The organism is Pseudomonas sp. Emmai, from assembly GCF_055179735.1.
Window position 1 is genome coordinate 7007421 of sequence record NZ_CM143685.1, and the last position, 112761, is coordinate 7120181.

A 112761-nucleotide genomic window follows, 5' to 3' on the forward strand; every position below is an offset into this window, starting at 1 on the left:
CACGGTCTGCTCAATCAGCTCGACCCGGCTGCCAACACCGAGGCTGTCGAGCATCGCCTGCTGCTCGGCGGCGTCGGGCCCCAGATGGCGGCGCAGGAAGGCATTGGGGTCGCGTAACTGGCTCAAGGACGGCAACTGGGACATGACGGGCTCTCTCTTGACTGGCGCTCGGCGTCGATGCAACACGGTCAAACCAGCATAGCAGTCGATACCCGAGCGGATGGCGTAGCGCCTTCGGCCAATCCCGATCATCATGTTCGGCGCCTACTTAACGTCCGCTATCGGGTGTCTATCGCTTATGAGCCAATTGCCGTTTTTGCCATTTTCCAAACCGGTCATCGATGAAGCCACCATTGCCGCGGTCGGCGATGTACTGCGCTCGGGCTGGATCACCAGCGGCCCCAAGGTCCAGGCCTTTGAAGCGCAACTGTCGGCGTTCTTTGGCGGGCGCACGGTGCGCACCTTCAACTCCGGCACCTGCACGATGGAGATTGCGTTGCGCATTGCCGGCGTCGGGCCGGGGGATGAAGTGATCACCACGCCGATTTCCTGGGTCGCCACCGCCAACGTGATTCCGGAAGTGGGCGCCACCCCGGTGTTTGCCGACATCGACCCAGTGACCCGCAACATCGACCTCGATCAACTGGAAGCGGCGATCACGCCACGCACCAAGGCGATCATTCCGGTGTACCTCGCCGGGTTGCCTCTGGACATGACTCGGCTGTATGCCATCGCGCAAAAACACGGCTTACGAATTGTCGAAGACGCGGCGCAAGCCCTGGGTTCGAGCTGGAACGGCCAGCGCATCGGCGCTACCGGCGATTTCGTGTCGTTCAGTTTCCAGGCGAACAAGAACGTCACCTGCTCGGAGGGCGGTTGCCTGGTGCTGAACACGCCTGAAGAGGTGCGACTGGCGGAGAAGTACCGTCTGCAGGGCGTCACCCGCACTGGCTTCGATGGCCTGGATGTGGATGTGCTGGGCGGCAAGTTCAATATGACCGACGTCGCGGCGGCCATTGGCCTGGGGCAATTTGCCCACATTGAAGCGATCACGGCGCATCGACGTGAGCTGGCGCGGCACTACTTCACGTGTTTCGGCGCGGATTTCGAAGCGCAGTACGGGGCACAACTGCCGCCGGCGGATTTCGAGAACAGCAACTGGCATCTGTTTCAGCTGGTGTTGCCGGAGCGCAAGCCACGGGCGATGTTTATGGAACAGATGCAGGGATTGGGCGTCGGCATCGGTTATCACTACCCGCCGATTCACTTGCTGAGTCTTTACCGCGAACGCGGTTTCAAGGAGGGGATGTTCCCGGTGGCAGAGCGTGTCGGCCGTTTGATCGTGTCATTGCCGATGTTTACCACCATGAACAAGACGGATGTCGAGCGTTCAGTCGCAGCGGTCAAAGCCGTACTGAAGCCTTGAATCGTTCCTTGTAGGAGCATGGCTTGCCCGCGATGGCGTTTTCGAGGACGCCATCGCGGGCAAGCCTTGCTCCTACAGGGGCGAAGATTATTCGCCGATTGCGGCTTTGTAACCGGCCGCGTCGAGCAGCTTGTCCAGCTCAGCCTTGTCGCTTGGCTTGAGCTTGAAGATCCACGCACCGTACGGGTCGGTGTTGAGCAGTTCAGGCGAACCACCCAGCTCTTCGTTGATCGCGATCACTTCACCGGAAATCGGGGAGTAGATGTCGGAAGCGGCTTTAACCGACTCGACCACTCCGGCTTGATCGCCGGCAGCGAACTCTTTGCCCACTTCGGTCAGCTCAACGAACACCACGTCGCCCAAGGCTTCCTGAGCGTGATCGCTGATGCCTACGGTGACGGTGCCATCGGCTTCCAGACGCGCCCATTCGTGACTTTCGGCGAAACGCAGGCCGGCAGGGATATCGCTCATGTTCAGTGTCCTCAAGAAGAATGTCAGCGGTCGATGCCCGCCAGAAAAGTTTAAATCAAGGTTTTGCCATGGCGTACGAAGGTCGGTTTGACCACTCGGACCGGGTACCACTTGCCACGGATTTCCACTTCTGCGCGGTCGGCGGTCGCCATCGGCACGCGCGCCAGTGCAATCGACTTGCTAAGCGTAGGAGAGAAACTACCACTGGTGATCTCCCCTTCGCCAACATTGGCGATACGGACCACTTGATGGGCGCGCAAAACCCCGCGCTCTTCAAGCACCAGACCGACCAGTTTGTGCTGCACGCCGTTGGCCTTTTCGGCTTCCAGGGCAGCGCGACCGATGAACTGGCGGGTGGCCGGTTCCCAGGCAATGCTCCAGGCCATATTAGAGGCCAGCGGCGAGACGTCTTGATGAATGTCCTGGCCGTAGAGGTTCATCCCGGCCTCGACCCGCAAGGTGTCGCGGGCGCCAAGTCCGATGGGCGAGATGCCCGCGCCGACCAGATCGTTGAAGAATCCGGGTGCCTGATCAGCGGGCAACACGATTTCCAACCCGTCTTCGCCGGTGTAACCGGTGCGGGCGATAAACCAGTCACCGTCGGACCGGCCTTCGAAAGGCTTGAGAATTTGAATGAGATTGCCGCGAGACTGCGTGACCAGCTCGGCAATCTTGTGCCGGGCCTGGGGACCTTGAATCGCCAGCATCGCCAACTCGGAACGCTCGTGGAGCTGGACCTTGAAGGCGCCGACATGGGCTTGCATCCAGGCCAGGTCCTGATCCCGGGTGGAAGCGTTGACCACCAGGCGATAACCGTCTTCGAGACGGTAGACGAGCATGTCATCGACGATGCCGCCACGCTCGTTGAGCATGGTGCTGTACAAGGCACGGCCGGGGCTGTGCAGGCGTTCGACGTCATTGGCCAGCAACTGCTGGAGCCAGGCCTTGGCCTGGGGGCCGTCGACATCGATCACGGTCATGTGGGATACATCGAAAACCCCGCAATCGCGGCGCACCTGATGGTGTTCCTCGACCTGCGAGCCGTAATGCAGTGGCATATCCCAACCGCCAAAATCGACCATCTTCGCGCCGAGGGCGAGATGAAGGTCATACAGAGGCGTACGCTGTCCCATGGGTTTCTCCTTCCGGGCGTGGCGAAGGTGCGGACAGGCGCTTACAGCTGAAAGCCTTGAAATAGAAGGCCTACAGCCGATTTCAGCTACCTGGTCTGTCAGACGGACCGTACCGAATGCCGCGCATTGTAGCCGCATGGTGTAGGACTGGCACCTAGGCGTTTCGATGCGCCGAACGTCGAATCAATCCGATGACCGGTAACAGCCCGACCAAAACCAGGGTCAGCGCCGGCAACGAGGCCCTCGCCCACTCGCCTTCGCTGGTCATTTCAAAGATGCGCACGGCCAGCGTGTCCCAGCCAAACGGGCGCATCAGCAGGGTCGCCGGCATTTCCTTGAGCACATCGACAAACACCAGCAACGCCGCGCTCAACGTGCCCGGCAGCAAAAGTGGCAGATACACTTTGAAAAACAGTCGTGGCCCACTGACCCCAAGGCTACGTGCTGCTTCGGGCAAAGAAGGCCGTATTCGCGCCAGGCTGCTTTCCAGTGGTCCGTAAGCCACCGCGATGAAACGCACCAGATAAGCCAGGATCAGTGCCGACAGACTGCCCAACAGCAACGGTTTGCCCCACAGCGGTACGACCAGTTCGCGGTCCAGGTAACTGAACGCCAGCATGATCGACACCGCCAGCACCGAGCCGGGCAAGGCGTAGCCGAGGTTGGCCAGGCTGACGCCGGAGCGGATCGCCCGGGTTGGCGCCAGGCGTCGGGCAAACGCCAGCAGCAACGCCACGCTAACCGTGATCAGCGCCGCCATGCCGCCCAGGTACAGGGTGTGGACGATCAGGCCGGCGTAGCGCTCATCCAGATCGAAGCGCCCGCGCTGCCAGAACCACACCACCAGTTGGAGCATTGGAATGACGAAGGCGCAGGCGAACACCAACCCGCACCAAGCCGTTGCCGCCAACGCCTTGGAGCCGCGCAGGTGATACAGCGCCTTGACCCGCGGTCGCTCGTTGCTCGCCCGATTGGCGCCTCGGGCGCGACGCTCGCCGTACAGCACCACCATCACCACCAGCAGCAACAGGCTGGCCAGTTGCGCGGCGGTCGACAGGCTGAAGAAGCCGTACCAGGTCTTGTAGATGGCGGTGGTGAAGGTGTCGAAGTTGAACACTGACACCGCGCCGAAATCCGCCAGGGTTTCCATCAACGCCAACGCCACGCCGGCACCAATGGCCGGACGCGCCATCGGCAATGCCACACGCCAGAACGCTTGCCACGGCGATTGCCCGAGGACCCGGGCAGCCTCCATCAAGCCTTTGCCCTGGGCGAGGAACGCGGTGCGGGCCAGCAGGTAAACGTAGGGATAAAACACCAGCACCAGCACCAGGATCACCCCGCCGGTGGAGCGCACTCTCGGCAAGCGCAGCCCGCTGCCGAACCATTCCCGCAGCAGGGTTTGCACCGGGCCGGCGAAGTCCAGCAGACCGACGAAGACGAACGCCAGCACATAGGCGGGAATCGCAAAGGGCAGCATCAGCGCCCAGTCCAGCCAACGTCGGCCGGGGAATTCGCAAAGACTGGTGAGCCAAGCCAGGCTCACGCCCAACAGCGTCACGCCGATGCCGACACCGACGACCAGGGTCAGGGTGTTGCCCAACAGACGTGGCATCTGCGTGTCCCAGAGGTGGGACCAGATCTGTTGATCGATGGTTTGCCAGGAGAAAAACAGCACGCTCAGGGGCAGCAGGACCAGCGCAGCGATGGCGAAGACCAGGGGGTACCAGCGGCGTTGGGCGGGGTGGGCCAAGGGCGTTCTCTAGAAGGTGTTGAGCGACGCTAGCTTAACGCCGGTCTCTCTGTGGCGAGGGGGCTTGCCCCCGTTGGGCTGCGAAGCAGCCCCCTGCATTTTTTCAGACAAACCCTACACGCCAAATTGCGACCGCTTCGCGCTCGAACGGGGGCAAGCCCCCTCGCCACAGACTCAGTTCCAACCCGCCCGATCCATCATGCGAATCGCTTCAGCCTGACGCTTGCCAGCGATTTCCACCGGCAAGGTATCGGCAACAAACGTGCCCCAACTTGCCACTTCCGCAGAAGGTGCAACGGCAGGGTTGGCCGGGAATTCCTGGTTAACATCCGCAAAGATCTTCTGCGCCTCAGGCGTGGTCATCCACTCGACCAGGGCCTTGGCTGCTTCCGGGTGCGGCGCATGCTTGGTCAGGCCGATGCCCGACAGGTTGACGTGCACGCCACGGTCGCCCTGGTTCGGCCAGAACAGCTTCACCGCCAGGTCCGGTTTCTGCTTGTGCAAGCGACCGTAGTAGTAGGTGTTGACGATGCCGACGTCGCACTGGCCGGCGTTGATCGCCTCCAGCACCGCGATGTCGTCGGAGAACACGTCGGTGGACAGGTTGCTCACCCAGCCCTTGAGGATCTGCTCGGTTTTATCGGCGCCGTGGACTTCGATCATGGTGGCGGTCAGTGACTGGTTGTAGACCTTCTTCGCCGTGCGCAGGCACAGGCGACCTTCCCAGTTCTTGTCGGCCAGGCCTTCGTACGTGGTCAGTTCACCCGGCTTCACTCGGTCGGTGGAGTAAGCGATGGTCCGCGCCCGCAGGCTCAGGCCGGTCCAGGCGTGGGCCGAGGAGCGATATTGCAGCGGGATGTTGGCGTCGATGGTTTTCGAGGTGAAGGGCTGGAGAATGCCCATCTGCTCGGCCTGCCAGAGGTTGCCGGCATCGACGGTGAGCAGCAGGTCGGCGGTGGCGTTTTCGCCCTCGGCCTTGATGCGCTGCATCAGCGGCGCTTCCTTGTCGGTGATGAACTTCACCTGCACACCGGTTTTCGCGGTGTAGGCATCGAACACAGGCTTGATCAGTTCGTCGATGCGCGAGGAGTAGACCACCACCTCGTCGGCGGCCTGGGCGGCGGTGCTGCCGATCAGGGTCAGGGCCAGCGCGGTCAATAGACGCTTGGATGCCAACATGGGAGCGGTCTCTCGATTGAAAAATGAGGCCAAATGATAAGGACTCACATTTGCCAGCTCAATCGAACACTTTGCGGAGGAGTTACCAGATGTTGCACAGTTTGAAATGTGCGGTGGATGTGCCGACGCCTTCGCGGGCAAGCCTCGCTCCTACAGGGGAATGCGTTGCCCTTGTAGGAGCGAGGCTTGCCCGCGAAGAGGCCATCAGCCTCGACGAAGATGTCAGGCCTTGGCGAGCGCCGGCAAATCCCCGGTCAACCCCAGCGCCTCACGCACAAACAACGCCTTGGCCTCCGGCATCTGCTCGACCATTTTCAACCCGGCATTGCGCAACCAGCGCACCGGCAGCGGATTAGCCTGGAACAACCGTTCAAAGCCTTCCATCGCCGCCATCAACGCCAGGTTGTGCGGCATGCGCCGGCGCTCGTAGCGGCTGAGGACTTTCACATCCGCCAGGCGCTCGCCGCGTTGCGCCGCTTGCAACAGCACTTCAGCCAGCACCGCCGCATCGAGGAAGCCCAGGTTCACGCCCTGCCCGGCCAGCGGGTGAATGGTGTGCGCCGCATCGCCGATCAGCGCCAGGCCTTCGGCCACATAACGCTTGGCATGGCGCTGACGCAGCGGCACGCACAGGCGCGGATCGGCGCTGAGCACCGTGCCCAAACGCCCCTCGAAGGCCCGTTCCAGTTCACGACAGAAACCTTCGTCATCCAACGCCATCAAGCGTTCGGCTTCGCTCGGCGTGGTCGACCAGACGATCGAACACCAATCCTGCTGACCGTCCCGCTCCAGCGGCAAAAACGCCAGCGGACCGTTATCGGTAAAACGCTGCCAAGCGGTCATCTGATGCGCTTTGGAACTGCGCACGCTGGTCACGATGGCGTGATGCAGATAATCCCACTCCCGGGTGGCGACACCGGTCAACCGGCGCACGGCCGAATTGGCGCCATCCGCCGCGATCACCAACGGCGCACGCAAGGTGCGGCCATCGGCCAGGGTCAGCAGCCAGTCATCGCCGGAGCGACGCATCTGCTCCAGGCGCGCATTGGCCAGCATCCCGAGGTCGCAGTCGTGCAAGCGGTCGAGCAAGGCGTCCTGCACCACGCGGTTCTCGACGATATGGCCGAGCACCTCGGCATGCACACTGGTGGCCGAGAAGTGGATCTGTCCGGTGCCGCTGCCGTCCCAGACGTGCATGTCGGTGTAGGGGCTGCTGCGCCGATTGGCGATGCCGTCCCAGACGCCGAGGCGTTCAAGAATTCGCTGACTGGCGGCCGACAAGGCGCTCACTCGCGGTTCGAACGGTGCCTGACCATCGAAGGGTTTGACGCTCATCGGGCTGCCGTCCAGCAGCAGGACTTCCAGCCCGCTGTCCTGTAACGCCAGCGCCAGGGCGCTGCCGACCATTCCGGCCCCGACAATCAGCAGATCTGCGCGCATGTCCATGCTTTAAGCCTGTCTCGCTTGCGGCTTGAGCCGCACGTAAAGGGTTTTTTCGACCCGCGCCACCAAGGTGCCGGCGCCGTCGTGAATATCGACCTGCAACTGCGGCAGGTATTTTTCGCCACTCGCCGTCTGCCGGCGGATCTCGTCGAGCAAGGTCTCGTCGATGTTGAAACGAGCGAACACCGGGCCTTTGCCCGGCGCAATGAAATCGATGTCGGCGGCTTTGTCCCAGACGATGTATTGACGCCCGAGGTTTTCCATCAGCATCAGCATGTAGAACGGATCGACCATCGAATACAGGCTGCCACCGAACTGGGTGCCGACGTAATTGCGGTTGTACCAGCCCAGACCCATCGACACCTTGATGTCCCGGAAGTCATCGCTGATGTGCCGAACCCGTACCCCGGCGCCGAGATACGGCGGGTAAAACGTCATGACCCAGCGCATCAACCGCGCCTTGCCGAATGTTGCAGTCAGCCACTCAAGCATCCGGGCGAGTACCCAAACCCATGGCCTGCCGGGCGAACCAGCGTTTGGCCGGCGGCAACAGATCAAGGCCAAGCAAGCCAATGTTGCGGCCCAGGGACACCAGTGGCTGAGTGCTGCCAAACAAGCGGGTGACCTGGTCGGAGAAACCGACGGTGAGGTTCTGGTCCATGCGCTGGCGTTCGCGATAAGCCTGCAAGGTCGCGAAGTCGCCGGGCCCGGTTTCGCTGGCCAGCAATGCATCGGCCAGGGCCTGGGCATCGCGCAACGACAGGTTGAAACCCTGGCCGGCAATCGGGTGCAGGCTGTGGGCGGCGTTGCCGAGAATCGCCAGATGCGGGCGCACCTGCTCTTCGGCCTCGATCAAGGTCAGCGGGTACAAATGCCGCGCGCCAACCTGCTTCAAGGTACCGAGGCGATAACCGAACACGCCTTGCAACTCGCTGAGGAAACTCTTTTCATCGAGGGCGGCCAATCGTTGCGCGTCCATGCCCAGACGGGTCCAGACCAAGGCGCAGCGATTATCCGGCAACGGCAACAAGGCCATCGGGCCTTCGTCGGTGAAACGCTCGAACGCCATGCCGTTATGGGCTTCGCTCGGGGTAATGTTGGCGATCAGCGCACTCTGGTTATACGGGCGCGTCTTGATGCCGATCCCCAGTTGCTCGCGCAGGCCGGAGCGGCCGCCATCGGCGAGTACCGCGAGGTCGCATTCCAGGGTGGTTTCGTCGTTGAGGGTCAGGCGATAGCCGTCGGTCAGCGGTTCCATGCGGGTGACTTCCGCCGGGCAACGCCAGCTGACCACGTCCTTGTCCAGGCCTTGCCAGAGGCATTGGCCGAGCCAGGCGTTTTCCACCACATAGCCGAGGGCCGGAACGCCCTCTTCCATCGCCGACAGTCGCGCCGTGGAGAAACGCCCACGGTCGGACACGTGAATCTGCTTGATCGGCTCGGCGCGGCGGGAGATTTCCTGCCACACGCCCAGCCGTTGATAAATCTGCCGGGCGCCGTAGGACAGCGCCGAAGAACGGGCGTCGTAGCTCGGTTGATAGGTGTCACCGGGGGCGAACGGTTCGATCAGCACGATCTTCCAGCCGCGCGCCTTGGCCCCGGCCTGCAAGGCCAACGCCAGACTCGCGCCGACCAGGCCGCCACCGATGATTGCCAGATTGACTCGACTCATGCCGCGTGTGCCCGTGCTTGGGCCATCAAGGCCTCGATTTCAGCGACCGTTTTCGGCACGCCTTGGGTCAGGATTTCACAACCGGTCTTGGTCACTACCACGTCGTCCTCGATGCGCACGCCAATGCCACGCCATTTCTTTGCCACGTTCGGGTTGTCCGGGGCGATGTAGATCCCCGGCTCCACGGTCAGCGCCATGCCGACCTCCAGCACGCGCCACTCGCCGCCGACCTTGTACTCGCCGACGTCATGCACATCCATGCCCAGCCAGTGGCCGGCGCGGTGCATATAGAAAGCTTTATAGGCTTCGCTGGCGATCAACTCGTCGACGTCGCCCTGCAACAGCCCCAGTTTCACCAGCCCGGTCGTAATGACCCGGACCGTGGCTTCGTGGGCCTGATTCCAATGCTTGTTCGGGGCAATCTCGGCGAACGCCGCTTCTTGCGAAGCCAGCACCAACTCGTAGATCGCCTTCTGTTCCGCTGAATACTTGCCGTTGACCGGCCAGGTGCGGGTGATGTCGCTGGCGTAGCAGTCGATCTCGCAACCGGCGTCGATCAGCACCAGGTCGCCGTCCTTGAGCACGGCGTCATTCTGCTGGTAATGCAGGATGCAGCTGTTGCGCCCGGCGGCGACGATCGAGCCGTACGCCGGCATCTTCGCCCCGCCCTTGCGGAACTCGTAATCAAGCTCGGCTTCGAGGCTGAACTCGTGCAAACCGGCGCGGCTGGCCTGCATCGCGCGGATATGCGCCTGTGCGGAAATCCGTGCGGCCTCGCGCATCACCTTCACTTCTGCCGCCGATTTATACAGGCGCATGTCGTGCAGCAGATGATCCAGGGCAACGAATTCGTTCGGTGGCTGGGCGCCAAGGTGCGCTTTAGAGCGGATCACGTTGATCCAGTCCATCAGGTGCCGGTCGAATTCAGGGTTGCTGCCCATGGCCGAATACACCCGGTCACGCCCTTCGATCAGGCCCGGCAGGATGTCGTCGATGTCAGTGATGGGGAAGGCGTCATCGGCGCCGAAGTCGCGGATCGCGCCTTCCTGCCCGGCGCGCAGGCCGTCCCACAGCTCCCGCTCGACGTTGCGCTCCCGGCAAAACAGCAGGTATTCGCCGTGCTCACGGCCGGGCATCAAGACAATGACGGCTTGGGGCTCGGGGAAACCGCTGAGGTACTGGAAATCGCTGTCCTGGCGATAGACATGCTCAACGTCGCGGTTGCGAATGGCCACTGCGGCGGCGGGCAGGATCGCGATGCTGTTGGGTTCCATCTGCGCCATCAAGGCCTTGCGGCGACGGCTGTATTCCGATTTCGGGATATGAATCATGGGCAGATGGCGTTCCCTGGCAGGCGATTAATGCAACGACGGTTTGGCGGCGGCTTCGTCGGTTTTCTTGGTTTCCGTGAACAGCAGCAACGGAGCCACGCGCAGGTACTCCATCACTTCCATGTAATCGCTTTCGCCGTCGTCAGACTCTTCCAGGGCGTCTTGCACCTGGGCGATGGCGGCCAGATCCTGCAACACTTCGGTCGCTTCGGTGGTCAGGGCATATTCACGACGGGTCAGACCGAAGCCGGTCAGGAAGCCCTGGCACCATTGGCCCAGCGCAGCGGCGCGGTCGGCCAGCGGGGCGTCGTCGGTGGGCAGCAGCAGGACAACGGTCATGTCGTCGCCGGTCAGCTCGCCCTTGACCATCTCTTGCAGGCCGATCAGGGCATTGCGAACGTTGTCTTGTGGCTCGCCTTCAAGCAGCTCGGCGGCATCGGCCAGCCAGCTGTCGGCTTCGAAGCCGGCACCGGCGCAACTGCGGCCGAGCAACAGGCCATGCAGTTCGGCAGGCGAGACGTTATGGCCGCTGGAAGTCAGCAGGGTGGCGAAGGCTTGGTACGGGGAATTCTGAATGGGCATGGGCAGCTAGGCGCCAGACGGCGCTATGTCTAGAATGAAGGCCTTGTATCCTACATCGACAGACTCGCCAAGACTATTAAAGGCTGTCCGCCAGCCTGGAGCTGTACGAAACTAGGCGCGCCCGACGCGTCGGCAGTTTCCTACAGAGCCTGCCACCCATCAGACACATATTCAGTGGACACAATGGAAGACACCGATCTGCAAGCGCTGATGGCAAGACTCGAGTTGCTAATTAGCCGAGTCGAGCAACTAAAGAGCCAAAATGGACTCCTATTAGCTCAGGAAAAGACCTGGCGCGAGGAACGCGCTCACCTCATTGAAAAAAACGAAATCGCCCGGCGTAAGGTCGAATCGATGATTTCGCGCCTCAAGGCCCTGGAGCAAGACTCATGAGTTCAAGCAATAGCGTTACCGTGCAGATCCTCGATAAAGAATATTCGATCATCTGCCCCCAGGAAGAGCGCAGCAACCTGGTGAGTGCCGCCCGCTACCTGGACGGCAAGATGCGCGAAATCCGCAGCAGCGGCAAAGTCATCGGCGCCGACCGCATCGCCGTGATGGCCGCGCTGAACATCACCCACGACCTGCTGCACAAGGAAGAACGCCCGGACGTACAGGCCAGCGGTTCGACCCGCGAGCAGGTTCGCGACCTGCTGGATCGCGTCGATCTGGTGCTGGCAACTGATCCGGACGTCACCAAGGGCTGATTCGTGGAATCGCTTGGGGTATACTCGCATCACTCCCTGGGGTGCTTGCCAGTTGACGATGTCCCTGAGCCGATTCGCACTACCCTGGAAGTTGCACGTTGGGCTGGTGTGCATGTCCGCTAGACGGAAAGCCTTAAAGCCTACTGCTTCTTCCACCTTGAACTTTCGGGTTCAAGGGCTAAGTCAGCAGCGGTTCATCCGGGGAGCCTGATTCCAGTCCGATGCCGGTTTAATTACCGGCATCGGCTTTTTTACGGGTACGCTTTGTGTACCCGCCCTGCCGAAGCCTAATTCATGAACGAACCTGCGCTGCTTCCCCGCCCGCAACTTCGACGCATGCTGCGCAAGGCCCGCCGCGCACTGACACCCAGTCAGCAGCGCCAGGCCGCTCGCGGGCTGTACAAGCAATTGGCCCAGCACCCGCTGTTTCGCCGCGCCAGACATATCTCTCTTTATCTGCCTACAGACGGTGAAATCGATCCGCGTGTTTTGCTGCGTGCCGCTCAACGTCGGGGCAAGGCGACGTATCTGCCGGTGCTCAGCGCCTGGCCGCGAACCAAAATGGTGTTCCAGCGCGTTCGCCCCGGCGACAAATTGAAACCCAACCGTTTCCGTATTCTGGAACCAAGGCACAACCTCGCCCGGCAACGCAAAGTCTGGGCGCTTGATTTAGTGTTGTTGCCATTGGTTGGATTTGACGATGTCGGCGGACGCCTGGGCATGGGCGGCGGCTTCTATGACCGCAGCCTGGCGTATCTGGCGCGGCGCAAAACCTGGCGCAAGCCGACGCTGCTGGGGCTGGCCCATGAATGTCAGAAGGTCGAACGATTGGCTCAAGCGAGCTGGGATGTGCCGTTGCAAGGAACGGTGACAGACAAGGCGTGGTATTTCGCAGGCGCCGCACTGTAGGAGCAAAGCTTGCTCGCGATAGCGGTCCTACAGGCACATGGATGTTGAAGGTGACGCCGTCATCGCGAGCAAGCTTTGCTGCTGCGGGTGCGGCGTCCGAAAGACAGAGATCAGCGCTTGAAGGCCGACGGCTGTTGTTGCTGCGCGATTTCGATCGGTGCGTCGGTCTTGTTGTTCCATAGGCTTTGGGCGTAGCCAGTGGTCACGACGCCGAGGCCGAACAAAATAACCAAAATCCATAGTAAATCCGGTTTGCGTTTCATCGATTGCCCCCCAAAGGCATATCAACACGATGACAGCAGCGGTTTCCGTTGTAGGCCGTGCAGCAGCGTAAAGCTTAGAAGGCCGGCATTTTGCGACAACGTGAACCGACACGCAAACACTGGCGTCAACCGACTGTCGGTTTGTCATAAAATTGCCCGACAACTTGCCCACCCCTCTCGCAAGGAGCAAAAACCATGGCCTATTGGCTGATGAAATCCGAGCCCGACGAGCTCTCGATCAAAGACCTTGAGAAGCTTGGCAAAGCGCGCTGGGACGGGGTTCGCAACTACCAGGCGCGCAATTTCCTGCGGGCGATGGCGGTGGGTGACGAGTTCTTCTTCTATCACTCCAGTTGCCCGGAGCCGGGGATTGCCGGGATCGGCCAGATTGTCGAAGCGGCGTACCCGGACCCGACGGCCCTTGAGCCGCAGAGTCATTACTACGATCCGAAGGCCACCCCGGAGAAAAACGCGTGGAGCGCGATTGATGTCGCGCATGTCGAGACGTTTGCCAAAGTGCTGAAGCTGGATTATCTGAAGCAGCAGACGGCGCTGGCCGAGATGCCGCTGGTGCAGAAAGGCACCCGACTGTCGGTGATGCCCGTCACCGCCGAACAATGGGCTGCGGTACTCGGCTTGCGTTAAATAAAGCAGAACTGCCCGGTCATCCTCTTTTCCCTGCTCAATGGGGTTAGGCTTGCGCCTTAGTTGACTGGCATCAAGCCGCTTCGGCGCTCGATCAGCCAGACTAGGACGTTACAGCCGCAGGATGCCCGCATGTCTACGCACAGTCGCTCTTCGATTTTTTTCGCCAGTTCCTTGATGGTTTTACTGCTGGCCGCCGGAGGGTTCGGTTACTGGAAGTCGATGCATGACCGTCTGCCCGAAGGCTTGTATGTCGGCAACGGTCGCCTCGAAGCCACAGAAGTGCAGATCGCCAGCAAAACACCCGGGCGCTTGGCCGAGGTGCTCGTCGATGAGGGCGATAAAGTCACCAAGGGCCAACTGCTGGCCCGCATGGACACCCGCACCCTCGAAGCCCAGCGCAATCAGGCCGAAGCCGAGGTGCTGCGCGCCCGGGAAAACCTCGCCGCGGCCCAGGCCAACGTGCAATTGCGCCAGAGCGAACAACTGCTCGCCCAACAAGAACTCAAGCGTTCCCAGGAACTGTTCAAGCACGGTTTCGTCAGCGGCCAGATCATCGATCAACAACAGGCACGCCTGGACACCGGCAGTGCGGCAGTCGCCGCGTCCCGCGCCCAGGTGTCGGCGGTCGGCGCCGCGATTGGCGCGGCCCAGGCCCAGGTCGCGATGCTGACCAGCGAAATAGATGACAGCAGCTTGCGGGCGTCCATAGACGGGGTGATCCAGTTGCGCATGGCCGAACCGGGCGAAGTGCTCGGCGCCGGCGGACGAGTGCTGCTGCTGATTGATCCGAGCGACCAATACATGAACCTCTACCTCCCGGCCTCCGTCACCGGGCGCGTGGCCGTTGGCGATGACGCGCGCATCCTGCTCGACGCCCTGCCCGACCACCCGGTGCCAGCCAAAATCACTTTCGTCGCCGGCAAATCACAGTTCACGCCCAGAGAAGTCGAAACCCGTGACGAACGCCAGAAACTGGTGTTCCGCGTCAAACTGCGGCTGACCGACCCGAGCGCCCTGCCCCAGGCCAAGCCGGGCATGCCCGGCGCCGGTTATGTGCGCACCGCGCCGATTAGCTGGCCGGCCAACCTGCAATGACCGACCTGGCGCTGCAAGCGACCGGCATCAACCACCGTTACGGCAAACAGCAGGCCCTGGCCGACATCACCTTCAGCCTGCCCGCCGGCACGCGCTGCGGGTTGATTGGCCCGGACGGCGCCGGCAAGTCGAGTTTGCTGGGCCTGATCGCCGGGGTGAAAACCCTGCAACAAGGTCAGCTGGAAGTGCTGGGCGGCTCGATCCAGGACCGTCGCCATCGCAACAGCCTCTACCCACGCATCGCCTTCATGCCGCAAGGCCTGGGCGGCAACCTGTATCCCGAATTGTCGATCAGCGAGAACATCCACTTTTTCGCCACCCTGTTCGGCCTGTCGAAAGCCGAATGCGACCAGCGCATGCACAGCCTGTTGTTGGCCACCGACCTGCTGCGCTTCGCGGACCGCCCGGCCGGCAAGCTCTCCGGTGGCATGAAGCAGAAACTCGGGCTCTGTTGCGCGCTGATCCACGAACCGGACCTGTTGATCCTCGACGAACCCACCACCGGCGTCGATCCCTTGTCCCGACGGCGCTTCTGGGAGCTGGTAGATGATGTGCGCGGCCAACGCCCGCAACTGACGCTGCTGGTCGCCACCGCGTACATGGAAGAGGCCGAGCAATTCGAACATTGCCTGATGCTCGACGGCGGCAAGCTGATCGCCACCGGTCTGAGCAGCGAATTGGCCGCCGCGACTGCCAGCGGCAAACTCGATGAAGCCTTCACCCACTTTCAGGGCGACAGTGGCCACGACAATCAGCCACTGGTGATTCCACCCCGCACCGGCGCCAACACTGACATCGCCATCGAAGCCCACGACCTGACCTTGCGCTTCGGCGATTTCACCGCCGTGGACAAGGTCAGCTTCGCCATCGGTCGCGGGGAGATTTTCGGTTTTCTCGGTTCCAACGGCTGTGGCAAAACCACCACCATGAAAGTCCTTACCGGGCTGATGCCGGCCAGTGAGGGCAGCGCCACATTGCTGGGCAACGCGGTGAACGCCAAGGACCTGGCCACGCGCAAGCGCGTCGGTTTCATGTCCCAGAGTTTCTCGCTGTATGGCGAACTCAGCGTGCGGCAAAACCTCGACTTGCACGCGCGCCTGTTCGATTTGCCCAAGGCCGACAGCGCCCAACGCATCGACGAACTGATCCAGCGCTTCAATCTGGTCAACGTGGCCGATCAACAGTCCGGCGCCCTGCCCCTGGGTTTGCGCCAACGATTGTCCCTGGCCGTGGCGGTGTTGCATCGCCCGGAAGTGCTGATCCTCGATGAACCGACTTCCGGCGTCGACCCGGCGGCGCGGGATGACTTCTGGCGGCTGCTGATCGAGTTGTCCCGCGAGCAAGGCGTGACGATTTTCCTGTCCACCCATTTCATGAACGAAGCCCAGCGCTGCGACCGCATTTCGCTGATGCACGCCGGCAAAGTACTGGCCTGCGATACCCCGGCGGCGCTGCAACAGCAGTTCAAGGGCGACACCCTGGAAGCGGCGTTTGTCACCTGCCTGGAGCAGGCCCAGGGCGCTAGCGAAGCACCGACGCCGCAAGTGCCCGCCGACACGCCAGTCGCACCGACAACGCCAATGAAAGAACGTGGTTTCAGCGTCGGCCGCCTGGTAGCCGTGGCCAGTCGTGAAGGCAAGGAATTGCTGCGCGACAAAGTGCGGATGGCGTTCGCCCTGCTGGGGGCGATTTTCATGATGGTGATCTTCGGCTACGGCATTTCCCTGGACGTGGAAAAACTCGCCTTCGCCGTGTTCGACCAGGACCAGACGCCCCAAAGCCGCACGTATCTGGAAGCGTTCCGCAGTTCTCGCTATTTCGCCGAACAATCACCGATCCGCGACAGCAAAGAATTGCATCGACGCCTTCAACGCTCGGAAATCAAACTGGCGCTGGAGATCCCGCCAGGCTTTGGCCGCGACCTGTACGCCGGGCGCCAACCCACCGTCGCCGCCTGGCTGGATGGCGGCATGCCGTTTCGGGCCGAGACCAGCCGCAATTACGTGGAAGCAGTGCATCAAGCCAACCTTGAGCAACTGGCCGAACAGAGCAGCCCCGCGCGCAACCGACCCGCAGCGGCCAAACTGGAAACCCGGTTCCGCTACAACCAGGACGTGGTCAGCGTCAACGCCATCGGCCCCGGGGTGATGGCGCTGATTCTCGCCTTCATCCCGGCCATGCTCACGGCGCTGGGGATCGTGCGCGAGAAGGAGTTGGGGTCGATCACCAACTTCTACGCCACGCCCCTGACCCGACTGGAATTCCTGCTGGGTAAACAGGCGCCCTATCTGGCGATCAGCCTGATCAACCTGGCGGTGCTGGTGGCCATGAACCGCTGGCTGTTTGGCGTGCCGTTCAAGGGCAGCGGCCTGACCCTGGCCTTCGGCGGATTGCTCTACGTACTGGCCACCACCAGCATGGGCCTGCTGATTTCGGCGTTCACCCGAACCCAGATCGCCGCGATCCTCGGCACCATGATCATCACCAGCCTGCCGACCATCCAGTTTTCCGGGCTGATCGTGCCGCGCTCCTCCCTCGAAGGCGCGGCTTCGGTCATGGGGATGCTGTTTCCGGCGGGGTATTTCCTCGATATCGCCGTCGGCACGTTCACCAAAGCGCTGGACCTGCGACAGCTATGGCCGCAATGCCTGGCGCTGTTCGGGTTCTTCCTCGGATTCACCGGGCTCAGCCTGGTCATGCTGAAAAAGCAGGAGGCCTGATGCACAAGCTTGCGCATATCTTGCGACTCGGCCTCAAGGAACTGACCAGCCTGCGCCACGACAGCGTGTTGCTGCTGTTTCTGTTCTACGCCTTTACCGTGGCGATCTACATGCCGGCCGCCGGCTCGGTCATCGGCGTGCACAACGCCAGCGTGGCCGTGGTAGACGAAGACCGCAGTCACCTCTCACGGGAATTGACCCAGGCCCTGCAACCACCGGAATTCCAGCGTCCGGTGCTGCTGCCTTATGAGCAACTGGATCAAGTCATGGACAGCGGCCAGTACACGTTTGTGATCAATGTGCCGGTGAATTTCCAGACCGATTTGCTGGCCGGTCGCCAACCGGCGGTGCAGGTCAATGTTGACGCCACGGCCATGAGCCAGGCGTTCATGGGCGCGGGTTACATCGGGCGGATTTTCCAGCGCGAGCTGCTGAACTACAGCGGCCAGAATGATCCCGCCAGCAAAGCGCCGGCGCTGCTGACCACGCGCTCGCTGTTCAATCCAAATCTGGAAGGTGGCTGGTTTCTGGCGGTGATCCAGATCGTCAACAACATCACCATTCTCGCCATCATCCTCACCGGCACCGCGCTGCTGCGAGAGCGTGAACACGGCACCCTCGACCATTTGCTGGTGCTGCCATTGACCGCACTGGAAATCATGCTGGCAAAAATCTGGAGCAACATGCTGGTGGTGGTGCTGTGCACCTGGATTTCGCTGGAAGTGATCGTCAAAGGCGCGCTGGGCGTGCCGCTGGCCGGCTCGATGACCTTGTTTTTGCTGGTGACGGCGGTTTATCTGTTCGCCAGTACGGCGCTGGGAATCTTTCTCGCGACCCTGGCCCGCTCGACGCCGCAGTTCGGTTTGCTGGCCATCCCGGTGATCATCCCGATGTTGCTGCTATCGGGCGGCAGCACGCCGCTCGACAGCATGCCGCAGTGGCTGCAATGGGTGATGCAGGGTTCGCCATCGACGCACTTTGTCAGCTTGAGCGCCGCGATTCTGTTTCGCGACGCCGGGCTGAGCGTGGTCTGGCCGGACTTGCTGGCACTGACCGCCATCGGGCTGGTGTTCTTTGCGATTGCGCTGATGCGGTTTCGCAAGAGTCTGGCGTCCTGACCTGTGGCGAGGGAGCTTGCTCCCGTTGGACTGCAAAGCAGTCCCTCTTTTCAGGGCCGCTTCGCAGCCCAGCGGGAGCAAGCTCCCTCGCCACAAAAGCCTCTTTGCAGCAGGGACGCTATTGAATGATCAGGTTGTTGAACAACAGATCCTCAACCACCGGCTTGCCGGTTTCGTCGTTCATCACTTGCTGGGTTTGCTTCAGGGCTTCCTGACGCAGCTTTTCCTTGCCTTCATTGCTGTTCATCGCCTCGGTGGTCTGCTGGCTGAACAACGCCACCAGTTGATTGCGAATCAACGGTTCGTTGGCCTTGACCGCTTTGGTCGCCTCTTCACCGGTCACCCGCAACGCCACGTCAGCCTTGAACACCTTCAACTTTGGCGTGCCGTCCAACCCATAATTGCCCACGAACGGCGGGCTCAGGGTGATGTAGTTGACCTTTGGGGCCTCACCTTCTTTGGCGGCTTCTTCAGCCACTGCTGCCAAAGGCAGAGACAGGGCCAGCAACAACATGATCCACGCTTTCACAATTCGCTCCTTATCCGGTTTGCGGCCTAGCATAACGACCCGCCGCGCAAGCACAAGCTTATGGCTGACTATCAGGGCCGGGCATGCTCGTTGACCCGTCGACTCACACACCTACACTTATCGGCCATCACTCCCAAAGGAATAGCCCTGATGAAAGCCGTGCTATGCAAAGCCTTCGGCCCCGCCGAATCGCTGGTGCTGGAAGACGTCGCCAGTCCTGTCGCCAAGAAGAACGAAATCCTGCTGGACGTGCACGCCGCCGGGGTCAACTTTCCGGACACGCTGATCATCGAGGGCAAATACCAGTTCAAACCGCCCTTCCCGTTTTCGCCGGGCGGTGAGGCGGCCGGCGTGGTCAGTGCAGTGGGTGAAAAGGTCAGCCATCTCAAGGTCGGCGACCGGGTCATGGCCCTGACCGGTTGGGGCAGCTTTGCCGAGCAGGTCGCGGTGCCGGGCTACAACGTGCTGCCGATCCCGCCGTCGATGGACTTCAACACCGCCGCCGCGTTCAGCATGACCTATGGCACCTCGATGCACGCCCTCAAGCAGCGGGCCAATCTGCAACCGGGTGAAACCTTGCTGGTGCTCGGCGCGTCCGGCGGTGTCGGCCTGGCCGCCGTAGAAATCGGCAAAGCCATGGGCGCCCGGGTGATTGCCGCCGCCAGCAGCGCGGAAAAACTCGCCGTGGCCAAGGCTGCCGGCGCCGATGAGCTGATCAACTACAGCGAAACCAGTCTCAAGGACGAAATCAAACGCTTGACCGACGGCCAGGGCGCCGACGTGATCTACGATCCGGTCGGCGGCGACCTGTTCGACCAGGCCGTGCGCGCCATCGCCTGGAACGGCCGCCTGCTGGTGGTCGGCTTTGCCAGCGGACGCATCCCCGAATTCCCCGTGAACCTCGCCTTGCTCAAAGGCGCGGCGGTGGTCGGCGTGTTCTGGGGCTCCTTCGCCCAGCGCCAACCCCAGGACAACGCGGCGAACTTCCAGCAGCTATTTGGCTGGTTTGCCGAGGGCAAGTTGAAGCCGCTGGTGTCGCAGGTGTATCCACTGGGTGAAGCGGCTCAGGCGATCAATGATCTTGGCCAGCGTAAAGCGGTCGGGAAAGTGGTGGTACAGGTTCGCTGAACCGAGTGAAGCGATCTGGGCGGCAGAGTCCGGATCGCTTCTTCTTTATTTGAAGGACATTTCCCAAAACCCCGCACGACTCTGGCTTGAAAAGCGCACAACGGCTCACCCAGTAACCTTTCCCACACCGTCCTACACTTACACCTGAGCGACATGTTCATAAAGGAACACGCGATCTCCAACTTTTCCGCTGTTTGACCAATGCGAACCGGTGCTATTTTCGGTAACGAAACTGTAACATTCGCATCCGCAGTCAAAACAAGAAATTTGGAGCTCTTGAATGTTTGCTTTCTTTCGACCTGCCGCACATCAGGCGCCCCTGCCTGAAGAAAAAATAGACGACACCTATAAACGCCTTCGCTGGCAGATCTTCGCCGGGATTTTTATTGGCTATGCGGGTTACTACCTGCTGCGCAAAAACTTCACGCTGGCCTTCCCGGACCTGATCGCCCAGGGCTACACAAAGGGTCAACTGGGTGTGGCGATGTCGGCGATTGCGATCGCCTACGGTCTGTCCAAATTTTTGATGGGCATTGTGTCCGACCGCTCCAACCCACGTTACTTCCTGCCCTTCGGGCTGATCGTGTCGGCCGGGGTCATGTTCGTTTTCGGTTTCGCGCCCTGGGCGACGTCGAGTGTGACGATGATGTTCACCCTGTTGTTCATCAACGGCTGGGCACAAGGCATGGGCTGGCCACCGAGCGGCCGGACCATGGTGCACTGGTGGTCGCAGAAAGAACGTGGCCAGGTGGTGTCGGTCTGGAACACCGCGCATAACGTCGGCGGCGGGTTGATTGGTCCACTGGCGATTCTCGGCATGGGCTGGTTCAACGACTGGCACAGCAAGTTCTACGTTCCGGCCGCCGTGGCGCTGCTGGTCGCGGTATTTGCCTTCATTGTGATGCGCGATACGCCGCAATCGACCGGCCTGCCGCCGATCGAGAAGTACAAGAACGATTACCCGGAAGGCTACGACGCCAGCCACGAAGAAGAATTCAGCGCCAAGGACATCTTCGTCAAATACGTGCTGCGCAACAAAATGCTCTGGCTTATCGCCCTGGCCAACGTCTTCGTCTACCTGCTGCGCTACGGCATCCTCGACTGGGCGCCGACCTACCTCAAAGAGGTCAAGCACTTCGACTTCGACAAAACGTCCTGGGCGTATTTCCTCTACGAGTGGGCAGGCATTCCGGGCACGCTGCTGTGTGGCTGGATGTCGGACAAAGTCTTCCGTGGCAACCGTGGCCTGACCGGCATGGTGTTCATGGGGTTGGTGACCGTGGCGACGATCGTGTATTGGCTGAACCCGCCGGGCAACCCGATGATCGACATGATCTCGCTGTTCGCGATCGGCTTCCTGATCTACGGTCCGGTGATGCTGGTGGGTTTGCAAGCGCTGGAACTGGTGCCGAAGAAGGCCGCCGGTACCGCCGCGGGCTTTACCGGCCTGTTCGGTTACCTGGGCGGGTCAGTCGCGGCCAGTGCGCTGATGGGCTACACCGTGGACTATTTCGGCTGGGATGGCGGCTTCATCCTGCTGGTCGCTGCTTGTTTGCTGGCGATGGCTTTCCTGGCTCCCACGCTGGGGCACAAACAAAGCGCCAGTCAGACCCGCGAAGAAGCAATCGCCTGATCCGACTTTGATTGACAACGCTTGAGCCGCGCCTCCAGATTCCGGTCTGGCATGGCGTGGCTACGCAGGGCGTTGGCGGTCTGCTCGACGTAATCGCGAGTGGTGCCGTACCGCCCGCAAGCGCTTTCGAACACCTGGCTCAGCACGTGATCCGGCAGGTTGCCGGCATAGCTGGGCAGGTGCCGTTCCAAAACAAATCCCAAGGCCTGAACCTGGCTTCCGTCTTCAAGACGGCAGTTGAGCCAATGTGGGCGATAGGACGGGAATGGCATTTCGCGCTGCCACAAGGCGTAGAGCGAGGCTTCGAGTTGTTCTTCGGGAAGGCGATAGGCAAAACCGCTGCAAGAGCCGCCGCGATCCAGGCCAAATACCAGGCCCGGCACTTCCGGCGTACCGCGATGTTCGTGGGACCACAGGTACAAACCGCGATGGTAGCCATGAACCCGACCGCGCACTCGCTCCACCGCCGGGCATTCAGGGCGCCAGATCAGCGAGCCGTACGCGAACAGCCAGACCGGCCCACCCTTGTGGCGCGCCATGGTCGATTGCATCGAGCTGAGCAATTGTTCGTGCGTAAGCTGCGGCCCCAGATCGAGCCGCGGAGGGTAAGGCAAATTCAGAAAAGCAGATTCAATGGCGCTCATGGCGAATAGCGTTCAGCTCCCCGCGGATAAAGAATTACTTAATAGAACGCACCGCTGTAACAATAAGGCACATATGTTTTAAGGCAATTTAAGTGCCATGGCACAGTTCTTAAATAATTGCCCATATGACATATAACCTACCGGTATTTATATAAATCTATAAATACCGATCGGCTATATAGGGAGTTATAACGATTAAGATCGCGGCGCGTAGGCAAACACGTCGGCACGCATCTGATGCGCATCCATCCCCGCTTCAACCAACGCATCCAGCGTGCCGTAGACCATCGCCGGAGAACCGCTGGCGTAAACATGCAGCGCCTTCAGATCCGGGAAATCCTCGCACACCGCCTCATGCAACATGCCGCAGCGCCCTTCCCAGCCGCATTGATCGCTGACGACTTTATGCAGGAACAGATTGGGCAGTTTCAGCCATTCGTCCCAGTGTTCTATTTCATAAAAGTCTTCAGGACGCCGCACGCCCCAATACAGATGCACCGGGTGCTTGAACCCGGTGGCGCGGCAATGTTCGATCAGGCTGTGAATCTGGCCCATGCCGGTACCCGCGGCGATCAGCACCAGCGGCCCGTCCGGCAACTCGGCCAGGTGGGTGTCGCCGAACGGCATCTCGATGCGCACCATGGCATTGCGTTGCAGCTGATCGATCAGGCTCAGCGCACTGCTTTCGCGCGCCAGCACATGGATTTCCAGGTCGCGCCCGGCATGGGGTGCCGAGGCCAGGGAGAACGCGGACTTCTCGCCGTTCTCTCGCTCGATCATCAAATACTGACCGGCGTGATAGCGCGGCGGCTTGCCGGCCGGCGCCCGCAGGTGCACCCGAAAGGTATCCCCGCCGACGTCCCTGCATTCAATAACCTGACACGACAAGCTGCGCACCGGCAGTTCTCCCAGCGCGAGCACGCCATCCCACAGCACGATGCAGTCTTCCAGCGGCTCAGCTATGCAAGTGTAGAACTCGCCGTGGTCCCGCACATGGCCGGCCTGTTCAACCCGGCCTTCCACCAGCAACGCCGCGCAGACGTGGCAATTGCCGTTGCGACAGCTTTGCGGGCATTCATAGCCCAAGCGCCGCGCGCCATCGAGAATCCGCTCGCCGGGCAATATCTCTAGCACTGCTCCGGAGGGCTGCAAGGTTACACGCATCAATCTATTCCTAACTGATTCCAGATGGCATCGATCCGTTTTGTCACGGCTTCATCCTTGACGATCACCCGGCCCCACTCGCGAGTGGTTTCGCCCGGCCATTTATGCGTGGCATCGAGCCCCATCTTCGACCCCAGGCCGGACACCGGCGAGGCGAAGTCGAGGTAGTCGATCGGCGTGTTGTCGATCATCACCGTGTCGCGCTTGGGGTCCATGCGCGTGGTAATGGCCCAGATCACGTCGTTCCAGTCCCGCGCGTTGATATCGTCATCAGTGACGATAACGAACTTGGTGTACATGAACTGTCGCAAAAACGACCAGACACCGAGCATTACCCGCTTGGCATGGCCCGGATACGACTTCTTCATGGTCACGATGGCCATGCGGTACGAGCAGCCTTCGGGCGGCAGGTAGAAGTCGGTGATTTCCGGGAACTGCTTCTGCAGGATCGGCACGAACACTTCGTTCAGCGCCACACCGAGAATCGCCGGTTCATCCGGTGGACGGCCGGTGTAGGTGCTGTGGTAGATCGGTTTGATCCGGTGGGTAATGCGTTCGACGGTGAACACCGGGAAGCTGTCGACTTCGTTGTAGTAACCGGTGTGGTCGCCGTACGGGCCTTCGTCGGCCATTTCGCCCGGATGGATCACGCCTTCCAGAATGATTTCGGCGGTGGCCGGCACTTGCAGGTCGTTGCCACGGCACTTCACCAGTTCGGTGCGGTTACCCCGCAGCAGACCGGCGAAGGCGTATTCGGAGAGGCTGTCCGGCACCGGCGTTACGGCGCCGAGGATGGTCGCCGGGTCAGCGCCCAACGCCACGGACACCGGGAACGGCTGGCCGGGGTGCTTCTCGCACCACTCGCGGTAATCCAGCGCGCCGCCACGGTGGCTCAGCCAACGCATGATGACCTTGTTGCGGCCGATCACTTGCTGACGGTAGATGCCGAGGTTCTGCCGGTCCTTGTTCGGGCCTTTGGTGACGGTCAGGCCCCAGGTGATCAGCGGGCCGACGTCGCCAGGCCAGCAGGTCTGCACCGGCAGCATCGCCAGGTCGACGTCGTCGCCTTCGATGACCACTTCCTGGCACACCGCGTCTTTGACCACTTTCGGCGCCATGGCGATGATCTTGCGGAAGATCGGCAGCTTGGACCACGCATCCTTCAAGCCCTTCGGCGGCTCGGGTTCCTTGAGGAACGCCAGCAACTTGCCGATCTCGCGCAGCTCGCTGACGGCCTCAGCGCCCATGCCCATGGCCACCCGCTCGGGGGTGCCGAACAGGTTGCCGAGGACCGGGATGTCGTAGCCGGTAGGGTTCTCGAACAGCAGCGCCGGGCCTTTGGCCCGCAGCGTGCGATCACAGACTTCAGTCATCTCCAGCACTGGAGAGACAGGGATCTGGATGCGTTTCAACTCTCCGCGCTGCTCAAGCTGCTGCACGAAATCCCGAAGGTCCTTGAATTTCATTGATGATGGCACCCGTAAAATAGGCGTACATCCTACCTGCTCTGCCGGCCGCTGGCAGCTTATCGCTGCTTACTTGGCCGCATTCACGTTGCCATTGCCGAGTGTGGCCTGGGCCTGCAAGCGCTTGAACAGTGGCTCAAGCACCGGCGCCACGAACCGTGCGCCGATCTCCGACAGGTGATTGTCGTCGGTATACAGCGAATGGCCGTCGCGCTCGACCCGGCAAAGTCCCGCGTCATCACACAGCAACGGCGCCGGGTCCACCACGCTCACCCCCGAATTGGCAGCGGCTATTTGCGCGAACAACTGGCTGATGAACGCCTGGCGCTTGAAGTGTTCGGTCACCGCCAGACCCACGTCATCCGTCGGCCGATGCAACATGGCCAGGCGCGTCAGGCGATATGGCGGGCTGAACTGCTGCAACGGCACCTCCTTGACCAGCCAGACGCGATGCCCGCCCTCACGCAGTTGCCGGACGGTCGCCTGCAAGCCGTCAGCCAGGCGTTGCTCGGCGGTGGCGCGGTCATAACGGCCATGGGTATCGCGCAGCACGTGCCCGAGATCGCCTTTCACATCGCCATAGAGATACAGGCTCCAACGCGCGACCAGCACCACGTCGCCCACTGCTTGCGGCTTCAACGCCCCTTCGACCCGACGATTGAAACGGGCACATCGCTGATCGTGTTCAAGCCCTTCAACCGGAATGCAGCCGGGAGAACTGGCGAGAATCACGCTGACACCATGCTTTTGCGCGCCATCATCGAACACCGGAATCAGCGCCGTGGCGTGACTGTCGCCCCAGACCAAGGCCTTTGTAGAGCTCGGTGCAAGCTTCCCGTAATGACAAAAGAGCTTGTCGTCAGGGGTCTTGTCATCGGCCAGGCAGCGCATCAGTTCGGGCCGCCACTCCTTGCCTTTGGCGTATTGCAAAGCTTGATCAGACAGGCGCGAAGGCAAGCCATCGGTCCAGCGCAGCGCTTGACCGGCCAGACCGAGGACCAGCACACCGCAACCGGCCGCGATCAGGATCTGCCGGCGTCCGGCCAACAAGCGGCGCTCGCGGAACGGTGTCTCGACAAACCGCCACGACAGGTAACCGAGCAGCAGCGTGAGCAGAATCAAACCGGCGGTATCCACCAGCCCCGGCTCCTCGACACTGGCATAGCTGGCGAAGACAAAGACCGGCCAATGCCACAGGTACCAGGAATAGGAAATCAGGCCGAGGCCGACCAGCACACGACTGGCCAGCAGTCCACCGACCAGCGTTTGCCTATGACCATTGGCCCAGATCAACGTGACCACGCCGAGGGTCGGCAACAACGCCGCCGCGCCGGGGAATGGCGTGCTTTTATCGAAGGCGAACACCGCCAGCAGAATCAGCCCGAAGCCAAACAGGCTGACGACTTGAGCGCCGGTCGCCGTCAGGCGCCAGTGACCGCGTGGCGCGACCGCCAGCATCGCGCCAGCCAATAGCTCCCAAGCACGCATCGGCAACAGAAAAAAGGCTTTCTCAGGGTGGTGCGCCACGGCCCAGACGCTGAGCCCGAACGACACCAGCAACACACCGAACAACGCCAGCCGCCAATGCTTGAGGCGGCTCGACAACAAGGTCAGCAGCAGCGGGAAGACAATGTAGAACTGCTCTTCAACCGCCAGCGACCACGTGTGCAGCAATGGCTTGAGGTCGGACGCCACATCGAAGTAACCGTCCTGGCGCATGAACAGGATGTTGGAGACGAACATCACCTGGTAGCGCACCGAGCGCCCCAGCTCTTCATAGTCCTTGGGTGCCATCAGGAACCAGCCCACCGCCAGCACCGCAGCAATCATCACAAACAGCGCCGGCAGGATCCGCCGGGCACGTCGCGCCCAGAAATCGACAAAGCTGAAACGCCCGGCCTGGCGCTGGTTCCAGATGATCGAAGTAATCAGGTAACCGGATATCACAAAGAACACGTCGACACCGACAAAGCCGCCGGTAAAGCCAGGAACGCCAAAATGGAACAACACGACCGCGATCACGGCGATTGCCCGCAAGCCGTCAATATCCCTTCGATAAGCAAGAGTGCTCATAAACAGAAAATGCCAGTCAGATTGAAGTTCTGGGTTCGTCGACCCATTTCGTTTCAGTACTGACCAACCCTAGTCGTAATCCTTCCTTTTTTTTTTGCAAAAAAAATGGCGCCCCGAAGGACGCCATTTTTAGCGGTTAAAAAACCGTCTTACTTACGCTTCATCGACAAGAAGAACTCGTCGTTGGTCTTGGTCGTTTTCAGCTTGTCGACCAGGAACTCGATGGCAGCGATTTCGTCCATCGGGTGCAGCAGCTTGCGCAGGATCCACATGCGCTGCAACTCGTCGTCCGCGGTCAGCAACTCTTCGCGGCGGGTGCCGGAACGGTTGATGTTGATGGCCGGGAACACGCGTTTTTCAGCGATGCGGCGATCCAGAGGCAGTTCCATGTTGCCGGTGCCTTTGAATTCCTCGTAGATCACTTCGTCCATTTTCGAGCCGGTTTCAACCAGCGCGGTGGCGATGATGGTCAGCGAGCCGCCCTCTTCGATGTTCCGTGCAGCGCCGAAGAAACGTTTCGGTTTCTCCAGGGCGTGGGCATCGACACCACCGGTGAGCACTTTGCCGGAGCTCGGGATCACGGTGTTGTAGGCGCGAGCCAGACGGGTGATGGAGTCGAGCAGGATCACCACGTCTTTCTTGTGTTCGACCAGGCGCTTGGCCTTCTCGATCACCATTTCGGCAACCTGCACGTGGCGGGTTGGCGGCTCATCGAACGTCGAGGCAACCACTTCGCCGCGCACGGTGCGCTGCATTTCGGTAACTTCTTCCGGACGCTCATCGATCAGCAGCACGATCAGGTGAACTTCAGGATTGTTACGTGCGATGTTCGCTGCGATGTTCTGCAGCATGATCGTTTTACCGGCTTTGGGCGGTGCAACGATCAGACCGCGCTGGCCTTTGCCGATCGGGGCGCACAGGTCGATGACACGACCGGTCAAGTCTTCGGTGGAACCGTTGCCGGCTTCCATCTTCATGCGCACGGTCGGGAACAGCGGGGTCAGGTTCTCGAAGAGAATCTTGTTTTTCGCGTTCTCGGGACGATCGTAGTTGATCGTGTCGACCTTGAGCAGTGCGAAATAACGCTCGCCTTCCTTGGGAGGGCGGATCTTGCCAACGATGGTGTCACCGGTGCGCAAGTTGAAGCGACGGATCTGGCTCGGCGAGACGTAGATATCGTCTGGGCCAGCGAGATAGGAAGCGTCAGCAGAGCGGAGGAAGCCGAAGCCGTCCTGGAGAATCTCCAGCACGCCATCACCGGAGATTTCCTCGCCGCTTTTCGCGTGCTTTTTGAGCAGGGAGAAAATCACGTCCTGCTTGCGCGAACGGGCCATATTTTCTATGCCCATCTGTTCGGCCAATTCGAGCAGTTCGGTAATCGGCTTTTGCTTGAGTTCAGTCAGATTCATATAGGAATGACGTAATCATTTATGGAGGGGGGAAATTAAGCTTTTGGCTTAATGAGGCCGCGCCGCAGAGAAGGCGACAGGATCGCGTACTTATTCGAAAAGGAGTGCGTCGGCGACGGCTAGCAGGGGGCAGTGGAGAAACCAGTGCGGGGCCGAATGTACCACCTGAGTTTCGGAGCGTCTAGCCCTGAATACGCAAAAAGCCCCGCAATATGCGGGGCTTTTCTTACAACGTCGCCGACTTAGATGTTGGCGTCGAGGAATGCAGCCAGTTGCGACTTGGACAGCGCGCCAACCTTGGTCGCTTCCACGTTGCCGTTCTTGAACAGCATCAGGGTCGGGATACCGCGCACGCCGTGCTTGGCCGGGGTTTCCTGGTTTTCATCGATGTTCAGTTTGGCAATGGTCAGCTTGCCTTTGTACGTTTCAGCAATTTCGTCCAGGACAGGAGCGATCATTTTGCAAGGGCCGCACCATTCAGCCCAGTAGTCGACCAGTACAGCGCCTTCGGCCTTGAGTACGTCGGCCTCGAAGCTAGCGTCGCTAACGTGTTTGATAAGATCGCTGCTCATGGAAGTCTCCAGGTTGTAAGCAAAAAAACGTGGCCCATCATAGCCGTCCTTCCCTCGTTCAGGAAGGTGCAGATGATTGAGTCTCGCTATGGTGGCGCATGAGTTTGGGTATAGCTCAAGTCAGGAGGTGGCGGGGGCGACGAAGGCAATTCCGGTGCGCAGTGCGGCATTGCGTACATGTTCCTGCATCGCCTTCTGTGCCGCCCCGGACGCCCGGCGCGCCAGTGCGCGGAGGATCTTGCGGTGCTCCTGCCAGGTTTCCATGGCCCGCTCGGCCCGGATGAACGGTAGCTTCTGGCTCTCCAGAAAGATGTCGGCGCTGGCGGTGAGGATGCTCAGCATCGCCTGATTACCGCTGGCCAGCAGGATGCGCCGATGAAAGTCGAAGTCCAAACGAGCGGCGGCATCGAAGTCGCCGGCCTTCAGTTCGGTACGCATGGCGGCGACGTTGTCTTCCAGGGCATCGAGATCAAACGTGCTCAACGTCACCGCCGCCAGCCCCGCCGCAAAACCTTCCAGGGCATAGCGCAACTGAAAAATATCCAGCGGCGAAGCCTGGGCCGCGAACGGCCAACTGGCCGCCGCATCACCTCGCGGCAACTCCACCGGCGCCTGCACGAACACACCCTTGCCCGGTTGAATGCTGATCACCCCCAGCGCACTCAGGGACGACAACGCCTCACGCAACGACGCCCGGCTAACCCCCAATTGCACCGCCAGGTCCCGTTGCGAGGGCAAGGCATCCCCCGCCCCGAAGCCTTGTTCGGTGATCAGTTTGCGGATGGCTTGCAGCGCCACTTCAGGTACGGCGCGAGAGATCGAGTTCATGGTTTTTCGGACGAACCAGGCCAATGAGCGGCTAGTTGTAAAGCTATTCGCCGCGCCCGGCAAGTCGTGCCCCACCGGGGTTCGGCGAGCAACGGCGGTGCGCTATCGGGGTGCGAAACCGGACCTGACTGTTCAGACCAGTAAGACCGAGCAACCCCAGCAAACCCGTGGCCTGCCGCCCCAGAAGCCCGATGTTGGCATGCCCCGTGCTCTGTCGAATCGCAGAAAACTTCCCGCCGATTCGGAGATTTGCCATGACCCAGCGTTACAGCGCCCTCCTCGCCGCCCTGTTTGCCAGCCTGATGCTGAGCCAGGCACCCGCCCACGCCGACGGTCTGGAGGATGTGGTCAAGCGCGGCACCCTCAAGGTCGCCGTGCCCCAGGACTTCCCGCCGTTCGGCTCGGTCGGCCCGGACATGAAACCCCGGGGCCTGGACATCGACACCGCCAAACTGCTGGCCGACCAGCTCAAGGTCAAACTCGAACTGACCCCGGTCAACAGCACCAACCGCATTCCGTTCCTGACCACCGGCAAGGTCGACTTGGTGATTTCCAGCCTCGGCAAGAACCCTGAGCGGGAGAAAGTCATCGACTTCTCCAGCGCCTACGCACCGTTCTACCTCGCCGTGTTCGGCCCGCCAGACGCGGCGATCAAAACTCTGGACGACCTCAAGGGCAAGACCATCAGCGTCACCCGTGGCGCCATCGAAGACATCGAGCTGACCAAAGTCGCCCCCGAAGGCGTGACCATCAAGCGCTTCGAAGACAACAACTCGACCATCGCCGCCTACCTCGCCGGCCAGGTCGACCTGATCGCCAGCGGCAACGTGGTGATGGTGGCGATCAGCGAGAAAAACCCGAAACGCGTGCCGGCGCTGAAAGTGAAGCTCAAGGACTCGCCGGTCTACGTCGGCGTGAACAAGAACGAAGCGGCGTTGCTGGACAAGGTCAACCAGATCATCGCCACCGCCAAGACCGACGGTTCGCTGGAAAAGAACGCCATGACCTGGCTCAAAGAGCCGCTGCCGGCCGATCTCTGATCGCCGCGCAGGAGACTAAACATGGCTTACCAGTTCGATTTTCTACCGGTGGTGCAAAACACCGACCTGTTGCTGCGCGGTGCGCTGTTCACCCTTGAACTGACGGCCATCGGCGCCGTGTTCGGCGTGGGCCTGGGCATTGTCGGGGCGCTGGTGCGGGCATGGAACATCCGCCCGTTCTCGGCAATCTTCGGGGTCTACGTCGAGTTGATCCGCAACACGCCGTTCCTGGTGCAGTTGTTTTTCATCTTCTTCGGCCTGCCTTCGCTCGGCGTGCAGATTTCCGAATGGCAGGCGGCGGTGCTGGCGATGGTGATCAACCTCGGGGCTTATTCGACTGAAATCATTCGCGCCGGCATTCAAGCGATTCCCCGTGGCCAGCTGGAAGCCGCCGCCGCGTTGGCGATGAGCCGCTTCGAAGCCTTTCGCCACGTGGTGTTGCTGCCGGCGCTGGGCAAGGTGTGGCCGGCGCTGAGCAGCCAGATCATCATCGTCATGCTCGGCTCGGCGGTGTGCTCGCAGATCGCCACCGAAGAGTTGAGCTTCGCCGCCAACTTCATTCAGTCGCGCAACTTCCGCGCCTTTGAAACCTACGCCCTGACCACGCTGATCTACCTGTGCATGGCGCTGATGATTCGCCAGCTATTGAACTGGATTGGCCGGCGCTACATTTCACGGAGCAGCCAATGAGCGATTTCACCTTCTGGGACGTGGTGCGCAACCTGCTCACGGGCCTGCAATGGACCCTGGCGTTGTCGCTGGTGGCGTTTATCGGCGGTGGCGTGATTGGTTTGCTGGTCATGGTCATGCGCATCTCGAAAAAGACCTTTCCCCGCAGCTTCGCCCGCACCTACATCGAACTGTTCCAGGGCACGCCGCTGCTGATGCAGCTGTTCCTGGTGTTCTTCGGCGTGGCGTTGGCCGGGGTGGAGATTTCGCCGTGGATGGCGGCGGCGGTGGCATTGACGTTGTTCACCAGCGCCTATCTCGCGGAGATCTGGCGCGGTTGCGTCGATTCGATCCCCAATGGCCAGTGGGAAGCCTCATCGAGCCTGGCGCTGAACCCACTGGAGCAATTGCGCTACGTGATCCTGCCGCAAGCCCTGCGCATCGCCGTGGCGCCGACCGTGGGTTTCTCGGTGCAAGTGGTCAAAGGCACCGCCGTCACCTCGATCATCGGCTTCACCGAACTGACCAAGACCGGCGGCATGTTGGCCAACGCCACGTTTGAACCGTTCATGGTCTACGGCCTGGTCGCCCTTGGTTACTTTTTGCTCTGCTACCCCTTGTCCCTCAGTGCGCGCTACCTGGAAAGGAGACTGCATGCCTCTGCTTAGAATTTCGGCCCTGCATAAATATTACGGCGACCACCATGTGCTCAAAGGCATCGACCTGAGTGTCGAGGAAGGCCAGGTGGTGGCGATCATCGGTCGCAGTGGCTCGGGCAAATCCACCTTGCTCCGTACCTTGAATGGTTTGGAGTCGATCAACGACGGCGTGATCGAAGTCGACGGCGAATACCTCGACGCCGCCCGCGCCGACCTGCGCAGCTTGCGGCAGAAGGTCGGGATGGTGTTCCAGCAGTTCAACCTGTTTCCGCACCTGACCGTGGGCGAGAACGTGATGCTCGCGCCGCAGGTAGTGCAGAAAGTGCCCAAGGCGAAAGCTAAAGAGCTGGCAAAAGCGATGCTGGAACGGGTCGGCCTGGGGGAAAAATTTGATGCGTTCCCGGATCGACTGTCCGGCGGCCAGCAACAGCGCGTGGCGATTGCCCGGGCCCTGGCGATGTCGCCCAAGGTGTTGCTGTGCGACGAGATCACCTCGGCGCTGGACCCGGAACTGGTCAATGAAGTGCTGAGCGTGGTCCGGCAACTGGCCAAGGAAGGCATGACGTTGATCATGGTCACCCACGAGATGCGTTTTGCCCGGGAGGTGGGGGATAAGTTGGTGTTCATGCATCAGGGCAAGGTGCATGAGGTGGGGGATCCGAAGCTGTTGTTCGCCAATCCGCAAACGGCGGAGCTGGCGAATTTTATCGGCACGGTTGAAGCCGCCGGTTAACGATCGTTCCCACGCTCCCGCGTGGGAATACAGCCCGGGACGCTCCGCGTCCCACTGGAACGCAGAGCGTCCCTTGAGGCATTCCTACGCGGAGCGTGGGAACGATCGGACTCGGGTGCTCTGGATCAAGGCTTTGCGCCGTACGCGTTGGCGTCAGCGTTTGATCGTGGCACGATGTCGGGGTTATCGACCGAGACCCCCTGACCATGCCGCAATCCCAAGCCAAGAATCTGTCCCTGATCGCCGCAATCGACCTGGGCTCCAACAGCTTTCACATGGTCGTGGCCAAGGCCCAGAACGGCGAAATCCGTATTCTTGAGCGCCTCGGCGAAAAGGTCCAACTGGCCGCCGGCATCGACGACGAGCGCCAGCTCAACGAAGAATCCATGCAGCGCGGGCTTGATTGCCTCAAGCGTTTTGCCCAACTGATCAACGGTATGCCCCCCGGCGCCGTGCGCATCGTTGGCACCAACGCCCTGCGTGAAGCCCGCAACCGTGGCGAATTCATCCGCCGCGCCGAAGAAATCCTCGGCCACCCGGTGGAAGTCATCTCCGGCCGTGAAGAAGCTCGCCTGATCTACCTCGGCGTCTCCCACACCCTCGCCGACACCCCGGGCAAGCGCCTGGTGGCCGACATCGGCGGTGGCAGTACCGAATTCATCATCGGCCAGCGCTTCGAGCCGCTGCTGCGCGAAAGCCTGCAAATGGGTTGCGTCAGCTACACCCAGCGTTACTTCAAAGATGGCAAGGTCACCCCGGCCCGTTACGCCCAGGCGTACACCGCGGCACGGTTGGAGATCATGAGCATCGAGCACGCCCTGCACCGCCTGACCTGGGATGAAGCCATCGGCTCCTCGGGCACCATCCGCGCCATCGGCCTGGCGCTGAAGGCTGGCGGGCACGGCACCGGCGAAGTGAACGCCCAGGGCCTGGCCTGGCTCAAGCGCAAATTGATGAAGCTGGGTGATGTCGAAAAAATCGACTTCGAGGGCATCAAGCCCGACCGCCGCGCAATCTTCCCGGCCGGCCTGGCGATTCTCGAAGCGATCTTCGACGCCCTCGAACTGCAACGCATGGACCACTGTGAAGGCGCCCTGCGTGAAGGCGTGCTCTACGACCTGCTGGGCCGTCATCATCACGAAGACGTCCGTGAGCGCACCCTCAGCTCGTTGATGGAGCGTTATCACGTCGATCTGGAACAAGCGGCGCGGGTTGAACGCAAGGCCCTGCATGCCTTCGATCAAGTGGCCGAAGACTGGGACCTGGACGACGGCGTCTGGCGCGAACTGCTGGGCTGGGCCGCCAAGGTCCATGAAGTCGGCCTGGACATCGCCCACTATCACTACCACAAGCACGGCGCCTACCTGATCGAGCACTCGGACCTGGCCGGCTTCTCTCGCGAAGACCAGCAAATGCTCGCGCTGCTGGTACGCGGTCACCGCCGCAATATCCCCAAGGACAAATTTGCCGAGTTCGGCAGCGATGGCAGCAAGCTGATTCGCCTGTGCGTGCTGCTGCGCTTTGCGATCCTGTTCCACCACATCCGCGGCACCCAGGAAATGCCTCAGGTCATCCTGCGCGCCAACGGCGACAGCCTCGATGTGTTGTTCCCGGAAAACTGGCTGGACGAAAACCAGCTGACCCAGGCCGACTTCGCCCTGGAAGCGGAATGGCTGACGCGCGTCGGGTTCACTCTGAACGTGCGCTGAAACGTGCACTGAAATTGAAAAAGGCCTTCTTCGGAAGGCCTTTTTTATGCCTGCCATTCGGCAGGCGACTCCCTCCCACAGGGTTTTGCGCGTTAGCGAACCGCCAGAATCGGACTCCCCAACCGCTCCAGCAACGTCGCCTGGGCACTGCGCGGGTTCTGGTTGCCGGTCGGGGTGTTGCGGATGTAGCGCCCGTCCGCCTGCAAGCTCCAGCTATGCGTGTTATCGGTCAGATAAAGCTCCAGCTCTTTCTTGACCCGCATGATCAGCTTCTTGCCTTCCACCGGGAAGCACGTCTCGACGCGCTTATCGAGGTTGCGCTCCATCCAGTCGGCGCTGGAGAGGAACATCTGCTCTTCGCCGCCGTTGAGGAAGTAGAACACCCGGGTGTGTTCCAGGAAGCGGCCGATGATCGAGCGCACGTGGATGTTGTGCGATACCCCGGCGATGCCCGGACGCAGGCAGCACATGCCGCGCACCACCAGATCGATGCGCACACCCGACTGACTGGCCTTGTACAGCGCGCGGATGATCTTCGGATCGGTCAGCGAGTTGAACTTGGCAATGATGTGCGCCGGTTTGCCGTCGAGGGCGAACTGGGTTTCCCGGGCAATCATGTCGAGCATGCCCTTCTTCAGCGTGAACGGCGCGTGCAGCAACTTCTTCATGCGCAGGGTCTTGCCCATGCCGATCAACTGGCTGAACAGTTTGCCGACGTCTTCGCACAAGGCGTCGTCGGAGGTCAGCAAGCTGTAGTCGGTGTACAGACGGGCGTTGGCCGCGTGGTAGTTGCCGGTGCCCAAGTGCGCGTAACGCACGATTTCGCCGGCCTCGCGACGCAGGATCAGCATCATCTTGGCGTGGGTCTTGAAGCCGACCACGCCGTAAATCACCACCGCACCGGCCGCTTGCAGACGGCTGGCCAGTTGCAGGTTGGACTCTTCGTCGAACCGCGCACGCAATTCGATCACCGCGGTGACTTCCTTGCCGTTACGCGCCGCGTCGACCAGTGCATCGACGATTTCCGAGTTGGCGCCGGAGCGGTACAGGGTCTGACGGACCGCCAATACATGCGGGTCCTTGGCCGCCTGGCGCAGCAGATCGACCACTGGAGTGAAGGACTCGAACGGGTGCAGCAGCAGGATGTCCTGCTTACTGATCACGCTGAAGATGTTCTCGCTGTTTTGCAGCAGTTTCGGGATCTGCGGGGTGAACGGCGTGTATTGCAGCGCTCGCTGACTGTCCAGACCGGTGATGCTGAACAGGCGGGTCAGGTTGACCGGACCATTGACCTGATACAGCTCGGTCTCGTGCAGGTTGAACTGCTTGAGCAAGTAGTCGGACAGGTGTTTCGGACAGGTGTCGGCGACTTCCAGACGCACCGCGTCACCGTAGCGACGGGAGAACAACTCGCCGCGCAGGGCGCGGGCCAGGTCTTCCACGTCTTCGGTGTCGACGGCGAGGTCGGCGTTTCGGGTCAGACGGAACTGGTAGCAGCCCTTGACCTTCATGCCCTGGAACAGGTCATCGGCGTGCGCATGGATCATCGACGACAGGAACACGTAGTTGTCGCCTGCGCCGCCCACCTCTTCCGGCAACTTGATGACGCGCGGCAGCAGACGTGGCGCCGGGATGATCGCCAGACCGGAGTCGCGACCGAAGGCATCGATGCCTTCCAGCTCGACGATGAAGTTCAGGCTCTTGTTCACCAGCAACGGGAACGGGTGCGTCGGGTCCAGGCCGATCGGGGTGATGATCGGCGCGATCTCGTCGCGGAAATAACGACGGACCCAGGTTTTGATCTTGGTCGTCCAGTGACGACGACGGATGAAGCGGACCTGATGTTTCTCCAGTTCCGGCAACAGAATGTCGTTGAGGATCGCGTACTGGCGGTCGACGTGACCGTGCACCAGTTCGCTGATCCGGGCCAGGGCCTGATGCGGTTGCAGACCATCGGCGCCGGCCTGTTCACGGGCGAAGGTGATCTGCTTCTTCAGGCCGGCCACGCGAATCTCGAAGAACTCGTCCAGGTTGCTGGAGAAGATCAGCAGGAATTTCAGCCGCTCCAGCAACGGGTAGGACTCATCCAGCGCCTGTTCCAGCACGCGGATGTTGAACTGCAGTTGCGAGAGCTCGCGATGGATGTACAGGCTGCTGTCATCCAGGCCGGGGATGGCAATCGCCGGCGCCGCGACGGCGGGTTCGGTCACCACCGCGGCGGGAGCTGGCTCTACGTCCGGCGGGGTTTCGTCGATTTGCTCCACCACGGGCTGAGCCTCTTTTACGGCAACTTCAGTGAGTCCTTCGGTATTCATGGAATGTTCCTGGGAGGGCTTATTTTTGCTCTCGTAACAATTGGGCAGCGCGCACGGCAAAGTAAGTGAGGATGCCATCTGCGCCTGCACGTTTAAAAGCGGTCAGGGATTCGAGAATAACCCCTTCGCTCAACCAGCCATTCTGGATCGCCGCCATGTGCATGGCGTATTCGCCGCTGACTTGGTAAACAAACGTCGGCACTTTGAATTCTTCTTTGACCCGGTAAAGGATGTCCAGATACGGCATGCCTGGCTTGACCATGACCATATCCGCGCCTTCTGACAAGTCCGCCGCCACTTCGTGCAGGGCTTCGTTGCCGTTGGCCGGGTCCATCTGATAGGAGGCCTTGTTGGCCTTGCCCAGGTTCAGCGCCGAACCGACTGCATCGCGGAACGGGCCATAATAGGCGCTGGCGTACTTCGCCGAGTAAGCCATGATCCGCACATTGACGTGATCGGCCAGCTCAAGGGCTTCGCGGATCGCCTGGATACGCCCGTCCATCATGTCCGACGGGGCCACCACCTGGGCGCCGGCTGCGGCGTGGGACAGCGCCTGTTTGACCAGCGCATCGACGGTGATGTCGTTCTGCACGTAGCCTTCTTCGTCGAGGATACCGTCCTGGCCGTGGGTGGTGAACGGGTCCAGGGCGACGTCGGTGATAACACCCAGTTCCGGGAAGCGATCACGCAGGGCGCGGGTGGCGCGCTGGGCGATGCCGTCCGGGTTCCAGGCTTCGGCGGCGTCCAACGACTTGAGTTCTGGTGGCGTGACCGGGAACAGCGCCACTGCCGGAATCCCCAGCTCGACCCACTTCGCCGCTTCTTCCAGCAACAGATCGATGGTCAGGCGTTCCACGCCCGGCATCGACGCCACCGCTTCGCGACGGTTTTCACCGTCCAGCACGAACACCGGCAGGATCAGGTCATCGACGGTCAGGACGTTTTCACGGACCAGTCGACGCGAGAATTCATCACGACGGTTGCGACGCAGGCGGGTAGCAGGAAACAAACGGTTGGCGGGGGTAAAGCTCACGGCAGACTCCTGAGCCCGCGCTGGCAGGCGAGCGTGACAGTTATAAGCGGCCATTATGACGAACAGATGACAGTTGTGCTTATCCCCGTGACACGTAGTCGCATTCCATTGTCGTTGTAGGAATTGTTCACGTCGAGACACATTTGGACACTTTCATGAATGTGCACGAAGGGTTAGGCTGCGCGTTCATTTCGCCAGCACCCAGACAATGCTCCAACAATTTCTGCATGACTTCGGCTACTTTGCCCTTTTTCTCGGCACGTTCTTCGAAGGCGAAACCATCCTGGTGCTCGCGGGCTTCCTCGCGTTTCGCGGATACATGGACATCAATCTGGTCGTCGTCGTGGCGTTCTTCGGCAGTTATGCCGGTGATCAGCTGTGGTACTTCCTGGGGCGCAAGCACGGCCGCAAATTGCTGGCGCGCAAACCGCGCTGGCAATTGATGGGCGACCGCGCGCTGGAGCACATCCGCAAGCACCCGGACATCTGGGTCCTGAGCTTCCGCTTTGTCTACGGCCTGCGCACGGTGATGCCAGTGGCGATCGGCCTGTCGGGTTATCCGCCGGGACGTTACCTGCTGCTGAACGGGATTGGTGCCGCGGTCTGGGCCTCCGCGCTCGCAGCGGCGGCCTATCACTTCGGTGCGGTGCTCGAAGGCATGCTGGGCAGCGTCAAGAAGTACGAGCTATGGGTGCTCGGCGCGCTGCTCGTGCTGGGCCTGGGCCTGTGGCTGCGCCGGCGCTTCAAGAATGCGCGCCTGGCGAAGAAGATCTACGCCGACGAGCAAGCCTTGAAAGCCGAACAAGCCCGGATCAGCGAGCCTAAGACGCCAATCGAGTGAAGCGGTTTCTACACCAGTAGAGCCCGATGGCGCTGAGCAGGCTGTAACTGAACAGGCCGGCCCAGCCCACCGCGCTGGCCGGCCACAGCCCGACCAGCGGCGCCAGCCACACCAGCGGCAGGTTCGACGCCAGCCGCAGCAGCTCCAGCTTCCACGCCCACGGGCGATTCTCCAGGGCCACGCCCAAGGTAAACAGACCCAGCGCGATCGCGCTCCAGCCGAGCAGCAACGCGGCGGCCGGCAGGCTCTGTTCCAGGTTCATCAAATAGCTGCCCAACGCGATGTAGACGCCGAACTGCAACGCCACATACCGCTGCTGGCGCCCGTCCAGCGGCACTTCGAATTTGCGGAACTGGCTCAGATCCGGCTTGTGCATCGGGTACCGGGCCGCCACGTCCGCCGGGCGCCAACCGGTACGCATGAACCAGATCCGCAACTTGTCCCACTTGCTCTGCGCGCGCTTCGCGTCATCCCACAACTGCGCATAAAACTGCAGGTTGGCCCACAGCGGATTCCAGCTCGCCAACGGCGTGGTCACGCCAAAAATCACCGGTTCGTTGGCGTCCTCTTCCTGGAACGAGCCAAATAGACGGTCCCAAATAATGAACACCCCGCCGTAGTTGCGATCCATGTAGAGAGCGTTCTGTGCATGGTGGGCCCGATGATTGGATGGCGTGACGAAGCACCACTCGAACCAGCCAAGCGTGGGAATGTGTTTGGTATGCACCCAGAATTGATACAGCAGGTTCAGCGCCGCGACGCTGACAAACACCAGCAACGGCACGCCGAGCACGGCCATGGGCAGGTAGAAGATCCAGCTCAGCAGAAAACCGGTGCTGGTCTGGCGCAACGCGGTGGAGAGGTTGTAGTCCTCGCTCTGGTGATGCACCGAATGCGCGGCCCACAGGATGTTGCGCTCGTGGCCCATGCGGTGCAGCCAGTAATAGCAAAAGTCATACAGGACGAACGCGAATACCCAGACCCAGACGCTGTCGCCCGAGAGTTTGAACAGCGCCAGATGCTCCAGGGCAAACGCGTAAGTCACCAGGCCAACGCCCTTGGTCAACAGGCCGGTGGTGGTGGACAACACGCCGGTGCTGATGCTGTTGATCGCGTCGGCCAGTCGATAATTGCGCACCCCGCGCCAACGGTCGGCCAGCAGTTCGACGGCGATCAGCACGAAGAAAAACGGCACCGCATACAGAATGAAATTCATGACGCGACCTGAAGGCAATTGTGATGACTGATCCTAGGCCTCGCCGCGAATTAACCCTATGGCAACCCGCGACAAATTAGTGGACATTTAGCGCCATGAACCTGGAGAAAAGCCCATGAGCAAAAAAATTGCAGTGATCCTTTCCGGCTGTGGCGTGTACGACGGCGCCGAAATCCACGAAAGCGTGATCACCCTGCTGCGCCTGGACCAGCGTGGTGCCCAGGTGCAGTGCTTCGCGCCGAACATTGCGCAGTTGCATGTAATCAACCACCTGACCGGCGAAGAAATGCCCGAGTCGCGCAATGTGCTGGTGGAATCGGCGCGCATCACCCGGGGCAATATCAAGGACATCCGCGAAGCCAACGTCGAAGACTTCGATGCGTTGATCGTGCCGGGCGGTTTCGGCGCGGCGAAGAACCTGTCCAATTTTGCCGTCGAAGGCGCTGGCTGCACGGTACAACCGCAAGTCCTGGCGCTGGCCGAAGCCTTTGCCGAAGCCGCTAAACCGGTGGGGTTGATCTGCATCTCGCCGGCGCTGGCGGCGAAGATCTACGGCCCGGGCGTGACGTGCACCATTGGTAATGATGCCGAAACGGCGGCGGCCATGAACAAAATGGGCGCGACCCACGCCGATTGCGCCGTGGGCGATATTGTCGAAGACAAGGCGCGCAAGTTGGTGAGTACACCGGCGTATATGTTGGCGCAGACGATCAGCGAGGCGGCGTCGGGGATCAATAAGTTGGTCGACCGTGTGCTCGAACTGACCCACGAAAACGACGCCTGACACCGGACACCTGATCGTTCCCACGCTCTGCGTGGGAATGCCTCAACGGACGCTCCGCGTTCGGCTCTGGATGGGACGCGGAGCGTCCCGGGCTGCATTCCCACGCGGAGCGTGGGAACGATCATTGTGCCCGGGTCAGCCGAGTGAGGATCCGATCCAGCGCATTGGCAAACGCCTGTTTCTCCCGCTCGCCAAATGGCGCGGGCCCGCCGCTCATCTGGCCCTGCTCGCGCAGGTCAGTGAACAGATTACGCACCGCCAATCTGTCGCCCATGTTCTGCGCATCGAACTCTTTGCCCCGCGGGTCCAGCGCCGCAACACCCTTCTTCACCAGGCGATCAGCCAACGGCACATCGCTGCAAATCACCAGCTCACCGGGCACCGCGTGTTCCACTAGATAATCGTCGGCCGCATCCGGGCCACTGGGCACCACGATCAGCTTCACCAGCGCCAGGCCGGGCTTGATCTGCGGCTGACCGGCCACCAGCACCACTTCGTACTGGCGCTTGAGGGCGAATTTCACCACCAGATCCTTGGCCGCCCTTGGGCAAGCGTCGGCATCGATCCACACACGCATTGTGTTTCCTCTTAAAAGCATCGCGGGCAAGCCTTGCTCCTACAGGTTATACGCAACCGGCGCATGAATCCTGTAGCAGCGAGGCTTGCCCGCGAATGGGGACGACGCGGACTTAAGACGTCTGCACCCGCCGCTTCTCAGCCATCCGGCTACGACTGTAAAGCACGACAATCGCAATAATCGCCACCACCTGCGCACTCAGCGAATACGCATCAGCGTGGATCCCCAACCAGTCGAAGTCAAAGAACGGCACCGGCCGGGTGCCGAAGATCCCGGCTTCCTGCAACGCCTTCACCCCATGCCCGGCAAACACCACCGACAACGCGCACAGCAACCCGGCGTTGATGCCGAAGAACAGCGCCAGCGGCAGTTTCGCCGAACCGCGCAGGATCACCCAGGCCAGGCCGACCAGCAACACCAGCGCCGTGGCACCGCCGGCCAATACCGCGTTGTGCCCGGCGGGACCGGCCTGCAGCCACAGGGTTTCGTAGAACAGGATCACTTCGAACAGTTCGCGATACACCGAGAAGAACGCCAGGATCGCAAAGCCGAAACGCCCGCCGCCGCCCACCAGGCTGCTCTTGATGTAATCCTGCCAGGCCGCCGCGTGGCGACGGTCGTGCATCCACACGCCAAGCCAAAGCACCATGACACTGGCAAACAACGCCGTCGCGCCCTCCAGCAATTCACGCTGGGCGCCGCTGACATCGATCACATACGCCGCCAGCGCCCAGGTCCCGAGTCCCGCCAACAACGCCAACCCCCAACCGACGTTGACGCTGCGCACCGCCGATTGCTGGCCGGTATTGCGCAGGAACGCGAGGATCGCCGCCAGCACCAGAATCGCTTCCAGGCCTTCGCGCAGCAGAATCAACAGGCCGGAGATGTAGCTCAGGGACCAGCTCAAGCCATCGCTGCCCAGCAGGCCAGCGGATTGCTTCAACTTGGCCTTGGCCGCGTCCAGACGCTGCTCGACCTGGGCCAGCGGCAAACCATCCTGCAACGACTGACGGTAGGCCATCAGGGATTTTTCAGTGTCTTTGCGCACGTTGGCGTCGACGTTGTCCAGGGAGCTTTCGACCAGTTCGAAGCCTTCCAGGTACGCGGCCACCGACAGGTCGTAGGCCTGATCGTGCTCGCCAGTCCGGTAGGCGGCGATGCTTTTGTCGAGCGTTGCGGCGGTGTAATCGAGCAACTGCGCCGGGCCACGCTTGACCTGGGGCGGTTGCGCCCGCTGCGCACGGAACGTCGCCACGGCTTGCGGGCCTTCGGCGGCCAGCACTTCGGCCGGGGTCTGACGGGCCAGGTCGGCGATGTTGTAGGTCTTTTCGGATTTAGCGGCGCCCGGGTCGGCGCTGAAACCAGCAATATAAGTCGCCAGATCCCAGCGCTGACGGTCATCCAGCTGGTCGGCGAAGGACGGCATGTCGGTGCCTTCGACGCCCTGGCCCAGGGTGTTGTAGATCCCGTAGAGGCTCAGGCGATCCAGCCGCGTTGCATCCCGCAGGTTGGCCGGCGCCGGGGTCATGCCAACGCCGGCCGGGCCGTCACCGGCGCCCGCATCGCCGTGGCACACCGAGCATTGCTGGGCATACAGCGGCGCGCCGCGAGTCGGGTCCGGGGTGATCACCGGGGCCTGGCTGACTTCATAGGCTACGGCCAGCTTCGCACCGAGCTGACGGGCCTGACGCACGACGTCGGCGCTGTCCCTGCGAGCGACGATAGCCGCGCGCAGGTTGCTAACGCCCTGCTCCAGCTCGGCGCGCTCGGGCCTGGCCGGCAATTCGGCGATCAAACCTTGCAGAACCACCATGAACTCTTGTTGTTCGCGGTACTCGGACTCATCAATGACCTTGCCGGCCTCGACCGTCGCCGGGTAATCAGCGCCAATGTAGTCGAGTAAATGCAGCGCTTTGGGCGCGCCTTCGGCAGTCTCGGCCAGCGCATTGAAGCTGCAAAGCGCGATCACCGGCAGCACTAGCCACGCCAGAAAACGAGAGGAGGCAGTCATGAATGAATCTCAAATGGAAATACGAAGTAACACATTGTTCACTCCCAATGAGTTTCACTCAAGCTTTGTCTACGCCGGCCGCTGACGAACAGGAACAAAGTGCCATCATTCAAGTCTATAATTTGCCGCCTCTTGGCGGCTTATCTTCAAGGAAGACACACAGCAAATGGCCACCCGCCTGCGCTTCTGGTTTGTCCTCAGTACGTGCCTGCTACTGAGCGCGTGCACCTCGTTCCGTGACTACAACGCGGAGCTCGACGAGACCCTCTACTATTTCAGGGGCGGCGATATCGAAAGCGCTGTTGCCGTGCTCGACCGCAACAACCCCATTGCCCCCGGCGACCTCCTCTACAACTTCGAGCGGGGTGAGTTGTTGCGCATGAACGGTGACATGAGCGGCAGTTACGCCAATTGGGACTACGCCGACCGCTTGATCGAAGGGTGGGCAAACTCGCCCTATTTCGGCACGTTCAAAGGCTTCACCGACTTCAACAGCTACGGCGCCAACGACAAAGTGCGCTTATACGACGGCCATGATTTCGAGAAAGTCGCGCTGACCACGCAAATGGCCCTGATGTTGCTCTCCGCGGCCGAGACGGAAAAGGCTCGCGTCGCGATCAAGAAAACCCACGAGCGCGAGGCGATCATTGCCGACAAGCGTGACTTGGAATACCTGGCCCTGGAAAACCAGGCGAAGGATCAGGGGGTCGCGCTGCAATACAAAGACCTTCAGGGCTACCCGGTGGCAACCCTCGACGCTCCCGAAGTGGTCGCGCTGAAAAACAGCTACCAGAGCGCGTTCAGCCATTACCTCGCCGGGTTCATCTATGAATCACTGGATGAGAAAGACCTCGCCGCGCCGGGTTATCGCCAGGCCATCGAACTGCGCCCGAATACACCGCTGCTGGAACAAGCCTTGCGCAACCTGGCCAAATCCCCGCTCAAGGCTGGCGAGGCCGATGTGCTGTTGATCGTGCAAACCGGTCTGGCGCCGGCGCTGCAGTCGGTGCGCGTGCCGATTTCGGTCGACGTCGAGGGCCAGACCTTCATTACCAACATGTCGTTTCCGGCCGTCGTCCCCGACACCTCCACGCCACCGGTGGACTTCATAACGGTGGACGACAAAAAACAGAAGCTGACCCTGATCAACAGCTTCGGCGACATGTCGCGCCGTTCATTGCGTGACGACATGCCGGGGATTATTCAACGCACGCTGCATCGCGCCCGCACCAATGCCCAATACCTGGCGTTCCTGAAAAAACGCAGCCCGGAGAAACTTGAAGAGGAAATGCTGCGGCAAACCCAGCAAGAGGACGCCGATACCCGTGTCTGGCGCACCTTGCCCGACAGGACCTTGATCGCCCGAATCCGGCTGAGCAAGGGCATGCACCAACTGACGCTACCGAATGCGCCACAATACCTTCCGATCAAATTCGAGATTGATAAAACCCATCAAGCCTTCAGTTTGCGCGCCGTGGGTAACCGGATTTACGCCGCCGACCTCGCCATGCGACAAGACGCCCAGTCAGCCCCCCTCGTTGACGCCAAACCCGCCCTACCCTGAACGGAGATTTTCATGGGATTGAAATGCTTCGCCGTTATCGCCCTGGCCCTGTTGGCCGGTTGCGCCACCCCGCCACCGCCGCCGGAACCCGGCAGCGCCGCCAGTAAAGTCATGGCCACCGGACCGATCCAGCACGTCGCCGTCGGCCCGATGCGCATGGCCCGGGAAAACGGCTTCCTCACGGTCAACGCCCAGCTGAGCAATACCGATACCGATAACCGAACGCTCTATTACCGCTATCTGTGGCTGGGACCGGAAGGATTTCCGGTCGCCGAAGCCGATACCTGGAAAAGCCTGACCCTGTACGCCGGCCAGACGAATTTCCTGCCCGCCATCGCCCCCGTACCACAAGCCGTGGACTTCCGCCTGGAGATCAATACACCGTGAACCGCCCACACATGATGGCCCGCCTCTCTTGCGTTGCCCTGGCCGCGTTGCTGGTCGGTGGCTGTGCCGACAATCGCTCGCCGGTATTGGGCAGTGGCAACATCAGCTATGGCGACCCGAAGGCCGTGGAGCTGGTGACCAATGAATTCGGCTCGACCGACCTGCAAATGATCGCCGAGAGCATGACCCGTTCCCTCGCCCAGTCCGGTGTCCTGAAGGGCCGCCCGGTGGTGCAGGTGTACGACGTGATGAACAAGACCAGCGAGTACATCGACACGCGGGAAATCACCACCTCGATCAAGACCCAGTTGATGCGCAGCGGCGCCGCGCGTTTTGCCAGCGACAACACCGACATGCAAAGCCAGGTCGACCACCTCAAGCTGCAAAACCAGAGTGGCCTGTACAAGAAAAGCACGGTGGCCAAGACCGGCAACATGATCGCCGCCCGCTATCGCCTGGAAGGCTCGATCAGCTCGATCGTCAAGCGCAGCAACGACTACAAGGACGTCTTCTACAAATTCAGCCTGCAACTGGTCGACGTCGAAAGCGGACTGGCCGAGTGGATGGACGAGAAAGAAATCCGCAAAACCACGGAGCGCTAAGCAATGCGTGCATGGATTGGCTTCATCACCCTGGCCTGTGCGTTGAGCGCTCAGGCCGCGCCGAAAATCGCTGTCACCGACCTCGCCTATGAGGCCAGCGTGGATCAATACGTCCACGTCATCTCGGCCCGGGACAATCAACAGCAGGACTATTACGGCGCCAGCGGCTCGTCCAGTTATGACGAGTACACCACGCGCAACAGTTACCTGGAGCAGACCGAGATCCGACGCTTCAGCGGCGACATCAAGGGGGAAATGCTCAAGACCGGGATGTTTCAGCTGATCCAGGGCACGCCTTACACGGCCAGCGCCAAGCACGATGTGTACGACGTAATCAAGCGCATCAAGGCCGGCGACTTCAAGGGCGCCGATTACGTGCTGTTTGGCACGGTGTCGGACATCGACTTCACCCAGGACATGAACGAACTGGCCAACACCGACAGCTATTCGGCGGTGCTGGCGTTGACCCTGGTGGCGGATTTCAGCCTGATCAACACCAAGACCTTCGAAATCACCTCGGCCTTCACCGCCATGGGTGAGGCCCAGGACACCAAACTGGTGAATGACCGGGACATCCACGTGTCACTGAACCGCCCACGGGTGGTGCGCGATGTGTCCAAGGCCTTGGGCGAAGACGTCGCGGCGCAACTGAGCCAACAACTGGGTGGCGGTGGCTATGAGCAGCAGCCGGGGCCAGCCGCGCAGCGTAACAACCTGCCGCGGGACACGGCGCCGGTTATCCTGCGCTGACATCCAGGCCGGACACCACTGTGGCGAGCGGGCTTGCCCCCGTTGGACTGCGCAGCAGGCCCATTTTGGAGGCGCTTCGCACCTCAACGGGGGCAAGCCCCCTCGCCACAGAAGCTCCCTCGCCACAATGAGTACGAGGCAAATGAAAAAGGCGACCTGAAAAGGTCGCCTTTTTTGTGCCTGACGGTTTTACACCACCGCTTTACGCAACGTCGCCATGAACGCCGCCGCACCGATGAACAGCCCGGCAAACGTGCGATTCATGCGTTTCTGCTGTTGGGGCGTGCGCAACATCCGCAACACTTTGGCCGCCAGCCCGGTGTAACCGGCCATGACGATCAGGTCGACGCAGACCATGGTGACGCCGATGATCAGGTATTGAGCCAGCAGCGGCGCATGGGGATCAATGAACTGCGGCAACACGGCCAGCATGAACACCAGAGCCTTGGGGTTGCTGATGTTCACCAGGAACCCCCGGAACATCAGAGCCAGCGGCTTGCCAATCTGGCGCACCGCGCCGTCGTCGCTCATGTCGCTGGGCAGTGCCCGCCATTGCTTGACCGCGAGGTAAACCAGGTACGCCACGCCGAACCATTTGATCGCATAGAACGCGGTTGCCGAGGCCGTGAGAATGGCGCCCACCCCCGCACCGACAATCGCAATCTGCACCGCCAGGCCCAGCTGCAGGCCCAGGGCGTTCCAGTAACCGCGCCAGAAACCGTATCGCAGACCGCTGGACATCGACGCAATCGCGCCGGCACCGGGAGACAGGCTGATCACCCAGCAGGCGGCAAAAAACGCCAGCCATGTTTGAAGCACCATTGCACACCTCGACTCAGACTCGTGACAGACGTCTAAGCTAATGCGGCTTGGGGCCGATGACTACCGATTTTTTGCAGGACCAGAACGACGGCCGACCAGCGTGATCGGCGGTGTCGCCTATTTTTCGAAACCGCTCGAAGGGAATACATCGCTACCGCGCCAGCGCCGAACCGAGCGCTGGAAGAACAGGCTGTTAGGCACTTGCACCATGGCGCTGCCAGTCCCGGCTTCTTCGGCTTCGATCAGCGTGGTGAACAGCAGATTGATCGCCACGACCCGGCCTTTGACGCCGGGCTTGTCGAGGGTGTCCACCAGCTCGACCACGTCACCAATGCGGAACGGGCCGACGGTGAAGATCAGGATCGCGCACAGCAGGTTGGAGAGCACGCTCCACATGGCGAAGAACGCCACCGCCGCTACGGCGACGAACCCGGACAACGCGGTCCAGAGCACCGTCGCCGAAACGCCGAGGCGTTCCAGCACGAAGATCAACGCGCTACCCATGATCAGCCAGCGCAGGCCACCGCGCAGCGGCATCAGCAGTTGCGGCGGAAACGGGTAGCGCTCACCGAGGCGAGTCAGGCATTTGGCGACGAAGCGCTGGGCGAAGTAACCGGCCAGCAGGATCAGCAGGATTTGCACGACGAGCCAGATCGGCTCGACCCACACCGCCGGCAGCGGCCATTTGAAGGCGTCCATCAGGACAACGCCTCCAGCTCCGCCTGCATGCTTTCCAGCAGTTCCAGGGCTTCCATCCAGGACTCTTCCAGTTCGGCTTCACGCACCTTGAGCTTGGCTTGCTCGGCCAGCAGATCACGCAATTCGTTCTTGCGCATCGGTTCGTAGATATCGCTGTCGCCGAGGCTGACATCGATCTTCGCCAGTTTCTCGTGGAGCTTGCCCAGCTCGGCTTCGAGCTTGTCAGCCTCACGCTTGTGCGGCGCCAGTTGCTGACGCAACGCAGCGGCAGCCTGACGCTGAGCCTTCTTGTCGGTCTTGTCCGGGTTCACCGGGGTGTTGCTGACCGGCGCGTTGCGCTGACGGTACTCCACCAGCCAGCGGGTGTAGTCCTCCAGATCGCCGTCGAACTCTTCGACCTTACCGTCCGCCACCAGATAGAAATTGTCAGTGGTGCTTTTGAGCAAATGACGGTCGTGGGAGACCACCAGTACCGCGCCACTGAACTCCTGCAAGGCCATGGTCAGCGCCAGGCGCATTTCCAGGTCCAGGTGGTTGGTCGGTTCGTCGAGCAGCAACAGGTTCGGGCGGCCCCAGGCGATCAACGCCAGCGCCAGTCGGGCCTTTTCGCCACCGGAGAAATTCAGCACTGGCTCATCAATGCGCGCACCGCGGAAGTCGAAACCGCCGAGGAAGTCGCGCAGGGTCTGCTCGCGCTCGGTCGGCGCCAGGCGTTGCATGTGCAGCAACGGGCTGGCCTTGGAGTCGAGCGAGTCCAGTTGATGCTGGGCAAAGTAGCCGACCACGGTGTTCTCGCCGCGGGTCAGGCGACCGGACAATGGCTCGAGTTCACCGGCGAGGTTTTTGATCAGGGTCGATTTGCCCGCGCCGTTGGGGCCGAGCAAGCCGATGCGCGCGCCAGGGGTCAGTTGCAGCTTGACCTTCTCCAGCACGGCGCGCTCGCCGTAACCCAGGCGAGCGTCGGAGATATCAATCAACGGGCTGGAGATTTTGTGCGACTCGCGGAACACGAAGTCGAACGGCGAATCGACGTGGGCGGCGGACAGTTCTTCCATCCGCTCCAGCGCCTTGATCCGGCTCTGGGCCTGACGGGCCTTGGTGGCCTGGGCCTTGAAGCGGGCGATGTAGCTTTCCATGTGCGCACGTTGCGCCTGCTGCTTCTCGTAGGCCTGCTGTTGCTGGGCCAGACGTTCGGCACGCGCACGTTCGAAGGCGCTGTAGCCGCCGCGATACAGGGTGATCTTGCGCTGATCGACGTGAGCGACGTGATCGACCACGGCATCGAGGAAGTCCCGGTCGTGGGAAATCAGCATCAAGGTGCCGGGGTAGCTCTTGAGCCACTCTTCGAGCCAGATGATGGCGTCGAGGTCCAAGTGGTTGGTCGGTTCATCGAGCAGCAGCAAGTCCGAAGGACACATCAAAGCCTGCGCCAGGTTCAGACGCATCCGCCAGCCACCGGAGAAATCGCCTACCTGACGATCCATCTGATCGTTGGTGAACCCAAGGCCGGCCAGCAACTTGCGCGCCCGGGCGTCGGCGGTGTAACCGTCGGCGCTGTCGAGCTCGGCATGCAGGCGGGCCTGGGCGGCACCGTCATGGGCCGCTTCGGCCGCGGCGAGGTCACGTTGCACCTCGCGCAGGCGCAGGTCGCCATCGAGCACGTAGTCGACCGCGATGCGATCGAGGGTGTCGATCTCCTGGCGCATGTGGGCGATGCGCCAGTCGCCCGGCAGCAAGCAATCACCCGAGTCCGGGTGCAGGTCGCCCAGGAGCAAGGCGAACAGGCTCGATTTGCCGGCGCCGTTGGCACCGATGAGGCCGGCTTTGTGGCCGGCGTGCAGGGTCAGCTCGGCGTCTTCTAGCAGACGTTGCGGGCCACGCTGTAAAGTCAGGTTCTGAATTCGGATCATAATGGCGGCGGAGTCTATCAGCTTCGCTCACAACTGGCGCGAGTAGCACTATGTCTGCTGACCTGTGGAGCTTTTCCCTGAACACTTACGCCCGTCCCGGTGTGGAAGGCCTGTGCCTGCAATGGCAGGCGGCGGGGGCGAATGTGTGCCTGCTGCTGTGTGGGCTGTGGCTGGAACAAAGAGGCGTGGGCTGCACCGAGCAACGCTTGCAGGCGCTATTTCAGGTGGCCGGGCCGTGGGAGATGAATGTCGTACAGCCGCTGCGAGCGTTGCGCATGCAATGGAAAGCCGCCGCCGTGGACGACGTCGAACTCAACGCGTTACGCGAACAAGTGAAGGCACTGGAGTTGGAAACCGAACGGCATCTGCTGTTGCGATTGGAACGTACGGCCCAGGATTGGCCGCAAGCTGAGGTGACCGAACAATCGGCCTGGCTGGAAGGTGTGGCGGCAGGCGCCGCTAACCTGGACCGCGACGCGCTGCTGCATCAGCTGCGCGTCGCGGTAACCGGCACTTAGGAAGCGCTGGTTGGGGTGGTGGCAGTGCTCGATGCGGCGGCTGGCGTTGGCGCAGCAGTCGGGGTCGAGGTAGTAGCGGCTGGAGCAGACGATGCTGCCGGAGCCGGGGTGGCAGGCTTGGCGACTGGCGCGGTAGCCGGTTTGGCCGCAGCGGGTTTGGCCGCGACCGGTTTTTTCACCGCTGGTTTTGCAGCAGGTTTAGCGGCAGCTGGTTTTGCAGCAGCCGGCTTGGCAGCGGGTTTGGCTGCGGCAGGTTTTGCAGCGCTCGCAGTAGCCGGTTTAGCGGCTGCTGGTTTGGCGGCCGATTTTGCAGCAGCAGGCTTGGCGGCTGCGGTTTTAGCCGCTGGTTTTGCTGCCGGCTTGGCGGCTGGTTTTGCAGCGGCTTTTGCAGCTACTGGCTTCGCGGCTGGCTTGGCAGCCGGTTTCGCTGCTGCAGTTCTGGCAGCTGGTTTAGCAGCCGGTTTTGCGGCTGGTTTTGCGGCCGATTTTGCAGCAGGTTTAGCGGCTGCGGTTTTCGCCGCAGTCGGTTTGGCAGCAGCCGTTTTTGCAGCAACTGGCTTGGCGGCAGCTGGCTTGGCAGCCGTCGCTCTGGCAGCTGGTTTCGCAGCGCTGGCAGCCACTGGTTTTTTCGCGGCAGGTTTTGCTGCGGCTTTGGCCGGTGCTTTGGCAGCCGGTTTGGCAGCAGGCTTGGCGGCTGCTTTTGCAGCAACCGGTTTGGCCGCGGCTTTCTTGGCAGGTGCCGCAGCAGGCTTGGCCGAACGCAGGGACAACGCCTTGCTCACAGCCTCTTGTACGCGACCGACGCCCTGGGCCAGTTTCAGGCTTTCCTGAGCATCGCGCTTGAGTTGCAGAATGTAGGTGCGGGTCTCGGACTGACGATCTTTCAAGGCATCGAGCAAGTCTTCGAGTTGCTTCACTCCGTCCTTCGCCTTGGCTTGTGCCTTGGCTTTGCCGGCCGCCGCAGCGTCCTGCAATTTGGTACGGGATTTGTGCAGTTTTTCTTGTGCTTTACCGCGCTGCTTTTCCAGTTTGGCGAGCAGTTTTTCAGCATCAGCCAAGGCTTGGGAACAAGCGGTTTCCAAATGCTCGAGCAGGCTGCCCGAGAGTTGTTGGAGTAAGTGCAACGGAGTATTTACAGGCTTCTTGGTGGCCGACATGGTTTACCTCCTGGCTGACGTGAATGCGGCTCATACTAGACCTCTGCTGACACCGCCGCTAGGTCATGTTGACAGTATCCAAAGCGTTGCGTTGCAGCGAATCGAAAATGTTCTGCATCGGCGCAAAAGCAGTTCACCGTTCAACCCATCCTCGCTGGCATAATCCCTCGCATCTCAGGTCGGAGAGTGCCCATGTCGCGTTACCTTTTTTTATCCCTGCTGGTGTGTTTTTCCGTCGTTCATGCCGCGGAAAAAACCGCTGCAAATGATGCTCACGATCTCGCCTACAGCCTGGGGGCAAGCCTCGGCGAACGCTTGCGCCAAGAGGTTCCGGACCTGCAACTTCAGGCGCTGGTCGATGGCCTGCAGCAAGCCTATCAAGGCAAACCCCTGGCGCTGAAAGACGCGCAGATCGAGCAGATCCTGGCCGACCACGAAGCCCAGGTCGCCTTGCAAACGCCAGCGCCGCAAACCGAAGAAGCCCTGGAAAAAGAGCAGCGTTTTCTTACTCAGGAAAAAGCCCGGCCCGGCGTTCGTGAACTGGACGATGGAATTTTGCTGACGGAATTGACCCCGGGCAACGGCGCCAAGGCCGGGCCGAATGGCAAGGTTCAGGTGATGTACATCGGTCGCCTGCCCGACGGCACGGTGTTCGATCAGAACAGCCAGCCGCAGTGGTTCAGCCTCGACAGTGTGATCACCGGCTGGCGCACGGCGCTGCAAAACATGCCGGTTGGCGCGAAGTGGCGACTGGTGATTCCATCGGCCCAGGCGTATGGCGCCGATGGTGCCGGCGACTTGATCGCGCCATTCACTCCGCTGGTGTTTGAAGTCGAATTGCGCGACGCCACCAGCTGAATCGCGGAAACGAAAAACGGCGCGCATAGCGCACCGTTTCGGTTGTTGCGGGAAGGGGTTCAGGCTTGAACCGAATCCTCTTCCTTGTGAGCCGTGTGCAGCACTTCGATCAGGCAATCTTCCAGCTCGAAGCGTTCATGCAACAGGCCACCCAGCTCTTTGAATTTCTCGGCCACACACTTGCCTGCATCACACAGGTCGTTGAACGCGAGCAGCTTCTCGGTGATGACGTCGATGCGTGGGTAGATCGTCTCGGCCAGCTCCAGACCACGCTTGTCACCAAAGGCCTTGGCTTCGCCAGTGAGCTGTTCGTAGATCTCGAAATGCCCCGCCGACACGTAGTCGACCAGCACACCGCAAAATTCCTGCAACGGTTTGCGGCTCTCACCCAGCGCTTCAGGCTTGTCGCCGAGAGCATCATAGGCCCGAACCAGTTCGTGACGCTCCTGCAACCAGCGGTCGATCAGCAGATGCACTCCACCCCAGCGTTCCTGAGCATTCTGACAACTTTCGAGCATGGTAATCTCTCTTCCCTTGTGGGTCATGCTGCTCTACACCTGTCGCACCCTTGAAGGTCAAGAATCGGCCAGGCAGAGCGTCATCGAGCAACATAAATCCAATGACACGTGCGGGCCAGATTATGCCCGCACGACAATGCCTTCAAGGTACGCAGGAGATAAAGTTCATACAAGTGTTTAATCACGCGCCACCGCCGGGTGCGACGACACGCCGCTGAGCGGTCGCTGACAGGCGATCCAGACATGGCGCAGCAACTGATAAATGCTCAGGATCAGCATCGCGACGAAGAACAGCAGGCTCCATTCCGGGATGCTCAGGTCGAACAAGGTCCATGAGAGTTGCGCGCAATCATCGCCGCCCTTGAACATCCGTTTCACGGCGCAGGCCCAGGGCAGGTTTTCGTACACGTCATCCAGATTGGGCGAGCAGAGTGACAACTGCTGCAGCGGATCCGCTTGCAACAGCACCTGGCGCCACGCGGTGACGGTCCCGCCCAGGCTGGCAGACAACCCCATCAGCCAATAAACAAAAGACCCGAATCGCCGCGGGCCGTGCACCGAGGCCACCAGGCAAACCAGCATGAGCAGCGCGAGGAAAATCCGCTGCAATAAACACAACCCGCAAGGTCTGAGCCCGACCACATATTCCAGGTAAAAGGAAACGCCCAAGGCCAGGGCACCTGCAGTGAAAGCCATGAAAAACAAGGAGCGTGAGCAGGCCAAAGACATGGCTAATCCGTAACTTTAGAGACAGGCGGTTACGGTAGAGGAAAGCGCGCCAGCCTTTCAAGGCGGGCCACCACGGACACTTCACCAAAGGTGTAGGGAATTCCCGACAGGATCTGAAGGATTAGATGTAGCACCTTGTAGGACGTTGCCGATGGCGGACGACAAGAGCTAAACACAAGACGCTGGAGTGAGCGTTTTGCGGCGAGGCGCTTGCTCTCACAGAGGTGCGAAGCGCCTTCAGATGGGACTGCTGCGCAGTCCAACGGGGGCAAGCCCCCTCGCCACAAGCAAGCTCCCTCGCCCCAGGATTTATGCCAACCCGGAAATCAGGCGCGGACGGCGACGGGCAACGGCGCCGCCAGCAGACGCTCGTCCAACAGGCCAAGGCCTTCCTGGAACAGTTGGTTACTGCGTTCGGTATCGCCCAGTTGCGCCAGCAACCTGGCCAGCTCCGCACAGGCTTCCGGGTTGCGCTGCACACGCAGGCTGCTTTCCAGATAATCCCGGGCCTTGCCCCACAGACTGCTTTGCAGGCACAGACGGCCCAGGGTCAGCAGCAGGCTCGGGTCAGCGGGATGATCCTTGAGCCAACCCTCGGCGGTCTGCAACTGCCGCGACGGATCGCTGCCGCGCACCAACCCATAGAGGCGCGCCAGATGGCTGTCGTACTTGCGCTTGAGCGCCGCACGCAGAACCTCTTCCGCTTCGGCCTGCGCGCCCAACTGCCGCAATTGCTCGGCATAGGCCAGCACCAGTGGCGACTCTTGACGCTGCGCCGTGCTGAGTTGCTGCCAGGCCCGATTGAGGGACTGCAAACCAACGACGCCATCCTCCTCGCGGTGCGCCGCCAGGTTGAGATTTTCACCCCAGGCCCGGCGCTCCAGTTCTGCCAGCTCGGCCGCTGGCAGGACCTTGTCCTTGCGCAGTTCCGGCAGCAGGCGAATCACTGCCGACCAGTCGCCGCGCTGCTGATGCAGGCGCTGCAATTGACGCAGGGTCTGCACGTTATGCGGATGACGCTCGTGCATGGCTTCCAGGGTCGCCAGGGCGCCGTCGGTGTCGCCGCGATCGGTCTGCAATTGCGCGTGGCTCAAGGCAATCGCCAGCTCGGCCTGGGGCTGACGCTCCAGCGCGCGCTCCAGCAAGTTGTCGCTTTCTTCGTAATGACCTTGCTCGTTGGCGGCACGCGCCGCACCGAGGTAATACAACAGTGGCTGGCGCTCGGCTTCGGCGGCCCGATGCAGATGACGCTGGGCACTGGCCCAACGCCCTTCGGCCAAATCCAGCTGACCATGTTCGATCGCCACTTGCACCCGGCGACTGCGATTGCGTCGGGACCACGGGTTGACCACACCGCCGGAGGTCGTCACCAGTTCGACCAACGCCTTGATGCCCCAGAACACCAGCCACAGCACCGCCAGCAAGGCCAGGGTCGCCCACAGGCTCGACTCATAGCGGAAGCTTTTGTAGGCGATCAGCACGTAGCCGGAATGCTCGGCAATCGCCAGCCCCAGCGCCCCGGCAGCGGCGATGACCAGGAACAGGATCACATAGAGGCGTTTCATGGCGTGGCCTCCTGCGCAGTGTTCGCGGCAGGTTTGGCCAGCGGTTTGATCGAATCCTCGGCATTCACATTACGCCGCTCCAGGTAACCCTGAACCGCGCTCAACGTGCCCGTCAGGTCCGGCGTGACGACCGTGACCGGTTGCGTGCCCAGATCGGCCACCTGCTCAAGCATCGCTTTGCTCTGCGGGTTGTCCGGGTTGAAGTTGCCCTTGAGCACATCCCGCGCTTCCTTCAGCGACTGGGTATACACCGAGGCCTGGCCGTTGAGCGCGGCCCACTGCGCCTGCTCCAGCGCCAGGCTCAGGGCCAGACGCACCTGGCTCAGGCTTTGTCCGGCCAGCAACGGACGCACATTCTTGTCGGCGTTGAAGTCGATGCGGATGTAGCGCGAAACCTCGTCCCACCATTGCGCCCAGCGACTGGCGCCGTCGCCATCGGCGGTCAGGCCCAACAGGGATTCGCCACGGTCCTTGTACTCGGGCGCCAGCTCGGTGAGGTTGATCACCTGATCGCGCAAGGCACCCAGCCTCAGGAACAACCCGGTGCGATCCGGCTGCTCGGTGCTGCGCAAGGCCACCAGGGTCTTGGCCACTTGCTCGCGGGCGGCGAAGGCGCCGGGGTCGTTCTGTTCGCGCAGGATTTCATCGGCACCCTGCACCAGGGCCTGGGCGCTGCTGATGTCCTGCAACGCGGAAAGACGCAGGCTGGCCAGACGCAGCAAGTGCTCGGCCTCGGCCAGGCGCCAATCCTTGCGACTGGCACCGAGGACGGTTTCCAGCTTTTGATTCAGGCGTTGTTGATCGCCTTGCAGCTGGGTCACCAGACGGCGACGGTCTTCCAGCTCATCGGCGGCGGGCAGTTGTTCGAAACGTGCGGTCAGGCGTTGATCGTTAAGCTTGAGGCTCTGGGCCTGATCGTTCAGCGCCTGGACTTCACTCAACTGCTGTTGGGTGTTGGCCTGCAGGTGGCGCACTTGCCACACTCCCCAGCCGCCCACGGCAACGCCGGCGGCACCCAGCAACAGCGCGACGATTGCCAGTCCATTGCCCCTGCGCGGCACCGCTGCAGGTGGTGGAGTTTCAACGGGTGCATCGAGCACCGGCTGCACGTCATCTTTAGGCAACACTGTTTCGCTCACGTATCCATCCTTTGCATTAGAGAACGGGTACGGGTTGCTCCCGTAACGCCGTCAGCAAAGCCGTGGCACTGGCGCCACGACAATCCACAACTGTTTGGGCCCCGGCGGCACGTGCCAGCTCGGCGACCCTTGGGCTTGGAACAAACAACGGCAACTGCGCCAACCGTGGCCAGGCATCGCCGGCCAACTGGTGCAGGTGCTCAAAACCCTGTCCACTGCTGACCACCAGCCCGTTCAAGCGTTCCGCTTCGATCCGGTCCGGCAGCGCAGTCGTCGAATAGCTCGGCAAGCCACGACGGTATAACTCCAGATACTCGACACTAGCACCAAGCTCACGCAAACGCCCGGCCAGCAACTCGCGGCCACCCTCCCCGCGCATGATCAACACACGCGGATCAGGCCGGGCGACAGCCTCGCGCAACTGCGCCAGTTCAAGCAAGGCTTCGCTGTCATCGCCATCGACCGGGAAGCTCACATCGAGCCCGAAATCTTCAAGGATTTGTGCGGTCGCGGCGCCTACGGTGAACCATTTCAGTTGAGGTGGCTGCGGCCACTGCTGGCTGAGCAGATCAACGCCAAGCCTGGCCGCCGGCTTGCTGACCACAATCACCGCGCAATAGCGATCCAGCTCCCGGATCACCGCGCGCATTGTGTCAGAGGCGGCAATCGGCTCGATTTCCAAAAGCGGCAGGCAGTTGCTGAAAATCCCGCTCTCGGCCAACACGCTGCTCAGCGCCGCCGACTCATCTGCGGGGCGCGTCAGCAGCAGACGCCAGCCATTCACTCGTGACCTGCCTCGCCGTAGACCGCTTTCAGAATGTCACCGGCACCCTGGTTCAGCAGGTCTTCGGCGACCTGCACACCCAGGGATTCGGCGTCACTGCGCGGCGCACGGGCTTCGGCATTGAGCAGCAGGCCACCGCTCGGATCGCCCACCAGCCCGCGCAACCAGATCTGCTCGCCTTCAAGCACGGCGTAGCAGGCGATCGGCACTTGGCAGCCGCCATTCAAATGTTTGTTGAGGGCACGTTCGGCGGTGACGCGGGTGGCGGTGTCCTGGTGATGCAGCGGTGCGAGCAAGGCGTGGATTTCAGTGTCGACGCTGCGGCATTCGATCCCGACCGCGCCCTGGCCACCGGCCGGCAGGCTGTCGTCGACGCTGATGGCCGAGGTGATGCGGTCTTCGAAGCCCAGGCGAATCAAACCCGCCGCAGCGAGGATGATGGCGTCGTACTCGCCGGCATCGAGCTTGGCCAGGCGTGTGTTGACGTTGCCGCGCAGGAAGCGGATTTCCAGGTCCGGCCGGCGCGTCAGCAACTGGGCCTGACGGCGCAGGCTCGACGTGCCGACGATGCTGCCCTGGGGCAACTCATCGAGGCTGGCATAGGTATTGGAAACGAAAGCGTCGCGCGGGTCTTCGCGCTCGCAGATGCAAAACAGACCGAGGCCTTCGGGGAAGTCCATTGGCACGTCTTTCATCGAGTGCACGGCGATGTCGGCTTCGTTTTCCAGCAGCGCGGTTTCCAGTTCCTTGACGAACAGGCCCTTACCGCCGATTTTCGACAGTGGCGAGTCGAGCAGCTTGTCGCCGCGACTGACCATGGGCACCAGCGTCACCAACAGGCCTGGATGGGCTTGCTCAAGACGAGCTTTGACGTATTCGGCCTGCCAGAGGGCCAGCGCACTTTTACGGGTGGCGATGCGGATTTCGCGAGAGGACATGGATCAATCCGTACTGAATAGATACGGCGGATAATAACAGCTCAGCCAAATCCACTTTGACTTGTATCAGGAACTGCTTGGCCTCCCTGGCCTTCGACGTCCGGCAATCGGGTGTGGAGTCCGCCTGGGAACGGCGGATTAAAGCTGCTGCATCATCTTGCGCACGCCGGCCACATGACGACGGCTGACGATCAACGCATCGCCGTTCAAGCCCTTGAGGAACAACTGAAAATGCCCCAGGGGCGTGCGTTGCAGGCGTTCGATGCGTTCGCGGGCGACCAGGGCGTTGCGATGGATCCGCACGAAGCGGTCGCCGAATTCGTCTTCCAGGGCCTTGAGCGGTTCGTCCAGCAGCACTTCGCCGCCTTCGTGGCGCAAGGTCACGTATTTGTGGTCGGCAATGAAATAGACCACCTGACCCAACGGGATCAGTTCAATACCTTTGCGGGTGCGGGCACTGATGTGGCTGCGCGGGCCGCTGCCGGTTTCGGCGGCCGGGCGTGTCAGGGCGGCGAGTTGCACGCGATTGGGCCGCTCGGCCTTCTTCAAGGCTTCGAGCAATAACTCGGTGCGCACCGGCTTGACCAGATAACCCACGCCACTGGCCTGCAAGGCCTCGGCGGCGAATTCATCCGGGCCGCTGCAAAACACCACGGCCGGCGGCGTTTCACGCTCGCACAATCGCGCAGCCACTTGCAGGCCATCGAGGCCCGGCATGCGGATATCGAGCAGCACGATATCCGGCTTGTGGCTGTCGATCAGCGCCAACGCCTCTTCGCCGTTCGTGGCACCGGGCTCCATGACACTGTATCCCTCGAGTTCACCGACCATTCGGCTCAGGCGCTCGCGGGCTAGGGGTTCGTCATCAACGATCAGGACATTCATATTGCGCTGGATTCCTGCGTGAGTCTCGCACAAGGATAGCGTAGACAGGTGAAGTGACATCCGTCACCGCGATCCACGCTAAGACTGGCGCGAGGGCCAAAAAGTGCCGCGAGACCGGCGGCTAAATTTTCATCTGCGGGGCGATTGGCGGCCCGGGCCCGCGTTGGCGAGGCATCGCCGTAGGGTTTGCTGATACACAATACGAACACCCCCTCTTTTTATAGGCAGCGCCAGCGCACAGAAGTGCGCTGATCCTACTGTCCAACTGTAGACGGTTGCCGGCGTGATATTGCTCAATTGAAAAATATCGTTGCGCAACGCCTTCTGGCGATACCCCGAGTATGGGCCGGCGTATGAGAAAAAAACGTATCGACCAGTGTCAGCGACAGGATTGGCAACCCTGTTATTATCCGCCCCAGCGTTAAACGCCAACCTTCTTCAAGCCGATACGAGCGAATTCATGAGCACTGACAAGACCAATCAGTCCTGGGGCGGCCGCTTCAGTGAACCCGTCGACGCCTTCGTCGCCCGCTTCACCGCCTCCGTCACTTTCGACCAGCGCCTGTATCGCCACGACATCATGGGTTCGATCGCCCACGCCACCATGCTGGCCAAGGTCGGCGTGCTGACCGATGCCGAGCGCGACAGCATCACCGATGGCCTGAAGACCATCCAGGGTGAAATCGAGGCCGGCCAGTTCGACTGGCGCATCGACCTCGAAGACGTGCACATGAACATCGAGGCGCGCCTGACCGATCGCATCGGCGTGACCGGTAAAAAGCTGCACACCGGCCGCAGCCGTAACGACCAGGTCGCCACCGACATCCGCCTATGGCTGCGGGACGAGATCGACCTGATCCTCGCCGAAATCACCCGCCTGCAAAAAGGCTTGCTGGAGCAGGCCGAACGCGAAGCCGGCAGCATCATGCCGGGCTTCACCCACCTGCAAACCGCGCAGCCAGTGACCTTCGGGCACCACATGCTGGCCTGGTTCGAAATGCTCAGCCGCGACTACGAGCGCCTGGTGGATTGCCGCAAGCGCACCAACCGCATGCCCCTGGGCAGCGCCGCGCTGGCCGGCACCACCTACCCGATCGACCGTGAGTTCACCGCGCAACTGCTGGGCTTCGATGCCGTCGGCGGTAACTCGCTGGACAACGTGTCGGATCGTGACTTCGCCATCGAATTCTGTTCGGCCGCGAGCATTGCGATGATGCACTTGTCGCGCTTCTCCGAAGAACTGGTGCTGTGGACCAGCGCGCAATTCCAGTTCATCGATCTGCCGGACCGCTTCTGCACCGGCAGCTCGATCATGCCGCAAAAGAAAAACCCGGACGTGCCGGAACTGGTGCGTGGCAAGACCGGCCGTGTGTTCGGCGCGCTGATGGGCCTGCTGACCTTGATGAAAGGCCAGCCATTGGCCTACAACAAGGACAACCAGGAAGACAAAGAGCCACTGTTCGACGCCGCCGATACGTTGCGCGACTCGCTGCGGGCCTTTGCCGACATGATCCCGGCGATCAAACCCAAGCACGCCATGATGCGCGAAGCGGCGCTGCGCGGTTTCTCCACCGCCACCGACCTGGCGGACTACCTGGTACGCCGTGGCCTGCCGTTCCGTGACTGCCACGAAATCGTTGGCCATGCGGTGAAGTACGGTGTGGAAAGCGGCAAGGACCTGGCGGAAATGAGCCTGGAAGAACTGCGCAAGTTCAGCGACCAGATTGATCAGGACGTATTTGCCGTGCTGACCCTGGAAGGCTCGGTGAATGCCCGTGACCATATCGGCGGGACTGCGCCGGCGCAGGTCAAGAAAGCCGTGGTGCGCGGTCAGGCATTGCTCGCCAGCCGTTAAAAGCTTCGCGGGCAAGTCGAATCGTCGCACCGCTCGCTCCTACACAGGTCGCGCTGTACCTGCGTAGGAGCGAGGCTTGCCCGCGAATGCAATTTCGGATGCGCTACACAAACCCTACTTCTTGGACGCGACCATCGCCAAAAACCCTGGCATCGCCGCTTCCTTGTCCGCCGCAATCCGCTGCACATGCGGGTTTTGCTCCAGACGCTCCAGCAGCGCCTTGGCCGCCGGCATTTCGGCCAACAGATCAATCCCGAACAGCTTCTGCCCGACCGCACAGGCCAGCGGCACGCTGTAGAGGAAATACAAATCGGCAATGCTCAGGCTATCGCCCGCCACGTACGGGGCGAACTTGCCGTGGCGGCCCAGTGAGGCGAAGCCCAGCAGCAATTCGGCCTTGGTCTTGTCCTTGATCGCATCCGGTACAGGCGAGCCGAAAAACGCTTCGCCATAACAGGCGCGGCCCGGCAACTCGATGTACAGCTCGATTTCCTTGGCCAGCGCCAGGGCCTGCGAGCGCTCGAACGGATCGCTCGGCAGCAGCGGCGTGCCTTTCTGGGTTTGCTCGATGTATTCAAGAATGACGGCGGTTTCGTTGACGAAACCCTGTTCGACGCCCAGCACCGGAACCTTGCCACGCGGGCTGATGGCCAACGCCTCGGGGGTCGGGGCCGGGTAAAACAGCACTTCCTCGAACGGCAGTCCTTTCTCGAGCAGGGCCAGTTTCACCATGTTGTAGTAGTTGCTGACGGAAAATCCATAAAGCTTGAGCATCACAAAGCCTCCAGGCCGTGCGGGGTGGGCAGTGCCTGTTTATAGAACGCCCAGGCGTTTCTTGCCAGCAGCATCACGGCGCTGAATGCGGGTAAACTGCCCGCCTTAACTTGAGGAGCCTGCCATGAGCGAGCCGACTGATATCGATAGCGACGAAGAAGAATTCACCGAGAACACCCTGATCGAAGCGATTGAAAACCAGATCGAAAGCGACAACCCGCCGGCCGCCAAGGCCACCTTCAACAAGTTGACCCTGGTGGGTTACGAGCGCGAAGAAATCCTCAACCTGATGGCCCACGTGCTGGCGGTGGAAATCGACGCGATCCTCGAAGAAGACCGCGCGTTCAATACCGAATGGTACGAAGCCGCCCTGCGTGCACTGCCAGAGCTGCCGCCAGAAAAGAAGTAAACACCGCCCCCCTGTAGGAGCGAGGCTTGCCCGCGAAGGCGTCCTCTATAACGCCAAAAGCTTCGCGGGCAAGCCTCGCTCCTACAAATCCCACCGTTCTTCCACACCCTGTCTACACTCGTACGCACCCCGTTATCGGGGAACGGATCCCAAGGCGAAAAAACCCTGCTGCCAGCACTGGACATGCCGCACGAGTGGGCTCACCTTAGGGGCGCTGTCGTCCAATTCCTAGAAAGTCTGGAGTCCTTATGTCGCTTACCCCTGAGTTGGTTGCCGAACTGGAAGTCCTTGCACTCTTCAACCTGGACAGTTCCCAGGAAGGTTTGAAAATTCATCAGACCGCTGCCCCGAAACACATTGCCGCCGCTAAACGCCTGCACGAAAAAGAACTGATCGACCAGCCCGATGGCGGTTACCTGACCAGCCTGGGTCGTGACGCCGCGCAAAATGTACAAACCGTTCTGACCATTCTGAGCGTTCGGGAAACAGCCTAAACCTCACCGCATCGCCCACGGAAACCCCTGTGACGGGATTTCCGCGGGCAGCTTGTCGCCTCGCGATAGAAATCTGGCGCCAAAAAACAAATACAGCTTAAAAGTCCCGGGGCCGAGGCGCTAAACTGCCCCTCATCCGCAGACCCTACGTCCGAGCTTCGCGAGCCGGTTTGAGCTGACATGACCCGAACCCATGAAATCCGCCCCGACCTGGACGAAGGCATCGACCGCAAGGTCCTGAGCCAGCTGCGCGCCCGTTTCCTGAAGCTCAACGAAGGCCGCATGGCCCGCGCCATGGAAGGGTTGTCGACGCGCCAGCAAGGGGTGTTGACCCTGCTGCCGCTGTTTTTCCACGTCAATCACCCGCTGCTGCCGGGTTACGTGTCCGGCAGCGCGCCGGCCGGGCTGTCGAATTACGAGCCCGACGCCAACACCCTCGCCGAAGCCCAACGCCTGACCCGTTCGTTTTCCTACAAGCCGCGCCACGGCAGCAATCCGCCACGACCGATTCATGGCCTGTTCCTGATGGGCAGCCTCGGCACCCTGGCCCAGGCCGACCAGAGCGACATGGACGTGTGGGTGTGCCACGGCCCGGATCTGAGCGAAAGCGAACTCGTCGAACTGCGCAAGAAATGCCAACTGCTCGAAGCCTGGGCCGCCAGCCAGGGCGCCGAGGCACACTTTTTCCTGATCGACCCGACCCGCTTCATGCACGGCGAGCGCGATACGCAACTGAGTTCGGAAGACTGCGGCACCACCCAGCATTACTTGCTGCTGGACGAGTTCTATCGCACGGCGATCTGGCTCGCTGGCCGCACGCCGATCTGGTGGCTGGTGCCGGTTTACGAAGAGACGGGTTATCACCAATACACCCACACGCTGCTGTCCAAGCGCTTTATCCGCGCCGACGAAACCCTGGACCTGGGGCACCTGGCGCACATTCCGCCGGGAGAGTTCATCGGCGCCGGGCTCTGGCAGTTGTTCAAGGGCATCGAATCGCCCTACAAGTCGGTGCTTAAACTGCTGCTGATCGAGGTGTACGCCAGCGAACACCCCAAGGTCCATTGCCTGAGCCTGCGCTTCAAACAGGCAGTGTTCGCCAATCGGCTGGACCTCGACGAGCTGGACCCATACATCGTCGTCTACCGCCGCATCGAGGAATACCTGACCGCTCGTGGCGAACCCGAACGCTTGGAACTGGTGCGCCGTGCGCTGTACCTGAAGGTCAATCGCAAGCTCACCGGCAGCAACAGTCGCACCGCGAGCTGGCAGCGCTCGCTGCTGGAACGCCTGGCCAGCGAATGGCATTGGGATCAGCGGCAACTGGCGTTGCTCGACAGCCGCAGCCAGTGGAAAGTCCGCCAGGTCAGCGCCGAACGCCGGGCGCTGGTCAACGAGCTGAATTACAGCTACCGCTTCCTGACCCAGTTCGCCCGCACCGAGCAAACTGTCAGCCTGATCAACAAGCGCGACCTCAACGTGCTCGGCCGGCGGCTGTACGCGGCGTTCGAGCGCAAGGCCGACAAGGTCGAATTCATCAACCCGGGCATCGCCCCGGACCTGGCCGAAGACACCCTGACCCTGGTGCAGGCGCCAAACAAGAAAGAACCGGGGCAAACCCAATGGGGTTTGTACAACGGCAGCCTGACCGCCCACGAGTGGGAGCATTTCGCGCCGATCAAGCGCAGCCGTCAGTTGCTGGAACTGCTGACCTGGTGCCACCGCAATGGCGTGATCGACAGCAGCACCCGCCTGGCCTTGCACCCCGGCACCAGCGACTTGAGCGAATTCGAACTGTTCAACCTGCTCGGCAGCCTGCAGCAGAGCATCGCCCTGCCCCTGACCACCGTCGCCGAAGATGCCCTGTTGCGCCCCAGCGTGCCCGGCGAAGTGTTGATCCTGGTGAACGTCGGCGTCGATCCGCTCAAGCACCATCGTGACCTCAACATCCTGATGACCACCGAGCGCACCGACTCCCTGAGTTACGCCGGCGTGCGGGAAAACCTGGTGCTGACCCTGGATCAGGTCACGCTCAATAGCTGGAATGAAGTGCTGGTCAGCCGCTACGACGGGCCGCACGCGCTGCTCGACTGCCTGCGCGATTACCTCAACAACCTGCCCAAAGGGCCGCAACAGCCGCGCTTGCGGGTCCGCTGTTTCTGCCACAACCGCGCGCAGTTCATTGCGCGGCGGGTCGAAGAAATCCTCGATACCGCGCAGAACCTGCTGTTGAGCAAACTCAACCATCGCTACCTGATTCAGGTGCAGCAGCATTACCACGTGCTGGAATTGGTGCCCGGCCAGGTCAACCACGTCGCCCTCGCCACCCTGCCGGCGCTGTTCGACTACCTGGGCGAGGAGCTGGCGAGCTACAGCCCGCTGCACCTGGACCCGATGGCCCTCGAAGAACAGGACCTCGCGTTGCTGTTGCCGATGGGTCAGCCCGAGTGCATCCAGGTGTTCTACCGGATCACCGAGCAGCAGGCCGATCTGTACGTATTGGATGAATTCAACGCGCTGTGGCAGCAACGCCTGCCGTATCACGACGAGCAAAGCCTGCTGGTGCCGCTGCAACGTTTCCTGCAATCGATCCTGTATCGCCGGGACGCCTTGTTGCCGATGGACGCCGCCCAGCCGTTGAGCCTCGACACTTTGTATTACCAACTATTGCCGTCCGGCCCTGGCCGGGCACGTCGGGTCGAAGCGCGGCCAGCGCCGCAAACCCCGGTCAACAAACCGTTCTACGACGTGCAGGCGATCATCGGCAAAGCCGCACCGGGCCAGGTGCAGGTCACGTTGTATTGCAATCAGCGGGAGTTTTCGGAACTGGAGTATGGCGATCAGCTGTTTACCGTGGTCGCCCGGGAAATCGTCGAGCAGCGCCGCGAGATTGAGCGCTACCGCTGCTACATCACCGACCTGGACCTGTCGGGCCTGCTCGGTGATGGGCAGAGTTCAAGCAATTTGTATCTGCGCTACAAGGCCGACCTGGAGCGCGCACTGAACGAAGCGCTCGAGCAGGTCTGAGGCGTTATTCCGGAAAGGCGCCGCCATTGGCCGGCTGCGATTCCACTTCCAGCAGGGTCAGTTTGAGGGTCTTGCCACCCGGTGCCGGCCAGTCGATGTGCTGGCCGACTTTCAGGCCGAGCAAGGCGCTGCCCACGGGCGCCAGAATGGAAATCTTGCCTTCGTCGGCATTGGCATCCTTGGGATATACCAGCGTCAGGTGATAGTCCTTGCCGCTGATCTCTTCGCGGCAATGCACGCGGGAATTCATGGTGACGACATCGGCGGGCACTTCATCGTGACCGACCACTGTATCGGCGCGGTCCAGTTCGGTTTGCAGCGCGATAACGCCCGGCAGCGTGTCATCCAGGCTGTCGATCAGGCGCTCCAGACGTTGCACGTCCAGACGAGTAAGGGTGATGGAAGGTACGGTCATGATCCGGGCAGACTCCTTTCTTCTGCACAAAAAAAGCAAAACCCCGCCAGAAAAAGGCGGGGTTTTCACGAGCCTCGATGGGTTGAGGCGTTTCTGGACACTATCACAGCTCAATAAATATACAAGTGAGGGGAAGGGGCGCTTCAGACACACGGGGAGAAACACTGTGGCGAGGGGGCTTGCCGCCCGTTCGGCTGCGAAGCAGTCGTGAGCTTTTGGGGCCGCTTCGCGACCCAGCGGGGGCAAGCCCCCTCGCCACAAAAGCTCTTATGCCAGGGCTTTGCGGTCAGCCGCCTGGGCGCAGATCACCCGACGACGATCGTCGTCGGCCGAGCGCCATTCGCGGATGTCTTCGACATGGCGAAAACACCCCAGGCAGACCTTCTGTTCATCCAGCCGGCACACGCCGCTGCACGGCGAAGGCACCGCCGGGCTGATGTTGCTGTAGAGCGGCTTGGGCGGACGAACCGGTGCAGGCTGAGTCACGGTTTCACAGGCCTTCGAAATCGAATTCGGCGCCCGCCTGCTGCTTGACGATGCGCTCAAGCATTTCGCCCAGCTGCTCTTCGCTCTTGTCGCACATCCAGCGCTCGCTCTCTTCGTCATAGTCGAAGTGGAAGCCGCCGGACACCGCCGCCAGCCACAACTGGCGCAGCGGTTCCTGACGGCTGAAGATCAACTGGCTGCCGTTTTCGAACTTGACGGTGAGCACACCGGCCGAGCTCTCCAGATCGATATCCAGGTCACTCTCATCGAAAATGTCTTCCAGCGATTGCTGGGTGGCATCGACCAGGTCGTGGAAACGGGCTTCGGTCAAACTCATTGCAGGAACCTCAAAAAGTGTCTGTTCACGCTCAAGCGCCGCAAGATACGGGCGAGCCCCGGCGATTGCAAAGGATAACGACCAAGCGCCCGGTAGCGTTATGAAATATCGACGCAAGACCCTGGACCCGTGAACGCACTTCAATCCAAGGCCCGCCGGACGGGAGCCGCGTTACATAGGCAAGCTGACGGGTGGCCGGTATACTCCGGCGCAATTAACGCATTTTCAAGGATTTCGCCATGAAGCGCCTGATCTCTTCCCTTGCCGCGCTCCTCGCGGTCGCTTGCCTTGTGTCGGCCTGTGGTCAAAAAGGCCCGCTGTACCTGCCTGACGACAACCAGGACCCTGCCGAGCAGGCCCAGTCCTCGCAAAAGCAGCCTGCCTCCAAAGCACACAAGCACGACGTCTACCAATAATAAGGGAACGCCATGGACGCTTTTAATTACCGTGACGGTGAGCTGTTCGCGGAAGGCGTGGCCCTGTCCGCCATCGCCGAACGCTTCGGCACGCCGACCTACGTCTACTCCCGCGCCCACATCGAAGCCCAGTACCTGGCGTATGCCGATGCCCTGGCCGGCGTGCCGCACCTGGTCTGTTTTGCGGTCAAGGCCAACTCCAACCTCGGTGTACTGAATGTCCTGGCCCGTCTCGGCGCCGGTTTTGACATCGTCTCCCGTGGCGAGCTGGAACGCGTCCTCGCCGCTGGCGGCAGCCCGGACAAGATCGTGTTCTCCGGTGTCGGCAAGACCCGTGAAGACATGCGCCGCGCCCTGGAAGTCGGCGTGCATTGCTTCAACGTCGAATCCACCGATGAGCTGGAACGCCTGCAAGTGGTCGCCGCCGAACTGGGCGTCCGTGCGCCGATCTCGTTGCGTGTGAACCCGGACGTCGATGCCGGCACCCACCCGTACATTTCCACCGGTCTTAAAGAGAACAAGTTCGGCATCGCCATCGCCGACGCCGAAGACGTGTACATCCGCGCCGCGCAACTGCCGAACCTGGAAGTGCTGGGCGTCGATTGCCACATCGGCTCGCAACTGACCAGCCTGCCTCCTTTCCTCGATGCCCTCGATCGCCTGCTGGGCTTGATCGATCGTCTGGGTGAATGCGGCATTTACCTGCGTCACATCGACCTCGGTGGCGGCGTCGGCGTGCGTTATCGCGATGAAGAGCCGCCGCTGGTGGCCGACTACATCAAAGCCGTGCGCGAGCGCTGCGAAGGTCGCGAGCTGGCGCTGGTGTTCGAACCGGGCCGCTACATCGTCGCCAACGCCGGCGTGCTGCTGACCCAGGTCGAGTACCTCAAGCACACCGAGCACAAAGACTTCGCCATCGTCGATGCGGCCATGAACGACCTGATCCGCCCGGCGCTGTACCAGGCCTGGATGGACGTCACCGCGGTGCGCCCGCGCGATACCGCTGCTCGCGCCTACGACATCGTCGGCCCGATCTGCGAGACCGGCGACTTCCTGGCCAAGGAGCGTGAACTGGCCCTGGAAGAAGGCGACCTGCTGGCCGTGCATTCGGCCGGTGCCTACGGGTTTGTCATGAGTTCCAACTACAACACCCGCGGGCGTACCGCTGAAGTGTTGGTGGACGGTGATCAGGCATTTGAAGTGCGTCGCCGTGAGACGGTAGCCGAGTTGTTTGCTGGCGAAAGCCTGCTGCCGGAGTAAAACCATGCTGCTGCGTTTTACCAAGATGCACGGCCTGGGCAATGACTTCATGGTCCTCGACCTGGTCAGCCAGCACGCGCACATCCTGCCCAAGCACGCCAAGCAATGGGGCGATCGGCACACCGGCATCGGTTTCGACCAGTTGCTGATCGTCGAAGCACCGAGCAACCCGGACGTGGATTTCCGTTACCGGATCTTCAACTCCGACGGTTCCGAAGTGGAGCAGTGCGGCAACGGTGCGCGCTGCTTCGCCCGCTTCGTGCTCGACAAGCGCCTGACCGCCAAGCGGCAGATTCGCGTCGAGACCAAAAGCGGCATCATCGAACTGGATATCCGCAGCGACGGCCAGATCAGCGTCGACATGGGCGCGCCGCGCCTGGTACCGGCCGACATCCCGTTCGAAGCCGAAGGCCAGGCCTTGAGCTATCAGCTCGAAGTCGACGGCAACACGGTGGAACTGGCGGCGGTGTCCATGGGCAACCCCCATGCCGTGCTGCGGGTCAGCGACATCAATAACGCACCGGTGCATGAACTGGGCCCGAAGATCGAACACCATCCGCGCTTCCCGTCGCGGGTCAATGTCGGTTTTCTCCAGGTCATTGACCGCAACCGTGCGCAGCTGCGGGTCTGGGAACGCGGGGCCGGGGAAACCCAGGCTTGCGGCACCGGTGCCTGTGCTGCGGCGGTGGCCGCGATCAGCCAGGGGTGGATGGATTCGCCGCTATTGATCGACCTGCCTGGCGGGCGTCTGTCCATTGAATGGGCAGGCCCTGGCCAACCGGTCTTGATGACCGGCCCGGCAGTCCGCGTATATGAAGGACAAGTGCGTCTTTGAGAGAGCCAAATCCATGAAAGACAAGCCTCAGGTTCCCGCCCTACAGCCCGACGAATCTCCTTCCGAAAGCCTTGAGGCGGCGGCGATTGCCGCGTACCTGGAGGCTCATCCGGATTTCTTCGTCGAACACGAAGAACTGCTCCCGGCCTTGCGCATTCCCCACCAGCGCGGCGATACCATCTCGCTGGTGGAACGCCAGATGACCATCCTGCGCGACCGCAACATCGAGTTGCGCCATCGCCTGTCGCACCTGATGGACGTCGCGCGCGACAATGATCGCCTGTTCGACAAGACCCGTCGCCTGATCCTCACGCTGATGGACGCCGCCAGCCTCGAAGACGTGGTGATCAGCGTCGAAGACAGCCTGCGCCAGGATTTCCAGGTGCCCTTCGTCAGCCTGATTCTGCTCGGTGACAACCCGATGCCGGTGGGCCGCTGGGTCACCCACGCCGAAGCACAAACCGCCATTGGTGGCCTGCTCTCGGAAGACAAAAGCGTCAGCGGCAGCCTGCGTGAACACGAACTGGACTTCCTGTTTGGCGAAGAACAACGCAAACAGATCGGTTCCACGGCCGTCGTCGCCATCAGCCATCAAGGCATCCACGGCGTCCTGGCCATCGCCAGCCGCGATCCGCAGCACTACAAAAGTTCGGTGGGCACGCTGTTCCTGAGCTACATCGCCGAAGTCATGGGCCGTGTGTTGCCTCGGGTCAACAACTCCCTACGCTCGGTACGCTGATCGTGGAACGACAACTGGACGCTTACTGCGAACACCTGCGCAGTGAGCGACAGGTGTCGCCCCACACCTTGTACGCCTACCGCCGCGACCTCGACAAAGTGCTCGGCTGGTGTGTCAAACAGAACATCGACAGCTGGGCCGGGCTGGATATCCAGCGCCTGCGCAGCCTGATCGCACGCCTGCATTCCCAGGGGCAATCGTCCCGCAGCCTGGCGCGGCTGCTGTCGGCGGTGCGCGGGCTCTATCACTACCTGAATCGCGAAGGCCTGTGCGACCACGACCCGGCCAACGGCCTGGCGCCGCCCAAGGGCGAACGCCGCTTGCCGAAAACCCTCGACACCGACCGCGCGCTGCAACTTTTGGAAGGTGCGGTCGAGGATGACTTTCTGGCACGTCGGGATCAGGCGATTCTGGAATTGTTCTATTCCTCGGGTTTACGGCTTTCGGAGCTGACCGGGCTCAATATGGATCAGCTTGATCTGGCTGACGGCATGGTCCAGGTGCTCGGCAAGGGCAGCAAGACTCGCCTGCTGCCGGTGGGCAAAAAGGCTCGGGAAGCGCTGGAGCTATGGCTACCGCTGCGCGCGATGACTAACCCGGCGGACGACGCGGTGTTTGTCAGCCAGCAAGGCCGGCGCCTCGGCCCACGGGCGATTCAGGTGCGGGTCAAGGCTGCCGGCGAACGCGAGCTGGGGCAAAACCTGCACCCGCACATGCTGCGGCACTCCTTCGCCAGCCACCTGCTCGAATCCTCCCAGGACCTGCGCGCGGTGCAGGAACTGCTCGGCCACTCGGACATCAAGACCACCCAGATCTACACCCACCTGGACTTCCAGCACCTGGCCACGGTCTACGACAGCGCCCATCCACGGGCCAAACGCATCAAAGGCGATGAGTCATGAGAATCCAGTTGATCACCTTCGACCTCGACGACACCCTGTGGGACACCGCCCCGGTGATCGTCAGCGCCGAAGCCATGTTGCGCGAATGGCTGACCGAGCATGCACCGAAGCTGGGCGCGGTGCCGGTGGAGCATTTGTGGGCGATTCGTGAGCGGGTATTGAGCAACGAACCTGCCTTGAAGCACCGCATCAGTGCCCTGCGTCGGCGGGTGCTGTTCCATGCGCTGGAAGACGCGGGTTATGCCCATGACCAGGCTTCGGACCTGGCGGATCAGAGCTTCGAAGTGTTCCTGCACGCCCGGCATCAACTGCAAATATTCCCGGAAGTGCAGCCGACCCTGGAAACCCTGGCCAACCATTACGCCCTCGGCGTGGTCACCAATGGCAACGCCGACGTGCGTCGGCTGGGGCTGGCGGATTACTTCAAGTTTGCGTTGTGCGCCGAAGACATCGGCATCGCCAAGCCCGATGCGCGGCTGTTTCACGAGGCGTTGCAGCGTGGCGGTGCGACGGCCGAAACGGCGGTGCACATTGGCGATCACCCCGGCGACGACATTGCCGGCGCCCAACAGGCAGGCTTGCGCGCAATCTGGTTTAACCCGGCGGGCAAGGCCTGGGAAGCGGATCGTTTGCCGGATGCGGAGATTCGCAGCCTGACCGATTTGCCGGCACTTTTAGCCCGCTGGAACGCAGCCTCGGCCTGACACAAAACCCGTAGGAGCAAAGCTTGCTCGCGATTGCGGAGGGTCAGCCACATCCATTTTGAATGTGACGGCCTCTTCGCGGGCAAGCCTCGCTCCTACGGACTTGTGTCGTACGCCAATTGTATGAACGCCATCAACCCTGTAGGAGCGAGGCTTGCCCGCGAAGGGGCCCTGTCAGTCGGCATTGATATTGGCTGACCCACCGCTATCGCGAGCAAGCTTTGCTCCTACGCAGGCGTTCCCCGGCTTTTGTTGCGCCCATGAAAAAGCCCGCAGCGACGGCGGGCTTTTTCAGCAAGCAAGCCAGTAGCAGGCGCTTAGATAGGCCGGCTGCCGTACTTGTTGTCAGGCTTCTTGGGCGGATCGGCGACCACATTGGCCTCCACTTCCTGCACCTTGCCACCTTTGGCCAGGAACTCTTCCATGGCTTTGGCCAGGGCGTCGCGTTCCTTGTTTTTGGCTTCGACGCTCGGCAGCTCATCGACTGACACAGCAGCCTTGGCCTTGCCTTTAGCGGTCGGAACCGGCGTTTCACCGCCGTCGTCGTCAGCAACGTCTTCCGCTGCTGCTTCCAAGCCTTCTTCGGCCTCGTCTTCGTCGCCTACTTCGAGGTCGTCGTTTTCCAGATCATCGTCGCTCATGTTCTACCTCATGACTTGCGAAAAGCAGATTAGTTATAGCCCAGCTTCGCCATCTGTCGAAGGCCGCCGGAAAAAAATCAACAGCCGCTGGCAACCAGCGGCTTATGCCCCTTCACCGTGCACGGTGGCGAGGACTTTACGGGCACCGCCAAAATCACGGTGCTCGCCCAGATAAACGCCTTGCCAGGTCCCCAACGCCAGTCGGCCCGCCGAAATCGGCAAACTGAGCTGACAGCCAAGCACGCTGGCCTTGAAGTGCGCCGGGAGGTCGTCCAGGCCTTCGTCGTTATGCTCATAGCCGTCTGTTCCTTGTGGGATCAGACGATTGAAAAATCGTTCGAAGTCGCGACGTACCGCCGGATCGGCGTTCTCGTTGATGGTCAACGACGCCGAGGTATGCTGCAGCCACAAATGCAACAGACCGACCCGACACGCCTTGAGTTCAGGCAAGCCGGCGAGTAACTCGTCCGTTACCAGATGAAAGCCCCGGGGCCTTGCCCGCAGGGTAATCAGAGTCTGTTGCCACATACAGTTCTCCGCACGTTCGGGGCGCATTCTAGCGCGCTCTGGGAAAAAACAAAGGCCCTAATATTCCTGCATTGCTGTAAGTTTTTCGCCCCAGAAAAACGCTCGTCGTAAACACGACTTAAGCCGTAGGAAAAAACCTTTCAGCTACCTCTTTAATGACAAATCCCGGACAAAAAAATGCCCGGCAAGCCGGGCAAGTTTTTTTCTGCGCGTCTTACAAGTTGTAGCCGCGTTCGTTGTGTTGTGCCAGATCGAGGCCGACCGCTTCTTCTTCGTCGGTCACACGCAGACCCATGACGGCGTCCAGGACCTTGAGGATGATGAAGGTGACGATCGCGGTGTAGATCACCGTGAAGCCCACGCCTTTGGTTTGAATCCAGACTTGTGCGGCGATGTCGGTGACGGTGCCGAAGCCACCCAGGGACGGTGCAGCGAACACACCGGTCAGGATCGCGCCGAGAATACCGCCGATACCGTGCACGCCGAAGGCGTCCAGGGAGTCGTCATAGCCAAGTTTGCGTTTCAGGGTGGTGGCGCAGAAGAAGCACACCACGCCAGCCGCCAGGCCGATGACCAGCGCACCCATCGGGCCCACGGTGCCAGCGGCCGGAGTGATTGCCACCAGACCGGCGACCACACCCGAAGCGATACCCAGGGCACTTGGTTTACCGTGGGTGATCCACTCGGCGAACATCCAGCCCAGTGCAGCGGCGGCGGTTGCGATCTGGGTCACCAGCATCGCCATACCGGCAGTGCCGTTGGCCGCAGCAGCAGAGCCGGCGTTGAAGCCGAACCAGCCGACCCACAGCATCGCCGCGCCCATCAGGGTGTAACCGAGGTTATGCGGAGCCATCGGGGTGGTCGGGAAGCCTTTGCGCTTGCCCAGCACCAGGCAGCAGATCAGACCGGCCACACCGGCGTTGATGTGCACCACGGTGCCGCCCGCGAAGTCGAGCACGCCCCAGTCCCACAACAGGCCGCCGTTACCGGACCAGACCATGTGCGCAATCGGTGCGTAAACCAGGGTGAACCAGATGCCCATGAAGATCAGCATCGCGGAGAATTTCATCCGCTCGGCGAAGGCACCGACGATCAGCGCCGGGGTGATGATGGCGAAGGTCATCTGGAAGGTCACGAACACCGCTTCAGGAAACAGCGCGGCCGGACCGGTGATGCTGGCTGGCGTGACACCGGCGAGGAACGCCTTGCCCATGCCGCCGAAGAACGAGTTGAAATTGACGACGCCCTGCTCCATGCCGGTGGTGTCGAACGCAACGCTGTAGCCATAAATGACCCACAGGATGCTGATCAGACCGGTAATGGCGAAGCACTGCATCATCACGGAAAGAATGTTTTTGGAACGAACCATGCCGCCGTAGAACAGCGCAAGGCCCGGAATGGTCATGAACAGCACAAGGGCCGTCGAGGTCAGCATCCAGGCGGTGTCGCCGGAATTGAGGACTGGGGCCGCCACTTCGTCTGCCGCCATAGCCAGGCTGGGCATTACGAGGGACAACAGGGCTCCTAGCCCTGCGAATTTACGCAGAGTCATATTGTTTTCTCCTGGGGCGTTGGGTGTGTGGCGGCTTAGATTGCGTCGGTATCGGTTTCGCCGGTACGGATGCGAATCGCCTGTTCCAGATTGACCACGAAGATCTTGCCGTCACCGATCTTGCCGGTGTTGGCTGCCTTGGTTATCGCCTCGATAACCCGGTCAAGATCCTTGTCGTCAATGGCGACATCAATCTTCACCTTGGGCAGAAAATCGACCACGTACTCCGCGCCGCGATACAGCTCGGTGTGACCCTTCTGCCGACCGAAGCCTTTGACCTCAGTAACGGTAATGCCCTGCACGCCGATCTCGGACAACGACTCGCGTACATCGTCCAGTTTGAACGGCTTGATGATGGCAGTGACTAGCTTCATGAAAACTCTCTCCCGAATTGGTGGACTTGCCCCAGGAAAACAAACCCGTCTCAAGTCTAAGCGCAGTGCCTGGCTTTGTAACGCATCGTCGGCCCAACCTGCCCGTCCGACGCCAGCTAACCACTCCGTACGAAACTTCCCCGTTTCGTGTGGCGCACTGCATTCGTCACAGCGACTGCATCAGTGCATGGGTCAAGGGTGACTAAGCAGAAACCTTGCCATCTCGCCAAAACTCACTGAATTCAACCCCTTGGTCGCTGCTGCAAGCTGCTTTCCACAAATGCCAATGGCATTACGCACAACAACAGTGCGCTGCCGTCCGTCCGCCTGCGCGAAAAGCGTGCATCCCTGCCTGCGGGATTGGCTATAGACACTGCGTGATACACTGCCCGCCATTGTTTCCAGGACCTTTCCCATGCTCGCGCCCAAAGACTTCCTCGACGCCCTGAGCGGCACCGCCTCCCGCCTCTTCAGCGGCGACACCCCGCTGCCGAAAAGCGAAATCGAAAGCCAGTTCAAAGCCTTGTTGCAGAGCGGCTTCAGCAAACTGGATCTGGTGAGCCGGGAAGAGTTTGATAGCCAGATGGTGGTGTTGGCGCGCACTCGGGCACGATTGGAAAGCCTTGAGGCGAAGGTTGCTGAGCTGGAAGCCAAGCTCAACCCGCCAGCCGACGCGGAGTAACTGATCGTTCCCACGCTCTGCGTGGGAATGCCGCCAGGGACGCTCCGCGTTCCGCTCTATGTCCTGCAGGAGCTGCCGAAGGCTGCGATCTTTTGATCTTGCGCCTCGCAACAATCTCGGCAACGTCCTACAAAGATCACTACCGCCGTCCGATAGCGTCGCAAAGCGCCGGGTCCTAAGCTCATTCTCAGCTGACTTGTTCAGCACTGGGTTTGGCGACCTGGAACCAAGCTATGCACGCAACCACATCCGATTATGGGTATCTCTCCCAATTCGAAATATGGCGGCTGCGTGTGGGAGACCTTCGGGTCTGCCGGTATTCGCTTGGCCGGTTCGCCAACCCGCACGCAGCTGCCACCCTTATTGTTTGGCGACGATAAGTGGCAGTGATCTATCAAGCGAATTTGAGAACTGTTTATGGACGACAACTATCTAGTCCCCCACGTCTTCACCCGCCACAAACTCCACCTCCACGCCCTCCTCCTCCAAAACCAACCCTGGTTCAGCGCCCGCGACCTCGGCCGCCTCCTGCGCCTCTGCCTCGACGAACGCGCCGTGCGCAAACTCGACCCCGACCAACACCAGACTCTGAAAATGCTCAGCCACGGCACCGTCGAAAACACCCTGCTCATCAGCGAATCCGGCGTTTACGCACTCCTGATCTACCACTACTGCCCCGAATACCGAGGCCTGCGCGAATGGCTGACCCACGACGTCGTCCCAGCCCTCAGAGATGCCCAACAATCGACCACAACCGAACGCCCGATTTTGAGCCTGCTGAACTGGCCAGAGATGTCATTGAGCTTGCTGCACTGGAATAACCAGCCGTGGATTCGGTTGCAGGATGTCCCGCATATGCTGTTGGAGGGTGAGCGGCCACGGCGTGCGGTGAATGCGCCTTGGTGGAAGCGTGCATCGCGAATGCTCCAGGCATTCTGAGCGACACAAAAAACCCCACGTTTGTAGCGTGGGGTTCGTTCTAGAGCAGAGAATCAGGCGCAGTGCGCAAGACGCTCAACCTGTTCCCGAATCGCAGCCCCTCGTTCAATCTCGGCTTTACGCAAATCGTAAGTCGATTGCAGGTTCAGCCAAAACTCAGGGGTCGTGTCCAGGCAGATAGAAAGCCTAATAGCCATATCAGCACTGACACCACGACGCTGAAGCACGATGTCATTCACCGTAGGCGTCGAAACGCTCAATGCCCTGGCCAACGCCGCTGCTGTAAGGCTCAGAGGCTCCAGGTATTCCTCTTTGAGGATCTCGCCGGGGTGAACCGGGCGCATACCGTTTTTAGTCATTACTCATATTGCCTCTGGCACCGACAACGAATATTCAGCGTTGAATGACGGAGCAAGCTTGAAACATGTAGCTCTTAACTTTCATACAGATCGAAAAACCGCCCCAGCCGAAGCCAGGGCGGTTTCCACCGGGTCAATCCTTACTGCGGATCATCCCAGCGGTCCCGCAGAAACTCGTACAGGCGAAAAGCCCATAACGCGTTTCTAACGAGGCTCCACATATGTTTAAGAAACTTAGACATACTTTGGCCCTCCTTGCGTGAGGCCAAACCTCCAGTGCGCTTTCCGGCGTACGCGCACCTTTGGGAATACATGTGAGTGCATTCATTGAGGCGGCCGGGTGTGGGTTCCTCAAAACCTGCACCGGCACGACTCTCACACCGTGTCGAGAAACATGAAAATCTTTACGCTCCCAGCCACACTTCGCGACTCACTCACTCATCGAGCCTCATCGCGGCGAATGCTATCGCAGTTCTTTCAATGCGTACCTTTCAAATCTGTTAACGAGTTGTATCAAATCATGAAGTGGCGAAATCCTTTTCCGGTTCATCGCCGTTGTTAGTTCCTACCATCAGCAGATTGTTATCGACGCTTGCCTGGAGGAGAAAATTTGAATAGGCTTCCCACCGTGAGTGTGTTCATTGAGGAAGTGCAGGCCTCGGCCTCACCGAAGCCTGCAAATAAAAAACCGTCTACTCAAGGCGGTTTTTTTTCGCCTTCGATTCGGCTTTCACCGACGTCCTTCATCGATCCAGGCAACGTCCTACAACAACCTCATCCCGCGACTGATTACGTCGGCACTCCCCTCTCCCTTACGCTTTCCCCACCAGAAAGACACTCGCAACATCCTGCGAAAGTTTGGCGCCTGCGCCGCCACACGACCCGGCTACCCTTCAAAAACCGCAGGAAGCGGTTCCCGTAAAAGCTCAAGGAACGACCATGTCCCTCTCCATCGTCCACAGCCGCGCCCAGATTGGTGTCGATGCCCCCGCCGTTACCGTAGAAGTCCATCTGGCCAACGGCTTGCCGTCGCTGACGATGGTTGGTTTGCCCGAGGCGGCCGTGAAGGAAAGCAAGGACCGGGTGCGCAGCGCGATCATCAATTCCGGCCTGCAATTCCCGGCGCGGCGCATCACGTTGAATCTCGCCCCGGCGGATTTGCCGAAGGACGGCGGGCGGTTTGATCTGGCGATTGCCTTGGGGATTTTGTCGGCCAGCGTGCAGGTGCCGACGTTGACCCTGGATGACGTGGAATGCCTGGGTGAATTGGCGCTGTCAGGGGCGGTGCGGGCGGTTCGCGGTGTGTTGCCGGCGGCGTTGGCAGCACGCAAGGCCGGGCGGACGCTGGTGGTGCCTCGGGCGAATGCCGAAGAAGCGTGCCTGGCGTCGGGTTTGAAGGTGATTGCGGTGGATCATTTGCTTCAGGCAGTGGCGCACTTCAACGGTCATACACCGGTGGAACCCTACGTTTCCGATGGCTTGTTGTACGCCAGCAAACCCTATCCCGACTTGAATGAAGTGCAAGGGCAACTGTCGGCCAAGCGTGCGCTGCTGATCGCGGCGGCGGGCGCGCACAACTTGTTAACGTTATGTTATGTTGCAAAACACGACATCTCGTTCCGGTGAAGCTACCCATGACCAGCAAGGCATACTCATACATCAGGTTTTCAAGCCCTGAGCAAGCCAAGGGTGACAGCTACCGGCGCCAGCGGGTGGCGGCTGAAAACTACTGTCGCGTACACGAACTGGAGCTTGCCACCAGCCGCGAATACACATTCCTTGATCGCGGCAAGAGCGCCCATAAAGGTCAGCATTTAGATGACGAAGGACAGCTACGGCGATTCCTTGACCTTGTACAGAGCGGCGCTATTGAGCGTGGCTCCTATCTACTTGTGGAGTCGCTGGACAGGCTTTCACGGGAGAAGGTGAGCACTGCCCTCCCCCGATTCATGGACCTCCTCAACAGCGGCATACGCGTCGTCACCCTGTCAGACGGACGCCTGTACACCGAGGAATTCAATGAGCTGGATTTGATCATCAGCATTGTGCAAATGTCCCGCGCTCACAACGAAAGCGAGATAAAAGCTCAACGCCTTTCGGCGTCATGGGACAACAAAAAACACCTAGCACGTACCGAACTGAAACCACTGGGGAAGGCTTGTCCGGCGTGGCTTGAAGTGGTGGGCGGGAAGTATCAACCGATTCCTGAGAGGGTGGCGACGATTCAACTCATTTTCCAATTGGCGATTGATGGATACGGGCAAGGCGTTATCCCGCGAATGCTTAACGAGAGAGGCGTGCCTGTGTTCGGCTCTCGCAATCGAAACCACTCTGGCAAATGGGGGACCAGCAGCGTTAGCAAGATTTTGGGAAACCGGGCGTTGCTTAGCGAGTATCAGCCAACGGTAATTGTTGGAGGCGTTCGCACAAACGATGGCGAGCCCATTACTGGATTCTTTCCGGTGGTCGTGACGGAGGATGTGTTCTATCAGGCACAGGCGGTACGGGCAGAGCGCCGGATTCATAGGACAGGGGGACAGACGAAGCGCTTCAATGTCCTTCAAGGGCTTGTCAAATGCAGTACATGCGGTGACGCCATGCACCTTGTGAACAAGGGACGCCCGCCCAAGGGAGCGACCTACATTCAATGCCACAGCGCACGCAAAGGTGTATGCGATAGCGGGTATGTTCGAATCGAACGCGCCGAGGCAGTCTTACGGGAAATTCTAACCAAAGTGGACAGCCTGAGCCTTGTACAGTCCAGCGACGGCGAGACGCGGAAACAGCTAACCACGGTGGCGGGCAAACTGGAGACGGTGACGCAAAGACATGCCCAAATGTCCGAAGATTATTTCGTTTCGCCATCGGCGGGGGTGGCTCAAATGATCGCCCGGCTCGAAGGAGAACAGGAGGCTTTGAGGCAGGAACGGGAGCGACTGAAAGAGACTTTGGCAACGAGTCAGGTAGTGTCCAAGGAGGACTTTTTCGAGCGGCTGGACTTGGATTCATTCGAGGGACGGCACGCGGTCAACAGCCTGTTAAAGAGGCTACGTGTGACCATCGCTGTCGCCTGTCTCAGCCCTTCTGAACAATGGTATGTAGTCAACAGCGAGAGCCTGGCAACGTTCATGGTTTTCCACCGCGAGGACCAAATCAGAGTGGGGTCGTTTGATTATCGCATTCTCGATTTACAGGTGGCACAGGGCGAGATTTCCGAGGAAGCCCGCAAGGGGTTTGTACTCGATCCCGCGCTACTGGATGGGCTAGTGGAAGACGTACTGGCGAAGCTGGATATCAAGGTCCCCAGCAAATAAGCGCGGGCGCCACAGCGCGAAATCTTCGGGCTATAGGTAGGTAAACCGCACCTCTCAGACTTAACGACGGATATAGAAGATCCAAAGAACAATAGCGTCAGTAGCACCGCTATCGCTCGCGGTGGTGGTATCGCCGCCATCCTCGCGGATGTACCTCGACATAAATAAAATATCTACAAAAATCCAGCTCTGTTTCTGCCCTTGATCTTTAGCTTGGGTGCATAAACGAATGCGTCCGCATTCAGGTGTAAACCCGTCAGCGTCCGCTGACAATCTTTGCACGTCACCTTCGGTGTAGCAGGTCAAAAGCAAAAGCTTTGATGTGTATTGATATTATTGTATTGGCCGGTGGGCTGATCCGAAATCGGGACGATACGACTTATGCAGCCAAAGGAAAGCTGCGCGAATATTTTCTCCGATACAACGATTTTCTACGGTAACTGACTGGGCGCCGCACCTGTGCAAGCGGTGCCTCTACTGCACCTGTACGTCCTGGCAAATAGCTGTCGCCGAAGATATCCGACTCGGCGTCTACCGCTGCCATCGCCTCGCGATAAGCCTCTGCATACGCTACGTCATATGTGTGATCCGCGACCTCAGGCATAAGCTTTTCCAGCTCCCCCGGATGGCGCTCCAAGTAAAGCTCAATCCCCCTGACAGCGAAGATTGCAGCCTTCACCATGCGCTGAGCTTGGCGCGTGGAGACGCGAGTGAGCTTACGAGTTTTAGCTACGGTCCTCACCGTTACAGTGCTGACGATAGAGAGCTGGCATACGTTCCGGACATTCTTTGGCGAGACATTCAATCGGCCTTTACTGTCGCCAGCGCAGACGTAGCAGGCACCGTAAATAAAATCATCAAGCCAAGATAATTTTCTATCGACGGCAAGGGCGATGTACACGGCCCAATCATTATAAAAAACCCTCGGTGGGCGTCCTTCCTTCTCACTCGGCGGCGGCGATCCCTCCTCTTCCTCTGACTCGGCGTCAGGCTCGGCGAAGCCTTCCACCTTTCTATCCCACTCAGGATCGAACAGCCAACCTGATTCATCGGCGCGACCGGCGCGAGAAACTGGCACGGTGTAACCGGTAGGCAAAGAGTAAACAGAGGGCTTGCTGTCGTAACCGAGGATGTCACCGGTGACGCAATCCACCACTAATCCAATGGCGTGTACGAGGGTGTTCGGCGGGGTGTTCGATGGCGTGTGCGGAGGAATGATTACAGGCGTGGGGCTGGGTGTACGGGGAGGCGATTTGCGGGCGCGGGCTTTCATACGAGAGGGGTCTCCTGTTAGTTCGTTTCGGTAGGCAATTCCTTGAGGCTCTGTGAGCCCGGTGGTATGTGTTGAGAGGCAATACTACACGAACGATGAAAAAAAGTCAATCCACCCTATTGCAATTATGTATTTCCTGTGATAGCGCTACTTATAAGAAGCAAAGGTTATAGAAGATTGCACTTTCAGGAATAAGGCGAGTTTTCAGGATTTCCAATTTTTTCGCCGGACAAGGTGTAACTCTTCTGGCGACTGGAATCCATGGCTGGAAAATAAGGCTGGCGAGATTTTGGAAAACCAGCCGCGCTGTTTAACGCTCACCTCTACACCCTTGTCCAGTCGCCAGCTTTATAGAAATAACCCTGCACCCTAGGCCGCTCTCTGAGCTTGATTCAGACCAGCAAACGACTCAGCTTGCACGGACTCCAGACACGACAAAGCCCGCTCAAGGCGGGCTAATGGGCTGTCAGAAACTACGTTACTTCGCGACTCTCTGCACCGTAGACAGAGCGCAACCCACAGTCGTTGCTGTCTTGCGTAGGCTCATGCCAGCGGCGAGACATTCCTTGATGCGCTTGTGCAGTTTCTCGTCAACTGGACGGCCTGTGTAGACTCCCGCTTCCTTCCCTGTCTTGATCCCTTGAGCCTGACGACGGCGGCGGTCTTCGTAGTCCTTACGAGCGATTACAGCCAACATATCGAGCAACATGCCATTGACGGCGGCAATCATGCCCTTGGTGAAATCATCCATACCGTCGCTGGCTTTCAACGCACCGTGGCTGGTGGTCAGGTCCATGGATACAACTGTCACCTTCTTGGCTGCAATGATGGTCTTCAACTTTGCCCAATCATCCGGGGTGAGTCGTGACAGCCTGTCGATGCCTTCTACCAGTAACACGTCACCTTCGTGGCTATCGTCCAGCAGGCGAAACAGCTCAGGCCGAGCGAGCTTGGCGCCCGATTCGTTCTCTGTGTAGAAAGCCGCGATCTTGTGGCCATGGTCAGCGGCAAACTGAATCAATGGCTCTTTTGCACGTGAAGCATTTTGTGAATCTGTGGATGCTCTCAAGTAGGCACGTATGAACATTTCAACCCCTTCTATACCGTTTTGGATGTACCGATTATAGGTGTACCGATTAGGGTCTGAAAAGCGATATTTAGGTACAGGGCAAACTACCCGATTAGCGGTACTGCCTGAGCTATAGCCAATTCGGTACGCCCAAGGGCGGGCCTATCGGTACAAGTTCAGTGACCACGTAGAAGCCTGATCGCACTGGCGATGCCATCGGCGTTTGTGTCCAGTCGGGTGAGAGCGCCTGTGATGTTGGCGTGCAACTCCGTTGCTCCAGTACCCAGCAGATGCAAGGCCAGTTCCTCGATGCAGGCGCTCAAGGCCTCTTGGTTCAGGGTGAGCAATTCCAGCACGTCGGCAACGGTGGTGTTATCGGTGGTCATGGGTGGTCGTCCTTGATGGGTGGTGCGGAAATCGTAGCTCAGCTCGTGGCTGGCTGGGGGTGGGGTTGGGCCTTATGCAAGAAATGACGATTTCAGCTCAAAACTGACGATTTTATGCATAAAGGTGAAATTGCATCGCTCTCACAGAAACCGGCTTACCCGGTTTCAGCCCAAGCCCCGGAAACACTGACTTATAGGCCACTGGTCTAACCGGGCACGTGATTATAACCAGCGATAGGAGCATTGTTTACGTGGGGTTTCCGGGTAGTTATTCGGGGTTATGGGTGAGGTTGCAGCAGAACGCCAATGGCCTCCCTGCCAGCATGTACAATGCTCACACCGATGATTCGCTAAAGGCGATGACTGACATCAAAGATGGGGTGCCATGGTGACAATGGATTTCTCGCAACGAATGGGGCTAACTACAGCTATCAAGGTAGCGCAAGTCGATACTATCGATCCTGCATTGCAGAATGCATTGTGGAATGTATTAACTCTAAATCTCTTCGCAAGATTTATACGGCCAAAAGTGCATTATCCGGATAATCTGCGCGGGTCAAACTTTCAAGAATTTGCGGAGCTGGTTTTCTCCGAGTTCCATAAAGTTCCGGTAGACACCATTCCTTATAAGTGGTCGGAATTCAAAAAAGCTATACGGGAGAACTACTTCAAGATGAAGTGGCATCGCGTATATAGTTTTTTGGAGTTTGTGGTAAGCCTGAATTACAGGGGCTCTGCCCAAATCCTCGTCGAGGAATTTAATAGGGTTCTCGAAAGGGAGAACTCAGCATATCGCTTTGTTTCTGGAAAAGTGACTCCAATCACATCAAACGATGAGATCGAAGAGATTGAACAAGCTATTTCTGGCTCTGACCAGTACGCTGGCGTAAGAACGCATCTTCAAACTTCGCTGGGAATGCTCACTGATAGACAGAATCCGGACTATCGGAACTCAATCAAGGAGAGCATCAGCGCTGTTGAGTCTTTGGCGAAGCAATTGGTTGGCGTGCCCTCAGCGACTCTAGATGGTGCATTAAAGGTGCTGGAGAAGAGTCACAAACTGCATCCGGCGCTCAAGAAAGCGTTTTCTTCGCTATACGGTTACACCAATGACTCCGACGGCATACGCCACGCTCTGATGGAGAACTCGGAACTAACCAAAGCAGATGCACGATTCATGCTCATTACCTGTTCAGCATTCATAAACTTCGCCATCGACAGCGTAGAAGACTGAATAAACAGTGTTGGCCCTACACCGTAGGGCCAGGAACTGATACCGCCAGCTGTCACCATGGGTCGGACTCGCTTGAACCAAAACCCGCCCCCTTTGGCAGTACGGGAACATGAAATTTAATCTCCTCATCCAATGTATCAGCGAAGCCTTGGAGTGTTTCAAGGACAACTACAGGCGCCTTTGGTGGCTTGTCGATATACGCCTCTAGCGGAACATTCTCAAAGACTGGAGCTAGCAGCTCTACAACCTCCTGTGAAGTCACTGTGGGCTCGCTAGGCTCCAAGACTACCAATGCTGCACGTACATCCTTTATACCATCTGTAATTGGCTCTGGAGCGACAGTAGAGGCATGCTTATTATGTAGCTGTAGCGGAGCAACTATCTTGTAACTGTTAGAGTGTACAAAGCCGCGTAGCTTCTTACGCTCAACAATCATATACCCATGATTCTCCAACAGCTTGATGAACTCCTTCACCGTGCTAACGTCGCACGCTGTATCTTTGGCAATGTCTTCTTGATCGTCAAACCATAACTTACCTAGTGAGCGGAAAAGTTCGTGGCGACTGCACATATGCACCCAGATGATTTTCTGTGTAGCAGTAAGCTTGAAGTGCTCACCAGTTGTCTTACTAACCCAGTGTGTAGCACGCATCATTTCAATTGTAAGCTTGCAAAATTGTTCGGTCATCGTATTCCTCGTATTTTCGATTATAGGTTTTTCATTTGTTCTAGGAACTTGGATTCTTCCAATGCCCCAGTTCGGTAGAGGGCAATCATCTCAATCATCTGTGCAACACGAGCTGCTGCACTGGGACCACCATTACCGTTACCGGTCTTTAGCCATTCCCGACTGTGTTGACGAAACTGAATATTCATTTCTTCTCCTTGCACGGTAATATCTCACAGGGGTCAGGATGACCGATGTGAACTCAATACATCTTCTATAGGGTGTGTGCACCGTTGATTGATGATCCTTGCACGACCAATCACCATTCTTCACACAGAACAAAAAGCTCTTCTGCTTTGTAGGTGCAAGAAAACCTAGAGGGGTGCACCCGGTGCAGCGAACGTAGTGAGCGGACTCACACAGAGCATTCAATCTAACTACTTTCATTCTAATTATTATCAATATAACTAGTAGTGGAATTTCCCCCCTGCACATAGGGGATTTTCCCCTGTGTACATAGTGGAATTTCCCCCCTGTGGCTATCCGGTGCAAATGCTAGAGTCAAATTCCAGACAGCACGATACCGCCGCCTGACGTTACCTTGTGGGTAGGTCGAGAACGGTCGGTTCGGACTGCTGGAAAGAGTCGCCTTTATACGCCTGTTGACCCTGTTTTGTCAAGGGATATTGCACTCTGGTAGTTGCACCCAATCAAACTACCAATACAAGCCTCTACAATGCGCTGTGGGAGGCGTCATCTAACGAAACCACCCAGAGTGGCGCCCCATACCTGCTAACGGCCATATGGCGCGTTACAGGGCGTCGTAGAAGATGGGAGAAGTAGTGAGCGGCTTTCGCCGCCCCCATTGCAGTTGTGTAAAGTTGCATCATTGTTGATTACCCGTGTTTGGTGGTGGTAGACGGTGATCACTCAGGATATGAAGCTGGGCGAGTTTTTCTGTTGCACCTGACAAGATTGAATTCCACAGTGTTTCCACTGTAGAAGGCAATTGCAGTGGAACAGCTTCACCGTATTGTTCGGCGAGATATTCTCTACAAGCTTGCATGTAGTCTTGTTGGTGGGTGATTTCATCGTATGTCATTGTTTGCGCTCCTTGGGAAGTTGAGATAAACGCAGCTCTATACGTCTATCGATCCATGTATGAAGGTCTTCGCGCTCTTGCGAGCGCTCCACCTGTAGCACGTTGTATTGCAGTCGAAGCGCATTGTCAGTGTATTGCTCAGATACGGCGCTGGCATGATTGAAAAGGTAAGTGGTGAAGATTGCCCCCACCACCATTTGCAACACACAACAGAACATGATCGCTTGAATGACAGCTTTCATCACTCCACCTCTTTCTGATTGGCACGAGTTGTTTGCAACACCTTGCCAAGTTCATCACGGACAATACGCCCCACTTCCTGTTCGTCAGAGCCGGGAGGTGCTGTGATATTCACGGTCACATTGTTATTTACTTCTGTATGTGACTGATCGATTTTGCTTTCAACAGGCTTGTTAATAGTTTCGCTGTTCAAATCGCCGGGCAATAGCCAATTCGGCATTGGAGCAGGTTGTTTCTCACGCTGACGTTGTTCCGCCCCACGCATGATATCTTCGGATGTGTACTCGCGAGGCATGCGAAACTGTCTGTATTGGCCATCGGCAATATTCTCAGGATCAACACCAAATTTGGACAAGTCCAGAGGTGGGAACTTGAGACCTGACGTGCTGGTTAGCGTCCAATCCAGCATGGGTTTATTAGCCGGCCCATCTTCGTAATCAGGCGTGTTAGTGAGCCAGCGATACAACATGCTGATTGGATCTCTCACTTTCTCGCCAGTAGATGGTTTAGGCCCTCCACCCATGACACTTGGATCAATAGCCACACCCTCAGGGAATCCAGCCGCTGCAACTTGCTGAGCCTTTTCCTGCGGAGTCATTACCGAATCATCGGCGTTTTTACCAGCGAGTAAGCGAAGCATGCCAGTATTAACTTTGACCAAGCCCATATCGAGATTTTTCAAACCTTCCTGCAATGTGGTGGCACTTGCGATCAGTTGTCTTTCGGCATCCAATCGCTGACCCAACGCTTCGATCAGCTCGGGGTCTTTGTTGATTCCTTCACTTCTCAAATACTGGTCATTCTCTACACGGACAGCCTGAGCATCCAAACTGTGCTTATGGCGCTCCAATAGTTCTGCGGATTGAGCAACAATGTCTCGCATGCCCTGCTGGACCATCGCACCGTTAACCTTGCCATCATGTTGAGCTTCCAATACGAAGCCAGCGAGCTTTTTCTGGTCACCCTTGTAACCAAGAGCTTTACCAATTGCTTGGTAGAGGATCGTTGTTAAGCGTGTACCGAGGGCGTCAGTTAGTGGGCGTAGATCTTGGCCAAGGAATCGGTCTTTTGAATACGTTAGTGTTCAAGGATGCTCGCAAAGCATCCCCCGTAGCGTTGCTACTGCTGCATGTTGCCATGCAGACCAGACTATCTCTTGACCGGTTCTATCGAACTACGGTCTTCCCCATTTCCACCCGCTTGGGTGTACGCCTTTCGGCTAGTCGTTACACTTTCCCATCACTGGGCTTAGCTCGGTATTGTCCACGAGGGAGTTTCACCGAATTAGAGGAATGTACATTGCACTGTTTCTAATGCACGGAGCTAATGATTAACCCTGATTGAGCTGCAAGGCAGCGCTGTACTGTTGTGTCTTGTCCAAATTACCAATACGGAAAACGGCGGCTTGGTCTTTCTGCAACTGGATTGCCTCTTCCAGTGTACGGCCCTGACTTCTGAACCCCTGCACCATATTCGAATAGGCTACGGCGCTCTCCCTACTAATCTGCATCCCGAATTCCATTGAGTTGGCAATGTAAGCCTCTTTGATCCGTGCTCGTTCTTTGTCATTGTTACCAGCAGCCAAAAGGGCATTGTCGAATTGTTGGGTATCAGCCGCTGTTTCCTGACGCTTGGTGATTCTTTCGTTTAGGAAACTAATGGCAGATACCAAACCGTAGATCCCAGCAGCAGCGGCACCCAGACCAACGGTGAGACTACCGAAGCCTGTACTCTCGGGCTCGGGCCGGCGAGTCTTCCACGCATTGAAGCGATCTTGCTGCATTGAGAAGCGTTGACCTTGAATCTGGTGTCTTTCAGCAGCGCGAGCTTCACGGGCAGCGGCTGACACTTTAGAAGCCTTGTAGCGTTCGGCCTGTCTAATCCCACTGGCGCGAGCATTACTTAACGCAAGTTCTGCACGTTGATACTTGGTTTGATGCATCGCTTGCTGCTGTAGAAGTCTTACAGTTTGAGCGTGACGCTCTTGCAAGACCTTGGCGTAACGAGCTTGGCGGATTTGTGATTGTTCCGAAGCAGCTTGAATCTTGGATTCACCCAACTTTGTTTTAAGTAGTTCTTGCTGCGTTTTTTGTTGTTTAGCAGCGAGCACGGCTTGCGTTACCTGCTGTTTCAAAGATGCACTCTGAAGATAAGCTTCTTCGCGCTGTCCAGTTGCCACCAACTTCTGTGCACTGATAGCAGCGGTGTTCTGTGCATGCTGTAGACGAGCGATCTTCTGTTGTGTTGCCAGCTCCTTGCTTTGGGATTTCGTCACAGCAGCATCGAGCTTGTTCTTTTCTGCAATGGCAGCTTTACTTGATACGTTAAAAGCCTTGTTCAACTTGGCTTGCATTTGTTGAGCTTCTTTGCCAACGCGAGCCATGGAAGCCTCAGCAGTTTTCAACATCGACAGGAAGCGCTGTAACGGTGTGGCGTTGATATTAAAGATCAACTTACCCGTTAGGCGTGCAATCTCTTCGTTATGGACACTCATACTCGCTCACCATAAGCCCCACGACCGTGTTTCAGTTTCAACATGGTGTCGAATGCACGGTTGAATGCTGCTGCGTTACGTCCGTATTGGGTAACGGTTGCATCGGTGAAGTAATCGCCATTGTTGTTGGTGAGGTAATCGGCGAATACAGCTTGCACCGAGCGAGAGCCAGACAGAGCGAAATACAAACTCCCGTCTTGGTGACGAACCCAGCGGTAATTAAACTCGACATCGAAGCCGTGATAGTTACGAAGCCATTGCCCAAGCGCACATGTGAACATACGAATCTTTGGATGGCCGGTCATTTTTGTTAGTGAGTGGTGTTGCGGGATTTTTTTCAGTCCCTTCGGTGTAGCGCTCTCTGTCATTGTTTTCCTTTAGTCAATTTGGCTTGTTTTGCAAGTTTAACAATCTCGGCTGCACGTGCTTTTAGTTCAAGTAGCTCCGAGGCTCTCTTGAAGGCCGCTACATCCTCTTCAGATGCTTCCTCATCTACTGGTGTAGCCTCTTTAGTTACCGTTGCTGTAGTGGGCTCTGGAGAGCTTGTAGCAAGTGTATCTTTTGCGTACTTCTCACGTAGAATCAACTCAGTTCCTGATAGTGTGCTCGGATCGATTTTATCAGTCATTCTGCACCTCCGAATTCATTCAATGGCAGACTGAGTGCAATACGAGCACCTTCAATAAAAGCCTCAAGTACCGTAGCGTCGTATTGGGCCTTGGTAATGTAGAGCTTTGCATTCAAATCCATCTTGGCCCACGCCATATCCAACTGTTTATCAACTTCTGTATCAAAGCGGCTTCTCATTGTTGGTCTCCAAGGCCAAGGGCCTGTCTTACTTCGGCTTCAACTCGGGCATATTCTTCGGCTTCCTTGGCTGCCTTGGCATCCAACTCGGCTTGTTGTTGCTTACGGCGAGTTGCGGCCAAAAGCGACTCAACTTCTTTCGCTACAGCAGCGGCTTTCTCTGCTTCCAAGCGGGCAAGGTATTCAGATTCCACTTGGGCCAGGATCTCGGCGATATCCTTCTGCACTTGTGCCTCTGGCTTACGTAGTGACAGGATTACAAAATCGACGGTAGGGGCGGGAATTACTTTGGGAAGATGGGCAATTTCGCCGGTTGCCGAATAGCCAAGCCCCACCAACTCAACATACTTATCCAAGGTTTGTTGGAGCCCTTGCACGTCGAACTCTTCCATAATGCCGAGCTGTTCTCGGCCTTCGATGCTGCATTGGGTGCGGGTTTTGTACTGGCCTACTTCGAAGTCTTGTAGGCGTTTTAGATGCGCTGCATCTGGCTGAAACAATTGACTCATGGTTTTGCTTCCTTCATTTTGGGTTTGTTGTTGTAGTGTTGCTGGTGGCTCACGCTTTAAAGCGCGATGTTGTTGCATGTAGCACTTGTGGCTGCATGTTTGTTTTGATGCTCGTTGCGTTTGCATTGGTGTGTTACAGACCACGCACGGTCTTACGACGGTTAAAGCCATATGGCCTCCGATGTCTTGGGGATGTGAGAATAAGTTGGTGAGAATAACGACCTTCACGCCAAAGAAATCGGGTAGACAATAACGCCGTACCCGATAAAGGTTAGCCGTGAAGGAGGCTGCATTTAAATAGTGCCTATCCGGTTACCCGGTTGTGCTGTAGGCGGCAACACCGACAGATTCATCACGTCTGTCTATGGCGATGAACTCCCAAAGTTTAGGAGCTGAGCAAGTTCACCGGCAATTTAAAATGGTGACAGAGTTCAACCACCGCCCCTGTCAGGCGATCCTTGAGACATTGCAGTCTTGGTCTGGCAAGTAGTGGCCATCGCCTTGCTTATGCGATTGGAGAGGCTTGTGGTGAGCCTCGGCCTACAACAACACCCATCGCAAGTTGCTTGGACTGGTGCGGGTGATTCTGGAAATGACTTTACCGGAATTCAGCTTGGCGGCTGTCCGGTTGGGTGTAGCGAAAATTGGTTTGAAACTGGAAGGGTGAAGCGCGTAGGAAAATTCTTTAATTCGTATACTATCTTACCATGGAAGCATTGATTTGTCAAGCATAAGCGCGTAGCTAATGCAAGATATATTTTGAATTGAGCGACGGACGGCTACCAGTCACCCTTCCGGCTTGGGCGGCACGAGCTGTACATGCTGTTCCCATGTGGCTCCCTTGAGCGCTTCCAGCTCTTCCGGCGTGAACACGACAATGTTTTGTAACTTTGTACAACCTGTTGTTCAGCGGTCCGCCAGGCACGGGAAAAACCTTGCTGGCGAGCCGCTTGCCAGGGCTGTTGCCACCCTTGGCCGAGACGGAAGCGCTGGAAGTCGCGGCGATTCAATCAGTGGTCAGTTGTATGCCGTTGAGTCATTGGCCCCAACGCCCGTTTCGCCAACCCCACCACTCCGCATCAGGCCCGGCGCTGGTCGGTGGCGGCTCAAAACCGCAACCCGGCGAAATCACCCTCGCCCACCATGGCGTGCTGTTCCTCGACGAACTCCCAGAGTTTGATCGCAAAGTCTTGGAGGTGTTGAGGGAGCCGCTGGAGTCCGGCCACATCGTGATATCCCGTGCCAAGGACCGAGTGCGCTTCCCGGCACGATTCCAACTGGTGGCCGCAATGAACCCCTGCCCCTGTGGATATCTTGGCGAACCCAGCGGCAAATGCAGTTGCACACCGGACATGGTCCAGCGCTACCGCAACAAACTCTCCGGCCCGCTGCTGGATCGCATCGACCTGCACCTGACCGTCGCCCGGGAAGCCACGGCGTTGAATCCTTCGCCCAAACCCGGTGATGACACCGCCACCGCCGCAGCGCTGGTCGCCGCCGCACGGGAACGGCAACACAAACGCCAAGGCTGCGCCAACGCCTTCCTTGATCTGCCGGGCTTGCGTCGGCACTGCAAGTTATCCACAGCCGATGAAGCCTGGCTGGAATCCGCCTGCGAACGTCTGACGTTGTCACTGCGGGCGGCTCACAGACTGCTCAAAGTCGCCCGTACGTTGGCGGACCTTGAACAGGTTAACGGGATCAACCGCGAGCACTTGGCGGAAGCGTTGCAATATCGACCTGCCTCAACATAACCAATGGGCATCACCGCAAATAATTTATGCAGATCACTATTTACAGGGAGCATCAGAAATACATGGATCTACTAAAAAGTCATTGGATCAGATTTGTTTATTGCCTGTTAAGCATTGCTATCGTATGGGCGGCGCTCTTACAGCAGGAATTTGTTGTTGGCTCCCCGACCACCCTGAATAACTTTTCCTACATTGGCACTGTAATTACGATCGTCGCGCTCATCATTTCAACATCTGAAGTTTTGCACACTGTTCGTTACTCACGCAGTATCAGTGCAGAAGCCAACAGAATACTCAAGGACGCAAAAGCCGTAGAGGGCGCCTCAGCCGTCAGTGAATGCATTGCGACGCTCAATGAAACAGCAGGTTATGTTGACACCGAAAACTACCCATTGGCGCTGAAGTGCTATCAGCATTTCAGGATTCTGTTTGCCAAAATACCCGGTACAGGTCAGGAGTTCGAAAGGATTGACACTATCCTTGGAGAAACAGAAATCAGTATCAGAAAAGGAGTTTTCGCGACGGCAACCACCCCGCTCGAAAAGCCGGTCAGAATCCTTCTTCATCACAATCTTAAAAACATTAAAGAAAACCTAGAAAAAGTTAATCCAGCCAGAGGGCGCCAATATGCTACCGCCTAGATTTTTCGATTTCATCAAAGCACTCACCGCGAGAACGGAGCGGGGTGAATTCACCTGGAGTTACGACGACAACAATTCGTTTGTGAAACTCAAAGAAAAGGAATTTTCTCTTTCATTGCGTTACAGCTTCAACGCCGATGAGAAGTATGCGGAGTACGTCATTTATTACATCGATGAGATCAGAAATAAGGAACACCGGTTTTATACCAACCAAACCTGGAATGACTTCGATTTCGTCCGGCGTCTGTTCGACGCTGCACAAGCCTCAGAAATGAGACTCCCCTTCTAGCCCTTTAATGAGCAGCGGAAACAGGTATCCACCGCTCATCTCGTAAGGCCGCTTATTCTTTGGACAAATCCACCAACGGCGCCTGCCTCACCTCAGTCGCCCGTCCACCCTGAATCTCACTCACCCGCGCCAATGCCTTATCCACAGCCCCTTTATCCGCCAACAAGCTATAGCGAATCTGGAACTGCTTCTGCTCTTTTACCCCAATCGTCGGCACCAAACCGAGCGGCCGTTGATACCGACGGTTGTAGGAGAAACTCGTCCCCGGCTCCAGCCCCGTCACATACCCCTGCCCTTGGGTATCGGTGTTTTTCCACAACGAGAACACCGGCAACTGCTGAGTATTGAAGCCCACCGAAACCCCAAGGCTGCCCGCCTTGTTGTGCAGCACAGTCAGGGTGTCGCCCTTGGCGTCGCCGTACGGCACGACGTTGTAAACCGTTTCGTCGTAATCCTTGGTCGGCGCACGGTAAGTCTGCCAGTCCGGCAAGTCACCCTTGGCCTTGTCGTTGAACGGCGAAACCTGTTTCACCGGTGCGACAAAACGGGCGCCTTGTTCAAGGAACGGAGTGCTGAAATTGCTGTGGTACAGCGCCTGATACTCCTTCGGATAGTCGCCGTTGTTGGTCAAGGTATCGTTGAGGGCAAACGCCACGCTGCCGGGCTCGGTGACCAGTTCGGTATGCACCGAGAAATCGACTTTCTTGAACGCCTGTTCCTTCAACTCGCCGCGCAGGCTGATGGCGTACGGCGGCTTTTCATCTATATGCAGGGTGACTGTGCTGGCCGGGATGTTGGCGGCGCGGCCATGGAGGGTCAGCAGTTCGCCGTTGTCCAGGCCGGGGTGGCCGACCCATTCGTAGCCGCAGCGGGCGACGAGTTCGTTGAAACCTTCCAGCCAGCCCAGGCCGCCGCGACCATTGAGTTCGATGAAGGACGGATTGACCACGTCCTTGACCGGCGAATCCCAACCCATGCGCACATTGCCTACAGACGCTTGCAGGACGTTCATCCCGCGAGTCGGCACCACCGAGAGTTTCAGCGTGCCGTTGTCGATGTCGACGATGCTGACGCCCTCCTGCCGACCACCGTGCAAGGTGCGCAGGGTCACGGAGAAGGGTTTGTCGGTTTTCACCCCCAGTTGCTGGCTGGTGATTTGCCAGTTCTGGGCAGCTTTGTCGGTGTCGAGGAGGACGTAATCCCAGGCCATGGCGTGGGAAGCGGCGGACAGCGCGCCAAGGGTGATGACAAGTTTGAGCGGGGTCATGGGGGAAGCCTTTCTTGGATTTGTGTATTTTTTATAGCGCTGATGAAACGATTCAGCAAGGTTAAAAAATGCACACGTCCCGGCGCTCCCCAGCAAATACACATCAACCTCAAGCAGCCTCTTGATTCTTGCACTAGTCTCAAACGGTTTTGGACCATCGACTGATTGACGGCGACATCATAATGACATTAAGGTCGCCAGCTAAATGCAGGAGCAAGTACAGACATGTTTGTCTGTCATTTTGCGCAACGGATCATATGGAGTTTGGATGCGCGGGGCACTATTACGCAGCGGTAAGAGCGGGTCATTCACTGCCCTGGGCGAAACAGGTCAACCGGTCTACCGGGCAGCCCTGCAATTGCGCGAAGCCATTCGCCGCAAGAACCCCGAGCTGGTCGATCACCTGGCCATTCCTCAAAGCGATGAACTCGGTAACCAGATCGACTGGTACAGCGGCCTCGACGGCGATGTGATCCCGTGGAGCAGCGCCACCGAAGAGGAGCGCGCGCCTGCCCGTCGCCAACTGGAAGCCCTGAAGACGGCGCTCGACGAGTTGAGCCTGCGTTTCCTGGGCACTGACCCGGCCGAACAGCAGCAAGGCGATAAAGCCGTGTTCGGCAAGTTGCTCAAGCGCGTCATTCATTTCCCCGACGAAAACTTCGTTTACCTGGTGCAAGGCAAACCGGTGCTGACTTTCTGGGGTTTCGAGCATGCCGGTGCCGACCGCAATCGCGATCCATTGCACTGCCTCTATTCGGTTCCGCCCGTATTCACCCTGCCACCGGTGGTCGAAGCGCCGGTGGTTGCGCCTGTCGTGCCGGTGGTGATCGCTCGTCCGTGGTGGCGTCGCTGGTGGTGGCTATTGCTGCTGCCCTTCTTGCTGCTGCTGTTGTGGCTGTTGCTCGGCTTGCGCGGTTGCGTGCCGATTCCGCTGGTGGCGGTTGATCTGCTGCCAACGGGCCTCGTCCCGGTAGATAACCAACGGGAAGAACCACAACTGACCGGCACAGCCACGACGCTGAATGGCGTTCCCGTGACCGGCACCGTCGCAGGCTCTTCCACCGCTGCTGCCGTGGAAGGCACCCACGGTGTGGAAGCGCCAGCGGTCGAAGGCGACGAGGCGGACGCTGCGCCTGCCGACATCACCCAGGACCCGGCAGCCGAAGCCCCGGCCACGCCACCTGAAAACAAAACTGCGCCGCCCGCCGTCACACCGCCCGACGCGGAAAAAGCCGCTGCCGCCAAACCCGGCCCGGCGCTGAGCATTCCACCGGACGCCGCCGACGGTGCCGCCGACTTCCTCGATGGCCAGTACCGCGCGGGCGCCGGCATTCAGGACCGCCGCACCGGCAAGCCGCTGCGCCTGGAATACCAGTTCAAGGACGGTAAAGGCGAAGTCACCGTGCACCAGGCCGACGGCTCGAAATGCAGCGGCCCGGTCACCGCCGCCATGAAGGGGGGCAGTCTGGCCATCGACAGCCAGGGCCAGGCCGTGTGCGGCGATGGCAGCACCTACGACATGCCCAAGGTCAACTGTCGCAAAGGGGCGACTACGGTCGCGGACTGCACCGGCGGTTACGGAAAAGATCAATTCCCCATGTCCATGCGGCAAGCGGGCGAATAAATACGGAATAACCTGACATGTTGCCTGAAGTTACCCAATTCGAAGACACCGTCACCCTGGTCAGCGACACGGGTATCCAGTTCATGGATTTCGCCCTGCGCCTGGATCCTCGCAAGGAGCCGGCGGGCGAGTTCGCGCCGATGATCAGCGGGCTGATCTGCCGGCTGATGTACAACGAAGAGAAAGACTTCTACTTCTACGAGCCCGAACCGGAAAAGGTCGAGAAGGCCAAACCGGCGTTCAGCGTCGACATGAAAAGCAGCCTGGAGCTGCTCGACGGTGTCTGGCTGCCGATCCCGTTTTTCCGCTTCATGCCGCCGTACCGCTTCGACGAAGGCCCGAGCAACTGGTCGCGCATGCGCCTGGTGAAACTGGCCACACCCGATATCGACGGCAACACCCACCGACTGACCATGGCCTTCGACAGCCGCGTCATGCCCAAGCGTGACGGCACCGCCTACCTGGCGCCGAACGAAGAAGACATCAGCTCCGGCGTGTCCTTCAAACTGGCGACCAAAGCCAGCGAAACCCGTTGGTTCCTGTCCCAGCCGTGGGTCAACGAATGGCTGCTCGAAGTGTTCAACGAAGGCAACGCCCACCGCTCCCGGGAAGAGCTGGACATCGACATCCGCGCCAACCATCACCTGGCGCACTACCTCAATTTGCTGAGCCTGTTGAGCAAACCGTCAGTGGCCGCGCAGTCGACGGCGCGGCCGAAGGTCGATATCCCCGAACTGAAAGTGGTCGCCAACGACAGCAATGGCCTGGTCAAGCCGATCCTGGTGGACCTGGTACTGGACGTCGGCAACTCTCGCACCTGCGGCATCCTGATCGAAAACCACGGTCAGGCCGGCTCCGGGCTTAAGCAGAACTACGTGCTGGAACTACGTGACCTGATCACCCCCGAGCACACCTACAACCAACCGTTCGAAAGCCGTGTGGAATTCGCCCAGGCGAATTTCGGCAAGGACCATTGCTCGGTCAAGAGTGGCCGCCACGATGCGTTCCAGTGGGCAACCATCGCCCGGGTCGGTAATGAGGCTGGCCGCCTGGCCAGCCGCCGTCGCGGCACCGAAGGTTCCACCGGGCTGTCGAGCCCGAAACGTTACCTGTGGGACGAAAACGCCTACGGCCACGGCTGGCGTTTCAACTGCTCGTACATCAAGACCGACAACGAACCGTACGCCACGGCGGCGCCGTTCTCGCACCTGATCAATGAAACCGGCGAGGCGCTCTACAGCCTTGAAGAAGACGATCGCCTGCCGGTGTTCATGCCCCGTTACTCGCGCAGTTCGCTGATGACCTTCATGCTCGCCGAAGTCCTGGCCCAGGCGCTGTCGCAGATCAACAGCCCGGCCCAGCGCTCGCGCCAGGGTCACACCCGTTCGCCGCGCCAGCTCAATAGCATCACTCTGACCGTGCCGCCGGGGATGCCCCAGGCCGAACGCAGCATCCTCAACGAACGCATGTTGCAAGCCATCGGCCTGGTGTGGAAAAGCCTCGGCTGGCATGCCGGCGAGGAAGATCCGCATCAGGACCCGGCCATCAGCCCGCGCACGCCGATCCCGAGTATCCGCGTCGAATGGGACGAAGCCTCCTGCGGCCAATTGGTGTACCTGTACACCGAGGTCAACGAGAACTTCGCCGGTCACCCGGAAGAGTTTTTCGACACCATCGCGCGCCCCGACAAGTCCGACCGCGAGCGCATCACGCTGGCGACGATCGACATCGGCGGCGGCACCACCGACCTGGTGATCACCGACTACCGCCTCGACCGCGCCGGCAACACGGGCAGCGGCAGCAACGTGCACATCGTGCCGGAACAGCGTTTCCGCGACGGTTTCAAAGTCGCTGGCGACGACATCCTGCTGGACGTGATCCAGGACTTCATCCTGCCGAGCTTCGAGAAAGCCTTGCAGAACGCCGGGGTCAAGGCCCCGGATTCGCTGATGTCGCGCTTGTGCGGCGATGAATCGGTCAGCGCCCAGGACATGATCCTGCGCCAGCAATTGAACCTGCAGGTGTTCTCGCCGCTGGGTCTCGCATTGCTCAAGGCCTACGAGCATTACGACCCGCAAGTGCCGCAGGAAGTCAGCCCGCAAAGTTATCGCCAACTGCTGGGTGACAACGCGATCAGCCAGACCGTGCTCGATTACGTCAACGCCGCCGTACGCCGCGATGTTGGCGGCCAGAGCGGTTTCGACCTGTATGAAGCGCCGATCAGCTTCGACCTGCAAAAGCTCCACGCCGCGTTCCTCAACGATCAGATCAACATCACCAAGATCCTCGGCGCACTGTGTGAAGTGGTCGCGCATTACCCCTGCGACGTCCTGCTGCTGACCGGCCGCCCTTCGCGCCTGCCCGGCATCCAGGCCTTCATCCGCAAGGTGTTGCCGCTGCCACCGGGGCGCATTCTGGCGTTGCAGAACTACCGCACTGGCGGCTGGTATCCGTTCCACAAGAATGGCCGGATCGACGACCCGAAAAGCACCGCGTCGGTCGGCGCGATGCTGTGCCTGCTGTGCGCCAACCACAGCGTGCCGAACTTCTATTTCCGCTCCTCGGCGCTCAAACCGTATTCGACGGTCAAGCACATCGGCGTCATCGACCTGAACAACGTGATCAAGGATGCCGACGTGCTGTACCGCGACATCCAATCCGAAGACTACAAAATCAAGCTGCCGGAAATCGGCACGGGCGACGACGCCGACACGCCGCAACTGGAAATGCGCGGCGACCTGCGCCTCGGTTTCCGCCAGTTGGCCGCCGACCGCTGGGCCGCCTCGCCGCTGTACACCTTGCGCTTTACCAAAGCCGGCCGGGAGAAGTTCTCCCGCGCGGTCGGTGAAAACGGCAGCGCGCCGCTGCTCAAGGTGCGCTTCGAGGTGAAACCGGCGGACAAGTACACCCGCAAGCAGGATCTGGTCAGCGACCGCCTCTCGGTACGCGACATCGAATCCAACAGTAACAACGTCAACTTCAACCCGCGCAGCGACCTCGAGCTGGAACTCAACACCATGCTCGACGCCGGCCTGAGCGAGACCAAGTACTGGCTCGACAGTGGAAGTGTGAAACGCAAATGAATGACCTGACCCCCGATCAACAAAAGCTCTCTGCCAGTTGGGCCGCTGTTTATGAAGGTGCCGGTCAGGCGCTGGAATGGATTGGCCAGACGCGCGTCAACGCGCCCCGCCTGGACAGCGAAGCCGACAACCTGAACATCCGCCTGCACCGCGCCCGCAACCTGGCCCACAGCCTGGGTCGCGTGGCCTGCACGCCGATGACCATTGGCTTCTTCGGTTTGTCCCAGGCAGGCAAGTCCTACCTGATCTCGGCCCTCGCGGCCGGGCAGAACGGCAAGCTGGAAACCCATTACGGCGGCCAGCGCCTGGACTTCATCAAGCACATCAACCCGGTGGGTGGCGGCAAGGAAGCCACCGGTCTGGTGACGCGCTTCAGCCGTCGTGCCACGCCGAGCACGGACGATCAGTTTCCGGTCGAGCTCACACTGTTCAAGGAAATCGAACTGGCGAAGATTCTCGCCAATTCCTGGTTCAAGGACTTCGATCTGGAGCGGATTTCCTACGAGATCGACGAAGAACGCATCCAGCGTGTGCTCAAGCCGTTCGAAGGTCGGGAAAACGGGCCGATCCAGCCCGGGGTCAACGCTGACGACCTGGTGTCGTTGTGGGATTACCTGCGGGACAACTTCCGCAACTCGGTGAAGAAACTCGAACACCTGTATTGGCCGAAGGCCTTGCAACTGGCACCCCGCCTGAATTTCCAGGAGCGCGCCGAACTGTTCGCCATCCTTTGGGGTGAACAGAGCGAGTTGACCCGGGTGTACCAGCAACTGGCCGGCGCCCTGCACAAGCTGGGCCTGCCCGAGACCGTGTTCGCACCGTTGAAGGCCTTGGTGAGTTTCGAAAACGACACCTACAGCCAGCGCGACAGCATCATGAACGTCGACATCCTCGAACGCTTCGGCAGCCCGCGGGACTTGCCGATCGACGTGCGGCCCCGGATCGACGGGCGCCTGCAAAACAGCCAGGGCATTCCCGTCGCGCAACTGGCGGCCTTGACCGCCGAAATGACCTTCTGCCTGATCGAAGCCCCGGCCGACGACATCGTCAACCAGGTCGATCTGCTGGACTTCCCCGGCTATCGCGGGCGCAAGAAGTTGCACGAAATCGCCGACTCCAACGACCCGGAATCCGCGACCAAGGACAATTCCGTCTCGCAGCTGATCCTGCGCGGCAAGGTCGCGTACCTGTTCGAACGCTACACCGACAACCAGGAAATGAACGCGCTGGTGGTGTGCACCGGTTCGACCAAGCAGAGCGACGTCAACGACGTGGGCCCGGTGCTGACGCGCTGGATCGAGAAAACCCAGGGCGCCGACGCCGCCGCGCGCAGCAAACGCAGCACCGGCCTGATCTGGGCGCTGACCATGCTCGACCTGCGCATCACCAACTCCCTGAGCCTGACACCGGATCAGTACGACGAGAGCTGGAACGGCATGGTCAAGCTGACCATGCTCGAGCGCTTCGGCAGCCTGAGCTGGATGAACGACTGGGCCGGCACGCCGTTCCAGAACACCTTCCTGGTGCGCAAACCGCGCATGGATGCGGCGTTCATCGGCCAGGACGCCAGCGGCGCCGAAACAGGGATCAATGCCGGCTATCAAGAACGCATCGATGCCCTGGGCAGCAGTTTTGCGAGCAACGCACTGGTGTGCAAACACATCAACGCCCCTGCCAACACCTGGAAGGAAATGCTGCGCAACGACGACGGTGGCATCAGCCACTTCAGCGGCAGTTTCAAGGGCGTGGCCAACATCGATTTCAAACTGCAACGCATCCGCGAGCAACTGGACGAGTGCCTCGAAGGTCTGACCACCCACGGCCTGAGCACCTGGTATCACGCTGACGGTGATGGCGCCGCCGCCGCCAAGAAAGCCCAGGCGCAGATGATTCTGTCAGGCCTGGGTCGTCGCCCGGCGGTACTGGGCGAGTTCATCGATCAACTCGACATGCCGAGCGAAGAGGTACGCGACCTGTACCTCAGCGGCGTGTACGAAACCGAGGACGAATCCGCCGCCAGCGATGAACCGGTCGCTCCGACCGCAAACCAGAGCCTGTACGGCAATGACGCCGGTTTCGACTTCGATTTCGGCGACGACCTGGGCCACGACACACCGCCCAGCAGCAAGACCGGCGCCCCGGCACCGGAACTGCAAAGCAACGAACACCGCTTTGCCAAAGCCGCGTTCAAGGCCTGGATCGCGCACCTGCGTGAACTGACCACCCGGCAAAGCCTGCTCAACCTGCTGGGCCTGGAAAAAGCCTTGCTCGAAGCGGTGGTCGACGAACTGATCACCGCCGGTTACCGCCAGGACCTGCCGGGGCAACTCAGCCGTGCCGTGCTCAAGCGTGCGCAAAGCGGCGCGCGAAGGGATCAACTGGTCGAGCGCCAGGTCCTGGAAGTGCAACGGGTCCTGCGGGATTTCGTGTCCTGGTTCGGCTACATCCAGAAACCGGTGAGCGAGCGGCCGATCAGCCGCGCCGGGGCCAAGGCACCGTTGTTTTCGTTCTACTCCGACATCGGCCCGGGCCAGGTGCCCGTGCTGCCGGCGCAACCGGCGAACCAGGCGCAGCGGTTCCTGGGCGACTGGCTCTCGGGCCTGGCCTACATCACGATGGACAACGCCGGCCATGGTGCCGGTCGCGAAATCACCCCTGAACAGAACGAACGGCTGGGCCATGTGCTCTCAGCCTTCGCAGCGAGATAAGCAATGCCAATTCGTGTCGACCTGCTCGCCTTAGAGCCCAATGTGCCTGGCCAGGCTAACCTCACTGTGAAGAAATGGCAGGGTGGCGAAGAACGGCTGGAGTTTTCCATCCAGCGTAACCAGGACGGCTTCTACCTCCAGGACAAAAAGGCCTGGAGCAACAATCCGTTCTGGTTCCAGGTCGCACGCTTCAACGTCGCGGCCAGTGGCGAAGCCCTCGAAACCCCGGTCGGTGCGGATGTGCTCGACCCGTTGCTGGAAGGCAGCGCCGGTTCGCAATTCCAGATCGAACTGCGTGAACAAGGACTCGGGCATTCCGACAAAGGCGTGGTGCGCCCTGGCGTCGGGCTGCTGCCGTCCACGGCTGGCGGCCAGACCCGCTCGACTTACGGCGGCGCAGAATTGACGGCGCCAAAGGAGCCGGAACCCGAGATCCCGGAACTGCCTGAACTGATCCTGCCAACGGCCGAGCCGGAAGCGGAGCCGGAACCGCTGGTTGCCGAACCCGTCTACACCCCGCCACCGGCCCAGGTGAAAAAGAGCAACAAAGGCCTGATCGCCTTGTTGATCGTGGTGCTATTGCTGCTGGCCGCGGGCGCCGGGTTCTGGTTCTACAAACGCACCCCGGCGACTGCCCCGGTGGTCGCAGCTGCCGCACCGGCCACGGCCAACGCCGAAGCCTGCACCCTCGACAGCATGAACAGCCTGCCCGAACTGACCTTCGTCCAGACCTGCATCAAGGCCGCGCCCGACAGCGCCAAGCTGCTGGAGATCATCAACCAGGCCAAGGCCGGCAAACACTGCGGCGTCGCCCAGCGCCTGTACGCCAACCGCGCCCAGGCCGGTGATCCGCTGATCGCCAATGCCTATGCCCGCGAGTACGACCCGAAATACCTGAAGGCCAGCGAGTGCTTCCCGGTCGCGGACAACGCCACCGCTGCCTATTGGTACGAAACCATCCTGACCCAGGACCCGAACAACGCCGAAGCCAAGCAGCGTTTCGAGGAGTTGCAGAAGTGATGCGTTCGCCCGTGAGTCGTTTCCTGTTGAGTGGCGCCGCGTTGCTGGCGCTGTGCATCAGCCCGTTGTCCCAGGCCGATGACAAGCCGCTGATCCAGGCCGGTAAAAAGACCTTGTTCCAGCGCGTACTGACCACCCCGGGCTGCAAAATCAGCCCGACGGCCGGTGGCGCGGCAGGTGATGCGCAACCGGTGTTCAGCCGTTTCTACGTCTACGAACGGGCCCAGGCCGCCAATGCCGAATGGCTGAAAGTCGGCCCCGACAGCTACGGCAAGACCATTGGCTGGCTGCCCGCCGCGTGCACCACCGACTGGAAGATGCAACTGACCCTGGCCTTCACCAACCCGGCCAACCGCGATCGTTTGTTGTTCTTCAAGGACCGCGCCACCGTCGAAGGCATCCTCGATGCGCCGGACCCGGTGAGCAAAGTCGCCCCGCTGCGGGCAACGCTGAAGAAGGGCCAACAAGCCCCCGGCGTGCTCGCCGAAGAACCGGAATACTTCGTCGACCTGCAAAAGCAGTTCTACCTGTTGCCGGTGCTCAGCGGCGAAGAAGTCATGACCGAGGGCGGTTTCCGCACGCGCCTGCTGAATGTGGCATCGGTGAGCAAGCCCGATGACAAGGATCCCAAGGGTGGTGCAGCCAAAAACGGCGCCACCGGTAGCAAGGAGGCCGATGAAAAGGCCGCCAGTCAACTGAAGGAATTCAGTGCGGCGGTGGTGTTTGTCATCGACTCGACGATTTCCATGGACCCGTACATCGACCGCACCCGCGAGGCGATCCGCAAGGTCTATCAACAGATCGAATCGCAGAACCTCGGCAAGCAGGTCAAGTTCGGCCTGGTGGCGTTCCGTTCCAGCACCCAGGCGGTGCCGGGCCTGGAATACACCACCAAGATGTACGCCGACCCGACCCAGGTGAAGGACAGCTCCGACTTCCTGGCCAAGGTCGCCGACCTCAAGCAAGCCAAGGTGTCGAGCAGCAGTTACGACGAAGACGCCTTCGCCGGGGTCATGCACAGCATCGACAAGATCGACTGGAGCCAGTTCGGTGCGCGCTACGTGGTGCTGATCACCGACGCCGGCGCCATCGAAGGCGACGACAAGCTCTCGCAGACCGGTTTGAGCGCTTCCCAGGTCCGCCTCGAAGCCGCCAATCCTGGCGTGGCGATTTACACCCTGCACCTGAAAACCCCGGCCGGGGTCAAGGATCACGCCAAGGCCGAGGCGCAGTACCAGAATCTGTCGACCTATCCGGGCACCAACACCTCGCTGTATTACCCGGTGAATGCCGGTGATGTGCAGGAGTTCGGACGCAAGGTCGATGCCCTGGCCACGGCCATCACCTCCCAGGTGAAAGCCGCCTACATGGGTGAAGACGCCATCGGTAGCGCGGCGAATGCCAAGCAGGATCCGGCCGAGAAGAAAATGCTCGAAGACGCCGCCCTGATCGGCCACGCCATGCAACTCGCTTATCTGGGCGAACGCACCAACAGCAAGGCCCCGCCGGTGTTCAAGGCGTGGATCACCGACCGTGACCTGATCAAGCAGAACATCCCGACCACCGATGTACGGGTGCTGCTGACCAAGTCCCAGCTCAGCGACTTGAGCGACGTGATGAAGCAGATTCTCGACGCCGCCAACGAAGGCCTGATCTCGCCAACCGAGATGTTCGATCGCCTGCGTGCGGTGGCCGCGACCATGGGTGCCGATCCGAACCAGCTCAAGCAGAACGGCAACGCCAAACTGGCGGACATGGGCGTACTCGGCGAGTACCTCGAAGACCTGCCGTACCAGAGCGAAGTGCTGAACCTGGACGAAGAGACCTGGAAGAGCTGGGATGGCCTGGCCCAGGAGAAATTCATCCGCACGCTCAACACCAAACTGCGGCACTACCAGCGCTACAACGCTGACGTCGACCGTTGGGTGGCTTTAGCCAAGGACAGCGACGCACGGGACAACGTTTACCCCGTGCCCCTGGAAATGATGCCTTAACGAGACACCGATGCTCGATATCAAGAACCTGCTGGTGCGCCGTGGTGAAGGCGCGCTGGCCCATCATGTGCGCCTGCCGCACTTGCAGGTGGGTGCCGGGGAAATCCTCGCCATCACCGGCGAGAGCGGCAGCGGCAAAAGCACGTTGCTCGAAGCCATCGGCCTGTTGCTGGCACCGGTCGAGCTCGAACGCTTTCGCCTGGGTCCGGCGCGGGCGGGCGGGCACGAGGCGCAGGACATCGCCCGACTGCTGGCCAGCGACGACCAACCGGCCCTGGCGGCGGTGCGTTCGCGGCATTTGGGATTCATTTTGCAGAGCGGCGGTTTGCTGCCGTTTTTGAGCGTGCGCGACAACATCAGCCTGCCCCGGCGCTTGCTCGGGATGTCGACGCAGAGCGCGCACATCGACCACGCGGTCGAGGTGCTGCGCCTGCAAGGCTTGCTGGATAAACACCCCCAGGCGCTGTCGATTGGCGAACGCCAGCGGGTGGCCTGCGTGCGGGCGATTGCCCACGAACCATTGCTGCTGCTGGCCGACGAACCGACCGCCGCGCTCGATCCCCACAGCGCCCGGCGCCTGTTCGAGTTGCTGCTGAGCCTGGTGTCGAGCATGGGCCTGAGCGCGCTTGTTGTGTCCCACGACTGGGCCCTGCTGAAGGATTTCGGCTTGCCGCGACTCGGCGCTATCAGCCGTCAGGGAGAAACACTGTTTGAACCGATGGACTGATCGCCTGCGCCTGCTGGCCACCCTGGCCCTGCAAGATCTGTGGCACGACCGCAAGGTGTCGTTGTGCATCGCCGCCTCGCTGGTGGCGGTGATCGCGCCGCTGTTGCTGCTGTTCGGCCTCAAGCACGGAGTGGTCAGCCAGTTGCAGGACGAACTGCTGCGCGACCCACGCAACCTCGAAGTGAAGATGCTCAGCAACGGCAATTACGACGGTGCCTGGATCGAGCGTTTGCGCCTGCGTCCCGAGACCGGGTTTGCCCTGGGCCAGACCCGCTCGCTCAACACCCAGGCCGACTTATTGATCGGCCTGACACGCTTTGTCGAAAGCGCGGAAATCATCGCCACCGAACCCGGCGATCCGCAGTTGAACCTGCCGCAATTCAATCCCGTCGGCCATCAAGTAATCCTCAGCGCCCGCGCCGCGCAACGCTTGCAGGCCAAGGTGGGCGACAGCGTGCAACTGCGAGTGCTGCGGCGCCTGGACGGTGCCAATGAGCGCGGCGAACTGACCTTGACCGTGCTCGCGGTGCTCGACGGTGCCCGTTTCGGCCGCGCGGCGGGGTTTGTCGCCCCGCCGCTGCTGCTGGAGCTGGAGCGTTTTCGCGACGGTTATCAGGTCGCCGCGTTCGGCATCGCCACCGGCAAACCGATTGGCGACCTGCCACCGCTGTATGCCCGGGCCCGGGTCTATGCGCGGGATATCGATCAAGTCGCGCCGCTGGAGCGCTGGCTCAACGAACAACACATCGAAACCTCGAGCCGACTGGCCGACATCGACAACGTCAAAGCCATCAACCATGTGCTGGGTCTGATCTTCGGCGTGATCGCACTCGCGGCGCTGATCGGCTGCGTGGCATCGATGGTCGGCGCGTTCCTGGCCAATATCGACCGCAAGCGCAAAAGCCTTGCGGTCCTGCGCCTGCTGGGCTTCAAACGCACGGCGGTCGGCGGTTTCGTGGTCCTGCAAGCGCTGCTGCTGAGCCTGGCCGGCTACCTCGGCGGGCTAGCGTTTTATGCGGTCGGCAGCCATTTGTTCGACTACCTGCTCGGCAGCAGCCAGGCCACCGGCACCTTCGTCTGTCACATCACTATCTGGCATGGCCTCGCCGCCCTGCTCCTGACCTTTCTGGTCGCTGCACTGGTGGCCGTGATCGGCGCCGTGCGAGCCATCAGCATCCAACCTGCGGAGAGTCTGCGTGAGCTATAAACGTTTTGGCTTGCTGTTGCCCCTGAGCCTGGGCTACGTGCTCGACGCCTCGGCGGCGGGCTGGGAAGAGAAGTATTACAACCCGATGCCCGAGGCCAGCGATGTCGTGCTGCCGATGCCATGCGAAGGCTCGATGGTGTTTCGCAAGGTGTTCATCCCGGTGGCCGGCCCCCTCGACGACTACCCGATCAACATCGGCCAGGACGGCGCGGAATACGGCTACGTGGAGCAAACCCGGCCGACGTTTATCGCCGGCAGCTTCACCGGCGCCAAGACCGACAAGTCCCGCTATTACCTGATGGCCAAGTACGAGATGAGTCAGCTGCAATACGCGGCCTTGACCGAAGACACCTGCCCCACCGCCGCCACCAAAATGCGCTTGCCGCAGGTGTCGGTGAGCTGGGTACAAGCCGTCGAAGCGTCCGACAAGTACAACCTGTGGCTGCGCAAAAACGCTGCCGACAAACTGCCGAAAGAAGATGGCGCGCTGGGTTTCCTGCGCTTGCCGACCGAAGTGGAGTGGGAGTTTGCGGCCCGTGGTGGCCTGGAAGTCGGTGCCGCGGAATTCCGTGATACGCGCTATCCGATGCCCGAAGGGATCAACGCTTACGAGTGGTTTGCCGGGGCGCAATCGTCCAACGGCAAATTGCAGTTGTCGGGCCTGCAAAAGCCCAATCCCCTGGGCCTGCACGACATGCTCGGCAACGTCGACGAGATGATGTTCGAGCCATTTCGCCTGAACAAACTCGACCGCCAGCACGGTCAGGCCGGCGGCTACGTGGTGCGTGGCGGCAACTACCTGACCGCCCAGGCCGACCTGCGTACCGCGTTGCGCAAGGAAGAGCCCTACTACAATGCCGACGGCCAGGTGAAGAACAAGACCACCGGCCTGCGCCTGGTGCTGGTCTCGCCGACCCTGACCTCCCGCGAACGCGTGGCCAGTCTCGAAAGCAGCTGGAAGAAACTCGGCACCGGCAGCAAGGAAACCGAGTCGGCGGACAAAGGCACGGTGCAGTCGCTGAACAACCTGGCCTCGGGCGTTGAGGACAAAGCCCTCAAGGAAAAACTCCAGGCCCTGGAAAACCAGTTGCGCGCCAGCAACCAGCAGCAGGAAGAAACCCGCGACCAGGCGATCCGCGCCAGCCTCAACCTGGGCGCGTTCCTGTGCACCAAGATGCTCGACGACGGCCAGTACGTGGATTTCCTGCAAAAGAACTACAAGCTCAATTGCGAATCCGCCGACAAGGACGCCAGTTGCGACATGCGCAAAGGCAAGCTCGACGAGCAGAAGGATCGCCTGCACAAACTCAGCCGCTACTACGCCAGCAGCCTGGTGGAATCGGCCACCTTGTACGGCCAGCCACTGCTGGAAGCGCAAGTGCCGGTGATGGAAGAAATCATCACCCGCAACAAACAACTGCAAGACCTCAAACCCTACTTGCGGACCCACTGGGCGAACCAGAAGACCTTCCTGCAAAAGCAGAAGATCGACACGGACGCCTGGCTGACCAGTTGCAAAACCGTGACTCAATAATTCTTCGAAAAACAACACGCCAACACCGCCACCAAGGAGTTTCACCATGTCGCGCAGCCTTTGGACTCGCTTCAAGCTACAGATCGCTTTCGTCCTCGCCGGCAGTTTGCTGCTGAGTGGTTGTGCCAACACCGGCAGTTCGATGCTCGGCGGCAGCGACGGTACCGACCCGCGCCTGACCCAGGGCAATGACGCCCAGTTCTTCAGCAAATCCGGTTACCAGGCCTGCGCCGTCGGCGCCGGTGTCGGCATCCTCGGTTGCGCCCTGTCCAACAGCAGCAACAAGGCCGTGTGCGCCATCGCCGCCGGGATCACCGCCTGTGGCGTGGCCATGGGCGCGAATTACTACCTGGATCAGCGTCGCAGCGAATACTCCGACACCACCACCCGCCTGGCGAAGATGAACAGCGACGTCGAGCAAGACACCCAGAACGTGATCGCCCGTACCGCGACCGCCCAGCAGGTGATCAACGACGATCAGGCGCGCATCGCCCAGATCAAGAAGGACATCGCCAGCAAAAAGGTCGACAAGACCAAGGCCCAGGCGCAAATCGCCGAGATCGACCAGAACATCGCGCGCCTGCGTAAAGACCTGGGCAACATGCGCACCAAAGTCACCGAGTACACCAAAGTGGCCAACGCCGAGCGGACCCAGGGCAGCAGTGCCGAAATGAAGCAAGTGGACGTGAGCATCCTGAAAATGAACGAGAAAGTCGCCGCCTTGCAAAAGGAAGTCGACGGTCTTTACAGCCAGCGCTCCGCGATCACCCTGGGCTAAGCACATGACTCTACGACAACTGGCAGTCCTCACCGCCGTCCTGGCCTTGAGCGGTTGCGCGACCAAGCCTGGCGAATGCGATGCGACCAATCGCGACAGCAGCATGCTGACCAAAATGAACTGCGACTACTCCGGTGGCTACAGCGACCAGGTCAAGCAAAAGGAACTGGCCCTGGCCGCGTCCCGTCAGGAAAACGCAATGTTCCGCCAGGTGTACGAGAACATTCAGGCCCAGCAACTGAGCACCAGGACCGACCTGGCCAGCCAGCAGAAATCCCAGGCGGCATTGAATCAGTCGCTGGGGCAATTGCTGAGCTCGCTGAAGTCCCGGCACGGCAATGAAAGCCAGATCCAGAAGCAGATTGCCGGGCTGGAACAGCAGCTCCAGGCAACACAGGTGGCCCCCACGACCAAGGCCACGCCCGCGTCGCTGGCTGCCAAGCAGGAACAGCTGAAAACACTGCAGAAGAAAGTCAATCAACTGCAATTCAGCCTCGGTTACGAAGAGTAACTTTTCACCCCCGCAGGCCTCCCTCTGGAGGCCTGCACCTTTTTCCAGGAATCGTCGTCATGCAGCGGGTCATCAGGGATGCGCAAGCCACACCGGAGGGGATGAGTGCGCTGCAAGCCAAAGTCGCCCTTATCCAGAAACACTTTCCACCGAACGTCGCCAGCCTCTTCGCCATTCCGCGAATGGGCAGCGGCGAGGTGCTGGAATGGTGGACCGAACTGGGTGGCCAACCCACGCCCTATGCCGAGCTCAACGAAGACGCGCAACGACGTTTGCTGGACACCTACGAAGTACGCCAGAAGTCCCTTGAACTGCTGGCGGACGAACTGCAAAAACGCGGTCAGCCGACCGTAGCCGACGAGTTGCGCAGCCTGCTCGGCGCGCCCGAACTGGACAAACTCTACAGCCTCAACGGCGAACCGTTGGCGGTGCGCTGGAACCAGCGTCCGCCGAGGCCGATTCCGCCGCCGGTGATTCCGGTGGCCCCCGTGGTGCCGGTCGTGGCGCCGTCGCGCCGTGGCTGGTGGGTCGCCGCCGCCTTGCTCGCGCTGCTGTTGCTGCTGTTGGCGTTGTGGCTTTACTGGTTCCTGCACCGTGAACCTGTGGTCGTGGTTGAACCCGTAGCGCCAGTGGTGACACCCGTCGAGAAACCGGTGGTCCCGGTCCCCGAGCCTGAACCCGTCGTGGTGCCCGCTCCAGAACCCGAACCAGAACCCGAGCCCGAGCCAGTCCCGGCACCCGCGCCCGTTCCACCGCCAAAACCCGTGGTCGCCGCCCCGCCACCGGCGCCAACGCTGGATAACTTCGCCTGCCGTAAAAAAGCGCCGGATACCAAGATCCCGCAATTTGTGGTGGTGCTCGACACCTCGGGCTCGATGGACATGAACATCAAGTCGGTGAAGGCCGATGAGGACTGGTTCTTCAGCAACGAGCTCAACAAGTACCTGGACCCCAACCGCACCGTGCAGATCTTCGCCAAACCCACGCGCATGGACGTGGCCAAGGATTCGCTGGCGGGCATGATCAACGGGCTCGACCCGAAGATCGACACACGCCTGATCACCTACGAAGGCTGCAACAGCACGCCGGACCAGGGCGTCTTCAAGTTCGGCGACCGCCAGCGCCTGATCAACGGCATTCGCGGCCTGCGCCCCAACGACGGCACACCCCTGGCCGACAGCCTGGCCAAAGCCGCCAGCACCGTGGATGGGCGCAATAACGATGCAGTGATCGTGATGTTCGTCGACGGCGAGGACAACTGCCAGAAAGACGTATGCGCCGTCTCCCGCCAGATCGCCCAGAACCAACCGCGCCTGCGGGTCAACGTGGTGAACATCGGCACCGGCGGCCCGTCGCGCTGCATCGCGCAAAACACCGGCGGCCGGGTTTACTCCAGCAACGACGCGGCGGAGTTGGGCAAGCAATTGAAACTGGCGAGTAAGGAAGTGGCGAGTAATGCCAAGTGTAATTAGGCATTGCCGGAAATTTCCGACAACTACTCGGCGACTTGCATACGCCACTTCGGCCGCTACGGCGGCCCGGTGTTCAAATGGGTTATTCACGGGTATCGCATTGTTTGGTGTTGATGTGGTTTGAATGAGTATGCTGTTCCAACCGCAACGCAAAGGTGTATTCCCTATGCTGGGCCAGATAACGAAATCGGAGAGAAACCTGTGAGGCTCGACAAGTTGCGCGTGCAGAACTTCATCGTTACGACCCATAGTCCTCAAGTGCTGAGTACCGTACGGCGTGAAAACATCCGCGTCATCGGGAAAGACGCCCAGGGCCAATTGATTGCATCACAGCCGCTTGCCATGACCTACGGTGAGCCCAGCAATAGCGTGCTGCACGGTGTGATGCAGGTTGATCCGCAGCCTCCGGTGAGTGAGAAGCCGGATTTGCTGCAGCTCACCTAATGGTGAGCGCGACGCCCCTCATTTGCGCTGAACAGATTCGATCAGTTAACCCACTGGGTCCACAGCCTGAAAACCTCAACGGGCGCCCACCTGGGCGGGACACCCTGATTGAACCTCAACGAAACCGATCAACCTCATGCCGCAGGCCTGCCGCCAGGGATTCCAGCTCCTTGGCGGTGATGGCCAGGTTCGACACCACTTCGCGCTGCTCGCTGTTGGCCAGCGCAATGCTCTGCAAGTTGCTGCTGAGCAAGGTCGCGGTGCTGCTCTGTTCCTGGGTCGCAGTGGTGATCGCCGCGAACTGCTGACCTGCCGAACGACTCTGCTCATCAATCCGCTCAAGTGCCGAGGCGACGTTGGCATTTCGGGACAAGCCTTCCTGCATCAGCACGTTGCCCTGCTCCATGGTGCTGATGGCGTTGCCGGTTTCCTGCTGGATGCTCTGGATCATTCCGGAGATTTCATCCGTCGCTTCACGGGTGCGTGACGCCAGGTTGCGCACTTCATCGGCCACTACCGCAAAACCCCGGCCCTGCTCGCCCGCACGGGCGGCTTCGATGGCGGCGTTCAGCGCCAGCAGGTTGGTCTGGTCGGCAATCGCGGTAATTACCCCGACGATCCCGCCGATTTCCTGGGAGCGCTGCCCGAGGGTGTTGATCACCGTTGCGGTGCTGTTCAGTGCGCCAGCGATTTGCTCCAGTGAAGAAGAAGCTTCCTGCATCGATGTACGACCGATCTGAGTTTGCTGTGCGTTTTCCTGGGCCATGCGCTGGGTGTTGCCCATGTTGTCGGCGATGTTCAGGGACGTGGCGCTGAATTCTTCGACGGCGCCGGCCATGCTGGTGATTTCGCCGGACTGCTGCTCCATCCCTTCATAAGCACCGCCGGACAGACCGGACAAGGCCTGGGCGCGGCTGTTGACCTCTTCCGACGCCTTGCGGATGTGCTCGACCATGGTCGACAGGGCCTGGCTCATCTGGTTGAAGGCCCGGGCCAATTGACCGATTTCGTCGTTGCTCGACACATTCAGGCGCACGCTCAAATCACCGGCGCCCAAGGCTTCGGCTTGACGTACCAGGTCGCCCAGCGGTGCCAGTTTGCTGCGCAACAACCAGACCGCCGAACCGACTGCGATCAACATCGCCAACAGGCTGCCGATGGCCAGTTGAATGCCGACGCTCCAGGTCACGGCGCTGATTTCGGCTTTCGGCATGCTCGCCACCACCGACCACGGCCCGCCTTCGAACGGCACGGCCAGGCTGTAGAAATCTTCGGATTTGTCGCTCCAGAACTCGCCTTTACCCGGCGTCTTCGCCAAGTCGGTAACGGTTGGCACCGCCTTATCCAGTGCTTGCACACCGGCAATCGGCACCAGCCATTTGCCCTGTTCATCCAGCAACGCCAGGGAACCGGTCTTGCCGATGCGGAAGCGCTTGAGGTTTTCGAACTGCGCGTTCTGCGCGTCGGTGTAATCGAATCCTACGAACAGCACGGCAATCACCTTACCGCCGCTGTCACGTACGGGGGTGTACTGAGTCATGTAGGAACGTTCGAACAGCAAGGCGCGACCGACGTAG

Annotated in this window: 110 protein-coding genes, 1 other RNA gene and 2 pseudogenes (2 of these 113 running past the window's edge); 53 read left to right on the forward strand and 60 right to left on the reverse strand. The window is 60.0% G+C overall.

Features of this window, described 5'->3' with window-relative positions:
• Positions 1-144, reverse strand: the 5' end (the start) of a protein-coding gene (gcvP, locus tag ACY4LX_RS32230; RefSeq protein ID WP_463258795.1) for an aminomethyl-transferring glycine dehydrogenase. It extends 2730 nt beyond the left edge of the window; only the first 144 of its 2874 coding nucleotides appear in the window; its start codon is at positions 142-144; the stop codon falls past the left edge of the window.
• Positions 145-298: 154 nt separating this feature from the next.
• Between gcvP and ACY4LX_RS32235 the strand changes: the two genes are divergently transcribed.
• Positions 299-1426 carry a DegT/DnrJ/EryC1/StrS family aminotransferase gene (locus ACY4LX_RS32235; RefSeq protein ID WP_463258796.1) on the forward strand — a complete coding sequence of 376 codons (1128 nt, stop codon included), beginning with the start codon at positions 299-301 and terminating at the stop codon, positions 1424-1426.
• Positions 1427-1513: 87 nt separating this feature from the next.
• Here ACY4LX_RS32235 and gcvH read toward each other — a convergent pair whose 3' ends face one another.
• The 9 genes from gcvH to ACY4LX_RS32280 form a co-directional block, all read right to left on the reverse strand.
• Positions 1514-1897, reverse strand: coding sequence for a glycine cleavage system protein GcvH (gcvH, locus tag ACY4LX_RS32240; RefSeq protein WP_149660238.1), 384 nt, complete (start codon positions 1895-1897; stop codon positions 1514-1516).
• A 50-nt stretch (positions 1898-1947) separates the two neighbouring features.
• The gene (gcvT, locus tag ACY4LX_RS32245; RefSeq protein ID WP_149660237.1) at positions 1948-3030 is read right to left on the reverse strand and encodes a glycine cleavage system aminomethyltransferase GcvT; all 1083 of its coding nucleotides are present in this window, start codon (positions 3028-3030) and stop codon (positions 1948-1950) included.
• Positions 3031-3184: 154 nt separating this feature from the next.
• Entirely contained in the window at positions 3185-4783 is a 1599-nt protein-coding gene (locus ACY4LX_RS32250) for an ABC transporter permease (protein WP_149660236.1), read from the reverse strand.
• 174 nt (positions 4784-4957) lie between these two features.
• The gene (locus ACY4LX_RS32255; RefSeq protein WP_463258797.1) at positions 4958-5962 is read right to left on the reverse strand and encodes an extracellular solute-binding protein; all 1005 of its coding nucleotides are present in this window, start codon (positions 5960-5962) and stop codon (positions 4958-4960) included.
• Between the two features lie 222 nt (positions 5963-6184).
• Positions 6185-7402: a 2-octaprenyl-3-methyl-6-methoxy-1,4-benzoquinol hydroxylase gene (locus tag ACY4LX_RS32260; protein ID WP_463260659.1), complete on the reverse strand. Its 1218-nt coding sequence runs from the start codon at positions 7400-7402 to the stop codon at positions 6185-6187.
• Positions 7403-7411: 9 nt separating this feature from the next.
• Entirely contained in the window at positions 7412-7897 is a 486-nt protein-coding gene (locus ACY4LX_RS32265; RefSeq protein ID WP_149660234.1) for a DUF4442 domain-containing protein, read from the reverse strand.
• The gene (gene ubiH / locus ACY4LX_RS32270) at positions 7890-9077 is read right to left on the reverse strand and encodes a 2-octaprenyl-6-methoxyphenyl hydroxylase (protein WP_149660233.1); all 1188 of its coding nucleotides are present in this window, start codon (positions 9075-9077) and stop codon (positions 7890-7892) included. The genes ACY4LX_RS32265 and ubiH overlap by 8 nt, the downstream gene beginning before the upstream one ends.
• Positions 9074-10408, reverse strand: a complete 1335-nt coding sequence (pepP, locus tag ACY4LX_RS32275) for a Xaa-Pro aminopeptidase (RefSeq protein WP_149660232.1) — start codon at positions 10406-10408, stop codon at positions 9074-9076. Before pepP ends, ubiH begins: the two co-directional genes overlap by 4 nt.
• Positions 10409-10435: 27 nt before the next feature.
• Positions 10436-10990 carry a YecA/YgfB family protein gene (locus tag ACY4LX_RS32280; RefSeq protein WP_149660231.1) on the reverse strand — a complete coding sequence of 185 codons (555 nt, stop codon included), beginning with the start codon at positions 10988-10990 and terminating at the stop codon, positions 10436-10438.
• Positions 10991-11173: 183 nt separating this feature from the next.
• Here ACY4LX_RS32280 and ACY4LX_RS32285 point away from each other — a divergent pair, with 183 nt between their 5' ends.
• The 4 genes from ACY4LX_RS32285 to ACY4LX_RS32300 all read left to right on the forward strand — a co-directional run bounded on the left by ACY4LX_RS32285 (position 11174) and on the right by ACY4LX_RS32300 (position 12606).
• Positions 11174-11383 carry a TIGR02449 family protein gene (locus ACY4LX_RS32285; RefSeq protein WP_007942437.1) on the forward strand — a complete coding sequence of 70 codons (210 nt, stop codon included), beginning with the start codon at positions 11174-11176 and terminating at the stop codon, positions 11381-11383.
• Positions 11380-11697 (forward strand): cell division protein ZapA, encoded by a 318-nt coding sequence (locus ACY4LX_RS32290; protein WP_007942435.1) that lies wholly within the window; start codon positions 11380-11382, stop codon positions 11695-11697. The genes ACY4LX_RS32285 and ACY4LX_RS32290 overlap by 4 nt, the downstream gene beginning before the upstream one ends.
• 30 nt (positions 11698-11727) lie before the next feature.
• A non-coding RNA gene (gene ssrS / locus ACY4LX_RS32295) (6S RNA) lies at positions 11728-11906 on the forward strand.
• Between the two features lie 85 nt (positions 11907-11991).
• Complete coding sequence (locus ACY4LX_RS32300) at positions 11992-12606, forward strand: 5-formyltetrahydrofolate cyclo-ligase (protein ID WP_149660230.1); 615 nt, start codon at positions 11992-11994, stop codon at positions 12604-12606.
• 110 nt (positions 12607-12716) lie between these two features.
• On the opposite strand, the gene ACY4LX_RS32305 is transcribed toward ACY4LX_RS32300, so the two are convergent.
• A complete protein-coding gene (locus tag ACY4LX_RS32305) occupies positions 12717-12869 on the reverse strand; it encodes a hypothetical protein (protein WP_007942433.1) in 153 nt (50 codons plus the stop codon).
• A 195-nt stretch (positions 12870-13064) separates the two neighbouring features.
• On the opposite strand from ACY4LX_RS32305, the gene ACY4LX_RS32310 reads away from it, so the two are divergent.
• The 4 genes from ACY4LX_RS32310 to ACY4LX_RS32325 all read left to right on the forward strand — a co-directional run bounded on the left by ACY4LX_RS32310 (position 13065) and on the right by ACY4LX_RS32325 (position 18450).
• A complete protein-coding gene (locus tag ACY4LX_RS32310; protein WP_463258798.1) occupies positions 13065-13514 on the forward strand; it encodes an EVE domain-containing protein in 450 nt (149 codons plus the stop codon).
• 132 nt (positions 13515-13646) lie between these two features.
• Positions 13647-14612: an HlyD family secretion protein gene (locus ACY4LX_RS32315; RefSeq protein ID WP_463258799.1), complete on the forward strand. Its 966-nt coding sequence runs from the start codon at positions 13647-13649 to the stop codon at positions 14610-14612.
• Positions 14609-17332 (forward strand): ribosome-associated ATPase/putative transporter RbbA, encoded by a 2724-nt coding sequence (gene rbbA / locus ACY4LX_RS32320; protein WP_149660227.1) that lies wholly within the window; start codon positions 14609-14611, stop codon positions 17330-17332. Before ACY4LX_RS32315 ends, rbbA begins: the two co-directional genes overlap by 4 nt.
• The gene (locus ACY4LX_RS32325) at positions 17332-18450 is read left to right on the forward strand and encodes an ABC transporter permease (protein WP_149660226.1); all 1119 of its coding nucleotides are present in this window, start codon (positions 17332-17334) and stop codon (positions 18448-18450) included. The genes rbbA and ACY4LX_RS32325 overlap by 1 nt, the downstream gene beginning before the upstream one ends.
• A 118-nt stretch (positions 18451-18568) precedes the next feature.
• Here the strand turns inward: ACY4LX_RS32325 and ACY4LX_RS32330 are convergent, their stop codons facing one another.
• Entirely contained in the window at positions 18569-18979 is a 411-nt protein-coding gene (locus ACY4LX_RS32330) for a flagellar basal body-associated protein FliL (protein WP_463258800.1), read from the reverse strand.
• Between the two features lie 150 nt (positions 18980-19129).
• On the opposite strand from ACY4LX_RS32330, the gene ACY4LX_RS32335 reads away from it, so the two are divergent.
• A complete protein-coding gene (locus ACY4LX_RS32335; RefSeq protein ID WP_463258801.1) occupies positions 19130-20107 on the forward strand; it encodes an NADPH:quinone oxidoreductase family protein in 978 nt (325 codons plus the stop codon).
• A 280-nt stretch (positions 20108-20387) separates the two neighbouring features.
• Positions 20388-21740, forward strand: coding sequence for a glycerol-3-phosphate transporter (glpT, locus tag ACY4LX_RS32340; RefSeq protein WP_149660224.1), 1353 nt, complete (start codon positions 20388-20390; stop codon positions 21738-21740).
• Here glpT and ACY4LX_RS32345 read toward each other — a convergent pair.
• The 7 genes from ACY4LX_RS32345 to ACY4LX_RS32375 all read right to left on the reverse strand — a co-directional run bounded on the left by ACY4LX_RS32345 (position 21713) and on the right by ACY4LX_RS32375 (position 29896).
• Complete coding sequence (locus ACY4LX_RS32345) at positions 21713-22384, reverse strand: gamma-glutamylcyclotransferase (protein WP_463258802.1); 672 nt, start codon at positions 22382-22384, stop codon at positions 21713-21715. The genes glpT and ACY4LX_RS32345 overlap by 28 nt on opposite strands.
• Before the next feature lie 195 nt (positions 22385-22579).
• Positions 22580-23548, reverse strand: coding sequence for a CDP-6-deoxy-delta-3,4-glucoseen reductase (locus ACY4LX_RS32350; protein ID WP_149660222.1), 969 nt, complete (start codon positions 23546-23548; stop codon positions 22580-22582).
• The gene (ubiD, locus tag ACY4LX_RS32355; protein WP_149660221.1) at positions 23548-25014 is read right to left on the reverse strand and encodes a 4-hydroxy-3-polyprenylbenzoate decarboxylase; all 1467 of its coding nucleotides are present in this window, start codon (positions 25012-25014) and stop codon (positions 23548-23550) included. The genes ACY4LX_RS32350 and ubiD overlap by 1 nt, the downstream gene beginning before the upstream one ends.
• Positions 25015-25083: 69 nt before the next feature.
• Entirely contained in the window at positions 25084-27087 is a 2004-nt protein-coding gene (locus ACY4LX_RS32360; RefSeq protein WP_463258803.1) for an acyltransferase family protein, read from the reverse strand.
• A 149-nt stretch (positions 27088-27236) separates the two neighbouring features.
• Entirely contained in the window at positions 27237-28496 is a 1260-nt protein-coding gene (gene rho, locus ACY4LX_RS32365; RefSeq protein WP_007942421.1) for a transcription termination factor Rho, read from the reverse strand.
• A 242-nt stretch (positions 28497-28738) separates the two neighbouring features.
• Positions 28739-29068: a thioredoxin TrxA gene (trxA, locus tag ACY4LX_RS32370; RefSeq protein ID WP_003177349.1), complete on the reverse strand. Its 330-nt coding sequence runs from the start codon at positions 29066-29068 to the stop codon at positions 28739-28741.
• Positions 29069-29188: 120 nt separating this feature from the next.
• Positions 29189-29896, reverse strand: a complete 708-nt coding sequence (locus ACY4LX_RS32375) for a FadR/GntR family transcriptional regulator (protein ID WP_149660219.1) — start codon at positions 29894-29896, stop codon at positions 29189-29191.
• Positions 29897-30150: 254 nt separating this feature from the next.
• On the opposite strand from ACY4LX_RS32375, the gene ACY4LX_RS32380 reads away from it, so the two are divergent.
• The 5 genes from ACY4LX_RS32380 to ppx all read left to right on the forward strand — a co-directional run bounded on the left by ACY4LX_RS32380 (position 30151) and on the right by ppx (position 34706).
• Positions 30151-30936 carry a transporter substrate-binding domain-containing protein gene (locus ACY4LX_RS32380; protein ID WP_149660217.1) on the forward strand — a complete coding sequence of 262 codons (786 nt, stop codon included), beginning with the start codon at positions 30151-30153 and terminating at the stop codon, positions 30934-30936.
• 21 nt (positions 30937-30957) lie between these two features.
• Positions 30958-31626: an amino acid ABC transporter permease gene (locus tag ACY4LX_RS32385; RefSeq protein WP_054044658.1), complete on the forward strand. Its 669-nt coding sequence runs from the start codon at positions 30958-30960 to the stop codon at positions 31624-31626.
• A complete protein-coding gene (locus ACY4LX_RS32390; protein ID WP_123403923.1) occupies positions 31623-32273 on the forward strand; it encodes an amino acid ABC transporter permease in 651 nt (216 codons plus the stop codon). Before ACY4LX_RS32385 ends, ACY4LX_RS32390 begins: the two co-directional genes overlap by 4 nt.
• Positions 32260-32997, forward strand: a complete 738-nt coding sequence (locus ACY4LX_RS32395) for an amino acid ABC transporter ATP-binding protein (RefSeq protein WP_463258804.1) — start codon at positions 32260-32262, stop codon at positions 32995-32997. Before ACY4LX_RS32390 ends, ACY4LX_RS32395 begins: the two co-directional genes overlap by 14 nt.
• A gap of 206 nt (positions 32998-33203) precedes the next feature.
• Positions 33204-34706, forward strand: coding sequence for an exopolyphosphatase (gene ppx / locus ACY4LX_RS32400; RefSeq protein ID WP_149660215.1), 1503 nt, complete (start codon positions 33204-33206; stop codon positions 34704-34706).
• A gap of 92 nt (positions 34707-34798) precedes the next feature.
• Here the strand turns inward: ppx and ppk1 are convergent, their stop codons facing one another.
• Both ppk1 and hemB read right to left on the reverse strand, forming a co-directional pair.
• The gene (ppk1, locus tag ACY4LX_RS32405; RefSeq protein WP_149660214.1) at positions 34799-37021 is read right to left on the reverse strand and encodes a polyphosphate kinase 1; all 2223 of its coding nucleotides are present in this window, start codon (positions 37019-37021) and stop codon (positions 34799-34801) included.
• A 19-nt stretch (positions 37022-37040) separates the two neighbouring features.
• A complete protein-coding gene (gene hemB / locus ACY4LX_RS32410; RefSeq protein ID WP_149660213.1) occupies positions 37041-38054 on the reverse strand; it encodes a porphobilinogen synthase in 1014 nt (337 codons plus the stop codon).
• Between the two features lie 208 nt (positions 38055-38262).
• Here hemB and ACY4LX_RS32415 point away from each other — a divergent pair, with 208 nt between their 5' ends.
• A complete protein-coding gene (locus tag ACY4LX_RS32415) occupies positions 38263-38895 on the forward strand; it encodes a DedA family protein (protein ID WP_149660212.1) in 633 nt (210 codons plus the stop codon).
• On the opposite strand, the gene ACY4LX_RS32420 is transcribed toward ACY4LX_RS32415, so the two are convergent.
• A complete protein-coding gene (locus tag ACY4LX_RS32420) occupies positions 38876-40111 on the reverse strand; it encodes a sterol desaturase family protein (protein ID WP_463258805.1) in 1236 nt (411 codons plus the stop codon). The two genes, ACY4LX_RS32415 and ACY4LX_RS32420, sit on opposite strands and share 20 nt — an antisense overlap.
• Before the next feature lie 115 nt (positions 40112-40226).
• Between ACY4LX_RS32420 and elbB the strand changes: the two genes are divergently transcribed.
• Entirely contained in the window at positions 40227-40895 is a 669-nt protein-coding gene (gene elbB / locus ACY4LX_RS32425) for an isoprenoid biosynthesis glyoxalase ElbB (RefSeq protein ID WP_149660210.1), read from the forward strand.
• Positions 40896-41016: 121 nt separating this feature from the next.
• On the opposite strand, the gene ACY4LX_RS32430 is transcribed toward elbB, so the two are convergent.
• Both ACY4LX_RS32430 and ACY4LX_RS32435 read right to left on the reverse strand, forming a co-directional pair.
• Positions 41017-41472 (reverse strand): YaiI/YqxD family protein, encoded by a 456-nt coding sequence (locus ACY4LX_RS32430; protein WP_149660209.1) that lies wholly within the window; start codon positions 41470-41472, stop codon positions 41017-41019.
• Positions 41473-41584: 112 nt separating this feature from the next.
• Positions 41585-43483 carry an FTR1 family protein gene (locus ACY4LX_RS32435; RefSeq protein ID WP_463258806.1) on the reverse strand — a complete coding sequence of 633 codons (1899 nt, stop codon included), beginning with the start codon at positions 43481-43483 and terminating at the stop codon, positions 41585-41587.
• Positions 43484-43649: 166 nt separating this feature from the next.
• Between ACY4LX_RS32435 and ACY4LX_RS32440 the strand changes: the two genes are divergently transcribed.
• From ACY4LX_RS32440 to ACY4LX_RS32455, 4 genes are read left to right on the forward strand one after another with little or no spacing between them, the layout of a single operon-like run.
• Entirely contained in the window at positions 43650-45047 is a 1398-nt protein-coding gene (locus ACY4LX_RS32440; RefSeq protein WP_463258807.1) for a COG3014 family protein, read from the forward strand.
• Positions 45048-45059: 12 nt separating this feature from the next.
• On the forward strand, positions 45060-45434 hold the full coding sequence (locus tag ACY4LX_RS32445; RefSeq protein WP_149660206.1) for a YcfL family putative periplasmic lipoprotein: 375 nt from the start codon (positions 45060-45062) through the stop codon (positions 45432-45434).
• 11 nt (positions 45435-45445) lie between these two features.
• Positions 45446-46036, forward strand: a complete 591-nt coding sequence (gene lpoB / locus ACY4LX_RS32450; RefSeq protein WP_463260660.1) for a penicillin-binding protein activator LpoB — start codon at positions 45446-45448, stop codon at positions 46034-46036.
• Between the two features lie 3 nt (positions 46037-46039).
• Positions 46040-46786: a penicillin-binding protein activator LpoB gene (locus tag ACY4LX_RS32455; RefSeq protein ID WP_463258808.1), complete on the forward strand. Its 747-nt coding sequence runs from the start codon at positions 46040-46042 to the stop codon at positions 46784-46786.
• 189 nt (positions 46787-46975) lie between these two features.
• On the opposite strand, the gene ACY4LX_RS32460 is transcribed toward ACY4LX_RS32455, so the two are convergent.
• From ACY4LX_RS32460 to ACY4LX_RS32470, 3 genes are all read right to left on the reverse strand, one after another.
• Positions 46976-47608 (reverse strand): LysE family transporter, encoded by a 633-nt coding sequence (locus ACY4LX_RS32460; RefSeq protein ID WP_149660204.1) that lies wholly within the window; start codon positions 47606-47608, stop codon positions 46976-46978.
• A gap of 117 nt (positions 47609-47725) precedes the next feature.
• Complete coding sequence (locus ACY4LX_RS32465; RefSeq protein ID WP_149660203.1) at positions 47726-48307, reverse strand: mechanosensitive ion channel family protein; 582 nt, start codon at positions 48305-48307, stop codon at positions 47726-47728.
• Positions 48307-50217 carry an ATP-binding cassette domain-containing protein gene (locus ACY4LX_RS32470; RefSeq protein WP_463258809.1) on the reverse strand — a complete coding sequence of 637 codons (1911 nt, stop codon included), beginning with the start codon at positions 50215-50217 and terminating at the stop codon, positions 48307-48309. The genes ACY4LX_RS32465 and ACY4LX_RS32470 overlap by 1 nt, the downstream gene beginning before the upstream one ends.
• A 50-nt stretch (positions 50218-50267) precedes the next feature.
• Between ACY4LX_RS32470 and ACY4LX_RS32475 the strand changes: the two genes are divergently transcribed.
• Positions 50268-50735, forward strand: coding sequence for a TIGR02444 family protein (locus tag ACY4LX_RS32475; RefSeq protein ID WP_463258810.1), 468 nt, complete (start codon positions 50268-50270; stop codon positions 50733-50735).
• Here ACY4LX_RS32475 and ACY4LX_RS32480 read toward each other — a convergent pair.
• Entirely contained in the window at positions 50732-51892 is a 1161-nt protein-coding gene (locus ACY4LX_RS32480; RefSeq protein ID WP_463258811.1) for an AlgP family protein, read from the reverse strand. The two genes, ACY4LX_RS32475 and ACY4LX_RS32480, sit on opposite strands and share 4 nt — an antisense overlap.
• Before the next feature lie 192 nt (positions 51893-52084).
• On the opposite strand from ACY4LX_RS32480, the gene ACY4LX_RS32485 reads away from it, so the two are divergent.
• A complete protein-coding gene (locus ACY4LX_RS32485) occupies positions 52085-52750 on the forward strand; it encodes an FKBP-type peptidyl-prolyl cis-trans isomerase (protein WP_463258812.1) in 666 nt (221 codons plus the stop codon).
• A 59-nt stretch (positions 52751-52809) separates the two neighbouring features.
• Here ACY4LX_RS32485 and rsd read toward each other — a convergent pair whose 3' ends face one another.
• From rsd to ACY4LX_RS32520, 7 genes are all read right to left on the reverse strand, one after another.
• Positions 52810-53268, reverse strand: coding sequence for a sigma D regulator (gene rsd, locus ACY4LX_RS32490; protein WP_149660198.1), 459 nt, complete (start codon positions 53266-53268; stop codon positions 52810-52812).
• A 177-nt stretch (positions 53269-53445) separates the two neighbouring features.
• Positions 53446-53997, reverse strand: coding sequence for a disulfide bond formation protein B (locus ACY4LX_RS32495; RefSeq protein WP_149660197.1), 552 nt, complete (start codon positions 53995-53997; stop codon positions 53446-53448).
• Positions 53998-54323: 326 nt separating this feature from the next.
• On the reverse strand, positions 54324-55562 hold the full coding sequence (locus ACY4LX_RS32500) for a heme biosynthesis protein HemY (protein WP_149660196.1): 1239 nt from the start codon (positions 55560-55562) through the stop codon (positions 54324-54326).
• Entirely contained in the window at positions 55559-56701 is a 1143-nt protein-coding gene (locus ACY4LX_RS32505; RefSeq protein WP_463258813.1) for a uroporphyrinogen-III C-methyltransferase, read from the reverse strand. Before ACY4LX_RS32505 ends, ACY4LX_RS32500 begins: the two co-directional genes overlap by 4 nt.
• A gap of 16 nt (positions 56702-56717) precedes the next feature.
• Complete coding sequence (locus ACY4LX_RS32510) at positions 56718-57485, reverse strand: uroporphyrinogen-III synthase (protein WP_149660194.1); 768 nt, start codon at positions 57483-57485, stop codon at positions 56718-56720.
• On the reverse strand, positions 57482-58423 hold the full coding sequence (hemC, locus tag ACY4LX_RS32515) for a hydroxymethylbilane synthase (RefSeq protein ID WP_463258814.1): 942 nt from the start codon (positions 58421-58423) through the stop codon (positions 57482-57484). Before hemC ends, ACY4LX_RS32510 begins: the two co-directional genes overlap by 4 nt.
• A gap of 138 nt (positions 58424-58561) precedes the next feature.
• Entirely contained in the window at positions 58562-59308 is a 747-nt protein-coding gene (locus tag ACY4LX_RS32520; RefSeq protein ID WP_149660192.1) for a LytR/AlgR family response regulator transcription factor, read from the reverse strand.
• A 460-nt stretch (positions 59309-59768) separates the two neighbouring features.
• On the opposite strand from ACY4LX_RS32520, the gene argH reads away from it, so the two are divergent.
• Entirely contained in the window at positions 59769-61163 is a 1395-nt protein-coding gene (argH, locus tag ACY4LX_RS32525; RefSeq protein ID WP_123509691.1) for an argininosuccinate lyase, read from the forward strand.
• Between the two features lie 114 nt (positions 61164-61277).
• On the opposite strand, the gene ACY4LX_RS32530 is transcribed toward argH, so the two are convergent.
• Entirely contained in the window at positions 61278-61937 is a 660-nt protein-coding gene (locus ACY4LX_RS32530; protein WP_463258815.1) for a glutathione S-transferase family protein, read from the reverse strand.
• A gap of 124 nt (positions 61938-62061) precedes the next feature.
• Between ACY4LX_RS32530 and ACY4LX_RS32535 the strand changes: the two genes are divergently transcribed.
• The 3 genes from ACY4LX_RS32535 to ACY4LX_RS32545 all read left to right on the forward strand — a co-directional run bounded on the left by ACY4LX_RS32535 (position 62062) and on the right by ACY4LX_RS32545 (position 65867).
• Positions 62062-62346: a hypothetical protein gene (locus ACY4LX_RS32535; protein ID WP_008024357.1), complete on the forward strand. Its 285-nt coding sequence runs from the start codon at positions 62062-62064 to the stop codon at positions 62344-62346.
• A gap of 248 nt (positions 62347-62594) precedes the next feature.
• Positions 62595-62840, forward strand: coding sequence for a TIGR02647 family protein (locus tag ACY4LX_RS32540; protein WP_149660190.1), 246 nt, complete (start codon positions 62595-62597; stop codon positions 62838-62840).
• Between the two features lie 180 nt (positions 62841-63020).
• Positions 63021-65867 (forward strand): class I adenylate cyclase, encoded by a 2847-nt coding sequence (locus ACY4LX_RS32545; RefSeq protein WP_463258816.1) that lies wholly within the window; start codon positions 63021-63023, stop codon positions 65865-65867.
• A gap of 4 nt (positions 65868-65871) precedes the next feature.
• On the opposite strand, the gene rnk is transcribed toward ACY4LX_RS32545, so the two are convergent.
• The 3 genes from rnk to cyaY form a co-directional block, all read right to left on the reverse strand.
• Positions 65872-66282 (reverse strand): nucleoside diphosphate kinase regulator, encoded by a 411-nt coding sequence (gene rnk / locus ACY4LX_RS32550; RefSeq protein ID WP_149660188.1) that lies wholly within the window; start codon positions 66280-66282, stop codon positions 65872-65874.
• 267 nt (positions 66283-66549) lie between these two features.
• Positions 66550-66768, reverse strand: coding sequence for a DUF1289 domain-containing protein (locus tag ACY4LX_RS32555; RefSeq protein ID WP_427632091.1), 219 nt, complete (start codon positions 66766-66768; stop codon positions 66550-66552).
• A 4-nt stretch (positions 66769-66772) separates the two neighbouring features.
• Positions 66773-67105, reverse strand: a complete 333-nt coding sequence (gene cyaY / locus ACY4LX_RS32560) for an iron donor protein CyaY (RefSeq protein ID WP_017341439.1) — start codon at positions 67103-67105, stop codon at positions 66773-66775.
• A 239-nt stretch (positions 67106-67344) separates the two neighbouring features.
• Between cyaY and lptM the strand changes: the two genes are divergently transcribed.
• Genes lptM through ACY4LX_RS32590 form a run of 6 tightly spaced genes read left to right on the forward strand, consistent with a single transcriptional unit; the run spans position 67345 to position 71961 of the window.
• A complete protein-coding gene (lptM, locus tag ACY4LX_RS32565) occupies positions 67345-67521 on the forward strand; it encodes an LPS translocon maturation chaperone LptM (RefSeq protein WP_149660185.1) in 177 nt (58 codons plus the stop codon).
• A 12-nt stretch (positions 67522-67533) separates the two neighbouring features.
• On the forward strand, positions 67534-68781 hold the full coding sequence (gene lysA, locus ACY4LX_RS32570) for a diaminopimelate decarboxylase (protein ID WP_149660184.1): 1248 nt from the start codon (positions 67534-67536) through the stop codon (positions 68779-68781).
• A 4-nt stretch (positions 68782-68785) separates the two neighbouring features.
• Positions 68786-69616 carry a diaminopimelate epimerase gene (dapF, locus tag ACY4LX_RS32575; protein WP_149660183.1) on the forward strand — a complete coding sequence of 277 codons (831 nt, stop codon included), beginning with the start codon at positions 68786-68788 and terminating at the stop codon, positions 69614-69616.
• Positions 69617-69629: 13 nt separating this feature from the next.
• Complete coding sequence (locus ACY4LX_RS32580) at positions 69630-70355, forward strand: DUF484 family protein (protein ID WP_149660182.1); 726 nt, start codon at positions 69630-69632, stop codon at positions 70353-70355.
• 2 nt (positions 70356-70357) lie between these two features.
• Complete coding sequence (xerC, locus tag ACY4LX_RS32585; RefSeq protein ID WP_427632096.1) at positions 70358-71257, forward strand: tyrosine recombinase XerC; 900 nt, start codon at positions 70358-70360, stop codon at positions 71255-71257.
• Positions 71254-71961, forward strand: a complete 708-nt coding sequence (locus ACY4LX_RS32590; protein ID WP_463258817.1) for an HAD family hydrolase — start codon at positions 71254-71256, stop codon at positions 71959-71961. Before xerC ends, ACY4LX_RS32590 begins: the two co-directional genes overlap by 4 nt.
• Before the next feature lie 317 nt (positions 71962-72278).
• Here ACY4LX_RS32590 and sutA read toward each other — a convergent pair whose 3' ends face one another.
• From sutA to glnK, 4 genes are all read right to left on the reverse strand, one after another.
• Positions 72279-72602 carry a transcriptional regulator SutA gene (sutA, locus tag ACY4LX_RS32595; protein ID WP_054617023.1) on the reverse strand — a complete coding sequence of 108 codons (324 nt, stop codon included), beginning with the start codon at positions 72600-72602 and terminating at the stop codon, positions 72279-72281.
• Between the two features lie 102 nt (positions 72603-72704).
• On the reverse strand, positions 72705-73130 hold the full coding sequence (locus ACY4LX_RS32600; RefSeq protein WP_033060691.1) for a secondary thiamine-phosphate synthase enzyme YjbQ: 426 nt from the start codon (positions 73128-73130) through the stop codon (positions 72705-72707).
• A gap of 214 nt (positions 73131-73344) precedes the next feature.
• Positions 73345-74682 carry an ammonium transporter gene (locus ACY4LX_RS32605; protein ID WP_463258818.1) on the reverse strand — a complete coding sequence of 446 codons (1338 nt, stop codon included), beginning with the start codon at positions 74680-74682 and terminating at the stop codon, positions 73345-73347.
• A gap of 35 nt (positions 74683-74717) precedes the next feature.
• Entirely contained in the window at positions 74718-75056 is a 339-nt protein-coding gene (gene glnK, locus ACY4LX_RS32610) for a P-II family nitrogen regulator (protein WP_002555808.1), read from the reverse strand.
• A 415-nt stretch (positions 75057-75471) separates the two neighbouring features.
• On the opposite strand from glnK, the gene ACY4LX_RS32615 reads away from it, so the two are divergent.
• Positions 75472-75738: an accessory factor UbiK family protein gene (locus ACY4LX_RS32615; protein WP_007894783.1), complete on the forward strand. Its 267-nt coding sequence runs from the start codon at positions 75472-75474 to the stop codon at positions 75736-75738.
• Positions 75739-76155: 417 nt separating this feature from the next.
• A complete protein-coding gene (locus tag ACY4LX_RS32620; protein WP_463258819.1) occupies positions 76156-76677 on the forward strand; it encodes a BRO-N domain-containing protein in 522 nt (173 codons plus the stop codon).
• A gap of 53 nt (positions 76678-76730) precedes the next feature.
• Here ACY4LX_RS32620 and ACY4LX_RS32625 read toward each other — a convergent pair whose 3' ends face one another.
• A complete protein-coding gene (locus ACY4LX_RS32625) occupies positions 76731-77036 on the reverse strand; it encodes a HigA family addiction module antitoxin (RefSeq protein WP_149660178.1) in 306 nt (101 codons plus the stop codon).
• Between the two features lie 939 nt (positions 77037-77975).
• On the opposite strand from ACY4LX_RS32625, the pseudogene ACY4LX_RS32630 reads away from it, so the two are divergent.
• Together ACY4LX_RS32630 and ACY4LX_RS32635 are read left to right on the forward strand one after the other, a co-directional pair.
• A pseudogene (locus tag ACY4LX_RS32630) lies at positions 77976-78620 on the forward strand (magnesium chelatase domain-containing protein); the annotation flags it as partial.
• 50 nt (positions 78621-78670) lie between these two features.
• Positions 78671-80350 (forward strand): recombinase family protein, encoded by a 1680-nt coding sequence (locus ACY4LX_RS32635; RefSeq protein ID WP_463258820.1) that lies wholly within the window; start codon positions 78671-78673, stop codon positions 80348-80350.
• A gap of 60 nt (positions 80351-80410) precedes the next feature.
• Here ACY4LX_RS32635 and ACY4LX_RS32640 read toward each other — a convergent pair whose 3' ends face one another.
• From ACY4LX_RS32640 to ACY4LX_RS32655, 4 genes are all read right to left on the reverse strand, one after another.
• A complete protein-coding gene (locus ACY4LX_RS32640; protein ID WP_463258821.1) occupies positions 80411-80656 on the reverse strand; it encodes a hypothetical protein in 246 nt (81 codons plus the stop codon).
• Between the two features lie 73 nt (positions 80657-80729).
• On the reverse strand, positions 80730-81623 hold the full coding sequence (locus ACY4LX_RS32645; protein ID WP_463258822.1) for a hypothetical protein: 894 nt from the start codon (positions 81621-81623) through the stop codon (positions 80730-80732).
• A gap of 478 nt (positions 81624-82101) precedes the next feature.
• Entirely contained in the window at positions 82102-82710 is a 609-nt protein-coding gene (locus tag ACY4LX_RS32650; RefSeq protein ID WP_463258823.1) for a recombinase family protein, read from the reverse strand.
• 158 nt (positions 82711-82868) lie between these two features.
• On the reverse strand, positions 82869-83078 hold the full coding sequence (locus ACY4LX_RS32655) for a hypothetical protein (protein WP_463258824.1): 210 nt from the start codon (positions 83076-83078) through the stop codon (positions 82869-82871).
• A 385-nt stretch (positions 83079-83463) separates the two neighbouring features.
• Here ACY4LX_RS32655 and ACY4LX_RS32660 point away from each other — a divergent pair, with 385 nt between their 5' ends.
• On the forward strand, positions 83464-84312 hold the full coding sequence (locus ACY4LX_RS32660) for an AbiJ-NTD4 domain-containing protein (RefSeq protein WP_463258825.1): 849 nt from the start codon (positions 83464-83466) through the stop codon (positions 84310-84312).
• A gap of 52 nt (positions 84313-84364) precedes the next feature.
• On the opposite strand, the gene ACY4LX_RS32665 is transcribed toward ACY4LX_RS32660, so the two are convergent.
• From ACY4LX_RS32665 to ACY4LX_RS32710, 10 genes are all read right to left on the reverse strand, one after another.
• Complete coding sequence (locus ACY4LX_RS32665; RefSeq protein ID WP_463258826.1) at positions 84365-85000, reverse strand: helix-turn-helix domain-containing protein; 636 nt, start codon at positions 84998-85000, stop codon at positions 84365-84367.
• Positions 85001-85020: 20 nt separating this feature from the next.
• A complete protein-coding gene (locus tag ACY4LX_RS32670) occupies positions 85021-85188 on the reverse strand; it encodes a hypothetical protein (protein ID WP_463258827.1) in 168 nt (55 codons plus the stop codon).
• A 677-nt stretch (positions 85189-85865) separates the two neighbouring features.
• Positions 85866-86081, reverse strand: coding sequence for a hypothetical protein (locus ACY4LX_RS32675; protein ID WP_463258828.1), 216 nt, complete (start codon positions 86079-86081; stop codon positions 85866-85868).
• Positions 86078-86323, reverse strand: a complete 246-nt coding sequence (locus ACY4LX_RS32680) for a hypothetical protein (protein ID WP_463258829.1) — start codon at positions 86321-86323, stop codon at positions 86078-86080. The genes ACY4LX_RS32675 and ACY4LX_RS32680 overlap by 4 nt, the downstream gene beginning before the upstream one ends.
• Positions 86323-87255: a hypothetical protein gene (locus ACY4LX_RS32685; RefSeq protein ID WP_463258830.1), complete on the reverse strand. Its 933-nt coding sequence runs from the start codon at positions 87253-87255 to the stop codon at positions 86323-86325. Before ACY4LX_RS32685 ends, ACY4LX_RS32680 begins: the two co-directional genes overlap by 1 nt.
• A 396-nt stretch (positions 87256-87651) precedes the next feature.
• Entirely contained in the window at positions 87652-88815 is a 1164-nt protein-coding gene (locus ACY4LX_RS32690) for a hypothetical protein (RefSeq protein WP_463258831.1), read from the reverse strand.
• Positions 88812-89183, reverse strand: coding sequence for a hypothetical protein (locus ACY4LX_RS32695; protein ID WP_463258832.1), 372 nt, complete (start codon positions 89181-89183; stop codon positions 88812-88814). The genes ACY4LX_RS32690 and ACY4LX_RS32695 overlap by 4 nt, the downstream gene beginning before the upstream one ends.
• Positions 89180-89443, reverse strand: a complete 264-nt coding sequence (locus ACY4LX_RS32700) for a hypothetical protein (protein WP_463258833.1) — start codon at positions 89441-89443, stop codon at positions 89180-89182. Before ACY4LX_RS32700 ends, ACY4LX_RS32695 begins: the two co-directional genes overlap by 4 nt.
• Positions 89440-89622 (reverse strand): hypothetical protein, encoded by a 183-nt coding sequence (locus tag ACY4LX_RS32705; RefSeq protein WP_463258834.1) that lies wholly within the window; start codon positions 89620-89622, stop codon positions 89440-89442. Before ACY4LX_RS32705 ends, ACY4LX_RS32700 begins: the two co-directional genes overlap by 4 nt.
• Positions 89619-90209 (reverse strand): hypothetical protein, encoded by a 591-nt coding sequence (locus ACY4LX_RS32710; protein ID WP_463258835.1) that lies wholly within the window; start codon positions 90207-90209, stop codon positions 89619-89621. The genes ACY4LX_RS32705 and ACY4LX_RS32710 overlap by 4 nt, the downstream gene beginning before the upstream one ends.
• A gap of 815 nt (positions 90210-91024) precedes the next feature.
• Here ACY4LX_RS32710 and ACY4LX_RS32715 point away from each other — a divergent pair.
• Both ACY4LX_RS32715 and ACY4LX_RS32720 read left to right on the forward strand, forming a co-directional pair.
• Positions 91025-91885: pseudogene (locus ACY4LX_RS32715) on the forward strand (YifB family Mg chelatase-like AAA ATPase); the annotation flags it as partial.
• Positions 91886-91947: 62 nt separating this feature from the next.
• Positions 91948-92526 carry a hypothetical protein gene (locus ACY4LX_RS32720; protein WP_463258836.1) on the forward strand — a complete coding sequence of 193 codons (579 nt, stop codon included), beginning with the start codon at positions 91948-91950 and terminating at the stop codon, positions 92524-92526.
• Positions 92527-92867: 341 nt separating this feature from the next.
• Here the strand turns inward: ACY4LX_RS32720 and ACY4LX_RS32725 are convergent, their stop codons facing one another.
• Positions 92868-94082: an aldose 1-epimerase family protein gene (locus ACY4LX_RS32725; protein WP_463258837.1), complete on the reverse strand. Its 1215-nt coding sequence runs from the start codon at positions 94080-94082 to the stop codon at positions 92868-92870.
• A 268-nt stretch (positions 94083-94350) separates the two neighbouring features.
• On the opposite strand from ACY4LX_RS32725, the gene ACY4LX_RS32730 reads away from it, so the two are divergent.
• The 12 genes from ACY4LX_RS32730 to ACY4LX_RS32785 all read left to right on the forward strand — a co-directional run bounded on the left by ACY4LX_RS32730 (position 94351) and on the right by ACY4LX_RS32785 (position 111184).
• Positions 94351-95706 (forward strand): SrfA family protein, encoded by a 1356-nt coding sequence (locus ACY4LX_RS32730; protein ID WP_463258838.1) that lies wholly within the window; start codon positions 94351-94353, stop codon positions 95704-95706.
• Between the two features lie 17 nt (positions 95707-95723).
• A complete protein-coding gene (locus ACY4LX_RS32735; protein ID WP_463258839.1) occupies positions 95724-98789 on the forward strand; it encodes a virulence factor SrfB in 3066 nt (1021 codons plus the stop codon).
• Positions 98786-101497, forward strand: coding sequence for a putative virulence factor (locus ACY4LX_RS32740; protein ID WP_149659506.1), 2712 nt, complete (start codon positions 98786-98788; stop codon positions 101495-101497). The genes ACY4LX_RS32735 and ACY4LX_RS32740 overlap by 4 nt, the downstream gene beginning before the upstream one ends.
• A gap of 3 nt (positions 101498-101500) precedes the next feature.
• On the forward strand, positions 101501-102517 hold the full coding sequence (locus tag ACY4LX_RS32745; protein ID WP_463258840.1) for a hypothetical protein: 1017 nt from the start codon (positions 101501-101503) through the stop codon (positions 102515-102517).
• Positions 102517-104511 carry a vWA domain-containing protein gene (locus ACY4LX_RS32750; RefSeq protein ID WP_178129142.1) on the forward strand — a complete coding sequence of 665 codons (1995 nt, stop codon included), beginning with the start codon at positions 102517-102519 and terminating at the stop codon, positions 104509-104511. The genes ACY4LX_RS32745 and ACY4LX_RS32750 overlap by 1 nt, the downstream gene beginning before the upstream one ends.
• Before the next feature lie 10 nt (positions 104512-104521).
• Positions 104522-105238 carry an ABC transporter ATP-binding protein gene (locus ACY4LX_RS32755; protein ID WP_149659504.1) on the forward strand — a complete coding sequence of 239 codons (717 nt, stop codon included), beginning with the start codon at positions 104522-104524 and terminating at the stop codon, positions 105236-105238.
• Positions 105222-106445: an ABC transporter permease gene (locus ACY4LX_RS32760; RefSeq protein WP_463258841.1), complete on the forward strand. Its 1224-nt coding sequence runs from the start codon at positions 105222-105224 to the stop codon at positions 106443-106445. Before ACY4LX_RS32755 ends, ACY4LX_RS32760 begins: the two co-directional genes overlap by 17 nt.
• Entirely contained in the window at positions 106435-107979 is a 1545-nt protein-coding gene (locus ACY4LX_RS32765; RefSeq protein ID WP_463258842.1) for an SUMF1/EgtB/PvdO family nonheme iron enzyme, read from the forward strand. The genes ACY4LX_RS32760 and ACY4LX_RS32765 overlap by 11 nt, the downstream gene beginning before the upstream one ends.
• A gap of 46 nt (positions 107980-108025) precedes the next feature.
• Entirely contained in the window at positions 108026-108757 is a 732-nt protein-coding gene (locus ACY4LX_RS32770; protein ID WP_133835417.1) for a hypothetical protein, read from the forward strand.
• Between the two features lie 4 nt (positions 108758-108761).
• Positions 108762-109268 carry a hypothetical protein gene (locus ACY4LX_RS32775; RefSeq protein WP_463258843.1) on the forward strand — a complete coding sequence of 169 codons (507 nt, stop codon included), beginning with the start codon at positions 108762-108764 and terminating at the stop codon, positions 109266-109268.
• A gap of 59 nt (positions 109269-109327) precedes the next feature.
• Positions 109328-110740: a vWA domain-containing protein gene (locus ACY4LX_RS32780; RefSeq protein ID WP_463258844.1), complete on the forward strand. Its 1413-nt coding sequence runs from the start codon at positions 109328-109330 to the stop codon at positions 110738-110740.
• Positions 110741-110941: 201 nt separating this feature from the next.
• The gene (locus ACY4LX_RS32785) at positions 110942-111184 is read left to right on the forward strand and encodes a hypothetical protein (RefSeq protein ID WP_306108891.1); all 243 of its coding nucleotides are present in this window, start codon (positions 110942-110944) and stop codon (positions 111182-111184) included.
• A 115-nt stretch (positions 111185-111299) separates the two neighbouring features.
• On the opposite strand, the gene ACY4LX_RS32790 is transcribed toward ACY4LX_RS32785, so the two are convergent.
• On the reverse strand, positions 111300-112761 hold the 3' portion of the coding sequence (locus ACY4LX_RS32790; protein WP_463258845.1) for a methyl-accepting chemotaxis protein. It continues 515 nt past the right edge of the window; only the last 1462 of its 1977 coding nucleotides appear in the window; the start codon falls outside the window, past its right edge — the gene reads right to left on this strand; the stop codon is at positions 111300-111302.

Coding starts and splice junctions, on each gene's coding strand:
- ACY4LX_RS32750 (WP_178129142.1), top strand. CDS start 102,517: ATGCGTTCGCCCGTGAGTCGTTTCCTGTTGAGTGGCGCCGCGTTGCTG.
- hemC (WP_463258814.1), bottom strand. CDS start 58,423: ATGTCCTCTCGCGAAATCCGCATCGCCACCCGTAAAAGTGCGCTGGCC.
- ACY4LX_RS32290 (WP_007942435.1), top strand. CDS start 11,380: ATGAGTTCAAGCAATAGCGTTACCGTGCAGATCCTCGATAAAGAATAT.
- glpT (WP_149660224.1), top strand. CDS start 20,388: ATGTTTGCTTTCTTTCGACCTGCCGCACATCAGGCGCCCCTGCCTGAA.
- ACY4LX_RS32460 (WP_149660204.1), bottom strand. CDS start 47,608: ATGGTGCTTCAAACATGGCTGGCGTTTTTTGCCGCCTGCTGGGTGATC.
- ACY4LX_RS32360 (WP_463258803.1), bottom strand. CDS start 27,087: ATGAGCACTCTTGCTTATCGAAGGGATATTGACGGCTTGCGGGCAATC.
- gcvT (WP_149660237.1), bottom strand. CDS start 3,030: ATGGGACAGCGTACGCCTCTGTATGACCTTCATCTCGCCCTCGGCGCG.
- ACY4LX_RS32395 (WP_463258804.1), top strand. CDS start 32,260: ATGCCTCTGCTTAGAATTTCGGCCCTGCATAAATATTACGGCGACCAC.
- ACY4LX_RS32705 (WP_463258834.1), bottom strand. CDS start 89,622: ATGAGAAGCCGCTTTGATACAGAAGTTGATAAACAGTTGGATATGGCG.
- ACY4LX_RS32755 (WP_149659504.1), top strand. CDS start 104,522: ATGCTCGATATCAAGAACCTGCTGGTGCGCCGTGGTGAAGGCGCGCTG.
- trxA (WP_003177349.1), bottom strand. CDS start 29,068: ATGAGCAGCGATCTTATCAAACACGTTAGCGACGCTAGCTTCGAGGCC.
- ACY4LX_RS32670 (WP_463258827.1), bottom strand. CDS start 85,188: ATGAATATTCAGTTTCGTCAACACAGTCGGGAATGGCTAAAGACCGGT.
- ACY4LX_RS32650 (WP_463258823.1), bottom strand. CDS start 82,710: ATGTTCATACGTGCCTACTTGAGAGCATCCACAGATTCACAAAATGCT.
- ACY4LX_RS32600 (WP_033060691.1), bottom strand. CDS start 73,130: ATGTGGCAACAGACTCTGATTACCCTGCGGGCAAGGCCCCGGGGCTTT.
- ACY4LX_RS32335 (WP_463258801.1), top strand. CDS start 19,130: ATGAAAGCCGTGCTATGCAAAGCCTTCGGCCCCGCCGAATCGCTGGTG.
- ACY4LX_RS32300 (WP_149660230.1), top strand. CDS start 11,992: ATGAACGAACCTGCGCTGCTTCCCCGCCCGCAACTTCGACGCATGCTG.
- cyaY (WP_017341439.1), bottom strand. CDS start 67,105: ATGAGTTTGACCGAAGCCCGTTTCCACGACCTGGTCGATGCCACCCAG.
- ACY4LX_RS32620 (WP_463258819.1), top strand. CDS start 76,156: ATGGACGACAACTATCTAGTCCCCCACGTCTTCACCCGCCACAAACTC.
- lpoB (WP_463260660.1), top strand. CDS start 45,446: ATGATGGCCCGCCTCTCTTGCGTTGCCCTGGCCGCGTTGCTGGTCGGT.
- ACY4LX_RS32345 (WP_463258802.1), bottom strand. CDS start 22,384: ATGAGCGCCATTGAATCTGCTTTTCTGAATTTGCCTTACCCTCCGCGG.
- ACY4LX_RS32625 (WP_149660178.1), bottom strand. CDS start 77,036: ATGACTAAAAACGGTATGCGCCCGGTTCACCCCGGCGAGATCCTCAAA.
- ACY4LX_RS32495 (WP_149660197.1), bottom strand. CDS start 53,997: ATGTCTTTGGCCTGCTCACGCTCCTTGTTTTTCATGGCTTTCACTGCA.
- ACY4LX_RS32380 (WP_149660217.1), top strand. CDS start 30,151: ATGACCCAGCGTTACAGCGCCCTCCTCGCCGCCCTGTTTGCCAGCCTG.
- ACY4LX_RS32645 (WP_463258822.1), bottom strand. CDS start 81,623: ATGAAAGCCCGCGCCCGCAAATCGCCTCCCCGTACACCCAGCCCCACG.
- ACY4LX_RS32740 (WP_149659506.1), top strand. CDS start 98,786: ATGAATGACCTGACCCCCGATCAACAAAAGCTCTCTGCCAGTTGGGCC.
- ppk1 (WP_149660214.1), bottom strand. CDS start 37,021: ATGAATACCGAAGGACTCACTGAAGTTGCCGTAAAAGAGGCTCAGCCC.
- ACY4LX_RS32480 (WP_463258811.1), bottom strand. CDS start 51,892: ATGTCGGCCACCAAGAAGCCTGTAAATACTCCGTTGCACTTACTCCAA.
- argH (WP_123509691.1), top strand. CDS start 59,769: ATGAGCACTGACAAGACCAATCAGTCCTGGGGCGGCCGCTTCAGTGAA.
- ACY4LX_RS32265 (WP_149660234.1), bottom strand. CDS start 7,897: ATGCTTGAGTGGCTGACTGCAACATTCGGCAAGGCGCGGTTGATGCGC.
- ACY4LX_RS32660 (WP_463258825.1), top strand. CDS start 83,464: ATGGTGACAATGGATTTCTCGCAACGAATGGGGCTAACTACAGCTATC.
- rsd (WP_149660198.1), bottom strand. CDS start 53,268: ATGCTCGAAAGTTGTCAGAATGCTCAGGAACGCTGGGGTGGAGTGCAT.
- ACY4LX_RS32635 (WP_463258820.1), top strand. CDS start 78,671: ATGACCAGCAAGGCATACTCATACATCAGGTTTTCAAGCCCTGAGCAA.
- ACY4LX_RS32745 (WP_463258840.1), top strand. CDS start 101,501: ATGCCAATTCGTGTCGACCTGCTCGCCTTAGAGCCCAATGTGCCTGGC.
- ACY4LX_RS32315 (WP_463258799.1), top strand. CDS start 13,647: ATGTCTACGCACAGTCGCTCTTCGATTTTTTTCGCCAGTTCCTTGATG.
- ACY4LX_RS32605 (WP_463258818.1), bottom strand. CDS start 74,682: ATGACTCTGCGTAAATTCGCAGGGCTAGGAGCCCTGTTGTCCCTCGTA.
- ACY4LX_RS32350 (WP_149660222.1), bottom strand. CDS start 23,548: ATGCGTGTAACCTTGCAGCCCTCCGGAGCAGTGCTAGAGATATTGCCC.
- ACY4LX_RS32455 (WP_463258808.1), top strand. CDS start 46,040: ATGCGTGCATGGATTGGCTTCATCACCCTGGCCTGTGCGTTGAGCGCT.
- ACY4LX_RS32375 (WP_149660219.1), bottom strand. CDS start 29,896: ATGAACTCGATCTCTCGCGCCGTACCTGAAGTGGCGCTGCAAGCCATC.
- ACY4LX_RS32680 (WP_463258829.1), bottom strand. CDS start 86,323: ATGAAAGCTGTCATTCAAGCGATCATGTTCTGTTGTGTGTTGCAAATG.
- sutA (WP_054617023.1), bottom strand. CDS start 72,602: ATGAGCGACGATGATCTGGAAAACGACGACCTCGAAGTAGGCGACGAA.
- ACY4LX_RS32725 (WP_463258837.1), bottom strand. CDS start 94,082: ATGACCCCGCTCAAACTTGTCATCACCCTTGGCGCGCTGTCCGCCGCT.
- ACY4LX_RS32235 (WP_463258796.1), top strand. CDS start 299: ATGAGCCAATTGCCGTTTTTGCCATTTTCCAAACCGGTCATCGATGAA.
- ACY4LX_RS32535 (WP_008024357.1), top strand. CDS start 62,062: ATGAGCGAGCCGACTGATATCGATAGCGACGAAGAAGAATTCACCGAG.
- glnK (WP_002555808.1), bottom strand. CDS start 75,056: ATGAAGCTAGTCACTGCCATCATCAAGCCGTTCAAACTGGACGATGTA.
- ACY4LX_RS32540 (WP_149660190.1), top strand. CDS start 62,595: ATGTCGCTTACCCCTGAGTTGGTTGCCGAACTGGAAGTCCTTGCACTC.
- ACY4LX_RS32470 (WP_463258809.1), bottom strand. CDS start 50,217: ATGATCCGAATTCAGAACCTGACTTTACAGCGTGGCCCGCAACGTCTG.
- ACY4LX_RS32280 (WP_149660231.1), bottom strand. CDS start 10,990: ATGCCCATTCAGAATTCCCCGTACCAAGCCTTCGCCACCCTGCTGACT.
- ACY4LX_RS32590 (WP_463258817.1), top strand. CDS start 71,254: ATGAGAATCCAGTTGATCACCTTCGACCTCGACGACACCCTGTGGGAC.
- rbbA (WP_149660227.1), top strand. CDS start 14,609: ATGACCGACCTGGCGCTGCAAGCGACCGGCATCAACCACCGTTACGGC.
- ACY4LX_RS32690 (WP_463258831.1), bottom strand. CDS start 88,815: ATGAGTGTCCATAACGAAGAGATTGCACGCCTAACGGGTAAGTTGATC.
- ACY4LX_RS32485 (WP_463258812.1), top strand. CDS start 52,085: ATGTCGCGTTACCTTTTTTTATCCCTGCTGGTGTGTTTTTCCGTCGTT.
- ACY4LX_RS32415 (WP_149660212.1), top strand. CDS start 38,263: ATGCTCCAACAATTTCTGCATGACTTCGGCTACTTTGCCCTTTTTCTC.
- ACY4LX_RS32465 (WP_149660203.1), bottom strand. CDS start 48,307: ATGGACGCCTTCAAATGGCCGCTGCCGGCGGTGTGGGTCGAGCCGATC.
- lysA (WP_149660184.1), top strand. CDS start 67,534: ATGGACGCTTTTAATTACCGTGACGGTGAGCTGTTCGCGGAAGGCGTG.
- elbB (WP_149660210.1), top strand. CDS start 40,227: ATGAGCAAAAAAATTGCAGTGATCCTTTCCGGCTGTGGCGTGTACGAC.
- ppx (WP_149660215.1), top strand. CDS start 33,204: ATGCCGCAATCCCAAGCCAAGAATCTGTCCCTGATCGCCGCAATCGAC.
- lptM (WP_149660185.1), top strand. CDS start 67,345: ATGAAGCGCCTGATCTCTTCCCTTGCCGCGCTCCTCGCGGTCGCTTGC.
- ACY4LX_RS32385 (WP_054044658.1), top strand. CDS start 30,958: ATGGCTTACCAGTTCGATTTTCTACCGGTGGTGCAAAACACCGACCTG.
- ACY4LX_RS32445 (WP_149660206.1), top strand. CDS start 45,060: ATGGGATTGAAATGCTTCGCCGTTATCGCCCTGGCCCTGTTGGCCGGT.
- pepP (WP_149660232.1), bottom strand. CDS start 10,408: ATGATTCATATCCCGAAATCGGAATACAGCCGTCGCCGCAAGGCCTTG.
- ACY4LX_RS32675 (WP_463258828.1), bottom strand. CDS start 86,081: ATGACATACGATGAAATCACCCACCAACAAGACTACATGCAAGCTTGT.
- rnk (WP_149660188.1), bottom strand. CDS start 66,282: ATGACCGTACCTTCCATCACCCTTACTCGTCTGGACGTGCAACGTCTG.
- ACY4LX_RS32430 (WP_149660209.1), bottom strand. CDS start 41,472: ATGCGTGTGTGGATCGATGCCGACGCTTGCCCAAGGGCGGCCAAGGAT.
- ACY4LX_RS32520 (WP_149660192.1), bottom strand. CDS start 59,308: ATGAATGTCCTGATCGTTGATGACGAACCCCTAGCCCGCGAGCGCCTG.
- ACY4LX_RS32310 (WP_463258798.1), top strand. CDS start 13,065: ATGGCCTATTGGCTGATGAAATCCGAGCCCGACGAGCTCTCGATCAAA.
- ubiH (WP_149660233.1), bottom strand. CDS start 9,077: ATGAGTCGAGTCAATCTGGCAATCATCGGTGGCGGCCTGGTCGGCGCG.
- ACY4LX_RS32260 (WP_463260659.1), bottom strand. CDS start 7,402: ATGCGCGCAGATCTGCTGATTGTCGGGGCCGGAATGGTCGGCAGCGCC.
- ACY4LX_RS32780 (WP_463258844.1), top strand. CDS start 109,328: ATGCAGCGGGTCATCAGGGATGCGCAAGCCACACCGGAGGGGATGAGT.
- ACY4LX_RS32655 (WP_463258824.1), bottom strand. CDS start 83,078: ATGACCACCGATAACACCACCGTTGCCGACGTGCTGGAATTGCTCACC.
- gcvH (WP_149660238.1), bottom strand. CDS start 1,897: ATGAGCGATATCCCTGCCGGCCTGCGTTTCGCCGAAAGTCACGAATGG.
- ACY4LX_RS32475 (WP_463258810.1), top strand. CDS start 50,268: ATGTCTGCTGACCTGTGGAGCTTTTCCCTGAACACTTACGCCCGTCCC.
- ACY4LX_RS32440 (WP_463258807.1), top strand. CDS start 43,650: ATGGCCACCCGCCTGCGCTTCTGGTTTGTCCTCAGTACGTGCCTGCTA.
- ACY4LX_RS32615 (WP_007894783.1), top strand. CDS start 75,472: ATGCTCGCGCCCAAAGACTTCCTCGACGCCCTGAGCGGCACCGCCTCC.
- ACY4LX_RS32695 (WP_463258832.1), bottom strand. CDS start 89,183: ATGACAGAGAGCGCTACACCGAAGGGACTGAAAAAAATCCCGCAACAC.
- rho (WP_007942421.1), bottom strand. CDS start 28,496: ATGAATCTGACTGAACTCAAGCAAAAGCCGATTACCGAACTGCTCGAA.
- ACY4LX_RS32665 (WP_463258826.1), bottom strand. CDS start 85,000: ATGACCGAACAATTTTGCAAGCTTACAATTGAAATGATGCGTGCTACA.
- ACY4LX_RS32390 (WP_123403923.1), top strand. CDS start 31,623: ATGAGCGATTTCACCTTCTGGGACGTGGTGCGCAACCTGCTCACGGGC.
- ACY4LX_RS32700 (WP_463258833.1), bottom strand. CDS start 89,443: ATGACTGATAAAATCGATCCGAGCACACTATCAGGAACTGAGTTGATT.
- ACY4LX_RS32255 (WP_463258797.1), bottom strand. CDS start 5,962: ATGTTGGCATCCAAGCGTCTATTGACCGCGCTGGCCCTGACCCTGATC.
- ACY4LX_RS32285 (WP_007942437.1), top strand. CDS start 11,174: ATGGAAGACACCGATCTGCAAGCGCTGATGGCAAGACTCGAGTTGCTA.
- ACY4LX_RS32730 (WP_463258838.1), top strand. CDS start 94,351: ATGCGCGGGGCACTATTACGCAGCGGTAAGAGCGGGTCATTCACTGCC.
- ACY4LX_RS32420 (WP_463258805.1), bottom strand. CDS start 40,111: ATGAATTTCATTCTGTATGCGGTGCCGTTTTTCTTCGTGCTGATCGCC.
- ubiD (WP_149660221.1), bottom strand. CDS start 25,014: ATGAAATTCAAGGACCTTCGGGATTTCGTGCAGCAGCTTGAGCAGCGC.
- ACY4LX_RS32735 (WP_463258839.1), top strand. CDS start 95,724: ATGTTGCCTGAAGTTACCCAATTCGAAGACACCGTCACCCTGGTCAGC.
- ACY4LX_RS32435 (WP_463258806.1), bottom strand. CDS start 43,483: ATGACTGCCTCCTCTCGTTTTCTGGCGTGGCTAGTGCTGCCGGTGATC.
- ACY4LX_RS32775 (WP_463258843.1), top strand. CDS start 108,762: ATGACTCTACGACAACTGGCAGTCCTCACCGCCGTCCTGGCCTTGAGC.
- ACY4LX_RS32720 (WP_463258836.1), top strand. CDS start 91,948: ATGGATCTACTAAAAAGTCATTGGATCAGATTTGTTTATTGCCTGTTA.
- ACY4LX_RS32325 (WP_149660226.1), top strand. CDS start 17,332: ATGCACAAGCTTGCGCATATCTTGCGACTCGGCCTCAAGGAACTGACC.
- ACY4LX_RS32545 (WP_463258816.1), top strand. CDS start 63,021: ATGACCCGAACCCATGAAATCCGCCCCGACCTGGACGAAGGCATCGAC.
- dapF (WP_149660183.1), top strand. CDS start 68,786: ATGCTGCTGCGTTTTACCAAGATGCACGGCCTGGGCAATGACTTCATG.
- ACY4LX_RS32305 (WP_007942433.1), bottom strand. CDS start 12,869: ATGAAACGCAAACCGGATTTACTATGGATTTTGGTTATTTTGTTCGGC.
- ACY4LX_RS32580 (WP_149660182.1), top strand. CDS start 69,630: ATGAAAGACAAGCCTCAGGTTCCCGCCCTACAGCCCGACGAATCTCCT.
- ACY4LX_RS32530 (WP_463258815.1), bottom strand. CDS start 61,937: ATGCTCAAGCTTTATGGATTTTCCGTCAGCAACTACTACAACATGGTG.
- ACY4LX_RS32770 (WP_133835417.1), top strand. CDS start 108,026: ATGTCGCGCAGCCTTTGGACTCGCTTCAAGCTACAGATCGCTTTCGTC.
- ACY4LX_RS32710 (WP_463258835.1), bottom strand. CDS start 90,209: ATGCAACAACATCGCGCTTTAAAGCGTGAGCCACCAGCAACACTACAA.
- ACY4LX_RS32500 (WP_149660196.1), bottom strand. CDS start 55,562: ATGAAACGCCTCTATGTGATCCTGTTCCTGGTCATCGCCGCTGCCGGG.